Source organism: Margalitia sp. FSL K6-0131, assembly GCF_038008735.1.
GTDB classification, from domain to species: domain Bacteria; phylum Bacillota; class Bacilli; order Bacillales; family Bacillaceae_C; genus Margalitia; species Margalitia shackletonii.
In genome coordinates this window covers 4,900,076-5,015,418 of the sequence record NZ_JBBOZS010000001.1, presented here as the reverse complement: position 1 = coordinate 5,015,418, position 115,343 = coordinate 4,900,076, and the positions used below count along the sequence as shown (strand labels likewise).

Annotated in this window: 97 protein-coding genes, 3 pseudogenes and 1 riboswitch (2 of these 101 running past the window's edge); of the genes and pseudogenes, 79 read left to right on the top strand and 21 right to left on the bottom strand. The window is 36.7% G+C overall.

Translation table 11 applies throughout. The features are described from left to right. Positions 1 to 511, bottom strand: the 5' portion of a protein-coding gene (locus tag NSQ59_RS24545; RefSeq protein ID WP_055741894.1) for a ubiquinol oxidase subunit II. It extends 383 nt beyond the left edge of the window; only the first 511 of its 894 coding nucleotides appear in the window; the start codon lies at positions 509 to 511; the stop codon falls past the left edge of the window. A gap of 611 nt (positions 512 to 1,122) precedes the next feature. On the opposite strand from NSQ59_RS24545, the gene NSQ59_RS24540 reads away from it, so the two are divergent. The 3 genes from NSQ59_RS24540 to NSQ59_RS24530 all read left to right on the top strand — a co-directional run bounded on the left by NSQ59_RS24540 (position 1,123) and on the right by NSQ59_RS24530 (position 7,057). After that, on the top strand, positions 1,123 to 2,490 hold the full coding sequence (locus NSQ59_RS24540; protein ID WP_055741895.1) for a TrkH family potassium uptake protein: 1,368 nt from the start codon (positions 1,123 to 1,125) through the stop codon (positions 2,488 to 2,490). Between the two features lie 205 nt (positions 2,491 to 2,695). Beyond that, positions 2,696 to 4,030: a C1 family peptidase gene (locus NSQ59_RS24535; RefSeq protein WP_055741790.1), complete on the top strand. Its 1,335-nt coding sequence runs from the start codon at positions 2,696 to 2,698 to the stop codon at positions 4,028 to 4,030. Positions 4,031 to 4,426: 396 nt separating this feature from the next. Next, positions 4,427 to 7,057: a putative bifunctional diguanylate cyclase/phosphodiesterase gene (locus NSQ59_RS24530; protein ID WP_055741791.1), complete on the top strand. Its 2,631-nt coding sequence runs from the start codon at positions 4,427 to 4,429 to the stop codon at positions 7,055 to 7,057. A gap of 140 nt (positions 7,058 to 7,197) precedes the next feature. Here NSQ59_RS24530 and NSQ59_RS24525 read toward each other — a convergent pair whose 3' ends face one another. Beyond that, on the bottom strand, positions 7,198 to 8,421 hold the full coding sequence (locus NSQ59_RS24525) for a helix-turn-helix domain-containing protein (RefSeq protein ID WP_055741792.1): 1,224 nt from the start codon (positions 8,419 to 8,421) through the stop codon (positions 7,198 to 7,200). A 132-nt stretch (positions 8,422 to 8,553) separates the two neighbouring features. Here NSQ59_RS24525 and NSQ59_RS24520 point away from each other — a divergent pair, with 132 nt between their 5' ends. The 6 genes from NSQ59_RS24520 (at position 8,554) to NSQ59_RS24495 (ending at position 15,924) form a co-directional block, all read left to right on the top strand. Then, positions 8,554 to 9,861, top strand: coding sequence for an MFS transporter (locus NSQ59_RS24520; RefSeq protein WP_055741793.1), 1,308 nt, complete (start codon positions 8,554 to 8,556; stop codon positions 9,859 to 9,861). A 299-nt stretch (positions 9,862 to 10,160) separates the two neighbouring features. Then, on the top strand, positions 10,161 to 10,817 hold the full coding sequence (cdaS, locus tag NSQ59_RS24515; RefSeq protein ID WP_055741794.1) for a sporulation-specific diadenylate cyclase CdaS: 657 nt from the start codon (positions 10,161 to 10,163) through the stop codon (positions 10,815 to 10,817). Positions 10,818 to 11,007: 190 nt separating this feature from the next. Continuing rightward, entirely contained in the window at positions 11,008 to 12,270 is a 1,263-nt protein-coding gene (locus NSQ59_RS24510; RefSeq protein WP_055741795.1) for a glycoside hydrolase family 18 protein, read from the top strand. Between the two features lie 116 nt (positions 12,271 to 12,386). Beyond that, the gene (locus tag NSQ59_RS24505; RefSeq protein WP_055741796.1) at positions 12,387 to 13,283 is read left to right on the top strand and encodes an ROK family protein; all 897 of its coding nucleotides are present in this window, start codon (positions 12,387 to 12,389) and stop codon (positions 13,281 to 13,283) included. Positions 13,284 to 13,452: 169 nt separating this feature from the next. Continuing rightward, complete coding sequence (locus NSQ59_RS24500) at positions 13,453 to 14,430, top strand: proline dehydrogenase family protein (RefSeq protein WP_055741797.1); 978 nt, start codon at positions 13,453 to 13,455, stop codon at positions 14,428 to 14,430. Between the two features lie 381 nt (positions 14,431 to 14,811). Further along, positions 14,812 to 15,924 (top strand): HD-GYP domain-containing protein, encoded by a 1,113-nt coding sequence (locus NSQ59_RS24495; protein ID WP_055741798.1) that lies wholly within the window; start codon positions 14,812 to 14,814, stop codon positions 15,922 to 15,924. 158 nt (positions 15,925 to 16,082) lie between these two features. Here NSQ59_RS24495 and NSQ59_RS24490 read toward each other — a convergent pair whose 3' ends face one another. Further along, on the bottom strand, positions 16,083 to 16,304 hold the full coding sequence (locus NSQ59_RS24490) for a sugar transferase (RefSeq protein ID WP_055741799.1): 222 nt from the start codon (positions 16,302 to 16,304) through the stop codon (positions 16,083 to 16,085). A gap of 418 nt (positions 16,305 to 16,722) precedes the next feature. Here NSQ59_RS24490 and NSQ59_RS24485 point away from each other — a divergent pair, with 418 nt between their 5' ends. Next, positions 16,723 to 17,664, top strand: coding sequence for a polymorphic toxin type 44 domain-containing protein (locus NSQ59_RS24485; protein ID WP_055741800.1), 942 nt, complete (start codon positions 16,723 to 16,725; stop codon positions 17,662 to 17,664). On the opposite strand, the gene NSQ59_RS24480 is transcribed toward NSQ59_RS24485, so the two are convergent. Then, complete coding sequence (locus NSQ59_RS24480; RefSeq protein WP_340832967.1) at positions 17,661 to 18,050, bottom strand: SLAP domain-containing protein; 390 nt, start codon at positions 18,048 to 18,050, stop codon at positions 17,661 to 17,663. The two genes, NSQ59_RS24485 and NSQ59_RS24480, sit on opposite strands and share 4 nt — an antisense overlap. Positions 18,051 to 18,487: 437 nt before the next feature. Here NSQ59_RS24480 and NSQ59_RS24475 point away from each other — a divergent pair, with 437 nt between their 5' ends. The 5 genes from NSQ59_RS24475 (at position 18,488) to NSQ59_RS24455 (ending at position 24,989) form a co-directional block, all read left to right on the top strand. Further along, complete coding sequence (locus NSQ59_RS24475) at positions 18,488 to 19,858, top strand: RsmF rRNA methyltransferase first C-terminal domain-containing protein (RefSeq protein WP_340832966.1); 1,371 nt, start codon at positions 18,488 to 18,490, stop codon at positions 19,856 to 19,858. Positions 19,859 to 19,927: 69 nt separating this feature from the next. Next, the gene (locus tag NSQ59_RS24470; RefSeq protein WP_340832965.1) at positions 19,928 to 21,076 is read left to right on the top strand and encodes a glycerate kinase; all 1,149 of its coding nucleotides are present in this window, start codon (positions 19,928 to 19,930) and stop codon (positions 21,074 to 21,076) included. Positions 21,077 to 21,179: 103 nt separating this feature from the next. Continuing rightward, the gene (gene htpG / locus NSQ59_RS24465; RefSeq protein WP_340832964.1) at positions 21,180 to 23,057 is read left to right on the top strand and encodes a molecular chaperone HtpG; all 1,878 of its coding nucleotides are present in this window, start codon (positions 21,180 to 21,182) and stop codon (positions 23,055 to 23,057) included. Between the two features lie 176 nt (positions 23,058 to 23,233). Then, on the top strand, positions 23,234 to 23,842 hold the full coding sequence (locus tag NSQ59_RS24460) for a methyltransferase (RefSeq protein WP_055741806.1): 609 nt from the start codon (positions 23,234 to 23,236) through the stop codon (positions 23,840 to 23,842). Positions 23,843 to 23,897: 55 nt separating this feature from the next. Beyond that, a complete protein-coding gene (locus NSQ59_RS24455; protein ID WP_340832963.1) occupies positions 23,898 to 24,989 on the top strand; it encodes a threonine aldolase family protein in 1,092 nt (363 codons plus the stop codon). A 289-nt stretch (positions 24,990 to 25,278) separates the two neighbouring features. Here the strand turns inward: NSQ59_RS24455 and NSQ59_RS24450 are convergent, their stop codons facing one another. After that, positions 25,279 to 26,421: a GNAT family N-acetyltransferase gene (locus NSQ59_RS24450; protein WP_340833201.1), complete on the bottom strand. Its 1,143-nt coding sequence runs from the start codon at positions 26,419 to 26,421 to the stop codon at positions 25,279 to 25,281. 121 nt (positions 26,422 to 26,542) lie between these two features. Here NSQ59_RS24450 and NSQ59_RS24445 point away from each other — a divergent pair, with 121 nt between their 5' ends. The 5 genes from NSQ59_RS24445 (at position 26,543) to NSQ59_RS24425 (ending at position 31,942) form a co-directional block, all read left to right on the top strand. Next, on the top strand, positions 26,543 to 27,517 hold the full coding sequence (locus tag NSQ59_RS24445) for an ornithine cyclodeaminase family protein (protein WP_340832962.1): 975 nt from the start codon (positions 26,543 to 26,545) through the stop codon (positions 27,515 to 27,517). A gap of 15 nt (positions 27,518 to 27,532) precedes the next feature. Further along, positions 27,533 to 27,667: a hypothetical protein gene (locus tag NSQ59_RS24440; RefSeq protein WP_340832961.1), complete on the top strand. Its 135-nt coding sequence runs from the start codon at positions 27,533 to 27,535 to the stop codon at positions 27,665 to 27,667. 251 nt (positions 27,668 to 27,918) lie between these two features. Beyond that, on the top strand, positions 27,919 to 29,064 hold the full coding sequence (locus tag NSQ59_RS24435; protein WP_340832960.1) for an acyl-CoA dehydrogenase family protein: 1,146 nt from the start codon (positions 27,919 to 27,921) through the stop codon (positions 29,062 to 29,064). 69 nt (positions 29,065 to 29,133) lie between these two features. After that, positions 29,134 to 30,285: a thiolase family protein gene (locus tag NSQ59_RS24430; RefSeq protein WP_055741896.1), complete on the top strand. Its 1,152-nt coding sequence runs from the start codon at positions 29,134 to 29,136 to the stop codon at positions 30,283 to 30,285. Positions 30,286 to 30,994: 709 nt separating this feature from the next. Further along, entirely contained in the window at positions 30,995 to 31,942 is a 948-nt protein-coding gene (locus tag NSQ59_RS24425) for a N(4)-(beta-N-acetylglucosaminyl)-L-asparaginase (protein WP_340832959.1), read from the top strand. 281 nt (positions 31,943 to 32,223) lie between these two features. Here NSQ59_RS24425 and NSQ59_RS24420 read toward each other — a convergent pair whose 3' ends face one another. Then, positions 32,224 to 32,730, bottom strand: a complete 507-nt coding sequence (locus tag NSQ59_RS24420) for a MerR family transcriptional regulator (protein ID WP_340832958.1) — start codon at positions 32,728 to 32,730, stop codon at positions 32,224 to 32,226. A 349-nt stretch (positions 32,731 to 33,079) separates the two neighbouring features. Between NSQ59_RS24420 and NSQ59_RS24415 the strand changes: the two genes are divergently transcribed. The 3 genes from NSQ59_RS24415 (at position 33,080) to NSQ59_RS24405 (ending at position 36,211) form a co-directional block, all read left to right on the top strand. Continuing rightward, entirely contained in the window at positions 33,080 to 33,508 is a 429-nt protein-coding gene (locus NSQ59_RS24415; RefSeq protein WP_055741814.1) for a MarR family winged helix-turn-helix transcriptional regulator, read from the top strand. 418 nt (positions 33,509 to 33,926) lie between these two features. Continuing rightward, positions 33,927 to 35,543: an MFS transporter gene (locus NSQ59_RS24410; RefSeq protein ID WP_340832957.1), complete on the top strand. Its 1,617-nt coding sequence runs from the start codon at positions 33,927 to 33,929 to the stop codon at positions 35,541 to 35,543. A 38-nt stretch (positions 35,544 to 35,581) separates the two neighbouring features. Then, complete coding sequence (locus NSQ59_RS24405; RefSeq protein ID WP_055741816.1) at positions 35,582 to 36,211, top strand: HlyD family secretion protein; 630 nt, start codon at positions 35,582 to 35,584, stop codon at positions 36,209 to 36,211. A gap of 59 nt (positions 36,212 to 36,270) precedes the next feature. Here the strand turns inward: NSQ59_RS24405 and NSQ59_RS24400 are convergent, their stop codons facing one another. Together NSQ59_RS24400 and NSQ59_RS24395 are read right to left on the bottom strand one after the other, a co-directional pair. Continuing rightward, positions 36,271 to 36,393: a hypothetical protein gene (locus NSQ59_RS24400; protein ID WP_268888412.1), complete on the bottom strand. Its 123-nt coding sequence runs from the start codon at positions 36,391 to 36,393 to the stop codon at positions 36,271 to 36,273. Between the two features lie 109 nt (positions 36,394 to 36,502). Further along, positions 36,503 to 37,729, bottom strand: a complete 1,227-nt coding sequence (locus NSQ59_RS24395) for an O-antigen ligase family protein (RefSeq protein ID WP_055741817.1) — start codon at positions 37,727 to 37,729, stop codon at positions 36,503 to 36,505. Positions 37,730 to 38,080: 351 nt separating this feature from the next. Here NSQ59_RS24395 and NSQ59_RS24390 point away from each other — a divergent pair, with 351 nt between their 5' ends. Further along, positions 38,081 to 39,145 carry a C45 family autoproteolytic acyltransferase/hydolase gene (locus tag NSQ59_RS24390; protein ID WP_055741898.1) on the top strand — a complete coding sequence of 355 codons (1,065 nt, stop codon included), beginning with the start codon at positions 38,081 to 38,083 and terminating at the stop codon, positions 39,143 to 39,145. Between the two features lie 339 nt (positions 39,146 to 39,484). Next, positions 39,485 to 40,843 (top strand): Nramp family divalent metal transporter, encoded by a 1,359-nt coding sequence (locus NSQ59_RS24385; protein ID WP_055741818.1) that lies wholly within the window; start codon positions 39,485 to 39,487, stop codon positions 40,841 to 40,843. Between the two features lie 127 nt (positions 40,844 to 40,970). On the opposite strand, the gene NSQ59_RS24380 is transcribed toward NSQ59_RS24385, so the two are convergent. Continuing rightward, a complete protein-coding gene (locus NSQ59_RS24380) occupies positions 40,971 to 42,188 on the bottom strand; it encodes a Zn-dependent hydrolase (protein WP_126649057.1) in 1,218 nt (405 codons plus the stop codon). A 182-nt stretch (positions 42,189 to 42,370) separates the two neighbouring features. Here NSQ59_RS24380 and NSQ59_RS24375 point away from each other — a divergent pair, with 182 nt between their 5' ends. The 4 genes from NSQ59_RS24375 (at position 42,371) to NSQ59_RS24360 (ending at position 48,784) form a co-directional block, all read left to right on the top strand. Then, positions 42,371 to 43,111: an SDR family NAD(P)-dependent oxidoreductase gene (locus NSQ59_RS24375; RefSeq protein WP_055741820.1), complete on the top strand. Its 741-nt coding sequence runs from the start codon at positions 42,371 to 42,373 to the stop codon at positions 43,109 to 43,111. A 374-nt stretch (positions 43,112 to 43,485) separates the two neighbouring features. After that, entirely contained in the window at positions 43,486 to 45,402 is a 1,917-nt protein-coding gene (locus tag NSQ59_RS24370) for a PTS mannitol transporter subunit IICBA (protein ID WP_340832956.1), read from the top strand. 146 nt (positions 45,403 to 45,548) lie between these two features. Next, a complete protein-coding gene (locus NSQ59_RS24365) occupies positions 45,549 to 47,636 on the top strand; it encodes a BglG family transcription antiterminator (protein ID WP_340832955.1) in 2,088 nt (695 codons plus the stop codon). Between the two features lie 5 nt (positions 47,637 to 47,641). After that, a complete protein-coding gene (locus tag NSQ59_RS24360) occupies positions 47,642 to 48,784 on the top strand; it encodes a mannitol-1-phosphate 5-dehydrogenase (RefSeq protein WP_340832954.1) in 1,143 nt (380 codons plus the stop codon). 100 nt (positions 48,785 to 48,884) lie between these two features. On the opposite strand, the pseudogene NSQ59_RS24355 reads toward NSQ59_RS24360, so the two are convergent. Both NSQ59_RS24355 and NSQ59_RS24350 read right to left on the bottom strand, forming a co-directional pair. Further along, positions 48,885 to 49,392, bottom strand: a pseudogene (locus NSQ59_RS24355) (DUF2179 domain-containing protein). Between the two features lie 139 nt (positions 49,393 to 49,531). Further along, positions 49,532 to 50,443, bottom strand: coding sequence for a LysR family transcriptional regulator (locus tag NSQ59_RS24350; protein WP_055741824.1), 912 nt, complete (start codon positions 50,441 to 50,443; stop codon positions 49,532 to 49,534). A 168-nt stretch (positions 50,444 to 50,611) separates the two neighbouring features. Here NSQ59_RS24350 and NSQ59_RS24345 point away from each other — a divergent pair, with 168 nt between their 5' ends. The 12 genes from NSQ59_RS24345 to NSQ59_RS24290 all read left to right on the top strand — a co-directional run bounded on the left by NSQ59_RS24345 (position 50,612) and on the right by NSQ59_RS24290 (position 62,536). Continuing rightward, on the top strand, positions 50,612 to 51,859 hold the full coding sequence (locus NSQ59_RS24345; RefSeq protein ID WP_055741825.1) for a cation:dicarboxylate symporter family transporter: 1,248 nt from the start codon (positions 50,612 to 50,614) through the stop codon (positions 51,857 to 51,859). A gap of 240 nt (positions 51,860 to 52,099) precedes the next feature. Next, positions 52,100 to 53,332, top strand: coding sequence for a hypothetical protein (locus NSQ59_RS24340; protein ID WP_340832953.1), 1,233 nt, complete (start codon positions 52,100 to 52,102; stop codon positions 53,330 to 53,332). Between the two features lie 120 nt (positions 53,333 to 53,452). Further along, positions 53,453 to 53,698, top strand: coding sequence for a DUF2164 domain-containing protein (locus tag NSQ59_RS24335; protein WP_055741827.1), 246 nt, complete (start codon positions 53,453 to 53,455; stop codon positions 53,696 to 53,698). Positions 53,699 to 54,468: 770 nt separating this feature from the next. Continuing rightward, complete coding sequence (locus NSQ59_RS24330) at positions 54,469 to 54,888, top strand: GNAT family N-acetyltransferase (protein WP_055741829.1); 420 nt, start codon at positions 54,469 to 54,471, stop codon at positions 54,886 to 54,888. A 33-nt stretch (positions 54,889 to 54,921) separates the two neighbouring features. Then, a complete protein-coding gene (locus NSQ59_RS24325; protein WP_340832952.1) occupies positions 54,922 to 55,131 on the top strand; it encodes a hypothetical protein in 210 nt (69 codons plus the stop codon). After that, positions 55,132 to 55,491, top strand: coding sequence for a GNAT family N-acetyltransferase (locus NSQ59_RS24320; protein WP_340833200.1), 360 nt, complete (start codon positions 55,132 to 55,134; stop codon positions 55,489 to 55,491). Between the two features lie 308 nt (positions 55,492 to 55,799). Next, entirely contained in the window at positions 55,800 to 56,243 is a 444-nt protein-coding gene (locus tag NSQ59_RS24315) for a hypothetical protein (protein ID WP_340832951.1), read from the top strand. A gap of 80 nt (positions 56,244 to 56,323) precedes the next feature. Next, positions 56,324 to 57,157, top strand: coding sequence for an alpha/beta fold hydrolase (locus NSQ59_RS24310; RefSeq protein WP_340832950.1), 834 nt, complete (start codon positions 56,324 to 56,326; stop codon positions 57,155 to 57,157). A 757-nt stretch (positions 57,158 to 57,914) separates the two neighbouring features. Then, on the top strand, positions 57,915 to 58,217 hold the full coding sequence (locus NSQ59_RS24305) for a hypothetical protein (RefSeq protein ID WP_055741833.1): 303 nt from the start codon (positions 57,915 to 57,917) through the stop codon (positions 58,215 to 58,217). A gap of 76 nt (positions 58,218 to 58,293) precedes the next feature. Continuing rightward, positions 58,294 to 60,123 (top strand): glutamine--fructose-6-phosphate transaminase (isomerizing), encoded by a 1,830-nt coding sequence (gene glmS, locus NSQ59_RS24300; RefSeq protein ID WP_340832949.1) that lies wholly within the window; start codon positions 58,294 to 58,296, stop codon positions 60,121 to 60,123. Between the two features lie 566 nt (positions 60,124 to 60,689). Then, positions 60,690 to 60,863 carry a hypothetical protein gene (locus NSQ59_RS24295; protein ID WP_163258647.1) on the top strand — a complete coding sequence of 58 codons (174 nt, stop codon included), beginning with the start codon at positions 60,690 to 60,692 and terminating at the stop codon, positions 60,861 to 60,863. 623 nt (positions 60,864 to 61,486) lie between these two features. Continuing rightward, entirely contained in the window at positions 61,487 to 62,536 is a 1,050-nt protein-coding gene (locus NSQ59_RS24290; protein ID WP_340832948.1) for a 2,3-butanediol dehydrogenase, read from the top strand. Between the two features lie 903 nt (positions 62,537 to 63,439). Here the strand turns inward: NSQ59_RS24290 and pbp4b are convergent. After that, entirely contained in the window at positions 63,440 to 66,136 is a 2,697-nt protein-coding gene (gene pbp4b / locus NSQ59_RS24285) for a penicillin binding protein PBP4B (protein ID WP_340832947.1), read from the bottom strand. A gap of 586 nt (positions 66,137 to 66,722) precedes the next feature. Between pbp4b and NSQ59_RS24280 the strand changes: the two genes are divergently transcribed. Further along, on the top strand, positions 66,723 to 67,184 hold the full coding sequence (locus NSQ59_RS24280; protein WP_340832946.1) for a hypothetical protein: 462 nt from the start codon (positions 66,723 to 66,725) through the stop codon (positions 67,182 to 67,184). A 547-nt stretch (positions 67,185 to 67,731) separates the two neighbouring features. Further along, on the top strand, positions 67,732 to 68,199 hold the full coding sequence (locus NSQ59_RS24275) for a hypothetical protein (protein WP_340832945.1): 468 nt from the start codon (positions 67,732 to 67,734) through the stop codon (positions 68,197 to 68,199). Between the two features lie 108 nt (positions 68,200 to 68,307). Here the strand turns inward: NSQ59_RS24275 and NSQ59_RS24270 are convergent, their stop codons facing one another. After that, entirely contained in the window at positions 68,308 to 68,631 is a 324-nt protein-coding gene (locus tag NSQ59_RS24270) for a MazG nucleotide pyrophosphohydrolase domain-containing protein (RefSeq protein ID WP_055741838.1), read from the bottom strand. Positions 68,632 to 68,714: 83 nt separating this feature from the next. Here NSQ59_RS24270 and NSQ59_RS24265 point away from each other — a divergent pair. The 7 genes and pseudogenes from NSQ59_RS24265 to NSQ59_RS24235 all read left to right on the top strand — a co-directional run. Further along, positions 68,715 to 69,069 (top strand): annotated as a pseudogene (locus NSQ59_RS24265) (LOG family protein); the annotation flags it as partial. Between the two features lie 260 nt (positions 69,070 to 69,329). Further along, entirely contained in the window at positions 69,330 to 70,223 is an 894-nt protein-coding gene (locus NSQ59_RS24260) for a phosphotransferase (protein WP_340832944.1), read from the top strand. Between the two features lie 383 nt (positions 70,224 to 70,606). Further along, a complete protein-coding gene (locus NSQ59_RS24255) occupies positions 70,607 to 70,765 on the top strand; it encodes a hypothetical protein (RefSeq protein ID WP_161809300.1) in 159 nt (52 codons plus the stop codon). A 266-nt stretch (positions 70,766 to 71,031) separates the two neighbouring features. After that, complete coding sequence (locus tag NSQ59_RS24250; RefSeq protein ID WP_340832943.1) at positions 71,032 to 71,598, top strand: dihydrofolate reductase family protein; 567 nt, start codon at positions 71,032 to 71,034, stop codon at positions 71,596 to 71,598. Positions 71,599 to 71,970: 372 nt separating this feature from the next. Continuing rightward, complete coding sequence (locus tag NSQ59_RS24245) at positions 71,971 to 72,489, top strand: GNAT family N-acetyltransferase (RefSeq protein ID WP_055741841.1); 519 nt, start codon at positions 71,971 to 71,973, stop codon at positions 72,487 to 72,489. 333 nt (positions 72,490 to 72,822) lie between these two features. Continuing rightward, a complete protein-coding gene (locus NSQ59_RS24240; protein ID WP_340833199.1) occupies positions 72,823 to 73,107 on the top strand; it encodes a helix-hairpin-helix domain-containing protein in 285 nt (94 codons plus the stop codon). Between the two features lie 152 nt (positions 73,108 to 73,259). Next, positions 73,260 to 73,400 (top strand): hypothetical protein, encoded by a 141-nt coding sequence (locus NSQ59_RS24235; RefSeq protein WP_163258620.1) that lies wholly within the window; start codon positions 73,260 to 73,262, stop codon positions 73,398 to 73,400. A gap of 246 nt (positions 73,401 to 73,646) precedes the next feature. Here NSQ59_RS24235 and NSQ59_RS24230 read toward each other — a convergent pair whose 3' ends face one another. After that, positions 73,647 to 74,870: an MFS transporter gene (locus NSQ59_RS24230; RefSeq protein ID WP_340832942.1), complete on the bottom strand. Its 1,224-nt coding sequence runs from the start codon at positions 74,868 to 74,870 to the stop codon at positions 73,647 to 73,649. Positions 74,871 to 75,034: 164 nt separating this feature from the next. Between NSQ59_RS24230 and NSQ59_RS24225 the strand changes: the two genes are divergently transcribed. Beyond that, positions 75,035 to 75,931, top strand: coding sequence for a LysR family transcriptional regulator (locus tag NSQ59_RS24225; RefSeq protein ID WP_340833198.1), 897 nt, complete (start codon positions 75,035 to 75,037; stop codon positions 75,929 to 75,931). A gap of 203 nt (positions 75,932 to 76,134) precedes the next feature. Next, a riboswitch (purine riboswitch) is annotated at positions 76,135 to 76,234 on the top strand. Between the two features lie 79 nt (positions 76,235 to 76,313). After that, positions 76,314 to 77,486 (top strand): MFS transporter, encoded by a 1,173-nt coding sequence (locus tag NSQ59_RS24220; protein WP_340832941.1) that lies wholly within the window; start codon positions 76,314 to 76,316, stop codon positions 77,484 to 77,486. 36 nt (positions 77,487 to 77,522) lie between these two features. On the opposite strand, the gene NSQ59_RS24215 is transcribed toward NSQ59_RS24220, so the two are convergent. The 3 genes from NSQ59_RS24215 to NSQ59_RS24205 all read right to left on the bottom strand — a co-directional run bounded on the left by NSQ59_RS24215 (position 77,523) and on the right by NSQ59_RS24205 (position 82,187). Beyond that, on the bottom strand, positions 77,523 to 78,710 hold the full coding sequence (locus tag NSQ59_RS24215) for a styrene monooxygenase/indole monooxygenase family protein (protein WP_340832940.1): 1,188 nt from the start codon (positions 78,708 to 78,710) through the stop codon (positions 77,523 to 77,525). Positions 78,711 to 79,273: 563 nt separating this feature from the next. Continuing rightward, positions 79,274 to 80,841 (bottom strand): IS3 family transposase gene (locus tag NSQ59_RS24210; protein ID WP_445669222.1). Its coding sequence is split into 2 segments (ribosomal slippage): positions 79,274 to 80,358 and positions 80,358 to 80,841, totalling 1,569 coding nucleotides; the frame shifts between segments, so codons are not numbered across the junction. A 425-nt stretch (positions 80,842 to 81,266) separates the two neighbouring features. Continuing rightward, positions 81,267 to 82,187, bottom strand: a complete 921-nt coding sequence (locus tag NSQ59_RS24205; RefSeq protein ID WP_340832938.1) for a helix-turn-helix transcriptional regulator — start codon at positions 82,185 to 82,187, stop codon at positions 81,267 to 81,269. A gap of 82 nt (positions 82,188 to 82,269) precedes the next feature. Between NSQ59_RS24205 and NSQ59_RS24200 the strand changes: the two genes are divergently transcribed. From NSQ59_RS24200 to NSQ59_RS24165, 8 genes are all read left to right on the top strand, one after another. Beyond that, positions 82,270 to 82,749 (top strand): GyrI-like domain-containing protein, encoded by a 480-nt coding sequence (locus tag NSQ59_RS24200; RefSeq protein WP_340832937.1) that lies wholly within the window; start codon positions 82,270 to 82,272, stop codon positions 82,747 to 82,749. 297 nt (positions 82,750 to 83,046) lie between these two features. Then, positions 83,047 to 83,193: a hypothetical protein gene (locus NSQ59_RS24195; RefSeq protein WP_340832936.1), complete on the top strand. Its 147-nt coding sequence runs from the start codon at positions 83,047 to 83,049 to the stop codon at positions 83,191 to 83,193. Positions 83,194 to 83,251: 58 nt separating this feature from the next. Continuing rightward, on the top strand, positions 83,252 to 83,596 hold the full coding sequence (locus NSQ59_RS24190; protein WP_340832935.1) for a hypothetical protein: 345 nt from the start codon (positions 83,252 to 83,254) through the stop codon (positions 83,594 to 83,596). Further along, complete coding sequence (locus NSQ59_RS24185) at positions 83,554 to 83,742, top strand: hypothetical protein (protein WP_340832934.1); 189 nt, start codon at positions 83,554 to 83,556, stop codon at positions 83,740 to 83,742. The genes NSQ59_RS24190 and NSQ59_RS24185 overlap by 43 nt, the downstream gene beginning before the upstream one ends. 519 nt (positions 83,743 to 84,261) lie before the next feature. Next, positions 84,262 to 85,113, top strand: coding sequence for a C39 family peptidase (locus NSQ59_RS24180; RefSeq protein WP_340832933.1), 852 nt, complete (start codon positions 84,262 to 84,264; stop codon positions 85,111 to 85,113). A gap of 79 nt (positions 85,114 to 85,192) precedes the next feature. After that, positions 85,193 to 86,305 (top strand): hypothetical protein, encoded by a 1,113-nt coding sequence (locus NSQ59_RS24175; RefSeq protein WP_340832932.1) that lies wholly within the window; start codon positions 85,193 to 85,195, stop codon positions 86,303 to 86,305. 993 nt (positions 86,306 to 87,298) lie between these two features. Continuing rightward, positions 87,299 to 88,462, top strand: a complete 1,164-nt coding sequence (locus NSQ59_RS24170) for an MFS transporter (protein ID WP_340832931.1) — start codon at positions 87,299 to 87,301, stop codon at positions 88,460 to 88,462. A gap of 74 nt (positions 88,463 to 88,536) precedes the next feature. Continuing rightward, on the top strand, positions 88,537 to 89,379 hold the full coding sequence (locus tag NSQ59_RS24165) for a MerR family transcriptional regulator (RefSeq protein WP_055741846.1): 843 nt from the start codon (positions 88,537 to 88,539) through the stop codon (positions 89,377 to 89,379). Positions 89,380 to 89,591: 212 nt separating this feature from the next. Here the strand turns inward: NSQ59_RS24165 and NSQ59_RS24160 are convergent, their stop codons facing one another. Next, positions 89,592 to 90,827, bottom strand: coding sequence for a cysteine desulfurase (locus NSQ59_RS24160; RefSeq protein ID WP_340832930.1), 1,236 nt, complete (start codon positions 90,825 to 90,827; stop codon positions 89,592 to 89,594). A 124-nt stretch (positions 90,828 to 90,951) separates the two neighbouring features. On the opposite strand from NSQ59_RS24160, the gene NSQ59_RS24155 reads away from it, so the two are divergent. From NSQ59_RS24155 to NSQ59_RS24145, 3 genes and pseudogenes are all read left to right on the top strand, one after another. Further along, positions 90,952 to 91,767, top strand: a complete 816-nt coding sequence (locus tag NSQ59_RS24155) for a LysR family transcriptional regulator (RefSeq protein ID WP_340832929.1) — start codon at positions 90,952 to 90,954, stop codon at positions 91,765 to 91,767. Positions 91,768 to 92,052: 285 nt separating this feature from the next. Next, a pseudogene (locus NSQ59_RS24150) lies at positions 92,053 to 93,084 on the top strand (DUF3231 family protein). A gap of 58 nt (positions 93,085 to 93,142) precedes the next feature. Further along, positions 93,143 to 93,574 (top strand): hypothetical protein, encoded by a 432-nt coding sequence (locus NSQ59_RS24145; protein ID WP_055741902.1) that lies wholly within the window; start codon positions 93,143 to 93,145, stop codon positions 93,572 to 93,574. A 165-nt stretch (positions 93,575 to 93,739) separates the two neighbouring features. Here the strand turns inward: NSQ59_RS24145 and NSQ59_RS24140 are convergent, their stop codons facing one another. Next, on the bottom strand, positions 93,740 to 95,308 hold the full coding sequence (locus tag NSQ59_RS24140; protein WP_126650088.1) for an IS1182 family transposase: 1,569 nt from the start codon (positions 95,306 to 95,308) through the stop codon (positions 93,740 to 93,742). A 289-nt stretch (positions 95,309 to 95,597) separates the two neighbouring features. Between NSQ59_RS24140 and NSQ59_RS24135 the strand changes: the two genes are divergently transcribed. The 4 genes from NSQ59_RS24135 (at position 95,598) to NSQ59_RS24120 (ending at position 99,298) form a co-directional block, all read left to right on the top strand. Beyond that, positions 95,598 to 96,470: an AraC family transcriptional regulator gene (locus NSQ59_RS24135; RefSeq protein WP_340832928.1), complete on the top strand. Its 873-nt coding sequence runs from the start codon at positions 95,598 to 95,600 to the stop codon at positions 96,468 to 96,470. A 290-nt stretch (positions 96,471 to 96,760) separates the two neighbouring features. Then, positions 96,761 to 97,159: a hypothetical protein gene (locus NSQ59_RS24130; RefSeq protein WP_340832927.1), complete on the top strand. Its 399-nt coding sequence runs from the start codon at positions 96,761 to 96,763 to the stop codon at positions 97,157 to 97,159. 278 nt (positions 97,160 to 97,437) lie between these two features. Continuing rightward, positions 97,438 to 97,974: a GrpB family protein gene (locus tag NSQ59_RS24125; protein WP_340832926.1), complete on the top strand. Its 537-nt coding sequence runs from the start codon at positions 97,438 to 97,440 to the stop codon at positions 97,972 to 97,974. A 164-nt stretch (positions 97,975 to 98,138) separates the two neighbouring features. Then, a protein-coding gene (locus NSQ59_RS24120; protein ID WP_268888313.1) for an IS3 family transposase occupies positions 98,139 to 99,298 on the top strand; the annotation gives its coding sequence in 2 pieces (ribosomal slippage) (positions 98,139 to 98,400 and positions 98,400 to 99,298; 1,161 coding nt in all). A 341-nt stretch (positions 99,299 to 99,639) separates the two neighbouring features. Here the strand turns inward: NSQ59_RS24120 and NSQ59_RS24115 are convergent. Continuing rightward, positions 99,640 to 100,380: an arylamine N-acetyltransferase family protein gene (locus NSQ59_RS24115; RefSeq protein WP_340832925.1), complete on the bottom strand. Its 741-nt coding sequence runs from the start codon at positions 100,378 to 100,380 to the stop codon at positions 99,640 to 99,642. Positions 100,381 to 100,637: 257 nt separating this feature from the next. On the opposite strand from NSQ59_RS24115, the gene NSQ59_RS24110 reads away from it, so the two are divergent. Together NSQ59_RS24110 and NSQ59_RS24105 are read left to right on the top strand one after the other, a co-directional pair. Then, positions 100,638 to 101,138, top strand: a complete 501-nt coding sequence (locus NSQ59_RS24110; RefSeq protein ID WP_340832924.1) for a hypothetical protein — start codon at positions 100,638 to 100,640, stop codon at positions 101,136 to 101,138. A gap of 304 nt (positions 101,139 to 101,442) precedes the next feature. Then, complete coding sequence (locus tag NSQ59_RS24105) at positions 101,443 to 102,444, top strand: DUF3231 family protein (RefSeq protein WP_340832923.1); 1,002 nt, start codon at positions 101,443 to 101,445, stop codon at positions 102,442 to 102,444. 98 nt (positions 102,445 to 102,542) lie between these two features. Here NSQ59_RS24105 and NSQ59_RS24100 read toward each other — a convergent pair whose 3' ends face one another. After that, positions 102,543 to 103,430 carry a LysR family transcriptional regulator gene (locus NSQ59_RS24100; protein ID WP_055741856.1) on the bottom strand — a complete coding sequence of 296 codons (888 nt, stop codon included), beginning with the start codon at positions 103,428 to 103,430 and terminating at the stop codon, positions 102,543 to 102,545. Between the two features lie 170 nt (positions 103,431 to 103,600). Between NSQ59_RS24100 and NSQ59_RS24095 the strand changes: the two genes are divergently transcribed. The 10 genes from NSQ59_RS24095 to NSQ59_RS24050 all read left to right on the top strand — a co-directional run. Next, positions 103,601 to 104,341: an acetoacetate decarboxylase gene (locus NSQ59_RS24095; protein WP_055741857.1), complete on the top strand. Its 741-nt coding sequence runs from the start codon at positions 103,601 to 103,603 to the stop codon at positions 104,339 to 104,341. Between the two features lie 94 nt (positions 104,342 to 104,435). Further along, a complete protein-coding gene (locus tag NSQ59_RS24090; protein ID WP_340832922.1) occupies positions 104,436 to 105,473 on the top strand; it encodes a ketopantoate reductase family protein in 1,038 nt (345 codons plus the stop codon). Between the two features lie 116 nt (positions 105,474 to 105,589). Then, positions 105,590 to 106,261 carry an HAD family hydrolase gene (locus tag NSQ59_RS24085; protein WP_126649546.1) on the top strand — a complete coding sequence of 224 codons (672 nt, stop codon included), beginning with the start codon at positions 105,590 to 105,592 and terminating at the stop codon, positions 106,259 to 106,261. Positions 106,262 to 106,611: 350 nt separating this feature from the next. Next, complete coding sequence (locus tag NSQ59_RS24080; protein WP_340832921.1) at positions 106,612 to 108,807, top strand: sensor histidine kinase; 2,196 nt, start codon at positions 106,612 to 106,614, stop codon at positions 108,805 to 108,807. Then, positions 108,788 to 109,435 carry a response regulator transcription factor gene (locus NSQ59_RS24075; RefSeq protein ID WP_055741861.1) on the top strand — a complete coding sequence of 216 codons (648 nt, stop codon included), beginning with the start codon at positions 108,788 to 108,790 and terminating at the stop codon, positions 109,433 to 109,435. The genes NSQ59_RS24080 and NSQ59_RS24075 overlap by 20 nt, the downstream gene beginning before the upstream one ends. Positions 109,436 to 109,667: 232 nt before the next feature. Beyond that, on the top strand, positions 109,668 to 110,897 hold the full coding sequence (locus NSQ59_RS24070) for an MDR family MFS transporter (RefSeq protein ID WP_340832920.1): 1,230 nt from the start codon (positions 109,668 to 109,670) through the stop codon (positions 110,895 to 110,897). Positions 110,898 to 110,910: 13 nt separating this feature from the next. After that, the gene (locus NSQ59_RS24065) at positions 110,911 to 112,698 is read left to right on the top strand and encodes an ABC transporter ATP-binding protein (RefSeq protein WP_340832919.1); all 1,788 of its coding nucleotides are present in this window, start codon (positions 110,911 to 110,913) and stop codon (positions 112,696 to 112,698) included. Between the two features lie 404 nt (positions 112,699 to 113,102). Further along, the gene (locus tag NSQ59_RS24060; protein ID WP_340832918.1) at positions 113,103 to 114,038 is read left to right on the top strand and encodes a class I SAM-dependent methyltransferase; all 936 of its coding nucleotides are present in this window, start codon (positions 113,103 to 113,105) and stop codon (positions 114,036 to 114,038) included. A 318-nt stretch (positions 114,039 to 114,356) separates the two neighbouring features. After that, positions 114,357 to 115,223 carry an efflux RND transporter periplasmic adaptor subunit gene (locus NSQ59_RS24055; RefSeq protein WP_340832917.1) on the top strand — a complete coding sequence of 289 codons (867 nt, stop codon included), beginning with the start codon at positions 114,357 to 114,359 and terminating at the stop codon, positions 115,221 to 115,223. A 2-nt stretch (positions 115,224 to 115,225) separates the two neighbouring features. Then, on the top strand, positions 115,226 to 115,343 hold the 5' portion of the coding sequence (locus NSQ59_RS24050; protein WP_340832916.1) for an ABC transporter ATP-binding protein. Its footprint extends 572 nt past the window's final position; only the first 118 of its 690 coding nucleotides appear in the window; it begins with the start codon at positions 115,226 to 115,228; the stop codon falls past the right edge of the window.

Below are 115,343 nucleotides of genomic sequence, written 5' to 3'. Positions count from 1 at the left end.
GCATTGTATATTCTTGTCCACCTAGCTGTGGAACCCAGAATGAATTCATTGTTCCAGAAGAAGTTAGAACGAATTGAACTGGAACACCAGCTGGAATTTCTGCGTAATTCACAGTAGCAATTTTCTTGTCAGGATACGTAAACATCCATTTCCAATCTAAGGATGTTACTTGAATGACAATAGGCTTAACATCTTTCACAGGTGGTTTTGTTAAGTTCATTGTTGTTTTCGCTGTAAAGACACCAAGTATTGCAACGATAACAACAGGAATTCCCCACCAAATTACCTCCAACACCTTACTATCTGCCCATTCAGGCTGATATGGTGCTTTGTTATCCGGTGTATCACGGTATCGAATAGCAATATAAACGAAAATACCTATAACAGGAATAATGACAACTGCACACAAAATTACCGAAATGATAATTAAACGTAACTCTTCATGGCCAACAGGGCCTTCTGGATTTAGGACAATGTATTTGCTTCGATCACAGCCAGCCAAAAGGACCATGCCGAGAAGAGCTAAAAAGGAATATTTAGCATATTTGGTCCATTTTCTCAATGGTAATTCCCCTTTCGTTTGAGATTAGATTCTATTTATTAAAAAACAATACAACTATAGCAGATTAATTTTTAATTGAATATCTATATTAGTAGAATAAATGCAAGTGTCAGAGAAAGTTCAAACTTGGATGCAAATATTCCACTTACAAGTAAAAATATGCAATAACTATATATTTTTACCAGTTAAAAAAATATTCGATTCCGATTATTCTGTTTATATTATTAAAGGTGAATAGTAAGCGCTTTATCTTGTTTTATAAGGTTTTGTGAAGGTTTTGTTACAGAGTACATAATCTTGGAAATTTTTATGCTCAGTTATGAACATAAAATTAATGAAGGTTTTTAATCCTACTCAAGGGGTAGGATCATTCATCTATATATATTATATCGATATAGTAAATGTTGTATTGGAAATAATATAAACAACAGTTGTCTGTGAAAGATGTATAAAAAAGTAAAGCGTGTGCAATAAACTTGAAGATTTTCCAATATCCCTTCCAAATATAACTAAGATTCTTTATGATAAGAGAAATGGAAAAAATGGGGGATAAAGAATTCATGTTTGGTAAGATGCGTGTGTGGCTGGAAAGACGCTCACCGGTCCAAGTTATTGTAGGTTATTATTTACTGGCGGTAGTGGTATCCATTTTATTATTCAGTCTCCCAGCGGTGCATAAACCTGGGGTTCATATAAGTTTTATTGACACTGTTTTTACAGCGGTCAGCGTTGTTAGTGATACTGGATTGACGGTGTTTAACATTTCGGAGAACTATAGTTTATTTGGATATTTTGTCATTATGATTGTTTTACAATTTGGCGGCATTGGGATAATGGCGATGAGTACTTTCTTTTGGCTCCTTTTAGGGAGGAGAATTGGCTTACGTGAACGCCGTTTAATCATGGTAGACAATAATCAGTTTGCATTATCGGGTCTAGTACAGTTAGTGAAAGAAATACTAAAAATGGTTCTTTGGACAGAACTAATAGGGGCAGTTATTTTCGGATTTCATTTTTTGAAGTATTTCCCTACATGGAAGGAAGCATTTCTGCAAGGGTTATTTGCATCCGTAAGTGCTACCACTAATGCTGGTATGGATATAACCGGAGAGTCTCTTACTCCATTTGCCGGGGACTATTTTGTGCAAATCATAACGATCATCCTGATAATTTTTGGTGCAATAGGATTTCCTGTATTAATTGAAGTAAAGACGTATTTTTCAAGCAGAAAGAAAAAGCTGGAGCATCCATTTCGCTTTTCCTTATTTACAAAGATAACGACCTTTACTTATGGAATTCTATTTATTACTGGTACTATCTTGATTTTATTATTAGAATGGCAGCACTATTTTAAGAGTTTAACGTGGCATCAAAGTTTTTTCTATGCGCTTTTTCAAGCAGCAACAACGAGAAGTGCGGGACTTACGACCATGAATATTACCGAATTTTCCGTTCCAACTTTATTGATAATGAGTGTATTTATGTTTATTGGCGGATCACCTAATTCTGTAGGAGGGGGAATTCGCACAACAACCTTTGCATTAAATATGTTGTTTGTCTATCATTTTGCAAAGGGAAACCGTGAGATTAAAATCTTTAAACGGGAACTCCATCAAGATGATGTTATGAAGTCATTGGCAATAACCATATTAGCGATTATGATGTGTTGTATTTCCGTAGTAACAATAAGTATTTCTGATAAGCAGCAGGAGCTTATTTCTATATTATTTGAAGTTTGCTCTGCCTTTGGTACAGTGGGTCTGTCCATGGGAATCACTCCTGACCTGAGCATTCTTTCTAAATGTATTCTGATGATTCTTATGTTTGTTGGAAGGATAGGATTAACCTCATTCCTATATATAATAGGAGGAGACAATAATAAGAAAGCGAAATATCATTATCCGAAAGAGAGAGTCGTGACAGGATGATGGAGCACAAATGCGTTAGCCGATAGGCTCTGGAGCTAGACGTAGGCAATATTATTAAATGGATATCCAAAGGTATAAATTTTAAAATTCCTAAACAATACAATAGGACGGTTCTTCTATTTAAGAGGGATCGTCCTTTTTTACTCTTCTTATTTTGATAATTAAGAATATAATGAAAGGAAGATGCGCATAAGGGGGAAATCAAATGGCAAATGAAATTTCTGCAAAAATGGTAGAGAAGTTTTCGGAAAAGGTGAATGATTCACTGCCTGAAAGGATAGTGAAAAATGCCGTGATCAGAAACGGTATTGATGCAGTTGCTGAAAATAGTGATGCGGTTGTAGCTATGAATCATGTCTTCTCTGATGAGATCGAAACAGGAAAAGTATCTAATCAAAAACAAAGCGGAAGATGTTGGATGTTTGCGGCACTAAATACGTTTCATCACAAAATGAATCGTGAGTTTCAATTAAAAGATTTCGAGCTATCCCAAAATTACATTAACTTCTGGGATAAGTTTGAAAAGGCAAATTATTTTCTTGAAAGCGTGCTCGAAACGGCAAACGAACCTTTAGACGGCAGGCTAGTTTCTTGGATCTTGGCTACACCTCAACAGGATGGCGGACAATGGGATATGTTTGTTTCATTGGTTAAGAAGTATGGAGTAGTGCCAAAACAAGCAATGCCGGAAACTTTCCAAAGCAGCAGTTCTATGCGACTAAATGCTATTTTGAATACGAAATTGCGGGAAGATGCAGTAAAGCTTAGAGATTTGCACAGGAAAGGGGAAGCAGCCGCTGCCTTAAACCAGGCAAAGGAAGAAATGCTATCTGAAATCTATAAAATTCTAACTCTCTCATTAGGCGAGCCGCCAAAAACATTTAATTTTGAGTATAGGAATAAAGAAAAAGAGTTTCATAGAGACTTGAGTATTACTCCACATCAGTTCTATGAAAAATATATTGGACTTAATTTAGATGATTATGTGAGCATTATCAACGCACCGACTCAAGATAAACCATATGGAAAAACCTATACGGTTCAATTCCTTGGAAACGTTGTAGAAGGAAAGCAAATTAAATACCTTAATGTTGATATGGAAACGATGAAGGAACTTGCCATCAAGCAAATCCAAGATAATGAAAGTGTTTGGTTTGGGTGCGATGTAGGCAAGTCTTCCAATAAAGATCACGGTATTATGGATTTAGACCTTTATGATTATGAAACGACTTTAGGCATCCAATTTTCGATGACGAAAGCACAAAGACTAGATTATAAGGGTAGCGTCATGACGCATGCCATGGTTCTGACCGGTGTGAATCTTGTAGAAGGCAAACCAAACAGATGGAAAGTGGAAAACAGCTGGGGTGAAAAAGTTGGTAACAAAGGGTATTTTGTTATGAGTGACAAGTGGATGGATGAATATACCTATCAAATTGTCATAAACAAGAAGTACCTTTCCGATGAGTTGAAAAAGGCATGGGAACAGGATCCTATTCCTTTAAAACCTTGGGATCCAATGGGATCTCTTGCGAAATAGGTAAGAAGGAGGGGCGGTTCCTGCGCTTTAATTAGAAAGTGGGGGGCTGCTTTTCTTTTAATTTAATATTTTCCACTGCCTAATTCGCCATTTTTTTCTTAGTACAATGGGATAAAAGGTTGTAAATTTCAGTTACTTGCTTATTTTAATCAAACGTTTGATTAATAAGGGAACACGTAGAATACAGTCGAAATTTGTTTTTTAGTATAGAAAAAGCAAAGCACCAAACTAGTTCGCCAGCTAAGTGCCAAAATTCCTTGATGCACGGCATCAAAATCATGATTTATTCCATTATATTCAAGCGAAAATCCTTGTGATAAGATATTTAGTAGAACCTAATTTAAACGCATAATTACGATAAAACTACTTAATTCCTTTAAAGATTAGGAGATACATATGCGCGCTTTCAAACCATTTTTATCAAGATGGAAACGCGAACCATTTTTATTTCTTGTTTTCACAGGATTATTCCTTGTTTTTTCAAGTTATAAATTGACGTTTGCTTATGGAATTACTTTTTCCTTTTCAAGTATTTTTTTATTTTTGATATTTAGACTGATAGGGCTTCCTAGTGCGGTTTTTGCAGGAATTATAGGCCTTTTTTTCGTTCAACATAGTTTTTATGGTTTCGGTTACGGCTGTCTTTCCATAATAGAACTTTTATTTGTTGGTGCTTTTTTTTATAAAGGAAGAAGGGCAAAAATGTTCTATGTGGACGCTTTATTTTGGTTCACGTTTGGACTTATAGGAGTCCTATTTTTAAACTGGAAGCCTTTGACGGGGAACGCCCTGTATTTTAAAGTGTCAAAGGATATCATTAACGGCTGTTTTAATGTTCTAATGGCAGATATGCTGCTTGCATATGTTCCTTTTTATAAAATACTGAAAGTGAATAAAAACAATGTTTCTTTTCATCAATTTCTGTCCCATATAACGTTCATTTCGATTCTTTTCCCATTTTTCCTGAATATTGCAACAAACTCCACGAATGTCCATGATTATATTGTAAAGGATTCAGAGAGACAGGCAGCAAATAGTGTAAATCGGATGGAAAAGTCTGTTGTTTTATGGTATAAAGACGATTTGCATAAATTGTATGACCCTTCTCCAGCGAGCCGTTTAAATGAAACGATAAAGGAAAATAAAGAACAGGAATACGATATTATTATCACGGATTTTGATCATAAAGTGATTGCTACTAGTTTACACGGGATTAAAGTAGACCAAAAGTATGATTGGCAGCAGCAGTATGAATGGAAAAAGCTATCAAATAACTTTTATGAGGCATTACCAAAGGAACCGACAAAAGTAATGCCTATTATGAAATGGGGATTAGGAATCTATGTTTATTCGAAAAAAATAGATGCTTTATCCATGAACATGATGATTCAGTTTCCTATCTCTCGATATCAGGAAAAAATATATGAAAATTTTTTAGATCAGTTAAAGTATTCGATTCTGTTTGCGATTTTACTTGTAATTCTTGTCCAGGTTGTTAGCCGGATTTTTATCAATAATCTAAAGCAATTGACCATTGCAACAACTGGCTTGCCGCAGAAGCTTATTAATTTGGAGAAAGTAGTGTGGCCACAAAGCTATGTAGCTGAGCTTCGATTGCTTACGCAAAATTTGAAAATGATGGCTGAAAAGATTAAAGAATTGTTCCAGGAAAGCAATGATATGAATAGGAAGCTAACGGAACAAACGGAAAAATTAAAGGAATCAGAGGACCAATTGCATCATCTTGCATTTTTTGATGTCTTAACGGGATTACCTAATAGACTTCACTTTCAGGCCTTTGTGAAAAATTTAATTAAAAATCCTTCAACTAAAAGGGTGGCAATCATTTTTATCGATATCAATCAATTTAAGCAAATCAATGACACATTAGGGCATGATGCGGGAGATGCATTGCTTCAATTAATCGCTAAAAAACTGAGAGGATTGCAAAATGATCATAGGGAGGTTTTTCGCCTTAGCGGGGATGAATTTGTGATCGTACAAAATGTGGGGGGTGATGGATTGCAACATTCATTGGAGCAAATTCTTGATGCGTTTTCGTCTTCCTTCCCGGTTCAGGGACATATGTTTTATGTTACAGCTAGTATTGGGGTAAGTATATATCCTGAGGATGGAAAGGATTTAGATACACTTGTCAAATGTGCTGACATTGCCATGTATATTTCGAAGGAAAAAGGCGGCAATCGAGTCCAATTTTTTAATGAGTCAATGAGAAATAAATTTCATGAACATTTGCTGGTGGAAAATGCTTTACGAACGGCTGTAGATAAGGGAGGCTTCGAGCTTTATTATCAGCCGAAAACGAAGATGGACAAGGTAACAAGCATGGAAGCATTATTGCGCTGGAGGGATCCACAGCTTGGTTTTGTTTCACCGGCAACCTTTATTCCGATTGCAGAGGAAATTGGGCTGATTTTGCAAATAGATGAATGGTCCTTATTGCAGGCTTGCAGACAAAATAAAAAATGGCAGGATGAAGGTTTACTCCAGGTTCCTATATCCGTCAATATATCAGCAAAACATTTTCAACAGGATTCGTTAATCCCTTTAATTAAAAAGGCTTTAGATTTATCAGGTATGGAATCGAAGTATTTAAAATTAGAGATTACCGAAAGTGTATTTATTAAAGATCCGATGCAGGTAGCAGATGTTATTTATAAGTTGAAAAAATTAGGAGTTCATATCTCGATTGATGACTTTGGGACAGGCTATTCTTCTATGTATCAATTGCTGCAGCTGCCTTTCGACGAGATTAAGATTGACCGGCAGTTCATTACAGACATCCACCAAGACGAAAAGAAGGCTCTTTTGGTGAATTCTGTTCTTGATATTGCTCACGGATTACACCTTAATGTCGTAGCAGAAGGAGTGGAAAGTGTAATGGAAAGGGACTTATTGCTGCAAATGGGCTGCGACGAGATCCAAGGTTATTTATTTAGTCCTCCTGTGAATCAAGAAGAGATGAGGAAGTTTTTGGCGAAGACAGATGAGGAATTGGTTGTTTGAGCGCTTGATATTTGCAGGCAATTAGAATAGAAAGAAAATGAATGGAGGCCTATAACTCTTTGGTTATAGACCTCTATTTATTTTTGTCCGTGTCGGGTGTACAGTGTGACGAAATGTCTACGAGAGGTGCCTGACACCACTTACATTTTGTGTTTAATCATATCGTACGTTTCTTGACTGAAATCTTTATATGGTGTTTGCGGAAGCGGTGCAAAGTTCTCTACTGCTATATTGGCAAAGTGAAGAGCATTGCTTGTATGTCCCAGTTTCAAATGGCAAAGTGCTTTATATGAATCCATCACATAAAATAGTGATAAATCAAAGGGATGACAGGCGAAGGATGGGATTTCAACCTTCTCTAGACTAGAGATTGCTTCTTCAAAGAGACCAAGTCCATATAAAGCTTTTCCTTTTTCAAGGTGGAACCAATGTATAAAAATATTTGATGTATCCGGTTCGGAAAAAAACTCATCTATTTCTTTCAGTGCCTTAGAGTAATCCTTTTTGTCTTCATTAAGGGACATAACGTCAAAAAGCTTATAAAATAGGATAGATTGTATATCCTCTGCAAATTCCCCGTATTGCTTAATTTTTTGTAAATAATACGATTTTTTTTCTTCATTTTTAAACATCAGTGCATTGGCGGCAGCCAGTCTGTACAAATCATCGGTAAGGTAAAAGATCCGATTTTCCTTTGAAAAGTGAATGGCGTTTTCCATCACTTTTTCAGCTGATTGATTATCCCCCACGGCAAAATGCAAAATGGATTCATGATAATCAAGATTTACACGGGTTATTGGGTCTATATAGGCATGGTTTGCCTCTATATGTGATCGTTCTTCTAATAGTGAATTTAAAGCAAACGAATAGTCATGATCTGTGAATTTTACCATTGAACGGAAAATTCCAATCGATGCACGGTTGGAAGTAAGATTTATTTGGTCATATATGATTGCAGCGCGCTCCAAATAATCCTGCCAGTCGTTCTTTTTTTCGTAATAGAGGCAGCGGCTGTAAATGTCTAAAAGTCTGGCAGATTCATACCCTTGCATGAGCTTATCAATAATTGGTTCTATTAAAGTAATTACTTGTTCATATTTTATTGGGTTCTCTTTGAGGTTCGCATTAAATAGGTTTTCAGCCTTTTCAAGAATCTCCCTTAATTCCTGTGAACTGATTTCTTCTAAAAGATCCGCAACATCTACTTCGAGTTGTTTAGCAATGTAGGCTAAGCTTTCCATGGAAGGTTTGGCCTTATTATTTTCAATCAGGCTTAGCATTCCCTTAGTGAGTTCTTCTCCTGCAAGTGCTTCTAGGGTCATCTTCTTTTGTTTTCTTAATTTTCGTATTCGCTCTCCAAGCATGATAAATAGACACACTCCTAATCCCTGTGAATAGTTTAATTATATTAAACTTTTGCTTGAAAAGGAAATATCAGCGTGATATGATTTGTTTAATTAAATTAAACTTTTTTGAAAATGGGGATGGGGATTATTATGGATAGCGAATTAAAGTTAAAAAAGGCAACTTATCATCTTTGGACATTTACGATTAGCAAGCTCATTGGTTCTTTTGGATCACAAGTGTATTCCTTTGCTATTAGTTTTTACATTTTACAGTTAACAGGATCGGCAACTAATTTTGCCGCTAATCTCTTGTGCAGTATTCTTCCTCGTACACTGGCAGGTCCTTTTGCCGGATATGTAGCAGATAATTTTCCTAGAAAAACAATTGCCATCACATCACAGATTGCACAGACTTTAGCAATTGGCGGGCTCCTTACAACTAGTTTAACTTCGGGTCTTTCCCTTCCAGCTATTTATATAGCAACCTGTATATTGTCTCTAACATCCACATTTTCAGGAGTAAATTTTACCTCCTCTATTACTGGGCTGATTGACGAAGCAAGAATACAGAAAGCAATGTCATTAAATCAAATGTCCATTTCATTCGCAGCCATAGGGAGCCCAGTGGTAGGCGGTTTATTGTATGGTACTGTTTCGATTCCAGTATTTCTTATCCTATATATGACCGCATCTGTTATAGCAGTTATTCTTGAGTCAACGATGAATTTCAAGTTGTTTGCTAATCGAAAGACTAATGGGGAAGGTAAAACAAAGGAGCCAATATGGGATAGTATGAAAGCAGGAATTGCTTATTTAAAATTAAATCCTCTCATTACAACAATCATCTGGGTCGCATTATTAGTAAACTTTTTCTTTGGTGCACAACAAGTGGGGTATTCCTTTGTTCTAATAGATAAATTAAAAGTAGAATCTCAGCATTTTGGACTGACAGAAGGGGCGTTTGCAGTAGGAATGCTCGTGCTTTCTTTTTATTTATCTGTACGCAAGGAAGTGAAGTTTCCGCTTCTTTCATCAAAACGTGGCATTATTGCGTTAGGATTAATTATGAGTGGAATTGCTTTACCACTTTTTATTAAGATGACTTATGCTTCGATTATTGTCTTTTACATGATATTAATGTTTGGTTTCGGAGCATTGATAATTATTGTTAACACTCCTATTCAAGTAATGCTGCAAAAGCAAATTGATGATGATTATAAAGGGCGTGTGTTTTCTATCATCGAAACGATGGCTCAGGCCCTGTCACCATTGGCAATGGTTATATACGGCTTTTTATACGATTTCATCCCCGCCGGATGGATATTGATAATATCCGCTTCCGTCCTAATTGGGGTCGTTACAATTCTTATAAGACCATCCGTGGTTCGAAAAGCACATCCTGAATGGAGAGAGAAGGAGATTGTGAAGGGGAAAATTGTAACTGCCAAATCGGAATAGATTTATCTGTAAAAAGAGAGGTTGATAGTTCATTTATCTGTGAACAATCAACTTTTTTATTTCAGTGTCATTCGATATGTAAATTATGCCATTTTATTTTTAAGGTAGATGCAGATACTAAATAAAAAAATTTTTTATACTTGAGTATTTAGCTCTATAAAGGGAAGGGATTTCAATACACGAATTAACCAATACTAAGATTAAACAATGTGGTTTCTTGAAGTCGTAACAATAAATCTTAAATGTTCCCACTAGGAAGATTGCTGTGAAAACTTATATATAATGGGAGGGAAACGAACATGGATAATAAAAACTGTGATTTTTCCCCTATGAAACAACAGTTAATACAAGGGCTTCAAGATTTAATTGCCCACCTTCAGTCAAATTTATCCAAGCTCGGTGGAGAAGAATATTGCTTATTAAATTGTCTGGAAGATGCCAAAAATCAGTTAGCGGATATTGAAGCAATGGCAGCCTCCTTTTATTTAAATTGCTATTTATCGTCCTTCACGGATACATATGAAGATTTATCTACATCTATTCAGCATCTTTCGAAAAAAAGACATGGTGCATTGATTGTCGTTGAGAGAAGCCATTCATTAGATTCCGTTATTCAAAAAGGAACCCCAATGGAGGCAGTAGTAACTCCCAAATTATTAGAGGCAATCTTTTACCCTGGAAATCCTCTTCACGATGGGGCTGTTTTAATTCGAGGGAATGTTGTCGTTTCCGCTTCAAATGTCCTTCCTCTAACAAAAAGAAAAATTGGAAAGGAAAAAGTCGGAACACGACACCGGGCTGCACTTGGAGTGACTGAGCTAAGTGATGCATTGGCACTTGTTGTGTCGGAAGAAACGGGCAAAATTTCTTTTGCGTTGGAAGGGAATTTGTATCCGATTAATATGTCTGATCCTGCTTCTTTTGAAACCCAGCCAAAGACAGTCGATACTTTATAAGAATTTTTTCACTTTAATTCAAATGATGGGGGGAATTTTACCTTCCTAAAATTTTTAAACTACTACTTGATAAATAATGTTCTCCATTGATTACAGTTTTTACATGAAAATAAATTTATTAGGGATGTCCCTCCTCTGTATTCCCGTATATATATAGTGGTGCTTATTTAGTAAACGGGAGGGGAGTGTAATGTTTATTCATATAGTTCGACAAGGAGACACTTTATTTAAATTAAGCAGAATGTACCAAATCCCAGTTGAAAGGTTAAGATTGGCAAATGGTTTTGGGGATTCTAATCTTGTTGTTGGGCAAGCGGTACTTGTTCCTAAATATACTTATATAGTACAGCCGGGAGACTCTTTTTTCGAAATTGCCAAAAAGGCGATGGTAACGGAAGAACAATTAAGACATGCAAATCCTTCTATACAGCCTGCTGCAATACAACCTGGAATGGAGATTAAAATACCAAATATATCGAATTACCTTGCCGGTACGTTGCAATATTATCAAGTTCGGAGTCCGGAACAGGATGCAGAATTAATTAGTCAATTTGCCCCTTATTCGTCGTCAATCGCTATTTTTGAGTATCACTTCGCCAGAAACGGAGATATCGTAAATACGCTTAATGATGCGGTAGCTGTCCGCACTACTTGGCAGCATCGCGTTACTCCATTAATAACGATAACCAATCTTACCTCTCAAGGTTTTAGCTCTGATCTTGCAAGTGCTGTTTTGAATAATCCTACGGCACGAACCAAACTAGTCAACAATATTGCTTATTTAACAAAAAGACACGGCTATGGTGGAGTAAATATCGATTTTGAACTTGTTAAAGCGGCGGATAGAGATCTTTTTACGGGATTTTTACGGGAACTGAAGGACCGCTTGAGACAAGATAGACTGGCTGTAACAGTTGCGGTCCCTGCAAAGACAAGTGAAGATATTTCTTGGTTAAGGGGATATGATTACGGAGGAATCGGTGCAGTAGTAGATTATATGTTTATTATGGCTTATGACTGGCATCATTCCGGAAGTGAGCCTGGTCCTGTTGCACCAATAACTGAAGTTAGAAAATCCATTGAATTTGCTATAAAAACAGTTCCAAGCAGGAAAATTATTCTTGGCGTTCCGTTGTATGGATATGATTGGATTATCCCTTATAGCCCCGGAAGAATAGCACCAGGTGTATCCAATCAAAATGCAATTGAAACGGCCATGCGATATCAATCACCTATACAATACTCTGAAGAATACCAATCTCCATATTATAGATATAGGGATCAAAATGGATTGACACATGAAGTCTGGTTTGAAGACGTAAGGAGTATGAGCGCAAAAATGCAACTGGTCCGAAACTATGGTCTCCAAGCCATAGGTGCATGGCAATTATCACTTGGATTTACTCCTGGTGTATGGTTGTTGAGGAAATTTTTTACTATTCGGAAGTTGTAATAAATATTATAAGAATTTTCTATCAGCAACTCTTTTGTAAATGATAATGTAAGGTAAATCCAATATAATAGTAATTAAGAATTCTTAAATATTTGATATTAATAGGGAGATAGAAAATGGCACTATTGGCAGTTGATATTGGAGGAACTTCTGTAAAACATGGGATATGGAATGATGAGAAATTAGGTAATAAAGGTTCTTTTAGAACCCCAGCGACTTGGGATGAAATGAAAACAGAATTTATGGTATTAAAGAATAGCTTGGGAGAAGGGACAAAAATTAGCGGTGTGGCGATCAGTTCCCCTGGAGCGGTGAACCAAAATAAAGGGGTTGTCGAGGGATCAAGTGCTGTACCTTATTTACACCACTTTCCAATATTTGCAGAGCTCACTGAATTATTTCAATGTCCCGTCTCTATTGAAAATGACGCAAACTGTGCAGCGCTGGCGGAAATTTGGAAAGGGGAGGCAAAAGGACTCAAAAATGTGTTGTTTGTGGTTGTAGGCACAGGCATTGGCGGAGCAGTTATTATAGACGGGAAAGTGTGGCACGGGAAGCATCTTTTTGGAGGAGAATTCGGATACATGCTTCTAAAGGATAATGCAATCTTCAGTGAATTAGGAACTGCTGTGAATATGGCTAAACGGGTAGCGAAACGCAAAAATATTTCGGAAAATGAGTTAAGCGGGGAAGAAGTATTTGAAATGGCCAAGAATGGTGATTTGATTGCCGAGGAAGAAGTGGAAACATTCTATCATTATTTAGCTCAGGGAATCTATAATCTTCAATATAGTTTCGACCCTGAAAAAATCATTATTGGCGGCGGTATTTCAAGCAAGGAGGATTTAATACCCGAGTTAAATAAGAGATTGGATAGAATCATAAAACAAGTGGAGATTGCTCCTTTTATTCCTGAAATCGCCATTTGCAAATACAAAAACGATGCAAATCTAATCGGCGCTGTTTATAACTGGTACCAAAATTGGTGTCAGGCACCAATCAAGGACAAATGAATGAGTTTGTACATGTGGAGTGGACAGTTTTTAATGGAACTGTCTTTCTTTTAATTTGAAGAATTGCTCCTTTTGACAAAGTTCAACAATTTTCGAAGATTGATAGCGTATTCAAAAAGTTGTGCTATAATGAAAGTAAAAATAAATACACAGCTAAGGAGTAATTGCGATGTTGAAAGATCTTTTTATGGGCCTATCCAAGAACCAATTTCTTAATACAGCAGCCAAAAAATATGGCTTAAAATTAGGGGCTCAAAATGTTGTAGCTGGAACAAATATAGCGGAAACAATTCAAAGTATAAAAGAACTAAACTCCCACGGCATTGCTTGTACAGTCGATAACTTAGGAGAGTTTGTATATAAAGAAGAAGAGGCTACCGAGGCAAAAGAACAAATTCTTGAAGTCATCGAAGCGATTCATGAAAATGGAGTAGACGCACATATTTCTTTAAAGCCAACACAATTAGGGTTGGATATCGACTATACTTTTTGTTTAGATAATTTAAGAGAAATTGTGGACCGTGCCAGCCGTTATGATATCCATGTGAATATCGATATGGAAGACTATGGCCATTTACAGCCGTCTTTTGATATTTTAGATGATTTATCTCGTGAATATGATAATGTAGGCACCGTAATTCAGGCTTACTTCTATAATGCACAAGAAAATCTTGAAAAATATAAAAACTATCGTTTGCGTATTGTTAAAGGCGCTTATAAAGAGCCAAAAGAATATGCTTTCCAAGAGAAAAAAGAAATCGATTCTAATTTTATTAAATTAATAGAATGGCATCTATTAAACGGAAAATTTACTTCTATTGCAACACATGATCACCATGTCATTAATCATGTCAAAAAGTTTGTAAAAGCACATAATATTCCGAATAATAAATTCGAATTCCAAATGCTTTATGGCTTTAGAAGAGACATGCAATTGGAACTTGCAAAAGAAGGCTATAATTTCTGTACGTATGTGCCATTTGGAAAAGACTGGTACGGCTATTTCATGAGAAGACTTGCGGAAAGACCGCAAAACCTAAATCTTGTAGTGAAACAGGTATTTAACAAAAAGACAAATACGATGATTGGATTAGCTGCAGGAGCATTTGTATTGGGAAGAATGTCTAAGAAAAAGAAAGGCAAGTAAATTTTTAGAAAAATTCTGAAATGAATCTTTGATTTTTTCCATTCAAACAACATTAACTGGCATTTTCTTCATTGGATGAGAAAATGCCAGTTTCTTTTTTAGATACAGATAAGCTCCTTTCATATGTGTAAAAAATCCAATAGCAATAGAGATTCCCTTACCCATGTCTATATATATGATATTAATAAAAAATTCGACAATATTAGCAAAAATCGACAAATTAGGATAGAGATTTTTTATTTAATATCTTAAAATTTATTTAATAAGGAAATAGTCGGAGTGTAAGGCTTTTGTCATAAAAGTGCCTTCACATAAATAAGCGTAGTACATTTTATTAAATGGATATAGAGAGACTAGGGAAGATTGGGGAGATAGAAGGTCGTGCGTTTACTGCCGTTAGATAGATGTCAGCCAGGTGTTATATTAGGTAAATCTATATACCATGGTAATGGAAAAGTCTTATTAACGAAAGGAACAAAACTAACTAATAGTTTAATTGCTAGTTTAAAGAGATTTCACATTTATACTATTTACATAGAAGATGAACAATCCGAGGGAATAGAGATTGTGGAATCATTACCGGAACCAGTACTTATGGAAGCGATGGAAGTCATAACACATGGAATAACTAATATTGTCGAGTTAAATACCAACCATTCAAACTTTCATGGAATGATGAAATCAGGAAGAGTAATAAGAAGTTTTCAAAAAATTTTTAGAGACATCTTAGTATCTTTAAAAGATAATCCAACAGCTTTGAATTTATTGGCAACAACAAAAATACATGATAATCATGTTTACACTCATAGTTTAAATGTAGCCATCTATGCTTGTCAGCTGGCTATTGAGAATGGCTTGCCTCTTAAAAGTATTGAGGATATCGGATTAGGAGCCATGTTGCATGACATAGGAAAAATGTATATATCGCCAGAGATTTTAAATAAACCAGGAAAGCTCACACAGGATGAATTCCATCAAATGAAATCACATTGCCAAATTGGATTTGATATACTTCGGAAGGTGCATGAAATTCCTTTAACGGTAGCCCATTGTGCTTTTCAGCATCATGAAAGAATTGATGGAACTGGATATCCCAGAGGCCTGCAGGGAGAAGAAATCCATAAATATGCTAAGATATTGAGTGTTGCGGATGTTTTTGATGCAGTGACCAGCCATCGCGTGTATCGTCCTGCGTTGTTGCCACATAAAGGTCTAGAGCTTCTTTATGCTGGTGTTGATACGCAATTTGACCGTAAACAGGTAGAATTATTTAAAAAATGTATTGCAATCTATCCACAGGGTATGACGGTTAAATTAAATGATGGAAAAACTGGGATAGTATCAAACTATAACTTTCATTCAGCTGGGCGACCTCAAATAAGGATAATTAAAGATGAAGAAGGACAGGAGATCAAACCATATGAAATTGATCTGGCAGCAGCAGATTATCTTACTGTAGAGATTATTGATGCAGACCCATTATTGTATTATTAACATGAAGATACTTATTTAATGGAATGATGATTTTAATTACATCCATTCACCTGTGGATAAAGCATAATGAGATAAAAGAACAGCTTATTATATCCTTTCCTCATGCTTTATCCGTACTACCTCATCATGTAAAAAAAGGATTGGAAGCTGATTGACCATTAATAGGCTCCACTAGAACGGACTAACAGCAAAAAGGTTTTGAGCATAATTTTAATATCTTGAATGATGGACTGATTATGAATATAGGCTAAATCCAGTTCAACCATTTTGTGAAAACTAAGATTACTTCTGCCGCTTACCTGTGATAATCCAGTACAACCTGGGCGTACAAGTAAACGCTGCATCTCATATTGATTATATTTTTCAACCTCTGACGGCAACGGGGGCCATGACCTTTTTGCTAATAAAAAGCCCCTTTCTTTTTCATACGGACCATTTAACCCTCTTTCGGTTTGTTTCCTTTACCTCATATTAAGAAACGTTAAATTTGGGCAGCTCAAGAAGAGAAACGTTCCTAAAATACCATTTTGTAAAGTAACCATTTATAAATATGATTTTTCTCTTTATGTTTATGGAGTTGGCACTTAACTGAAACTGCATTTATACCTATTTTCGCAAAATGGGCAAGACATTAAACACACCCAGCTGTCTTTACTTGTTAGTGCGAATAGACGTGGCAATAGTGTTGAAATTGGAGAAATGGATACTGCAAATAGTAGTTTTTCCTTTTAATGATGGCTACCCCGCGAAGCACGGATGCATACACTATATTGATGAAAGGGCAGAGGAGTGTGGGAAATGAAATGGAATCGCCTTGTTTTTTTCTTTCGTTACTACCCAACAAAGAATTACAGAAACTATATTGGGATGATTATTGGAATAGCTGGAGCAATAATTGGACTATCTATTTGGCTAGATTCTTTTCTCTCACATGACGGAGGTAATTCCGGGAAATGGGAGTATTACGCAAAAATTGAATATTCTATGTTTTTATTTTTGCCTTGTTCTATCGCACTTATTGCAGCCATTTTTCAAAAGAACTATTTAATGTGGCTCGCTTTCTTATTATGCATACCTATATTTGTAACCTCCCCAAGGGTATTAACTATTATGTACCTTGTTTATATACCAGCAGTATGTTTTTTTCTTTCTGCTCTTTTAATGCACAAAACCTCCTTAAGCAAAAAGGATAAAGAGGAGTTAGAACAAATTATTAATGATGAAGTAAAGATGATTGAAAGAGAAGTAAATAGACGATGGAGTGGCATAACTTTAGCGGAAGATCCCATTTTAAATCAGGCTCAAAAAGAATTAACCACTTTCATGATTGCGAGAACCTATCAGCTGAACATTCGGTTCGCGAAAGATATAAAAAGAAATTATGAGAAATATGTGAAGTCAAGGGGAGATGCCTTTGCTAATACGTATCGACTTGGCGTGTTTTACTATATTACTAGGTCATACGGAATATGGGATTTAAAGCGATTCATTGGAGATAAGACAATCTATACTTTCCAAGGGAAGGAAAAAAATGGAGAATATATCGGTAACCACCATTTTGGTTATATGGGGGCAGCAGCAGGTTTTAGCTGCAAAGTGTTAAGAATTTCCGCCGGGATGTATCAAGTATATTCAGGAGCCTTCCATTGGAAATACCTGTTTTCTTATTTTGACAACCCCGAGGATTCGGAGGCGATTGCTGACGGCTGTTCCGATTATAATAATGGATACAGATTTTAACTATTTATCTCGGCAAATGTTATTTTTCCGTTTCTTAATAAGGGTTGGCTGTAAAAGCTATCTGTTGGAAAAATAAAGGTCCATGGCATACTGGTTGATGGTTCAATCATCAGTGCTGGGAGAGTAAAGGAATGTTCAGCAACGATATTCTCGTCCTCCCAGTACTGAAGCTTTTCGTTGTGAAAAGAAATCTTTTGTTCGCTGAAATTTTGTACAAGCACCGTTATGAGCAATTCTCCTTTGTGATTCATTGCTTCCCATAAGGGCGTGAATTCGATGTCTTTATTCTGGGAAGAGCTTGTTTCAAGAAAAACCTGTTGGATACGTTCCCGATCATTTTCTGATATCGTTTTGTCCCATGCTGATTCGAATTGGAGTTTTTGCATTGGTATGACCTCCTTTTTAAGTTGTATTTTATCATAAGATTGGGATTTCGCATTGTTTTGGGTAGGGGGTTTAGCATTTTTGCTCAAAAGTTCATCGATTTCCCCTCAAGGTTCAGCACTTTCTACGAAAAGTTCCGTATTTTCACGTCGAAGTTCCGCGGTCTGACAGAAGTTCGGTAATTTCCCTGTAAAGTTAAGCAATCTCAACAAAAAGTTCCGCGTTTTCAACACGAAGTTCAGCACCTCCAACAAAAAGTTCAGCACTTCCACCAGAATTTCAAAAATCCCCAAAAAGCACAGTATCTTTCCCATACATTTCAGCGCTGCCCTATTTTTTTTTCGGCACCCAACACTGATTTCCTTCCGAACTTCGCATTTCCCCAAATAGTTATTGTAATATAAGGAGAGAAGATTTCCTTTTTTGAGGTGAATAAACAATGGAGTTACCAAAAGAATTTCTTTCTAAAATGAAAGACTTATTAAAAGATGAATATGATGATTTTTTACGAAGCTATGAGGAACCGAAAATTCAAGGCTTGCGAGTGAACACGTTAAAGGTGTCGATAGAAGAGTTTTTGAACATAAATCCATTTCAATTAGAGAGGATTCCGTGGGTAAATGGGGGCTTTTTTTATCAAGAGGAGGATCGCCCCGGAAAGCATCCATATCATGAGGTAGGTTTGTATTATATACAGGAGCCGAGTGCGATGGCTGCCTCCGAAATGGTAGATCCGCAACCAGGAGAGAAAGTACTGGATTTATGTGCGGCACCCGGAGGTAAATCCACCCATATGGCAGCCAAAATGAAACAGCAGGGGCTTTTGCTGACAAATGAACTGTATCCGGCCCGGGCAAAAATTCTCTCGCAAAATGTGGAAAGAATGGGAATCAAAAATGCTGTTGTTACCAATGAGGCTCCATCGAAATTAGCGGAACGATTTCCGAACTTTTTTGATCGGATCTTGGTTGATGCACCATGCTCAGGAGAAGGGATGTTTCGTAAAGACCCTGGAGCAAGGGAAGAATGGAGCTTAGAGAATGTAGCAGCATGTGCGGAGCGTCAGTCGGAAATTCTCCGGTACGCAGCAATGATGCTTCGTCCAGGAGGGAGGCTCGTTTATTCAACCTGCACCTTTTCTCCGGAAGAAAATGAAGGGGTTATTAGCCAATTTTTAAATCAAGATTCCCGATTTGAAATAGAAGAAATCCATGTGTACGAAGGCTTTGATCATGGAAGGGAAGAATGGGTTTCAAATGGAGCAGAAAATATTGAGAAGACCATTCGAATTTGGCCGCAGCAAGTGCGTGGCGAGGGTCACTACATCGCCGTTCTGCGAAAAGCGGAGAGCGAAGAACCAACTAAATGGAAATATGAGGACGGCTTAAAAGATCAAAAACAGCTCAAGGATTTTTTCCAATTTGCGAAGGAAACTCTGACATACACACCAAAAGGAGAATTTATTATCTTTGGTGATCAGTTATACTTACTGCCGGACGAAATGCTATCTTTGAAAAATTTAAAGGTAATTCGTCCGGGATGGCATTTAGGCACGATCAAGAAAAATCGCTTCGAACCATCCCATGCGTTAGCTCTCTCCTTAAAAGGGGATGAAGTGAAAAACAAATGGAATTTGGATAAAAATTCTCCCGAGATTCTCGCTTATTTAAAAGGGGAATCGATAAAAGCAGAAGGTCCAAAAGGATGGTATTTGGTAGAAGTAGACGGCTATTCAATAGGATGGGGAAAGCTTGCAGACGGAGTATTGAAAAATCACTTTCCAAAAGGATTAAGGTGGATGGGGGTATAGTGATAATCCCCAAATACGACTGTAACGATAGTTTTATAATGAAGATAGAAGCCAAAAGGGGTATCGATCGTGAAGGTATTAATAGCAATAGATTCGTTTAAAGGCAGTATTTCCTCCATTGAAGGCGGGAAAGCGATTGCGGAAGGGATTTTACCAGTGTTTCCGGATGCGGATATTGTCACAATTCCACTTGCGGATGGAGGCGAAGGAACCGTAGATGCACTAATCCATGCAACAAACGGAATCTTTATCGATTTGCCTGTAACCGGACCGCTAAATGAAAAAATACAATCTAGATACGGTATTATGGGCGATGGAAAAACTGCAGTGATTGAAGTTGCTGCGGCATGCGGTTTGACTCTTGTTCCTTTGGCAAAAAGAAACCCGCTATTGACCACTTCCTATGGAGTCGGGGAGCTCATTTTGGATGCCATTCATAAGGGGTGTCGCCAATTTATTATCGGCCTTGGCGGCAGTGCTACAAATGATGCAGGTATTGGAATGCTTCAAGCGTTAGGATTTCATTTTCTAAACAATCGAAATCAATCAGTAGGAAGTAATGGACAATCATTAAAAGCTATTGAAAAAATTAAGATGGATGATGTTCACCCGGATCTGAAAAATTGCGAATTTTATATTGCCTGTGATGTGAATAATCCTTTATATGGGCCTAACGGTGCCGCATATATTTTTGGCCCTCAAAAAGGTGCTGATCAGAAGATAGTTCAGGAACTCGACGAAGGTCTTCGGCATTTTAGTAAGGTGCTTAAGAAACAATTAGATGTGGATGTTCATCATTTTCCAGGAGCTGGAGCAGCTGGCGGACTTGGAGGGGCATTTGTTGGATTTTTAGATGGTAAGCTTCAATCAGGAACCCGGCTCATTCTGGATGTGCTTCAGGTAGAGAAATATTTGAAAGCAGCAGACTTTGTCATTACTGGTGAAGGTAGATTAGATAGTCAAACGGCTATGGGGAAGGCTCCGTCTGGAATTGCCCAATTAGCAGACAAGTATCATGTTCCAGTTATTGCATTGGCTGGAGGTGTCACTGCTGATTCCTCTGCTTTAAACGATCTCGGTATAACATCGTATTTTTCGATTATGAATGAGCCGATGGCACTCGAACAAGCCATGAATACAAACAAGACTTATGAAAATTTAAAATGTATCTCTAATCAATTATTTCGATTGATCAAAACAGTTCGTTTAGACAGTTGACGGAAGCAATTTTTTTATGATAATAAATAAATGATTAGCACTCGTAAAGTGAGAGTGCTAAAATGATGAATAGAAACTATTTATATGGAAGGGAGATATCATAATGGCAAAGAAAGAGTTCAAAGCTGAATCGAAAAGACTGCTTGAAATGATGATTAACTCTATCTATTCTCAGAAGGAGATTTTTTTACGAGAGTTAATTTCCAATTCTAGTGATGCGATTGATAAAATCTACTACAAAACGTTAACCGATGATACGTTAACCTTTAATAAAGATGATTATTATATAAAAATTGAAGCGGATAAGGATAACCGCTTATTGAAGATTTCCGATACTGGAATCGGGATGACGAAGGAAGAACTTGAGAACCATCTTGGGACAATTGCAAAAAGCGGTTCCCTTGCGTTTAAAAATGAAAATGAATTAAAGGACGGACATGATATCATTGGTCAGTTCGGTGTTGGTTTCTATTCCGCCTTCATGGTTGCGGACGTTGTGACGGTTATCAGCAAGGCATTAGGCAGTGAGGAAGCATACAAGTGGGAATCTACCGGTGCTGATGGTTACAGTATCGAGCCATGCGAAAAAGACTCTGTAGGTACAGAGATAATTTTAAAAATCAAAGAAAACACTGAAGATGAATCTTATGATGAATATTTAGAAGAGTACCGTTTAAAATCGATTATTAAAAAGTATTCTGATTTCATCCGCTACCCAATTAAAATGGAGGTCACAGGAAGAAGACCAAAAGAGGGAAGCGAAAACGAGTTTGAGGATTACAAAGAGGAACAAGTCATTAATAGTATGGTTCCGATTTGGAGAAAAAATAAAAGTGAGTTAACAGACGAAGATTATGAGAATTTTTATCAAGAAAAGCGTTACGGCTTTGATAAACCGCTAAAACATATCCATATCAGTGTGGATGGTACGGTGAGATATAATGCGATTCTTTACATTCCGGAGAATATTCCATTTGATTACTATTCAAAAGAATTTGAAAAGGGACTAGAGCTTTATTCCAGCGGCGTTTTAATCATGGAAAAATGCGCTGATTTGCTTCCTGACTATTTCAGCTTTGTTAAAGGGATGGTCGATTCTGAAGACTTATCGCTGAACATCTCAAGGGAAATTCTGCAACAGGATAAACAATTGAAGTTTATTGCCAAAAACATTAAGAGCAAAATTAAACGTGAATTAGAAGGCATGCTTAAAAATGATCGTGAGAAATATGAAAAGTTCTATGACTCCTTTGGCAGACAGTTAAAGTTCGGTGTATACAGTGACTTTGGACAAGATAAAGATGTGCTCCAGGATTTATTGATGTTCTATTCATCGAAGGAAAAGAAATTAGTGACATTGGACGAATATGTATCCAGAATGCCGGAAGAGCAAAAATATATTTACTATGCCACTGGTAAAACTAATGAACGGATTGAGAAACTGCCACAAACAGAACTTGTAGCAGATAAAGGATATGAAATTCTGTATTTCACGGATGATATTGATGAGTTCGCCATTAAAATGCTGATGAACTACAAAGAGAAGGAATTTAAATCCGTATCAAGCGGTGATCTTGGAATTGAGGAAGATAACAAAGAAACTACAGAGTCCGAACAAAAGGAAAACAAAGATCTGTTTGACTTCATGAAAGAGGTCCTAGCAGATAAGGTGAAGGATGTAAAAGTTTCTAAGCGTTTAAGAACGCATCCGGTATGTCTAACAGCTGAAGGCGACTTATCTATTGAAATGGAAAAAGTTCTTAATGCAATGCCGAACAACCAAAATATTAAGGCGGAAAAAGTATTGGAAATTAACGTAAATCACGAAGTATTCCAATCTTTGAAAAATGCATTTGAAAACGATAAGGATAAGCTAAAATTATATACGAACTTACTATACAACCAAGCACTGTTAATTGAAGGCTTACCAATTGGTGACCCGGTTGAATTTACGAATGATATTTGTAAAGTGATGGTATGATAATTGTAAGACACTCGATTTTTCGAGTGTCTTTTTATCTAAGCTATAACAGTGAATATTGCGATTTCAGGCATTGTTGTATACATATGATGTGGTTTTATTCGGAACTGTAAGCATTAGGCGGCATGTACATCCATAATATTATTTTATAAAGGGATTAACTAAAGGAGCTTCCAATGAACGAAAAGTATTTTGATGCACTATTAAATATTAAAACAAGAGAAGAACAAAAAGGCTTTCTGAAGTCTATACATTATCATCGCTATGAGCCGACACCTTATCATGCACTAGAGACTCTATTTGACGAATATGAGCTAACAAGCAAGGATAGGATAGTTGATTTTGGCTGTGGAAAAGGGAGACTAAACTTTTACATACATCACTTCTTCCATGCAACGGCGGTAGGGATAGAAATGAATGAACAATTTTTCCGGGATGCAATGGCAAATCGGGAAAATTATTTGAAAAAGAATCATCATGGGGCAGATAAGATTTATTTTCATTGCTGTATAGCGGAGGATTATGAGATAGATCCGAAAGATAATCGTTTTTACTTTTTTAACCCATTCTCCGTGCAAATATTTATGAAAGTAGTTAACCATATCCTGCAATCTGTTGAAAAAGTGAAGCGGGATGTTGAATTGATTTTATATTATCCAGCAAATGAATATATGTATTTTTTAGAAAATCAAACTGCTTTTGTGTTGAAGCAGGAGGTTCCATTACGTGATTTAATAGAACATAATCCTAATGAGAGGTTTTTAATCTATCGATTAGACTGGTGACATGGAATGCTTTATTATCTATATATAGATAATATTTTGAATAGGAGTCTAAGTGATGAGCAAACAAAATCCTTTATTGGAAGCTTTTAAACAAACAAACTATCAGGTTGCAGGCAATGGAAAAAGAAATGTGCAAGTTTTGAAAGATGCGTTTGCTGAAGTAGATGGTGAATTTGAAAGTGATATGTATGGAAAAGGGAAAGTAATAGAAGAATTTCAAACGAAAATTGCAGAATTTTTAGGAAAAGAAACGGCAGTGTTTTTTCCAAGCGGTACAATGGCACAGCAAATTGCTTTAAGAATTTGGTGTGATGAAAAGGGATTGAAAAAGGTGGCGTATCACCCGCTTTGCCATTTGGAAATACATGAGGAGGACGGTCTAAAAGAATTACATCATATTGAACCTGTTTTGCTTGCGGATAAAAATAGAGTAATAGAGTTGAAAGATGTAGTAGATTTAGATCAGGAGATTGCTTGTTTATTGCTTGAGCTGCCGCAACGGGAAATTGGCGGGGTATTACCGGATTATGATACGCTCGTGTCGATTTCTTCCTATTGCCGTGAAAAAGGGATTAAGCTCCATTTGGATGGCGCTCGACTTTTTGAAATTCTTCCCTATTATCAAAAGACTGCTGCAGAGGTTTGTGCGCTTTTTGATAGTGTATATGTTTCCTTTTATAAAGGGATTGGTGGAATCGCTGGAGCTATTTTGGCCGGTGACGAAGATTTTATCGAGAAATCAAAGGTTTGGAAACGTCGCCACGGCGGGGATCTCATAAGTTTATATCCTTATATTGTAAGTTCGGATTATTATTTTGATCGGAGGATTCCGAAAATGGAGCAATATTATGAGGAGGCAAAGGAGCTTGCTGCGTTTTATAATCAGTGTGATTCCGTTCAGACGAAGCCATTAGTGCCGGTTTCGAATATGTTCCACGTTCATTTTGATGTTGCTAAAGGAGCTCTTGAGCCTATTTTAATAGAGATATATAAGGAAACCGGTATCGGTCTAACAGGCTATTTGCAAGAGACTGATGAAAATTCCTGTAGTTATGAGGTAAGTATCGGGGATCAGTATGAAAAGGTTCCGAAAGAAAAATTAGCGAAAGTGTTTGAATTGTTAAGAGAAAAAGTGAGTAAGAAGTAATCGTTTAAAAGGAACCCCTCTCTAATTAGAATAGGGGTTCCTTTTATTTACGATGGATAAGTACCAAAAAAGACTGTAGGAAGAAGGAAGCGGTCACCAAAAAGAAGAATAGGTGCCCAAAAATCCATTCAATGGAGTGAACTGGTAATTAAAGGGGCTGATTTGCCCCACGTAAACTACTGTCCAAGCAATTGTTTCCCTATAATGATCTAGATTACTACTGCTTTAATAGTGTTTAATAAAGAATCTCTCTCCTTCCTATCTGCTCTCATTTTCTATCAAAAAATCTCTAAAACCCATCAAACAAGCTTGGTTCTTTCTGAAGCAATATACTTTGCAGAGCTTCCATCTCGCTTTTACTTCCTTTGATTGCTCCTGCATCGGATAATTGCTGTGCGGTTTTAAACCCAAGCAGCAGTGCGGTAAAATGATTAATGGTAAAGGAAAGCCCTGTGTTTTGTCTTAATTCTGGTGAAAAGGATAGCCCCATGTCTTTGTTCAATGTATATGTTCCTGTGTTCCAAGGAGCATGTTCATCCACGATTTGAAAGGTAACAGAGCTTTGATCCGACCATTGGAAAGGGTAAATTTTACAAAATTCTTTTACATCCACGATTCTAGCCATCCCAAATGTTTTTCGTTCCGTTTTTATATCAGGGTTAAAAAGGGTAAAAGGGAGCGGATCAGACACATACGTATACATTTCTACTTTGTTTACCATCGAGTCGTGCTGGCAAATGAAGTTCCATAGTCCGATTCGAGCTTCATGATTTAACGGTACAAACTCTCTGATTTCCATTTCTTTCTTTGAAATGTCATAAAGCATATAACCTAGCGGGGTATGATGTTGATCATAATAAATGGCAACTTGCGATTTTTGAATGACATTTTCCTTCCACCAAATACGGTCCCTCGTCATCATTCCAATAAATTTATCAGCAAATTGAGGATAAATAGTTTTTAAATCTTCTATGTTGGAGTCCCTTGAAAATCTTTTAATATATCCGTTTTGTTGCGGCTGTCGGATAAGATCTGCTTTTGTCAAAGATAGAGTAAGGAACTCGGAGAAAACCTCCCAGCCAAATTTACGGTAAAAAGGGATGGAAAAGGGATGTAGAAAGGAGACGGTTTGCCCGTTTCTCCTCATTTCAGATAAGGAGTGTATTAGCAGCTCTCGGACATAACCTTTCCGGCGGTACTCCGGGTAGGTTGCCACACTTGAAATTCCTCCCATTTTAACTTGTTGTTGTTCCAGCCAAATATGAAAAGGGCGGATATGAAGCTTTGCCGCTAACTGGTCCCCATCGAAAATGCCATATAAATCCTGGTCTTCATATGATTTTATTTTCTTTTCTAATTCTCGCTCTGAATAGTCATATTGAAAGGCGTAGGAAGATAAACGTAAGGCATCCTTGTATTGTTTTTTGTGGATTTTAGTGATTTTCAGAAGAATCGCCCCCCATAGTGATGTATAATTTGCATTATATAGAAAATTTCATTAATAAAAAAGAGGCTTTTTACATTTTCATCTTTTCACTGACAGGGGTGACGTAATGCTTGTTATAAATCAAAAACAAGTAGAAGATATTTTAACAATGAAAGCATGCATTCAGGTGATGGAGGATGTATTAAAGGAATTGGCCGCTGGAGAGGCGGTTCAACACCTAAGGTCGGTAGTGCCGATAGAAAAGGATAATTTAATGGGTCTTATGCCAGGATATTTGCGGAAAGAGGAAGTAATTGGTGCTAAGGTAATTACGATTTATCCTGAGAATCATCAACACGGCCAACCATCACACCAAGGGGTTGTTCTACTCAATGATGCGAAGGATGGGAGTTTAAAGGCTGTCATGGATGGAACGAAAATTACAGCAATCCGTACTGCGGCTGTTAGCGCTGTTGCAACAAAAGCATTATCGAAAAAGGATGCTGAGGTTCTTAGTTTATTAGGATCAGGGGAACAGGCGAGAACTCATTTAGAGGCAATTTTATTAGCTCGACCTATTAAACAGGTGAACATATGGAGCAGAAACATGGAAAAAGCAAAAGAATGGAAGGCAGAGATGGAGCAAAAATATCCGGTCTCTATCCATGTTTTTGAAACGGTTGAAGGTGCTGTTCGAGAGGCAGATATTATCTGTACTTTGACTGCATCCACGGAACCAATTTTATGTGGGGAATGGGTAATGGAAGGAACCCATATAAACGCAGTTGGCGCTTGCAAAGCAGCAGATAGGGAACTAGATTCGGAACTTGTGAGAAAGTCTTTATTTTATGTAGATAGAGTGGAATCAGCTTTGAATGAGTCAGGAGATTACCTTTTTCCTCTAAAAGAAGGGGTGATTGATTCCAATCATATTGTAGGGGAACTTGGGGAGGTATTGACCAAAAAAGTACATGGACGGCAATCAGATTCAGAGATTACTATTTTTGAATCCCTTGGATTGGCGATAGAGGATCTAGCTGCTGCAAATTTTATCTATCATGAAGGAGTCAAATCAAAGAAAGGGACAATCATTTCAATGTGAAAGGAGGAGTAACATATGAGAAATTATTTAAATCAAACCGTTTTCCATTATTATTGTGCAGGTGTATATGAAGGCAAGATTCAGTTTAAAGAAAATCAAATTATGCATAGTAAGGTAGACATGCGTAGAAGAACACAAATGCAGGAATAATAATACAGGCGGAAATCCATATGAAGATTCAGAGCAATTGGTTGTCACACAAAGAGTTTTTCATGATTCAAAATATCCTAGTCATGTGAAGCTGCCAGTTTTATACGGAAAAATATGTGAAAAAGGCTGATTGGAGCTTATCTAAGTTTTCCGCTTAGCAAAACGGCATGTTTATTGCATATATATGAAATAAACGATTTCAAGATGGACCTCGGACAAAGTGAAAAATAGGAGATTAGGAGAGATTCATAATGGCTCATCCTTATTTAACGGAAGATCATGATATTTTTCGAAAATCATTGAGGAAATTTTTAGAGAAAGAGGCCTATCCATTTTACGAAAAATGGGAAGAGGATCGAATGATTCCGCGTTCCTTTTGGAAAAAGATGGGGGAGCAGGGGTATCTTTGCCCCGATATCGATGAGGAGTATGGGGGCAGTGGAGTAGATTGGGGCTTTTCAGTCGTGATAAATGAGGAACTGGAACGGGTTGGCTCCAGTTTGATTGGCATTGGGCTCCATAATGACATTGTGGTTCCTTATATTAACTCATACGGAACAGAGGAACAGAAGCAAAAATGGTTGCCGAAATGTGCATCTGGTGAACTCATTACGGCGATTGCGATGACCGAGCCTGGTACTGGTTCTGATCTTTCCAATATTCAAACAACCGCAAAGCTGGAAGGTGATTACTATTTATTAAATGGGCAAAAGACATTTATTACAAATGGAATTGCGGCGGATTTAGTAGTGGTAGCTTGTAAAACTGACCTTCATGCAGTACCTAGGCATAAGGGAATCAGCCTTTTAGTTGTGGAGCGCGATACCCCTGGTTTTTCGCGCGGGAGAAAGCTTCATAAGGTAGGGCTGCATGCTCAGGATACAGCAGAGTTGATTTTTGAGGATTGCAAGGTTCCTAAAGGAAATTTACTTGGTGTGGAAGGAAAGGGTTTTCGCTATTTAATGGAAAAACTTCAGCAGGAACGACTGATTGTTGCGATTGCAGCTCAAATTGCATCGGAAGAGATGCTGCGTATCACCATGGATTATGTGAAGAGTAGGGATGTGTTTGGAAAACCGGTTAGCTCTTTTCAAAATACACAGTTTAAAATGGTGGAAATGGCGACAGATATTGAAATGGGGCGTACCTTTTTGGACCAACTGATAGCTGATCACCTGCAAGGAGAAAATATTGTAACGAAGGTTTCAATGGCAAAATGGAAGCTAACCGACACAGCTAGAAGAATTGCGACAGAATGTATGCAATTACATGGCGGTTACGGCTATATGGAAGAATACGAGATTGCCAGACGTTATCGTGATATACCAGTAGCAAGTATTTATGCAGGGACCAATGAAATCATGAAAACGATTATTGCGAAGAACTTGGGGCTTTAAATGGATGAAAACTTGTATAAGGCTTTTTATAGGGTAATGCCTATTATAAATGGAGAAGGGAAGAAAAAGATGCGGGATGTTGTTATTGTAGAGGCAGTGCGTACAGCAGTCGGAAAAAGAAATGGATTTTTAAAGGATTATCGCCCGGATGATTTAGCAGGCGAGGTTTTAAAAGAGCTTGTGAATCGAGCTGGGTTGGATCCAAGCCTGGTTGAAGACGTGATCTTAGGATGTGTATCCCAAATTGGGGAACAAACTGGAGATATCGCCAGAGTGGCAGCACTTATCGCCGGGTATCCAATGGAGGTGCCTGGGGTGACCATTGATCGGCAATGCGGTTCAAGCCAACAGGCTGTTCACTTTGCCGCGCAAGCAATTCTATCAGGGGACATGGATATAGTTGTTGCAGGCGGAGTGGAAAATATGTCTCGCATTCCAATTGGCTCTAGCTATCAGGGAGCCCCATTTAGCGCAAGATTGAAAGAGAAATATGAAATCATCCATCAGGGTTTATCTGCGGAACGAATTGCAGAAAAATATGGCTTTACTAGGGAAGAATTAGATCAATTTTCATTTGAAAGTCATCAGAAAGCATTGTACGCACAGGAGAATGGATATTTTACAAAAGAAATTATGCCGCTTGAAGTAACATTAGAGGACGGCACTAAGGAGATATTTAAGGAAGACTCGGGTCCGCGAAAAGCAACCAACCTGGAAGCGTTAGGGAACTTAAAGCCAGCTTTTATAGAAAATGGTGTTATTCATGCCGGAAACTCCAGCCAAATTAGTGATGGTGCTGCCGTCTTATTATTGATGTCCCGGGAAAAAGCGGAACAATTAGGCTATAAACCGAAGTTTCGTATTCACACCCGGGTAGTAGTTGGTTCTGATCCTACTTTGATGTTGACAGGTCCTATTGCTGCAACGGAAAAAGCGTTGAAGAAGGCTGGTCTAAATATCGACGACATAGATATTTTTGAAGTAAATGAAGCTTTTGCACCTATTCCGCTTGCATGGTTAAAAGAGACAGGCGCAGATCCAAGGAAATTAAATCCAAATGGCGGGGCAATCGCATTAGGACATCCATTAGGAGGAAGCGGCGCGCGTCTCATGGTCACGATGCTTCACGAACTGGAACGGACTGGTGGCAGATATGGATTGCAAACCATGTGCGAAGGCCATGGAATGGCGAATGCGACAATTATTGAGAGAATCGGTTGATGAAATTAAAGGAAAAAAGTGACGGTCATCATTGGATTGGTGGCCTTTTTTTAATGTTTTGCTGATTGGAAAACGGTAATGAATAGGTAGAGCGTGAGAAAAATGGTATCTATAGAAGGAAGATAGTACCCGGAAATATGGAGGTGCAGCGGAAATGGGAACAAAAGGGCTGGTATTGTTCCTAAAATTAAGAGGATGCAAGGAAAATGGGAACAATAGTGATAGTATTGTTCCCGAAATTAAGAGAAGGCAAGGAAAATGGGAACAATCGTGATAGTATTGTTCCCGAAAACAAGAGAAGGCAAGGAAAACGGGAACAATCGTGATAGTATTGTTCCCGAAATTAAGAGAAGGCAAGGAAAACGGGAACAATAGTAATAGAATCGTTCCCGAAATTAAGAGGATACAAGAGAAATGGGAACAATTATGACAGTATTGTTCCCGAAAACAAGAGAAGGCAAGGAAAACGGGAACAATAGTAATAGAATCGTTCCCGAAATTAAGAGGATACAAGAGAAATGGGAACAATTATGACAGTATTGTTCCCGAAAACAAGAGAAGGCAAGGAAAATGGGAACAATCGTGATAAAATGGTCGCTTATCAAATGAACAATTTTCCTATAACCATCCATTGTCGATATAGGATATACTCATTTTATAACTAGTGTCTAAGAATACATAAAAGCCACATAACTGGGGAGGAATTTTGATGGGACAAGCAGGAGTGAAGTGGGGAATGATTGCAACATGGGCCATGGCCTACGATGGTGTTAAAAAATCTTCCGGGGAATTGAAAAATAATATAAGTGCTGCAGATGCTTTGGAAATGGCCATTAAGGAAGTAGAAAATCATCCATTCTATAAATCAGTTGGATACGGCGGTCTTCCAAATGAACAAGGAATCGTAGAATTGGATGCAGCCTTCATGGATGGGGATAATTTTAATATTGGTGCGGTTGCCGGGATGCAGGACGTAAAAAATCCAATCTCTGTAGCTCGTAAATTAAGTGAACAACAATTCAATCGTTTTCTGGTTGGAGATGGGGCAACTGCCTATGCACAAAAAAATGGCTTTGAACGAGTAAATATGCTGACGGAATCCGCAAAATCAATTTGGGAAAAGCGGATAGAAGAGATGATAAAAAGCGAATTAAGTCCATATGATGGGCATGACACAGTAGGGGTTGTTTGTTTAGATGCCAAAACCTCGATGGCAGCTGGGACCTCTACTTCAGGGTTATTTATGAAAATGCAAGGTCGTGTTGGAGATTCCCCTTTATCCGGTTCGGGATTTTACGTGGATAGTGAAATTGGCGGAGCCACTGCTACTGGTTTGGGAGAAGACCTGATGAAAGGCTGCCTTAGCTACGAAATTGTCCGACTGATGGGAGAGGGACTTACACCACAACAAGCAGCAGATAAAGCAGTGTACGAATTTCACGATAAATTAACGAAACGAAAAGGAAAAGCTGGCGCCATGTCACTGATTTGTATGAATACGAAGGGGGAATGGGGAGTTGCGACAAATGTGGAGTTTCCGTTTGTTGTTGCTACAGAAACAGAAGAGCCGAAAATTTATGTAGCGAGAAAAGGCGATGGTCATTCGACGATAATTGAGGAAGCTTCGCAGGAATGGCTCGATAATCACGAGGAATGAAAATAATTACCAGAAGCAGATGTTAAACCTTGGAAAAGGATAGAACACCTGCTTTTTATTTTACTTAATAGTTTCACACATCATTTTTATAAAAAAACACCGATATTCTATATTATTAATGATTTAGTTTTTGTTGATTGGCAAGTGAACAGGATCCACTTTTGCTGCGACTTCAAAATGTAAGGAGTTTTGATGAAGCTTATACGTGACAATCCATTATACAGCCATCCTATCAACTACTTTTAAGTAGGATTCTTAGAAGCAGGTTTTACAAAGCTATATTAGAAATTAAATAACGTTGAAAATAAATTTCTTTTTTTGTTTATTTTATAGGAGTTGGCATTGTTGTTAGAGATGTCCTTCGATTCATTTTCAGCTAGTTTTTTCTCTAAGAGCTCAACGTGGGTGTTGAGGCGATTGATTTCATTTTCCAAATCCTCAATCTCTTTTCTGTGGGTTAATAATTGGTAAGAAACAACCTTGTCGGCCTTCTCATTCAGTTTTTTTTCCAGATCATTCATTCTTTGAACGAGTATATCGGCAGTAGATTCCTTTAAAAGAATTGCTGTTTTTCCTTTTCGGACTTTATTTCGGGAGATAGTGACATCTTGCAGAAATGTTCCGTTTTGAATTTGCTTTTTAACCTGTTTCAAAACAGAAATATCTTCATCTTGAATATCATAATGTCCGAGTTCATTTCTGTTCATATCAAGGTCTAATTCTTTAATCCAGCGTTTTAATGTACTTTGTGAAATACCTAGTAGCTTTGCTGCAGTTGCCGTATTCAAGTGATTTCCCCCTTTTCATTCGGCTGATTGATATCGCAGGAACGTGAATTTTCCTGCTATTATCCAATTTCGATTACTATTAGCCATTTCTTTATAAGAGTTATTCTCCTTAAAAATTCAGATTCCTTTCCATGTGACAAAACAAGTATCTCTTCGGCAAAGAAAGTGTTCTTCCTACTAAATTCTTATGAAAATGTCGAACAGTGAAGGGGTGGAAAACAACCTTCCAGATGCAGTATCAGGCACCGCTAGTGGACTGTTGTCTTTATGTGGTGCCGGACACCTTTTGTGTTATACTACAAGAAAAGGTTTTGGTTGTATGTTTTTTTGTATTAGGGGTGAGTCAGGTTTGAAAGAGGATGTTCTTCAGTTGATCGAGTATGAAATTGCGCTTCTTGTCAGGCTAACAACAGCGCATAGTCCAAAGCTAGGGAGTTTGGACCGGTCCGAGTATTTATTGTTAAGTGAGCTAGAGAAAAAGAGCCCGTTAGCAATCAATGCGCTTGCAGATAAATTATTGCTGAATCTTTCTACTGCAAGTAGACAGGTTGCAGCTTTGGAATCTAAAAAATATATTAGACGATTTCCTGATTCACAAAATGGAAGAATCAGCCTTGTTGAATTGACGGATGAAGGGAAAGAAATTCTTCATAAGGTTCAGCAAGCGCGATACGCTGCCTATAAAGAAATGCTACATGATTGGTCCGAAGATCAGTTGAAACAATTGGAAGGGAACCTTTCTCGCTTAAATCAGGATTTTAAATCATGGCGTAAATAAAATGCTGTCTCCATTACGATGGACAGTATTTTTTTATTAATCCTTGTTATCCAAGGAAGATGTACGAATGAGTGAGGAATTACCTCAATCCACAATATTATTTAGTAATTTTTTGGGGGAATGCTCGGAAAAGGTACTATTGATTCACGCGTACGACCATATGGGAACTACAGGAAGTGATAAATAAAAGATTGCAATTTTAGTTTTTAAAGTTGTATAATACATATTGCATAATACAAGTTATTGTACGTGTTGTGAATTTCCTTTAGTGGAAATTCTTTTTATTTGATTTTACAAAATATGCAGGACACTTTTCATCCTGCATTCTTTCCATAAGGCTACGTTGTAGACAAGGATTGATATATCTTCTAAACAACAAAGTCTTTCATCATTTATTTTCATGAAAGGAGGAAATGGAATGGAGCAAGAAAATACACCAAACTCAAAGGGAATTATGAAAATTCCTAGCTTTTTAATCATTTCTTTTTTGACCATTTTCGCCATTGGGCCGCAATATTTTGCAAATTTGTCCTACACAATGAACCAAGAAATTGTTCAAAATGGCCTCAGTCTTGGGTCGCAACAATTACTTATTCCGTCAACACTTTCAAATATCGCCTTTGCACTTGGGGTTCCTCTCGGTCCCGTGATTACTAGAGCTCTTGGGGTAAGGAAAAATTACTTAACCTTTATATTACTGTTTCTATGTGGTTCGCTTATTAATCTTTTTGCACCTAATTTAGTGATCCTTGTGATAGGCCGAATCATTCAGAGTGTCAGTGCAGGAATTCTGTTTTTAACGATGCTGCCTGTCAGCTTAAAATCATTTCCTAATAATATCCGAAATACGTATTTATTCTTTATTATAACTGGATTATTCGGTGCTACAGCTGCAGGAGCATTTTTCGGTTCACTTTCATTAGATGTGGATGCATGGCGCTGGTTGTTTTTGTTAAATGTTATATCAGCATTGTTGTGCTTAATCATCGGATTTTTTGCATTGCCAAAAATAGTGGAAGAGCATGAGCATCCCCCAATTGATAAAACGGGTTTATTTTTATTGATTTTGCTTATGTTAGTACTTTCCATTCCACTTTGCAACTTAATGAATAAAGGTTTTACCTCTTATTATGTTTGGCCTTTTTTGGTTATTGCAATGATATTATTAGTTTTATTTATATTAGTGGACGTAAAAGCAGAAACCCCAATAGTACCTTTTAGAACGTTGAAGGCAGCCAAACCAATTTCGGGAACTGTAATGGCGGTAGCATCACATATTTTACTTGTGTTAGCTCTTGCTGGGATTAACGGATTTTTACGGCATAATAAAGATCTTCCAATTCATTATTTATTAATTTTCTATTGCTGTTTTTTTGTAGGAATCGTGTTTACAGCTATTTTTAAAACACTATTCTATGGTGCGTTAGGTGCTGGAAAATTAGGGATCATCGGCTCTCTAGCCGTTATGTTTGTCAGCTGGAAATGGAGAACGATGACGCCTGCTGTTTCCTTGCCAGTGCTATACGTTGAAATCGCGCTTCTGGGAGCAGGTGTTAGTATGGTACTCGTTAGTGGTGCATTAGGGACAGCCTTTGCAGGAAACTTACATTTTGCATCAATGCGTTCAGGTACTCTGCATACAATCCGGAACTTTACAGGGGCAGTGGTTACGCCAATTGTTGCCTGGTTTATTTCAACGCAAAATCATATTCAATATGAAAATATTAGAGGGCATTTAGGAGAATTTGACTCCGAAACGAATGCGGAACTTGTCAATTTGACTCGTCGATTCGTAAGTATGGGACTGCCTGTTAAGGATGCCCAAAGTATGACTTCATATGAATTAATAGCAAACACGAAAAAATCAGCCATTTTGATGGCATATCATAATCTTTTTACAATCATGTTTGGGGTCGGTGTAATTATGCTCGCCGCATCGATTGTTAAAATGGCGACAGGTAAAGGAATTGGGCTTGTAAAAAAAGAGAAGAAGGTTAAAAGGTCAGATAAAAAAATTACAGAACCAACTGCCTAAATGTTAAAAATAAATTTGACTTTGAGAGGAGAAAAGTTATGGCTCGTCGATTAATTTTGGCCAATATTATAGGAGTTATCGTAGTATTTCTGTTAGTAGCAGCAGGTGCTTATTTCTACTATGAACATGAGCATTATTTAAAAACAAATGATGCTGTCGTTTCTGCTGATATGATGCCAGTGGTAGCATCGAAATCCGGTGTCTTAACAGACTGGAGTGTATCAAATGGAGAAGATATTTCTAACAAGGAAAATGTAGGGAATATTTTTGATGGTAAAAATTCCGTTCCAGTTGATGCCAGAATGGATGGCAAAATTATTAAAAATGAAGCTAGAAAAAATCAATTAGTTCAAGCAGGACAGGTTCTTGCTCAAGAAGCAGATATGGACCATCTATACATTATTGCGAATATCAAGGAAACAGACTTAAAAGACATTGAAGAAGGCGATAGTGTGGATGTTTCGGTAGATGGCGACTCAGGAGTTGTATTTAAAGGCAATGTGGATGAAATTGGATATGCAACAAACTCTGTATTTTCTGTACTACCATCCGATTCAACCGGTAATTATACAAAAGTAACTCAAAAGGTCCCTGTGAAAATCTCTATCGATCAACCATCATCAAAAGTGCTGCCTGGTATGAACGCAGAAGTAAAAATTAAAAAATAGTTATCGGGTGTCAGGCACCCTCCGTGGACAGCGTCCATGAGTGGTGCCTGACACCTTATTTATTTTTTGTGATCTTTTTTTGTGATCTCGCTGCGGATATTTATGTCCTTTGAGAATTCGGTATTTTGTTTATTGTTGGGATACTTGTTTTTGCGTTCACGGTTATCATTTTTGTTTGTCATGTATGGCCCCCCTTTCCTTGTTTCTATATTTTGTGTAGAAAGGTAGGTTTTATAATGGAAGATTTTTATGTGTAAAAAAAGCACCAGGCATAAGAGAGAAGCCTGGTGCTTATTTATTTTGAAGTAAAGCAGTTTGTCTGTTTTTAAATGACTGATTAGCTCGCAACGTGTACTGCTGCCACTTGCTTACTATAATAATGGCTGGTAAAGCAATCTGTGGCGAGGATAATGGAAAATCTAAAATCCCGGTTAAGCCAAGAATCGGCAACGAGAATAGGAACCAGTCAAAAATACTTTTGCTGTGATTATATTTCAGCATTTTTAGAAATTGAAACATAAAGATAATGGTTATTCCAACAAATACAACCCCTGCAAGTATCCCGAAATCTGTAAAAAAGGCTAAGAAGATATTATGGGCATGTGCTGCCTGGTGTCCGGTTAGATTGAAATATTCGGTCGGAAATCCAAGTGGTGTCAAACCAAAACTAGGATATTCTTTAATTAAATTAATACTGTTTTTCCATATAAAGAGACGAGTTTCAAAATTTTTGAATATGTCATAACTTCTTGGAATAAAGCGGTAAAGCCAAAAACCGTTCGCTATTAGAATGCTCGCGGTAAATAGCGACCATTTCCAACTCAATCTTAATAAAAATATCCCGAATAAAATTAGCATTACTCCGAACCCTGAACGTGATCCTGTCTCAATAATACCAGCAACAAGAAACACCAAGAAGGTACAATAAAGAACGATTCGCTTATAAACCTTCATCTTTATAGCTTTTAAAAGCTCGGCCAGTAAAAACCCCATTGCAAACACTAATAAAAAGGCTGAGTAATTAGGGTTATAGGCTGATCCATATAAACGTTTATGACTTAAAAAGCCTAATAATTCACTCCCAGTTAAATATCCGAACAGTTTATTGGTCCAGCCTGTTCGAAATAGCATCAAACAAAAGGTACCAAACAAGTACTGGTAAATGCCGCCAAATATAATCACCCAGCTAAAGTGTCTCATCTGAGTCACTTTATTCAGATTCATACTAAACAAATATACTCCATAAAAACCTATTATGCTTAGAGAAACGGAGAGATAGCTCCATTGCTGCTGCTGGATTGCTGCCCCAATCGTGGATAAAAATAGAATAGAAAATAGTATGGTAATAATATCCAAGGGAATTTCTCTCGTTCCTTTTATCACCCGAAACATTTCCATTGCCCCAAGGGTAAGCATATACAAGATCCCAATCGGTGGAAGTACAATTAATAAAGCTAAAGCGGCCGCTAGTGGCTGTTCTCGAAAGTAATGGAATACTAAGTTCCTGATATTCTTCATAAAACTCCCCTTTCGTTAATAAAAGCACTAATTAGAGCAGTTTTATCAATCTATATAAATAACTGTTTAACGACGTACTATCGGCATTATTTTCTTCTTAAGTGGTTAAGAAAAAAGGGTTTTTTACCATGTATAAAATTAAGATGGCAATTTTCTTTACCCTTTTCTTTAACTTAGTTACTTTATAACGTTTTACTTAATTTCTGCTTAAGGAATTATTAAAAATAGATGAGAAAAGGAATCGGAATACTCAAAACAAATAGAAGACGGATATCCACGTCTATTTCCTTTTTTTCTCATATAAAATCCTTTATTCTTAAAGGAGATGTTCGTATGAGAGAGGGATACAACTTGAAGCAAATATATAGTGAAATAATTCAATTTCGTGGCTCGCATTATGATTTCGGCTTTTTGCAAGGAGAAAAACTAAGGGATTCTATTACGGTTAAAAATCGCGAGAATCAATGGAAGGTGCGAAAGCCTAGATTTACGATTGAAGTAGAGGAAGTCAAACAAGCGATTACTAGATTTGCACCGGGAGTATGGGAGGAATTGCTTGGATTGCAAGCGGCCTTACAATGGCCAATGGAGCGCGTTCTGATGGAATTTGGGGGATACCGGTTAGATTATGTCCGTTCAGGATGTTCCATTTTAACGGGGGATTACTATTTAATTCGCAATTATGACTATCATCCGAAAACGTATGAAGGGAGATATGTCTTTTTCAAACCGACGGATCAAGGATACGCCAGTGTGGGACCAAGCCAGCGTGTGACTGGAAGAATGGATGGCATGAACGAAAAAGGATTAGCTCTTGGCTATAACTTTATGCATCGCAAGAATCCGGGAGATGGCTTTATTTGTTGTATGATAGGGAGAATAATATTAGAAGCTTGTGCTAATGTTGACGACGCGGTCGCAATGTTAAAAGAAATACCGCATCGCCATTCCTTCAGTTATATTGTCTATGATGTCAGTGGAGAGACATATATAGTGGAAACCTCCCCGCGAAGGGTGGAAGTTCGCAGGTCAAATGCATGTACGAACCATTTTGAAATCATGACACAAGAGAATCGTAATCATTTGGTCGATTCTAAGCGAAGATTAGAAATTATGGTGAAAAACCGAGAAAATCTTGTGGATGCACAAGATGCATTTCGATTATTAAATGACGCTGACAAAGGAATCTTTTCAAAGTTATATGGCAGCTGGGCGGGAACCATTCATACATCTGCCTATTTGCCAAGGGAAATGAAGGCTTGGATTGCCTTGGGCGGTAATCAAGAGCCAATACAATTTGATTTTGCCCGATGGCTAAACGGAGAAAATTTGGGGTTAGATAAAATAAAAGGTGAAATAGATACGGACATACCATTTGTCCATATGGATGAAGGAGCTGATTGGTTTCGAAGGTGAGTTAGTGTACACATATAAGAACAAATAAGCAGTTTGTCTATTTGGAGTGCCAGCATCAAATATTATTCACCAATCTACCCAGTAGAAAATATGTTAGAAAAAACTGTTAATCTTTTATTAGGAGGGGAAAACATTGCTTGATCCCTTTCTAGTATAGGATTATTTTGGATAGTAAGTTGTCTTAATAACAAAAAGTTGCACAAAGGAAAAATTTATTTACAAGGCAAATAAATAGTGATATGATTTTGATATACAAATGATCGAAATAAATTTTTTTAGACTAATTTTTGCGCGAGGGAAAATTATTTTTCCTCGTCCAAATAAGGAGGAGGAGCTACGGTGGGCATTCAACTTGAACGAACAAATGAAGAACGTGGATGGTTAAAAAGAAGTTCTAGTGTAAGTCTGGAAGAAGTAAACAATTCGGTGAAAATACCTAAAAAGGCAGGTACTTGGCGGAAATTTCTTGCCTTCGTTGGACCGGGATCATTGGTGGCTGTTGGATATGTTGACCCGGGCAACTGGGCAACCTCCATTGCTGGCGGTGCACGTTTCGGCTATACGTTGTTATCTGTCATATTAATATCCAATTTAATGGCTATATTACTTCAAGCTTTATCAGCGAAACTCGGGGTTGTAACAGGAAGAGACTTGGCACAAGCGACTCGGGATGCAACAGGGAAAAAGACAGCGTTCTGTCTCTGGATATTATCTGAGCTTGCCATTATCGCAACGGATTTGGCAGAGGTCATCGGTTCGGCTATAGCCTTAAATTTATTATTTGGTATTCCTTTGTTAATCGGTATTTTAATTACTACTCTGGATGTAGTGCTCTTATTGCTGTTACAGCAGAAAGGATTCCGAATTATTGAGTCCATTGTGATTGTATTGATGACAACAATTTTTGCTGTTTTTGCATATGAAGTGATTATTTCCAAACCAGAAGTGTCCTCTTTATTAAGTGGCTATATACCAAAGCCGGAGATTGTAACGAATCCGCAAATGCTATTTATTTCACTAGGTATTTTAGGGGCGACTGTTATGCCTCATAATCTTTATTTACACTCTTCCATCGTCCAAACAAGGCAGTATAAACGTAATAGAGAGGGAAAGAGGGAGGCTCTTAAATTTTCATTATGGGATTCAGCTCTTTCGTTAACTGTAGCATTTTTGATTAACTCCGCTATCTTAATTCTTGGAGCAGCAGCATTCCATGGAAGTGGTGTAGATGTTTCGGAAATTGAAGCGGCTTATGAGATGCTGAGCCCGACTTTAGGTGTAGGGATTGCAAGTACCTTATTTGCTGTTGCACTGCTTGCATCCGGACAAAATTCAACCATTACTGGCACTCTGTCTGGACAAATCGTAATGGAAGGGTTTATGAATTTAAGAATCAGACCATGGCTGCGCCGCCTCATTACTAGATTATTAGCTGTTATACCGGCCTTTATTGTCACTTGGATAGCTGGCTCAAGAGGAACTGGGGAACTTCTTTTATGGAGTCAAGTGATTCTAAGCTTACAGCTCCCATTTGCGGTTGTACCATTGGTAGTGTTTACGAGTGACAAAAAGAAAATGGGTGAGTTTGCAAATAAAATGTGGGTAAAAGTTCTAGCTTGGCTATGCACAGCCGTCATTATTGTCTTGAATGTATTCTTGGTAGGTTATATCATCGTTACGGGTCATGATTTGGGATAACAAACAAAAGTGGCATGCACAATCTATTAAACTAGCTGTGCATGCCATTTTTCCATCCCGCATGTCACGTATCTACCGGTGATGTACAGTTAAGCACTGGTTGGGCTAGACATCAAGTGAAATGGAACTATCTCTGGTCTAACTTGGAAAGTGTAAGCAACATTGTTTCGGCACCGATTTTTACATCTTCCTTTGAGGTGAACTCCTTAGGATTGTGACTAATGCCGTCTTGGGAACGAACAAAAATCATTCCTATTGGAAAGCTGTCTTTAAATTGCATTCCATCATGACCAGCGCCACTTGGCAGAGAAATAACAGGAAAGCCAAGTTCAGCGATACTCTCTTGAATAGTTTCTTGAATGGTACTAGAACATAATACAGGAGCAATTTTTTGAAGTTCCACAATAGACATATGTATTCCGCGTTCTTCCACAACCTTTGATGCGTAGTCCCTGATTTCCTTTTCTAACTGGTCAAGTATTTCTTCGTTAATATCCCGAATGTCAATCGTGAATTCCACGCTTCCCGGAATGACATTAACACCACCTGGAGTAAGGGATAACGTCCCAACTGTTGCTACTGCATGTTCATATTTCTTAGCCAATTTCTCCGTTTCTGAAATAATCAAACTGGCAGCAACCAAAGGGTCCTTCCGTTGGTTCATTGGTGTTGCTCCAGCATGCTCTGCTTCACCTTTTAAAGAAAACTTCAGCCATAGTGGCCCAGCAATACCCGTTACAACTCCAACAGGAACATTCTCCTTCTCTAAAACTTTCCCTTGTTCGATATGTAATTCTAAGTAAAGCTTTATATTATCCATTTTAGCCTCTTGAATTTTGTTCGGATCATATCCATGCATCACCATGGCATCGTGTACAGATATGCCATTTGCATCTTTCCATTGTAAATGATCCGCTTTCAGATTACCTGCTACGGCTAGGCTTCCAATCATACCAAATCCAAATCTGGAACCTTCTTCATCTTTAAAAGCAATCACCTTTACCGGATGGTTTAATTTAATATTTTGTTCTTGAAGGGACTGTAACACCTCAATAGCTGTTAATACTCCAAGACTTCCATCAAATTTACCACCATTTGGTACTGTATCAATATGTGATCCCAATAGGATAGTGGGGAGATTATCTGCCCCAGGTAAAGTTCCTATTAAATTTCCGATAGAATCATAGGTAACTTGCAGTCCAGCTTCTTGCATGTAGTGTTTGACTTTTTCATACGCCTCTTTTTCAATGTCTGTATAAGCAAAACGGGTAACACCATTATCGGAAGTTTGCCCGATGAGTGAAAGTTCTTGAATTCTTGTCCAAAGACGATCGGAATTTACCATTAATCTTTTCTCCCCTGCATTATTATACATTTATTATACATAATTATTAGTTTTATGAAACTCTAGGTTATTAATAACGAGTTAGGTTTTTTATGTAAAAAAAGATAGAAAAATTTAATTACTGGAAGTTTTAAAGGTAAAATAGGTATAGCAAATTATTTTAGAAAAGGGGAAGAATTTCCATGAACTTTTCGGGTAAAGTCGTAGTAGTTACAGGTGCAGGAAATGGGATTGGAAAGACGGTCGCCATTGAATATGCGAAGAAAGGTGCAAAAGTGGTAGTTGCGGAGGTAGAACGAGAAGCTGGACAGCGAACGTCTGATCAAATCAATCAAGATGGTGGCAATGCTATTTTTATCAAAACAGATGTAAGAAATCCTGAGGAAATTGAAGATTTATTTTCTGCTGCAGCCAGGGAATGTGGAAGCGTTGATATTGTCATTAATAATGCTGGTGTGTCCAGATGGAAGGACCCACTAGAGTTAACAGTGGAGGAGTGGGATGACATTATTAATACAAATCTTCGCAGTGTCTTCTTATGTACGCGTGAGGCAGCAAAATATATGAAAAACGGCGGTGCGGTCGTGAATATCGCGTCGACACGTGCTTTAATGTCTGAGCCTAATTCAGAAGGCTATGCAGCGACAAAAGGTGGTATTGTCGCACTAACACATGCTATGGCTGTTTCATTAGGTGAAAAAGGAATTCGTGTGAATGCAATCAGTCCGGGTTGGATAGAAACGAATAACTATGCGCAATTAAGCGCCGTTGATCATGCCCAGCACCCTGCAAAACGAGTTGGAAAACCATTAGATATTGCAAAAGGCTGCTTTTATTTAACAGATCCGGAAAATGACTTTGTCACTGGCCAAAATATTGTCATTGATGGTGGAATGACCATTAAGATGATTTATGAAGAATAAATTAAAAAAGTGAATGATCAAAAAATCTAGAGGATTGCATCTCTAGATTTTTTTTATAGAGATTAATAGTGAAATCAAAATTAATCGCAGACACTCTAATAATTTTTTAATCTTATTGGAAGTAAAAGTTGTCAAATTGGTGTGTCTATTGTGAGTGGACCAATTGGCGGATTGTCCGTTTGTGGTGAAATTTAAAGTGCGAATTTCACTCGGTGCCCGACACCATATAGTGATTGTGAATGATTGCGCATTTTTTGAGAAACAATAGTTTTGTCAAAGTTTGTGCGACAAAGTTAGGTTTCCTTTTTGTTGAAGGTGGTGTTTTAGTGTCATAACATTATTAATGTACTATCTTAATGAAAGGAAGAGAGCGAATGGCTCAATCAAATATAAAAGTAGCGGTTCAAAAGTTTGGTAACTTTTTGAGCTCTATGGTTATGCCTAATATTTCTGCTTTCATTGCTTGGGGTCTGATTACAGCATTCTTTATTCCTACTGGTTTCACTCCAAATGAAAGCCTTGCCAAAATGGTTAGTCCGATACTTACCTATCTGCTGCCACTACTAATTGGTTATATAGGCGGTAAGCTCGTTCATGATCAACGTGGTGCCGTTGTCGGTGCAATTGCCACAATGGGGGTTATTGTAGGGGAACCGACAGTTCCAATGTTCCTTGGTGCAATGATCATGGGACCACTTGGCGGTTATGTAATCAAGAAATTCGATCAATTAATCGAAGGAAAAATTAAAGCCGGTTTTGAAATGCTTGTTAACAACTTCTCCGGTGGTATTTTAGGTGGGGCTTTAGCTATCCTCGCATTCTGGGCGATCGGTCCTGCGGTAAAGGTGTTAACAGGATGGCTGGTTAATGGTGTAGATTGGCTTGTAGCAACAAATCTTTTACCTTTAACAAGTATCATAATCGAACCTGCCAAAATCTTGTTCTTAAACAACGCTATTAATCATGGTGTATTATCACCAATTGGTATTGAACAAGCGAAAACTGCAGGTAAATCTGTTCTATTCTTACTTGAAGCAAATCCTGGACCAGGTATTGGTCTATTGTTAGCATATTGTATATTTGGAAAAGGAACAGCCAAAAGATCTGCACCAGGTGCTGCCCTTATTCAATTCTTTGGGGGTATTCATGAAATTTACTTCCCATATGTACTAATGCGTCCGATGTTATTCATCGCTGTTATCCTTGGTGGTATGAGTGGGGTATTAACATTAGTTCTTTTAGGCGGCGGTTTATTAGCTCCAGCATCACCAGGAAGTATTATTGCTGTTCTAGCAGTTACTCCACATAGTGCAGGCGCTTATATTGCTAACATTGCAGGGGTTCTTGTAGCGGCTATTGTATCCTTTGTTGTTTCAGCCTTTATTCTAAAAACAGGTAAACAAAAGGATGAAGATATTGAAGAAGCAGCAAGAAAAATGCAAGAAATGAAAGGCAAAAAAAGCTCTGTTGCAGGTGTATTTGCGGAAAACAACGGAAAAATGCCTGAGCACGTAAGCAAGATTGTATTTGCCTGTGATGCAGGAATGGGATCCAGTGCAATGGGAGCATCCCTTCTTCGTAAAAAGGTAAAAGAAGCGGGATTAAATATAAATGTAACGAATACAGCTATTAGCAACTTGCCTTCTGATGCACAAATTGTTGTGACGCAGGAAGAATTAACGCCTAGAGCGAAAAATAAACTTCCAAACGCTTATCATGTATCGGTAGATAATTTCTTATCAAGTCCGGAATATGATAAATTAATTGATCAGCTAAAAAATGGCGATACTAACGAATTAAACGAGGTTGTAGAGGACGCAGAAGCAAATGCTCCGAGTCCTGAAGATACGCCTGATAGCAATGACGGATTGTTATTAGAAAAAAATATCTTCCTAAATCAACAATTCGCAAATAAGGAAGAAGCAATTCGCTTTGCAGGTAGAGCATTAGTGGAATCTGGATACGTGAAGGAAAGCTATATTGAAGCAATGATTGCTCGCGATGCGATGACTTCTACGTATATGGGAAATGATGTAGCCATTCCACATGGTACAGAAGAAGCGAAAAAAGATGTACTTCAATCAGGATTCACCGTATTGCAAGTACCAAATGGCGTTGATTTTGATGGCAATAAAGTACGTTTGATTTTCGGTATTGCGGGAAAGGATGGCACACATCTAGAAATCCTATCTGGAATCGCAGTTACTTGTTCCGATATGGAAAATATCGAGAAAATGGTTGCCGCCAAATCAGCAAAAGAAATCATGGATATTATCAACGACAAAAAATAATGACCTTACAGCATAGAAAAGCGCAGGTACCCTGTCGCTTTTCTATTCATTTGGGTGTCAGGCACCATTCATGGACAAATTGCGAAACTGTCCGCTTGGAGTGGACATCTAGTTAAAAAATAGATTTCCTGAAATGAGGGTGTGGAATGTTTATTACCTCAAGGGAAAAAGCAATCATCGAATTGATTATCAAAACATCCGGGAAACACACCGCTTTTTCTATTGCGACATTTTTAAATGTAAGTGTGCGAACGATTCAACGTGATTTAAAAACAATCGAAAAAATATTAGAATATTTCCACCTTCAATTAGTGAGAAATTCAAATGAAGGTTTGGTTATTGAAGGGAAAAATCAACAAATTTTTCGTTTAGTTCAGCATCTTACCGGCAGTCATCCTGTGGACCAAACACCTCAGGAAAGGAAACTGTTGTTGCTTTTAACATTGTTGAAAGATGTGGAATCCTTTAAAATTCAAGCTTTAGCAACAGAATTAGGAGTCAGTGTTACAACTTTGACTATCTATCTCGATGAATTAACGGAGTGGCTGAAAAATTTTAATCTTGAACTCACCCGAAAACGTGGTGTTGGGGTTGAATTTCATGGAACAGAAGAAAATAAGCGCAAAGCACTAGCAAGTTACTTTTTGCTTTATTTTAATGAAGATATGATTGAAAGCTTATTTTTATTAGAAAAAGGAAAGAGCACACAGGAGAAAATTTTATATTATCTTGATCCAATGTATTTATTGGAAATAGACAGGATTGTAAATGATACGTTAATTAACCGTCACTCGCGGCTGGCTGACAGTGATTATATCGGACTAATTATCCAAATATGCATTACGGTGCAAAGGATAAAAGACGGTTTTCTAATGCAAAGTGAGAGCAGTTTTTTCAATGAACATTCAGAGGAATACATCCTGATGGAGAAAATTTGCCAGACGGTGGAAGAATCTCTGTCCCTTCAGTTTACATATGCTGACATACGCTTTTTAGCATCTATTTTAAAAGGGTCCAAGCTACAGGAAGTAGAAACTGTTCCGTATGACAGTGTAGTGTTGGGGCAAATGATTAAAAATATGATCCAATATGTATCTACCCAACTTCATGTTGATTTAACAAGGGATTTTTCCCTGTTTCAGGGACTCGTTTCCCATCTGGAGCCGTCGCTTTTTCGAATTAAGCAGAATATGGGGCTATTCAACCCATTAACCGAAGAGATAAAACGAAAATACCCGGTTCTGTTTCTTGCCGTAAAAAATAGTGTTGTAAAAGAATTTAAAGATATTGAGGATTTTCCTGAGGATGAAATTGCTTTTATTGTACTTCATTTTGGATCTGCTCTGGTACTGCGGGAAGAAGAAATGAAGATTAAAGCAGTAGTGGTTTGTCCAACTGGTATTGGTACCTCGAAAATGCTTGCGAGCCGAATAAAGAAAGAGATACTGGAAATTGATTCGGTTGAAATTAAATCGATAAAGGAAATTCAAAGCCAGGAGAGCTTACAATCATTTGATGTCGTTATTTCCACCGTCCGGCTTCCATTTATTCGTACGGAATATATCTTGGTGAATCCTCTCTTAAGTGATGAAGATATATCTGCAATCAGAAGCTTTTTGCAAAAAAATATCGGGAACTTAACCAAAAATAAAAAATACACGGGTAAAACGGGTCCACTAGTATCAAGAAAAGCAAATCCAACACTATCGGACTTATTGCAAGAATTAAAGGATATTGAATCAAGTATCGAATCGATTATCCAGCATTTTCGTATCTATCGTAACCTCAGACAGGATGGATACAAAGATACGATGAGAGAAATGCTAAGAATTGCAGAAATGGAAAATCTCATTGGTAATGTTGAAAATGTAATGGAAACATTGCTAGATAGAGAAGAAAAAGGCGGTCTCGGAATCCCTGATACTGGAATGGGACTTTTCCATTGTCGGAGTAAACATGTGCATCAGCTCCTGTTTCAGATTTCCCATTTAGATAAGCCTTTTATGGTAAAAGGAATGGATGGGAATGAGATGCCCATGAAAAATCTTTTGCTAATGCTGGCTCCCGAGAATTTAAGCACGAGGGAACAAGAAATCATCAGTTTGCTTAGTACAAGTTTAATCGAATCAAAAGAATCTATCATGATTTTTTCATCAGGAAATGAAGATGCTGTTCGCGAAAAGCTGGAATCTATCTTTTTAGAGTATCTTCAAACAAATTGGATAAAGGAATGATTGAAATGAAACAAGTAGTACATTTTGGTGCTGGGAACATAGGAAGAGGATTTATTGGTGCTCTTTTTTCACAATCTGGTTATCATGTAACTTTTGTAGATATTGCCGATCAAGTTATTGATCAGTTGAATGAAAAAGGGCAATATCAGGTAAAATTAGCGACTGACGCGCAGGAATCCATGACCATTACAAATGTTTCTGGTTTAAATAATATGAAGCAAGAAAACGAAGTAGTCGAAGCTATTAAAAATGCAACCTTTTTAACTACCGCAATTGGTCCAACCATTCTGCCGAGAATTGCTCCTTTAATTGCAAAAGGTTTAGCAGAAAGAGTAAAATCAATGGATGAAAAATTGTATGTAATTGCCTGTGAAAATCAAATTTCAGCAACGGACTTGTTGAAGGGTTATATATTAGAAAGCCTTGATGAAGACACAAAAGCGACATTAGAAGGAAAAGTGTACTTTTTCAATTCTGCAGTAGACCGTATTGTACCGATTCAAAACAACAATGGTTCATTGGATGTATTGGTAGAACCATATTATGAATGGGTAGTGGAAACAACAGAAGATATTCCTCCTGTTGAGGGAATGAAAATTGTCGCGGATCTTGCTCCGTTTATTGAACGGAAACTATTTACAGTTAATACTGGTCATGCTGTCATTGCGTATCTTGGATACTTAGGCAATAAAGCCACTATTGATCAAACACTTGCAGATGAAGAAATAGAAAGACAAGTAAAAGCGACACTAGGCGAAACAGGTGCTTATTTGATTAAGCAATACGACTTAAGTTCAGAAGAACATCAACAATATATTGATAAAATTATTCATCGCTTTAAAAATGCTTACTTAAATGATGCAGTAACAAGGGTGGGCCGCTCGCCAATCCGCAAGCTTGGACCAAACGACCGCCTTGTCCGCCCGGCAACGGAAGCTCAGAAAGCAGGGCTTTCCTACACAAATCTTGCCAGAGCAATTGCCTCTGCATTGCTCTTTGATTTTAAGGAAGATGAAGAAGCTGTAAAATTACAACAAATGATTAGCGAATATGGTGTTCAGCACGCATTGAAAGAAGTAAGCGGGCTTGCTGAAAATAATGAGATTACGAAAGAAGTTTTACGTCATTACGAACAGTTGAAAAAGTAATATTTTTGTCAGGACACATGGGGATTCATTTCTTCATGTGTTTTTGTATTCTATGAACCTGGGAGGTGTGGGAATTTCTGATTTCCATTCCCCGATAAAACTATTTAATCCTATCCAACAAATATCCACCTTTAAATTTCCTTGGTTCATAAGAAATAATAAAAGCTCTCGGTTCAAAATGTTCAATCGTAGCGAATAATTCGTTTTCTCTATTTCTTTTAGTTAAGATTTCTAATCTATACCTTTCACTGTCTCGTCCTTCACCGGAATAAACCGTAACACCGAATCCATTTCGACGTAATGTATCTATGAGATCGTTGTTTTTCGATTGTGTATTTACAGTAACATTAATAAATCCTATTGCCAGTTTCTGTTCAATTTTCGTTCCAAGTATAATTCCGATGCCAAAACCAACGGAATAGACAACCATGGCAAGGAGGTTTTTATCCCCGCCAAAAACCAAGGAAAGCCCGAATACATATATCAACATTTCTACAATCCCAAGTATGGACGCCAATATGGTGACATTTTTCACAAGAAAAATGGTTCGCAGTGTGTAGATAGGGACATATCAGTTGCAACAGTAATATTAAGAAGATATTTAACAATGATTTACACCTCTGTTTTAATGGGTCTCCTATTGTTCTTTTCCTTTCTCAGCTCTTTTATTCCTCTACCCATTAAAACAAGTATAAAAACGTATCGGAAAAAAGTAGGACCTCACCTAGGAGGTCATCTTTATAAGTCTTAATCAAACTCTTGCTGTCTTGAAAGTATCGAGTAGTACCGTATCACAAAATCATAAAATAATTTTTCCGAAGGCGATAAGTCACGGTTTTTTGGGCTAATGATTCCGACGGTTCTCCGAATTTCAGGCTGTGTAACTCGTTTCACTAATGTATCATTAGGGATATTATCCAAAAGAGTGATTTCTGGTAATAATGTAACTGCCATCCCCGATGAAACTAAGCCTTTAATGGCATCTAAATCTTCTCCTTCATAAGGTATTTTCGGCCGAAAACCTGATTGGAGGCATGCATCCTCTGCAATTTTACGAAGAATATATCCTTTTGGAAAGAAGACAAATGATTCATTTTCTAACTGGCGTAGGACGATGCTTTCTGCGGCTGCCAAAGGATGCTCTTTGGGTAATAGAGCGACAAAATACTCCATAAATAAAATGTCAGTATGGATATCAGGATCATGGGTTGGGACAGGACCGATAAAGGCAAGGTCAATTTCTCTTCTTTTAATTCCCTCTATTAAATAATCATACGAACCCTGTCTTAAATGAAAACGGACATCTTGATGCTCTTTTTTAAAAGCGTTAATAATCTGCGGTAGTGTATTACTAGCTAAACTTGAGGGGAAACCGATTCTGATGGAGCCTCGTTCTGGATCCAAATATTCATTAATTAATTGTTTAGCATCACCAAGAGCATTAATCGCAATGGAAGCTTTTTCTGCGAACATTCTTCCAATATAGGTTAATTTGATATTTCTCCCTTCCCTTTCAAAAAGCTGAACTCCTAGCTCCTCTTCTAAATTGGAAATTTGCCTGCTTACTGCGGATTGTGCAATGTGTAAGTTATCTGCTGCAAGAGACATATGCTCTTTTCTGGCAACCTCTAAAAAGTATAGCAATTGTCTTAATTCCATAAGTTTCCCTTCTATCTCGATTTGATATAAATTATATGTTAATTATATATTGTTAATATGATTAATTAAATATATTATAGTAATATAGAAATAAAAGCCCTTTCATTATGAAAAGACCAGTATTTTATCCCTCTCTACGTGAAAACTAGTGTAAAGGAGAATCACAGCATGAAAAAACTCAGCTTAGGTTGGCAAATTCTAATTGGACTTGCTCTTGGTATTGTAATTGGGGCAATTTTTTTTGAGAATCCAACTTTACCAAAGATATTAAAGCCAGTTGGCGATATATTTCTTCGATTAATTAAAATGATTGTGGTACCGATCGTTGTATCAAGTTTGATCATTGGGGTATCCGGTGTCGGAGATATGAAGTCTCTTGGGAAAATCGGGGGAAAAACCATTCTCTATTTTGAAATAATTACAACAATTGCGATAGTTGTAGGTTTACTTGCTGCAAACATCTTTCATCCAGGTACAGGAGTAGATAGAACTCATTTAGCAAAAACAGATATTTCTAGTTATGTAAGCACAACAGAATCGACCAAGAGTCATTCTTTCATAGATACTATTGTTAATATTGTACCTGCAAACCCAATTCAGGCTCTAGCAAATGGCGATATGTTAGCAATCATCTTTTTCTCTGTTCTTTTTGGATTAGGAGTTGCTGCTATTGGGGAAAGAGGAAAACCTGTCATAGACTTCTTTAAAGGTGTGGCAGATTCGATGTTCTACGTAACGAACCAGGTAATGAAAGTAGCGCCAATCGGTGTATTTGCCTTAATTGGTGTTACAGTATCGACATTCGGGCTATCATCCTTATTCCCGCTTGTTAAATTAGTTGCCGTTGTGTACGGTTCTATGATCTTTTTCATTATAGTCGTATTGGGAATCGTAGCCAGAATTGCAAAAGTCAACATCTTTAAGTTTTTACGATATTTAAAAGATGAGTTAATCTTGGGCTACTCCACATCAAGTTCTGAAACAGTACTTCCAAGAATTATGGAGAAAATGGAGAAGCTTGGATGTCCAAAAGCCATTACATCGTTTGTAATCCCGGCTGGGTATTCATTTAACCTAGATGGATCCACGCTTTATCAATCCATTGCTGCTCTATTTATCGCCCAAATTTATGGAATTCATATGAGTATTGGACACCAAATCACACTGGTACTGGTCTTGATGATTACTTCTAAAGGAATTGCGGGCGTTCCAGGAGTTTCATTCGTCGTACTGCTTGCAACATTAGGAAGTGTTGGTCTCCCTGTTGAAGGCCTCGCATTAATTGCAGGAATTGACCGAATTCTGGACATGGCTCGTACAGCAGTTAATATAGTAGGGAACTCCCTTGCAGCGATTGTCATCTCAAAATGGGAAGGGCATAAAGTTTTAGATAAAGTGGAAAGTCAGGTGGAATAAAGCAACTGGTCTTTCGTACCCAATAAAAAGCATTTGGTGGGATGAAGGATAGGTTCCTCATCCCGGTATAAAAAGTTGAAACGCTTGGAGTAGTGCATTATTCCAAGCGTTTTATAATGGAATAAAGGACTTGAAATAGTTCTGAAAACGAATTGGATATTAAATGGGAATACTTCTTCGTTTGATTAGGGATAATATTACTTGATAACGGTTTAAAATTTATCCCGCGAGGTAGAAATGTTGAAAAAGTCCTTCCCAAATCAATTGCGCCGCCCAAAGGCTTATCTTTCTCCATTCTTAGTAAATTATATTGTAGAACGTAATCCTTGGAATATTGTTTGGTGGTCTGCCGCCTTTCCAGGTGCTGGTCATATGCTTCTGTGCAAATATTTTTCTGGGATATTGCTGATGTTTTGGGAGATTGTTATTAACGTCAAGGCCCATATCAATGAGGCTATATACTATTCTATGATTGGAAAGTTCGAGCTTGCTAAAATGACGATTGATACCAGGTGGTTTCTTCTATATTCGGCTGTTTTTGTCTTTGCTATGTGGGATTGTTACAGTATCACAATTGATTTAAATAAATATGCTCGATTAGCTAATCGTTCCGAATCGAGAATTAGGCCATTTAAAATTAGTGCAATAGAAGTAAATTTCCTTGATTATCGAAATCCATGGAATGGGGCTTTTTGGTCCTTTTTTAGTCCAGGATTAGGTTCCATTTATAGCAATAGGCTTCCAACAGGTTTTTTTATTCTCATTTGTTTTATTTTTACGGCGTATAAATCGAATGTATTACCTGCTATTCAATTGACGTTTTTAGGAAAGAAAGAACTGGCAGGTTCTATCATTGATATTCAATGGTTTTTAAATTTGCCATCCATTTTACTTTTTAGTATAAGCAGTTCTTATGAAGATATATTCATTACCAATAAATTATTCAAACTAGAACAATCCAGATTTTTAAAGGAGAATTATCAGCCGGAACATTTTAAAATGCCCCAAAAGACTAAAAAGAGGGATTTTATGCATATCATTTTAACCTTTCGACATAATGCCTTATTAGAACTTGCATTGAGTGATTTGGAACTACGGGGAATACCAAGGGAAAATATTTTCGTTGCTTCTTTAGAAAAATTCTCCCCGAAATTTCATAAGGTTCGAAAAAATCATAAGGAAGGTGCCAGTAAATACGAATTGTCGTTTTTCTTGGGAGCTATTTTTATGCTTCTTGGTGGTATATATGGCTTTATATGGACTTGGGGCCCTATTCTATGGTCACTGATTGGATTGATATTCGGAGCCCTTTTAGGTGTTATTATTTCCCTTATTATTTATCGAAGCAAATGGTTTCAAAAGGAGATGCCTACAGAGGTTGTTCTGATCATAGAATGTGAAACTAATCAATCAGAGCTTGTTGAAGGAATCTTATGGGACCACAACGCACTTGGTGTAACGAAAACATCGTGACTCGGCATACTGCCGGGTTTTTCTTCTATATGTACATATTACTTTGAAAAAATAAAGGCTTTATTTGTTAGGTAAACGATAGTATAGTACAACTAATAAATTTTGAAGGAGTGTATTATTTTGTTTCTCAAACTGACCAAAGAACAAAGGCAAATGATGATAGCAGATATTCAAGACTTTTTTTTACAAGAAAGAGATGAAGAAATAACAGAGTTTGCAGCTGAATCTGTATTAAACTTCTTTAAAGAGTCACTTGCACCGCATTTTTATAATGCAGCTATTCAAGACGCTAAACATGTAGTTGAGCAACAGTTTTTATCGCTGGAAGAGGAAATCGTAACACTCGAGCGACCGGTAAGGAAATAGCAAGGTATTCGTTTGAATGACCAGATTAGGAAGTATTTGCTTGAAGATGTCTTTCATAAGCGGGATGAAGGACAGTGCGGCGGAAAAGCTGAGTCAAGATGACCTTCATGAGTAGGATGAAGGACAGTGCGGCGGAAAAGCTGAGTCAAGATGACCTTCATGAGTAGGATGAAGGACAGTGCGGCGGAAAAGCTGAGTCAAGATGACCTTCATAAGTAGGATGAAGGACAGTGCGACGGAAAAACTAAGTCAAGATGACCTTCATGAGTAGGATGAAGGACAGTGCGGCGGAAAAGCTGAGTCAAAATGACCTTCATAAGCAGGATGAAGGACGGAGTGGCGGAAAAACTGAGTCAAAATGACCTTCATGAGTAGGATGAAAGACAGTGAGGCGGAAAAACTTGGTCGAGATGACCTTCATAAGCGAGATGAAGGACAATGAGGCGAAAAAATTATGTCGAGCATTAGAGGGAGTCAAAAGGCCAAGTCATGAGGAAAAAAGAAGCAGGATGTCCTTTAGAGGAAATAAAAAGGACAAACCACGTGTAAAAAAGAAACAGGATGTCCTTTACAGGGAATCTCAAGGAAAATTCACAAGGAAAAAAGAAGGGTATCCATAATAAACTAAACAACAAGACGTAGAAAAAAATACCTCTAACTGTCCGTAACAAAAAGAGGAAAGACGAGAAATGTGATTCCTACATGCATTTCAAATGAAAATAAGCAAAAGGAAAATTGACAAGATTATTAAAGTTAAGGTGTGGAGAAATATGGGGTATATTTTAAAAAACGGTGAAACGATTAGCTTCCGGCCATATGAAGAAGAAGATTTTCCATATATCCATCAATTAAACATGCAAGAGCAATGGAATAATCTTGTTGAAAAAAAGGAAGATACAATGCAGGCTTGGAGTAAATCAAATGTGAAGTTTGTTGCCTGTATTAATAACCAAATCATAGGTTATATTAGGGGAATCACGGATGAACACATCACTTTATATGTTTGTGAACTATTGATAACCAAGAAATACCAGGGGTTTGGAATAGGTACCAGCTTATTGAGATATGTTCATCAACATTATCCAAAAACTCGTATTGATCTGCTGGCTTCGAAAACTTCAGTTACATACTATGAAAATATCAAGTTTAGAAGCTTTTTTGGTTTCAGAAAAACTTTCAGAGAGTGGTAAGCTGCAGAATTTCGTATATTAGGTGGGATACTATTGAAAAAAATAAAGTTAGTTCCACATAAAGTAGAGTACGCGGAACAAATGTCTCAATTGTCTTCAGCGTCTCAAGTGAAAGAAGCTCTCGGATTAAGTGATAAACAGACATCACTTGTAGGAACTATTGATTTTATACGATTCATACAAGTTGAAGAAAAGAGCGGCAAGCAATATTCCAGAGTAATTATGAATGAAGATGAGAAGTAAATTGGGGTTATCACCCTAAAGGAACTAGATTCCGAGAAGAAAACAAGCCATATTGGAACTTGGATTGGCAGCCCGTATTGGGGACAAGGTTATAATCAATTGGTAAAAGCCGAGATGCTTTATATTGCATTTCATCATTTAGGCCTTGAATATGTTTTTGCAGAAGCCAGAAAAGTAAATATTCGCTCCCAAAAAGCACAAATAAAGCTACCGTATATGAGTATTGGTGTAGAGAAAGAGTTTCCGAAAGAACATAGAAAATTAGAGAACCAAGAAGGGGTACCGTGTGTATTAAATGTTGTAAGGAAAAATCATTTTATAGATTGGTATGAAAATTATTACTCAAGCTTTTTTTATTGAAATAAACTCCCCCATCTCTATTGATTTCAAGGAGATGGGGGAATTTTATTCGAAAGCCACTCTAATATTCAACTCCATTCTTACCCGCAGTACTTCACCCCCATTTCCATAAAAAATAATAGCAGCAGAATTTCTAAAAATAATTGTAGATGTTTTTAGCGTATTTAAACTATTTATAGTGTGAAATGGATAATTATGTTAAAGTAAAGATGAGTTCTGAATCGATTATTTTGGAAAATTAGAAGGTACTCAACATTAAGTGAGCTTTCATTTAGGTTTTTTTAAAACGGAAAGGGGAAAAGGGAAGAATGCGAGAAACCAGTAATCTTAAACTAAATGTTTATTTACTGCTTGCAATCATACCGTTGTCCGCACTGGGATATTATTTTGCTGTTCAAAAAGAAGAGCTTTTTTTCTTGTATGAATGGTTGCTTGCTGCGTTGGTTATTGTTTCAGTACTATTATCCATTAAAAATATTGTATCCATCAAAAATGAAAAAAAGTGGATTGCTGTTTCTATATTAGCTTTTTTACTCCAATTTTCCGTACTTGGATTATTTTTAGAACCGCTAACACATTATTGGGTGATTTATCTGTACTATGTTGTTGCAGTCCTTTCCGTTGCTATTTTTATCATAACGATGGGGAAAAGCAAAAGACTTAAGATGGTTCCGATCGTTTTTACAATATTAACAGCTCTTTTTACATTCTATATGCTGTTTTTAAATGCAATGTGGGGAAATGGATTTTGAGTTTTAACTGACATACGTTCAATAGGCGCATTTTCCTGTCTCTTGCAGCAATATGGAGAATGAAAGGAGTTTTTTTTCTCATGTGGATTCAACGATATATTGAAACGGACAGAGGAATATTTGAGATTTTTGTAAAAGGTGAGGGTGAACCGATGGCCGTCACCCATCTTTATAGTGCTTTTAATGAGCGGGGGAACACATTTGCAAATCCTTTTACAAAACTATATAAAGTTTACCTAATTAATCTTAAGGGAGCAGGTAACTCCGTAAAAGCAAATAATAATCATGAATACAGTATGGAAGAATCCATTCGAGATTTAGAGGCTATTCGTGACGCGATTGGGCTGGATCAATGGGCATTCGCAGGCCATTCTGCAGGAGGAATGCTTGCATTAAAATATGCTATTATTTGTCCTCAATCTTTAACAAAAATTATTGCTGGCGGAGCAGCGTCCAGCTATGAATACGGTGCAGACCCGGATTCCATTTACTGTTCTAAAAATCCAAATTTCAATCACATAGTAGAAATTATGGACCAATTAAATGATCCAGCAACACCGATTGAAATGCGAAGAAAACTTAGTTATGAATGGGCTTTAATGTCATTTTACTCAGAGGAAAAGCTAAAGGACGCGTTGAAAAAGCCAAACAGCGGAAAAACTGTTGGAGAACGGTTAAATTATTTTAGAAAAGTAGAGTATCCCACATTTGATATAAGAGAAGAGTTGAAACATGTAACTGTACCCAGCTATATCTATTCGGGAAAATATGACTCTCAATGTCCAATGAAATACGGTATCGAAATAGCAGAGTTAATGCCAAATGCGTCTTTTACTATTTTTGAAGAAAGTAATCATAACCCCTTTTCGGAGGAAGAAGAGAAATTTCAGGAATTTGTAAAGAGTACTTGTTAAGAGTGTATAGATGAAGGGAATTTTCTTGCTTTTTCAATAGACATATGAAAGAAATGTAAAAGCTATTCCAATCCATTTACATGGAAGGAATTATATAAATTGTTTCTATTAGATGTAATAATTTCGGTGCAGTTCATATTGTAAATATCTCTTCAAGATTAATACTCGGATGGAACACACTTATCCCTCTAATCATCTTTATTATTAAATTTGTATGGAATGTTACCACAAAAGGCCTAATCTATCTTTTGTACGATTCTTGATTTTATCCTTTTACGCTAAATAAAAATTCCACTTTGATCGATAATAAAGAAAAACTGAATAAATGGGATGATGTCCCTGAATAGCTGATGCGGTCTTTCCTAAATAGAAGATCGTTTTTTTTGTATGAAAAAGCAGATTGCTAACATAAGAATGTAAAAATATTGAAACCATTCTTATTCAATATCGTAAAAAAGGGGAGTGTGTAATGAAGACCCCTTTGTCGTTTGGAAAGGTTATGTTTACGAAATTAGTGATGAATTGTAAAAGAAGCGGATGAAGAAATAGTCAAGGTAACAAAGTATTCTGATCAGGAAGGAACATACAACGGAAATTTCTCCAATAAATATAAAAAGGGAACGAAGTATTATTCGATTAAAGGGATAGGTACGGATGAAGCTATTGCCATTCAAGACAGGATGGCTGGTTTCGAAAAGCCATCAGAGATGGAAAATATGGTGAGAAATAATGGATAAAAAATTTGGGGAGTGTTGAAATGTTGGAAGACACTGCAAGAGAATTGAGAAATATTAGAATCACGCTTGTGATTTTGACAATTATTCTTTTGTTTTCGGGTGGAGAACGTACAGTACATGTTGATAATTTAAATGGCTCTGAGCAAATATTTCCTCATTTTTCCTATAGTAATATGGTAGATTTAGGAGATGGAAACTTTGGGGTATTAACTGGTGATGCTACCTCTAGTGGGAGTGAAATGGTGAAAGTCTATTATTATGACAAAAAGGAAAATAAAATTATTTTCAAAACAGAGGCGTCATTGGATGAGTTGCAGCAATAATTTATTTATTGCCATCAGGTTCGGGGAATATGTTATCCTATATAATAAATTTACCATCTGAATTTGAGGTGAGACAATGAGTGGAATCGTTGGTTACATAGGGAAATCTTCAGCAGAGTCCATTCTTTTAGACTGTTTGACTCATTTAGATTATCGGGGCTACGATTCTGCAGGTATAGCCATTTCTAATCAGGAAAAAATTGAGATCAGAAAAGAGATTGGCAGAATTGAAGATTTAAAAACATTGCTGGAAATGGAGCCTATTACAGGAGGCAATATTGGAATTGGTCATACAAGATGGGCTTCACATGGATCGCCAACCATCTCCAATGCCCATCCTTTAAGTGATGATCAATCTCAGTTTTTTGTAGTGCATAATGGAATCATTGAAAATTATCGGCAATTGAAAAATGAGTTAATCACAAAGGGTCATGTATTTTGTACAGATACGGATACAGAAGTAATCCCGCATCTGCTTGTACAACATGATACCGGGAATTTTGAAGAAACAGTCCGAAAAGTATTACCTTTGTTAAAGGGCTCCTTTGCACTTGCGATAATGTCTAAACATCAACCTGATACAATTATTGGGATATCCCAGGAAAATCCATTAATCATCGGATTTGGACAGAACGAAGCATTTTTATCCTCCGATATTTCGGCGCTGCTTTCCTATGCGAAAGAAATATATCCTATCAAAAATGGAGAAATAGCCATTTTAAAAGCAAATGAAATCAAAGTGCAAACCATTGAGGGAGAAAGCATAAAACCTGAAAAAAGAATCATCGAATGGACGGAAGATGATTTTAGCCTCCAAGGGTATGAGCATTATATGCTGAAGGAAATTATGGAACAGCCCAAGGCGATAAAAAATACGTTGGAGGGGCGGCTGACGGAAAACGGAGTGAATATTCCGGAACTGGAGCCTTTTTTAAAGGAAAGTTTTGAGTATCGAAAAATTGATATCGTAGCGAATGGAACTTCTTATCATTCAGGCATGATTGGAAAAAAAGTGATGGAAACGTTGCTGGACATTCCTGTTGAAGTTTCTATTTCATCTGAATTTCGCTATGAGCATGGACCCCTCAGTGAAAAAAATTTGGTTATCGTCATCAGTCAGTCCGGTGAAACAGCTGATACATTGTCTGCTTTAAGAGAAGCAAAACAATATGGCTGCAAGACGATAGCAATAACAAATAAAAGGCGAGGCAATATCGCTCGCAAAGCGGACTATACGATATGTACGAATGCCGGACCAGAACTAGCCGTTCCAGCCACAAAAGCATATACAACGCAGATAACCGCTTTATACCTTTTAGCCATTGCCTTAACGGAGAAAACAAAAGGTCATGGGCTAGACAGAATCCCGGAAATGTTGAAAGAATTGCACCAGCTACCGGAAGAAGTGGAAAAAACGCTTATCATGACACAGGATGCTATAGACCAATTTGCACAGGTGACAGAGGATCAAGACCGTCTATTTTTAATTGGACGCGGACTTGATTATGTTCTCGCATTAGAAGGGGCGCTTAAGCTTCAAGAAGTCGCCTATTTACATGCAGATGCCTATGCAGCGGGAGAGATGAAACACGGAACGATGGCCTTGATTACTCCGGGTGTTCCTGTGATTGCACTTTCCACCCAAAAGCATCTACGTGATAAAACCATCAGCAACATAAAGGAAATCAAAGCCCGTGATGCCTTTGTAGTTGGCGTCACAACTATTGGGGATGATGATGTCAGTGAAATCGTCGACGAAGTGATGTATATACCTGAGGTTCATCCGTTCTTGATGCCAATCATTGCTGCCATACCTCTTCAATTATTGGCATATTATGCAGGAACTGTTCGTGGATATAACGTGGATAGACCAAGGAATTTGGCTAAAAGTTTGACAGTGGAGTGAGTGTTCATTCCGCTGTTTTTTTATTGTATTTTAATAAAAAGATTGGTCATTTAAAACAAAGTTCGATTTTTAAAATAAATATTGATTAGTATTAATAAAGTTTGATTAAAATTTTTCCTTTGACGAATGGGACCTCATTAATTTATTACCGCACGCACCAGAAGACAAATATGATTCGGAAATTAGTGACAAGGTTTATACCGATTGTTATATCTGTTGAATAACTAGCACAAGGAATACATAGGGTATTTGTAAATGGTTTGGAGCAGAATATTCGGATGAAATTTGTAATCCTGTTGCTCCAAAAATTGGGACTTTATTATTAAACTAAAAGGGCCTTTTAATTGAAGAAAAGTTTACGATTCCACAGCTATTATTAATGGTATAATTCCGTATATAAAAAAAGGCTGTATTCGCCGTTATTGTTGTTTATTTAATAGTAGTCTTTTTTTAGATTCACTCAACATGTTCGAATTCACACAAATAGTACAGAGCGCAACAAAGTTTACGCAGATATCCGAAAAACACAACCAAAAATCATTTTAATTTACCATCAGAGGTTATCAATGAAGTTATATACACTTAAAAAGCAATTCAATGGATATAAAAAAGGAACACAATTTTACTTGATTGCCGAATCAGAATTTATAGGAGTAAAAGAGTTTGTATTGAGAACGAAAGATTTAAAGAAAAGTATATCGGTCAACGAAAGTGAACTTCTTAAGTATTTTTACGAATAAATGCGAAGTAAATAGGAGGAATATCTAAGGAGTGAAAAATTGTAAAAGAAAAGGTAATATACATAGTACGAACATTTTTGCCATAAGTAACTAGATTTTTTTCAACCATAAGAAACGATTTAATGGATTAGAAAGTAGAATTGGGTCTCCATTTAGAGCCAAGTTAAGATTAAAAGACCGACAAACGCATACTAAGGGGTTCTTTTCTGGGGGACAAAGAACTAAAATAACATATGAAATCACAATAAATGTGCAAAGAAAAAAATGCATTTTTTATGAAAATCGCAGTTTTTTTACGTTATTGTGGATTTAAAATAAAGTCGCGATGTTTGTAAAAAAGATGCGATGTTTAAAACAAAGTCACGATGTTTATAAAAATGTTGCGAAGCTTCGCCCCTTTTGGCTAACCCTTTATCTAAATAAAGGGGTGTTTTTATCGTGAAAAGATTATTCCGTTAAAGGGCCATTTAATTGAAAGTGAAAGATCTATTAGAATGTAAATCCGAGTTAAATAAATAGCTCTTTGAGATTTGGTGTTAGAAAGTTTGAAAGATTTATTAATATTATATTATAATATTATTGTAAAAGGCTGCGTAGCCACATAGACATAGGAGATGAACAAGATGAAAGCATTAAGATGGCATAATGTTAAAGATTTAAGACTAGATAATATCGAAGAGCCTATTGTGAAAAAAGGAGAAGTAAAAATAAAAGTAGAGTGGTGTGGAATTTGTGGAAGTGATTTACATGAGTATACAGCAGGGCCAATTTTTATTCCATCAGAAACACCACACCCATTAACTGGGGATAAAGCTCCTATTGTTATGGGACATGAATTTTCTGGACAAGTTGTTGAAGTAGGCGAAGATGTAAAAAAAGTACAAGTTGGGGATCGTGTTACGGTTGAACCAATCTATTCTTGTGGCGAATGTGATGCTTGTAAACAAGGAAAATATAATCTTTGTGAGACAATGGGATTCTATGGTCTTGCAGGAGGCGGCGGTGGATTTTCTGAGTTCGCTTCGATTCCTGAACATATGATCCATAAACTTCCGGAAAATGTATCTTACGAACAAGGAGCACTTGTTGAACCGTCTGCTGTTGCCCTTCATGCTGTTAAACAAAGTAAAGTAAAAGTTGGAGATAAAGTAGCTGTATTTGGTACTGGTCCAATTGGTTTGTTAGTTATTGAAGCCCTAAAAGCTGCTGGTGCATCAGAAATTTATGCGGTTGAATTATCTGAGCAACGTAGGGAAAAGGCTGTTGAGCTAGGAGCTATTGGAGTTGATCCCAATAATGTTGATGCTGTAGAACAAATTCAAACACTTACAAATGGTGGAGTAGATGTTGCTTATGAAGTTACAGGGGTACCCCCAGTCTTAACTCAAGCTATCAACTCTACAAAGTTTAATGGAGAAACAATGATTGTTAGTATTTTTGAAAAAGAGGCTCCAATCCACCCACAAAATATCGCTTTGAGAGAGCGTACAGTATCAGGTATTATCGGCTACCGCGATGTATTTCCAGCTGTCATTAGGTTAATGGCACAAGGATACTTCCCTGCAGATAAACTAGTAACGAAACGTATCACTCTTGATGAAGTAATCGACGAAGGTTTCGAAGGTCTACTAAAGGAAAAGAATCACATAAAAATCTTAGTAAAAGCTGAATAATTTATTTGACCGGGATTCTCTAATACAAGGATTCTGGTAATCCGCAATTATAAGAGATTAAGATGTTTATTCCATTAAAGGGCGCGTTTGTGGAACAACATAGGTAGAAAATGATCAATCTTTTTTATAAAAACCAATCTTAAATCTGCTGAAAACTCATCCATTTTGATCAATCTTTTTTTCAAAATGGATGAGTTTTATTTATAGTAAAATGCTGGTTTGTGGGGTATATTTTATCAAAGTTAATTTCATAGCAACAGTTATTTATCAACTGTTTACCGTGTGATTATTAAACACCAACTACTCGGAAAAGCTGAATAGTTCAACCCTAAAATAGGTTGAATATCTGGTAGGCTCTTTTATAACTAAAATGTTGATTTTACCGTGTTTGAAAAATAAACGGATAAATTCCATTTAAATTTGGAAATACTCCTATTTCCTTAAAAATAAGGGAGGTTTTCCGTTTATCTTATCGAAATCCTTAGATTTTGTCCCATTTAGGGCAGTTAATCGGAATATTTCCGCTTATATCTACTTCTTAAGCCTCCCTTATATACAATAGTCGGAAAATCTCCGCCTATCAATTCTCATACCTTAACGAAAATCAACAATGAAAAATAATAGAGACTCTGATATAAAAAATGAACATAAAATCAGTAATCAAAATCGTAGAAAAATAGCATTGTACAACAGTTAATGTACAAGGTTAATTCAATGCTAAATCGGGTACGATTTTAATAATAAATTGCTTAGCATTAACAAAAACACCTACTCAAACAATACGAGTAAGTGTACGATTTACTTATTTTGTCCCCTTCAAGAGAGCCCGTTAAACGCATACAGTGTATCTACTAACGAAAAAAATAAACCGCTGCGGACTACCGAGCGGTTAATTATTACCTATTAATCCATCAATGCATCTATCAAAATATCAATCTCATTGCTCAATGCCCGCTTTGCCTCGGCCGTAATCTGATCAGCTAATCCTTGATTCTCAAGATGTTTCAAGAAATCCTTCGCACTCTTGATGGCCTGCGCACGGTGCCCTTTCCTGTATTGATCTTGTGACTGCTTCAAACTGTTGGTCAGCTGGACTTCTAATGAGCCATTCAAATCCCCTGTAGACGAATATTTTTCAATCAATTGGCCAATTGCATCGTAAACTTCCGGAACTGATACAGTCGTTGCCTCAGCAGGAGTGGAAGGTGCCGATTCACCGACACTATTGATGGATGTAACTTTATAAAAATATTTAGTTCCAGGTTGCAGGCCTGTGTCACTGAAAGAATTTGCCGTAACCGGAGAAACATTTATTTTCTCATAGGAGCCATCCGTTGAAGTGGAACGGTAGACATTGTAGCTGTCCGCCCCATTAACGCTATTCCAATTCAAGTCGATTGTCCTTGTGCCGGTTCCTTTTGCTGACACCGAAGCTGGGGCATCAGGGCTGTATTGCAGTTTTTCATCATTTAAAGCATTGTAAACAAGTCCGGAAATCGGTGCTAAATCGGCGAACGGATAATTCGAACCGGCAAAACCGTTCGGCGGGCTGACAACCGGTGAGTGCCTTAAATTGGTCAGGATGGTGATCGTCATATGATAAACCGGATCAATAACCGTCAACGTTCCGGTCCAGCCTTGGTGGCCATACGTACTGCGGCTCGGCCCCCAGTTAAAATAATAGTAGGCCGAGGAGCTCTTTGAATGAACACGCCATCCCAAGCCAATCGTGGACGAATCGACTTTTTTCGGATCGGGATCATATGGAGTTGTAAATTCGTCAGCCACTTCTTTCGTGAAAAATTGTGTTCCATTATAAATTCCGCCGTTAAGCATCAGCTGCGTCAATACGCCCATGTCGCCAACTGTGGAGAAGAGCCCGGCATGACCGGATACCCCGCCCATCGAATAAAAAGCCTTCTCATCGTGGACTTCCCCCTGCAGTGTATATTTGCGGATATTCACTGGAGTACCGTCCTCCATTTGTCCGAAGCTGATATTGCCATCCCTCGTGTTGCCGTTTAATTCTGTTGCGGCAATCTGCGATTTGGCAAAGCCTTTTTGGAGCGGATTGAAAACAGTGTGAGTTAAACCGAGTTTTTTGTAAATATTTTTTTCAACATACTGATCCAATGGCATTCCAGTAATCTGCTCAACCAACAAGCCTAGAATCATAAAGTCGACATCGCTGTAAGCAAAAGTGGTCCGCGGTGTGTACATCAGCGGGGTTTTGCAAATGATGTCAATGATTCCGGCACGGTTCGTCGGGTCATTGTTTTGATACCAAAGGGCTCCGGCAGAAGTTTTATTCGGGTATTCCGGGTCGGGAATCAATCCGCCGTAGTGGTGCAGAATATCCCGGATGGTGACCGTTTCTTTTCCAGTGCGCGGCGTTTTGTTGAGTCCGCCGGGTCCGCCAAGTGTCCACTTTCCGGTATAGACCGTGTAGCTGTCGCGATAATTTTCCCAACCTGGGAATGAACAAAGCGGCTGATCCAAATCAAGCTTGCCTTCAGAGACTAATTGCTGAATCGCATAGTTGGTTGCATACATTTTCGTATTCGAAGCTAAATCGTATAATGAGTTGACCGTTGCCGGTTCCCATTCCGATCGCGGCAGCAGCTGCGCCGGTTGATATTGCCCGTCTACAAGCGGTGTATCGTACTTTTTCAAATAACCATATGCCGATTCTTTGACAATTTTTCCGTCCTTCACGACGATGACGGCTGCAGATGGAAAGCCATCCTGAACCTGCTTGTTAATATAGTCATCAATTTTCGCCAGCTTTTCCGAGGAAAAACCAACTTCTTCCGGAGTTTTGGCATAGGATAATTGGTCATAGGCAACGTCTTGCTGCTTCATCAAAAACACCTGCCCATCCTTCGCGAGTGAGCCTACCTGAAACAATCTTTCAATGTAGCCAACTGACAAATAGTAGTTGCCGTTTTGCTTGAACCCGTCGACATCGTTAAAAACTAGTGCCGTGTATTCGTTCAGCATATTGCTTGTCACATTGGAGCCGATTCGGTTAGTATTCACGTTGATTTCAAAATAATCGCGGTCATGGTAAATCGTTAAAATGTCGGCGGTTCCAACTGCTGCCCCATCAAATTTATACGTATTCTTTCCGTATTTATACGTCAGATTTAAAAGATCTTTTAAATCCTCTACGGCTGCATAGGCCTTATTGTCTTTCTTCAGAATGATGGAGGGATCAATCAGCTGCGGTTCATTGTATACACGAGGGTCGCCGTCAAGTAACCAGATTTCGGCTGTGCCGTTCTTCAGTCTTACATACCGTTTATCTTTCGGAAATTTGCTGTCTTCTTTTGCCACAAGGCCTATGTAAGCATTGTCACGGGTGTCGGGGAAAGTAAAGGTCATTTTGAGTCCATAGTCATCCGTTGTTTTTTCGGAAACGGTTCCTGTAGCAGTGGACTCTAAAGGAAATGCTTCCAAATTTCCTTTATAAATGCCGGTCTTGTTGTGGTAGTGAACAATCAGTCGCGTGCTGGTCTTGGCAAAACTTGTGGCCGCGTGGAGCATGGACAACAACAAAACAATAATGGTGAGCAGTGAAAAATAGCCTTTCCTTTTCAACTAGCATTCCTCCTCTGAAAATATTTAAAGAATATGGTTTAATTTTACGAAACATAATTTTAAAAATAAAGAAAAAATTCCGAAATTAAATTTCAAATGCTTATAAAATATTGATATATAAAGGTTTTTTCAGTTGAGAATATTTTTGAAGGAGGTTAACGGAAAAATAGCGGATTTGTCATGTTAAAATAAGGAATAATCAAGACACGTAACTATAAGCTGGAAAAATTTCTGTTTGTCACAGTAGCCTTCAACAAAGAAAAATTAAAAAAGAAACTGCAAGGGAAGACGATTCTGATTATGGGTGCGACATGAAGGAAAAGTTGTTAGCCGTGAAAGCCGAATTCGAAAGGCTGAGGACCACATTGAGCATCTTTCGAGCGGACCATAGAAACCGGGAGGATCTCGAGGCATTATTGCGCTTTATCCATCAAACTTCCCAATCATTGTTCACATATTTAAATCTGTTGTTTAGTTTAAAGGGGCAGCATTCCTGAATAATCCCTGGGTTGATTTTTGTTCAGAAATTGGGCTAATTAATGGGGGAATCCTTACCTAGATTAAAATAAAGGAGGAGAATAATCTGTTGACTTTTTTGTTGTTTATTTTGGTTGTGCCAATCTTTGTCTTATTACATGAACTAGGTCATGGAATTGGTGCCGTATCTACTTCAAAAGCTGACATACATATTTATTTAGGTCAGTTTAGTGAGGATAATAAAGAAAACTTCAAAATTGGAAGGCTTCATTTTCATATTCAATGGTCATTCATAGGTTATGCTTATTGGGGAGAAAGTTTAGATAAACGACAGAGAGTAATTGCACTTGCTGGTGGACCCTTAATGTCGTTGTTTCTAGGACTTTTATTTGAACTATTGACATCGTTAGATTTACAAAACGGAATACGTCAGTTGTTTGGTTGGTCGGCTACTTATAATTTAATTCAGTTTATTATAACAATAATTCCTATAAGATATCCTCGTTGGATGGCGGCATATAACGGTATGCCCTCAGATGGCTTGCAGCTAGTACAATTGTTAAGAAGGTAACACCCAACGTTCTAAGAAATTGAACAAATAATACAAAAATAGCTAATAGATGTTCAATTCTTGTTGAGCTCTCGGGCAAGCGTTTAAGATCCAGCTGCAAATTTGGTGGCTTTTTCTTATTCGACTCCCTTAGATATTTTTGTTTGAAGGAGTGTTTTTATAATTAAAAGAAAAAGTACATCTGAATAAAAGGTGGATTAAAGAACTGTTGAGTAACATAAAGTTGAAGATACAATTAGGGGAAGACTACCATTCTAATTGCAAAGCTGTGATAGAAGTATTTAGAACTAAATATTGATTAAATCAATTTCACTCTAAGTATTGAGGGATATTTTTTTAATCAATCTTTATTCCAAAGCCACGCACAGAGATAAATGGGCGGGAAAAGAGCCAGATTTTATTGCTGACAACCTATTTATTAGAAGCTGTTGAATGGATTATAAATAAGAGTAAAGAATAATTTTTTTGAACTAATGGGGGCTTCCTATAAGGATTTTAAATTCAATTGGTAATTAACAAATAAAAAGAAATGTTAAGGTGAAAATTAATGGCATTAATTCATGATTTTTATTTAGTACCGAAAGACGTAATGCTGAACAAGGATATAGTAAGTTACATGGATTCTATAAAAGAGTCCGCAGTAGGGAATGTCAAAATACATGATGACCTTATTCTGTATATGAATGATACGCTAAAATGGGTACCATCAAAATGCACGCCCTTTACAAAACGATTTAATGAAATGGGTCTAGATTATTACGCTATGACAATTCTTGATGAAGACTCTGCAACTACTTTAAAAGACGTACTTCTTGGATGGAGAATGATATTTGCAAGTGCTCCAAAAGAAATAACTTTGACAGGAATGTATATTTTAAGTGATGATCAAGAAGATGGAGAGTATGAGAAAATTATTTTTGATAAAGATGAAGTTCTTGAACAATTAGATGCTTTAATCGCTTTTATTATTGAAGTCGAAAAACATGGTCATAAAATTTATCATTTAGGGATTTAGATATTAAAAAAATAACTTATCTCTTCTTCAACTGACGAGCTAAAGGGGCAGTTTAGCACAAGAAAAAAGTAAAATTCTAAAATGCTAAAGAAAAGCCCCTTTAAAACCTTACTTTGAAGTTGTATAACGTTTGACTAATTTGTCACGATGCGACTGAAAGATGTCTTCAAGAGCAATATCATATTTGTTAGCAATCACAATAAGGTTTCCTAAAACATCCCCAAGTTCCTCTACTAATTCTTGTTTTTGTTGTGCTAATGTTCCATTATTTTCATCTGGTCTATCTCTACCAATTTCAAGAGCTCTAATTGCTCTAGCGACTTCTCCTGTTTCCTCGGCTAAAAAACCAATTCGAATAAAAATGTCTAATTCGGACCATCCTCTTTTTTCATAATATGACCTTACCCATTCTTGAAACTCATTAACATTCAATGATATTTACCTCCCTCGACTATAGCCCTTTTAGCTTATCAGGAAAACCTCTGTAATGAAAATGATAGATTTTAAAAGAGTGAGAAATTCATCACCAACATTTAATAGAACTAATATATCGTAGATACAATGGATGAAAGAAAAGCCAAAATGGCAGATTTAGCAGATGGATTTATTGCATTACCAGGAGGTTCGGGAACATTGGAAGAGTTTTTTGAAATCTTTACATGGTCTCAAATTGGTTTGCACTAAAAGCCATGTGGGCTTCTTAACATTAATGAATATTATAAACCTCTTGTTTAATTGCTTGACCATATGGTTGAGCACCAATTTTTGCAGGAAAAATATCGTTCCATGGCAATATTAGATTCAAACCCTAAAGCGTTAATTGATAAATTTTTTACATATGAGCGACCTACTGTAAAGACTTACCTTTAATAAAGAGGATAAATTTAGTGGTTTCAGGAAAAACGCTATATTTTAGTTATTCCATAAAAAGGTGCTTTTCTTTAGTAACAAGGCGTCTTTTTTTTATGCCCCTACACATTAAGGGATTAGATTTTACAAAGGTAAAAAGGATTATGAAGAACTTGAACAAAAGGGTACATTAGCTGAACAAGGAATTTTACACACACTTAAAGAATACACCAATAGGAAAAGGCTGGTCGGTTACTTGTACAGTATTAAGAAGGGGATGAATGGAATTGTTTGATTTAAGCAGAGTTTCCAATTACTATCCAATTAGTCCGGTTATTGAGGTTAAGGAAATAAGTAAAGGAAATACCTCCAATGCTAAATTGGTAGTCACAGTAGATGGAAAATATATTTTGAGAAAGCTAAAAGATAGCACACAAGCAATCACTGAATTTTTAATATCAAAAGCACTATTAAAACAGAACATTTCTCCGAAAATCTTGTTAAGTAATAAAAAACAACCTTATATTAAAAATAATGAAGATGTATATAATCTACAGATCTATGTTGAAAACGATAAGGATAAAAGCAAAGAAATCAATTTTTATAATTTAGGCCAAACAATATCTCTTTTTCATTCTAATACAAAGAGTATTACAGGTATTTACGAGCAAAATGACCGTTTTTCGTTGGATAAGATGTGGATGGATCTCTTTCAAATGAAGGAATTCAATAAATTAGAATATAAAAGTCAATTAGTAACCTTGATAGAGAAATGTATAGATTACAATTTTAAAAACAACTGCTATATACATGGAGACTTAGGTGTTTGGAATCTTTTATTTAATCATAGCCAAATTTATATTATTGACTTTGGCGAAGTAAGAAAAGGGAATAACCATTTTGACATGAGTGCAGTTATTTCATCAACTATTGACTGGAATAAAGATGAAAATGAGTTAATTACATCTTTAACCGATTTTAGGAACGGATATATATCAAATTTTGACACATTTAATTGGAAAATTCTTAAAGAAAACTTTACCTTATGGTTTACAAGAGGGATTATTGCTTTATTTATTAACCAGGGGATTAATGACCTAACAAGTAGCTATGTAAAGTTAACTATGAAAAGAAAAGATAAACTGGAAAGAATAATAAACACTAATTTTCTTTAAGATTGTCTCTAAAATAAAACTTTGTGAAATTATGTACTTAAAGGGTGCAAGAGTTAAAAATCCAGCTGCCAATTTGGTGGCTTTTTCTTATTCGACAAACGGGGCAGATTAGTTGAACAAAGATTATCGAACACTGAAACTTTTTGAAAAATATTCCGTACAAATAAATGGGATCCATTTTTGGTAAATATTATTTATATAGTTGATACATTTAATTACTTTATTACCATAGATAATTTATGTGTCTTCATATACTAAAAAGCAATTTGATAGAAACAGGAGATAGCAATAAAAAAGATAGGAATTAGTTCAAATCGTTTGCTTAATCTGCATTAAACAAACGAAATTTAATGTTCTGGCAAAAATTGATCATGGAGGGGCATATGAAAAAAATATATAGGGTATTTTTCTCTGGGCTAATAGCAGCTATACTAACAACCATTTTAAATCTTTTAACAGATGATAAAACCATTATTTTTATTGGTAATTTCATCATTGTATTTTTATCTGTTATGTTTTTTGCTCAACCAAAAAGGCCTTGAAAATTATTTACTCTATAAGTTTGTGAATTGCTGTACTTAAAGTAACGGGTACGTTAATCCAAGAAGGGTTAATGCCTATTTTTGTTGGAATTTTTATTGAACAAAAGGGGCAGAATTACGCAACATTGTTTTCTTCGAAAAATTCAGACTTCAACTTGAGCCTTACATAACGTAATGATTTATAATGAACGTAACAGCAGGATGAAACGCAGCCAACGGCCAAATAAATCGAACAAAATAAATTCGAAATCGGAGGAGAAACGGACATGAGAAAACTCGTATTGTTCATGCATGTATCGCTGGACGGGTATGCGTCGGACTTGAACGGAGGACTCGATTGGATTCCGTACAACGAGGAATTGGAGAAATACGCCGAGGAGGTCGTAGCCGATGTCGGAGCTCCCGTTTACGGACGGACGACGTATCGCATGATGGAGAGCTACTGGCCAACTCAGCTGGACAATCCGAATGCGTCAAGGCACGATATGGAGCATGCCAAATGGCTGCAGGATGTTAAGAAGATCGTCATTTCCGGCACAATGGACAAGGTGGAATGGAACAATACGATGCTGATCAAGGACAATATCGCAGAGGAAATCAAGGTACTCAAAGAGCAGCCCGGCAAAAATCTCGTTATCTTCGGCAGCCCGGGAGCGGCGAAGACGCTTCTTAAGCTCGGCCTGATCGACGAATTCCTGCTTACAATTTGTCCAGTCGTCCTAGGCGGCGGAAAATCGGTATTCGACGGCAGCGAGAAAATCAGGCTCAAGCTACTGTCCAGTCGAACACTCAAGTCGGGCATTATCGCGGCCCGCTATGAGTTGGAGAAATAGCCGTACAAGGTGTTCCGCTAATGGAGAACGATAGCTTAATAAAAAGCCCTTAATGGGTAGGTTATAGTTTTGGCTGAAAATCAACATTGAGAATTAACAAAGCCTTGTAATAAAATAATAAGTTTTGCAACTAACGGAGGCATTCCTTTTATAAGGAATGTTCTTTTCTTATTGAAGAAAAGGGGAAGGATAGTGACAAAGAAAAGAAGGAGCTTGTAGTAAAAAAGATGAATATATTTTAGAATAATTAGATTGAGAGGAATTTTGAGGTACTCTTTAATTGGCTTTATCGTGATATTAATTTTTCTTATCTTATTACAAGTGCAACTCAACAAAGGTACCAACAATACTATTTGAAATGAGGGGACAGATTTGATAATTAGACAAATGGAACCCCAAGAGTTACCGATTGTCGCAAAAATCTATGTAGATAGTATGAAGGCAACCCATCAGGGGATTGTGTCAGAAAAGTTTATGGAGTCAATATCGAACGAAAGTACAGTTGAAAGATTCAAGGGGATTTTGGAAAATAGCAATCTTCAATCATTTTGTTATGTAGCTGTAAGACAAGATGAAATTATAGGATTTTCAATGGGCTCCATACCTGATCATGCACCTCAAGGGTATCATGGTGAGTTAAACACGCTTTATATTTCACCTCATTATCAACGTACTGGTATGGGAAAAAAGTTGTTAAATGCCGTTACTAATCACTTTAAACAGAATGGAATAAGGTCGATGTTTTTAGGAGTCTTTAAGGGCAACTCTTCCGCAAGAAAGTTTTATGAGTCTGTTGGGGGTATCAAAATTGGTGAATTCCTTGATGAGCGTCTTAGTAAAATTAACGGACATGATCTAGTCATAGCCTTCTATGGATGGAGGCGTATATAATTTTATGACTATTCCATATTTAGAATGTATAGCGTCCATCCATCTTCTCAATAGATTTCAGGAGAGATGAAGTTAAAAGTTTTCTGAGGATGCTGGATTAGTAGAGGGTGTTTTAGAAGCTCGAAAAACGTGTTGGAAAGGTGAAGCCTATGCCGAATTCTTCTCCCAAACTTCCTTTAACCGAGGAAGAAAGAGCCAAATTAAGAACTTGTAAAATTAAATTAAACGATATTTCGCATATTAGTACATTGGAACTTTCTCAATGCTTGGGAATATCCAGTGATAGATCCAAATATCTGCGGGCTTTAGCTATATTTCAAACGGTTCCCCTCGATTGGCCCAAAAGTTGCCCAACGTATAGTAGATTTAGGTTACTATTCGCTTGAAGAAATAAAGAACATGGATGGTTCTGATCTCATTAATTGTTGGGAAGAGAAGTGTGGATACTGGGAAGATCCCTGTTTAGAAGATGCTTTTCGTTGCGTGGTCCATCATGCCAATAATCCAGAAAGTAATAAATGTTGGTTTGATTTTACAGAAGCACGAAAAGAATATCGCCATCAATTCGGATACCCTGATACAAGACCTAAACTTGCCTGGCATGAAGTTAAGAACTAAGTTGCTTATTTCATAAACTTGTGCTCATGTTTAAGATCCAGCTGCCAATTTGGTGGCTTTTTTATTCGATTAAAGGGTCAGGTTACTGGAAGAAGGATATTGAAAAACAATATTGAATATTTATGGAAATTACCCTATTTGGAGGAAACACAGTGATAACCAATGCTGAAATAATAGACCAGCCTTTTTCGGGACAGTACAAGGAGAGAATATACGACGTTACGAGTCCATGGAATTCTCAAGATTGGACTTGGGTAAAATTTGAAGACGAGGTTCAACAATCGCCCATTTAACGGAATAATAAATAAGATAATGCTTGCGGAAACTGTTGTCTGTTTGCAAGCCATTTTTATTGTCACATATTTTTTGAAAACCGGTTTTATGAAAAATGCCATCCTTCAATTGGTTTTAAGCCAGGAAAATCCGCGTCTTCCATCATATAGAAGACGCAACATTAAAACCTTGTTTATTCATAACCGGCCCATTTATTTAGGATGAGGATACAACATACCCTATTAGTGGATTTAATATACGTATTTTCACTCCTTTTGAAGTCGTGTGCGAACAAAAAGTGATGCAGAAACGGCTACCACAGACAGGATTACTGCGAAGGCAGTTGCGCCGATTGTCAGACCCATGACATCGATAAGGTAGCCCGTGCAAACGGGTAAGATAGCGGCTGGGATATAGCCGCCAATGTTGAGTACTGCGTTCGCTTCTGCCCTGCGATGTTCTGGGACATGAAGGCTAATTAGCGTCAGACCCCCGAGTTGTCCGAGGCCTTGACCAGCACCGGCTAGAACGGCGGAGATCACAATCAGCGAGGCAACAGAGGCATTGATGGCCACCGCAACACTGATCATAGACAGGATAATGGCAGAAGCACCGGTCAGGAAAATTGTTCGGACGTGTAGTTTCTTGACCGCGAACTGTACGCCTGTTGCCGTCAGGAACATGATACAGGCCGTGCCTCCCGCGATAAGAGGGCTGGTGACGTGTAGAAGCTTTGCCAGAAGCGAGGGACCAAGCGATAATACGAAGGATGTAGCTGTAATGCCAGGTGCGAAAATGGCGATTCCGAATGCTAGGTCCAGTTGATTTACTTTGGGTACACTTGGCAAGTGCAGACGCCAGTTGTTCTGTTGACGGGAGTGAATACGTCTCTTTGGTAGTGTTCCTGCAACGACAAAAGCAGTCGCCAATACAGCAAGTTCGACTGCAAAGATTGGAACCACCGGTTGTGACAGTGCCACAGCCAAGACCCCCGCTAGCAGCGGTCCGAGACCCGCGCCCAGTACCATGGCTACAGATGCAGCAAGCGAAGCCAACTGTCTCCGATTGGGAACTCCGACATCCACGACCGACGCCATGCCCGCTGAGACGATTACGCCGACAGCAATGCCTGATAGAAAACGGGCAGTGAGAAGAACTGTCACGGAGGACGCAGTAGCGAACAATAGGCAAGCAAGAACGGCTGCAGTCAGACCTGGGAACAGTACTGTTTTACGTCCGAACCGGTCAGAGAGCTGGCCGGCGAAAAGAAGCGTCAGGAGAAGTCCCACGATATAAGCCGCAAAGACCAGAGTAAGCGTCCCGTTAGAAAAGCCTATATTTCGCTGCCAGTAAACATAGAGCGGGGTAGCAGAATTCGAAAGAATGAAGACTGCCGTTACCATCCAGGCGGTTGCCCATATCCTCCAGGAACGAGGTGATCGGACTGTAGACGACTTTGAAAGGGCGGTTTCTTTAGCGTGGATACTCATAAAACATTTCCTCCTTCATAGTTAAAAGTGTCCATCCTTGGAATCAAGAATGAGTTATTGCTGATGAATTTTCTTCTGAGGCATTGACTGATGGTTGATATTATATGGTATATTTTTGTATAACTGAAATACATTTTTTGAATAGGGGAGATAACTTATTGGTTATGGGTATAAACGTAAACAATCTCAGAATATTTATGGAAGTGGCAGAGAAAATGAATATTACAGAAGCTTCCAAAGCATTGTTTATTTCGCAGCCGGCAGTTAGCAAGGCGGTTAAAAATCTAGAAACATCGTTGAATATCAAATTGTTTATTCGGGATAAACACAATGGATTACTGCTCACCGATGTGGGGAAAGAAATTCTGGTACTTGCCAGGCAGATGAAGGTGATCGAAAACAAAATATACCAAATTGCTAGCCGGGAGAATAAATTTCTAAGTGGTAAGTTAAAAGTGGGGTCATTTCCTGCAGCATCAACGAATCTACTGCCGGAAACAATCGCCTTATTCAGGTCAAAATATCCGCTCGTTAGTATAGAACTATTCGAAGGAACCTCAAATCAAATCAAAGAATGGGTAAAGGATCGAACGGTTGATATGGGGATCGTTACGTCCCCCTTTGATAACTATGAATATAAAATTTTAATCCATGATTACATGGTCGCAATCATTTCAGAACATCATCCATCAATGAATAAAAAGAAAATTGATTTTGAGGAATATCAGAATGAAATTATATTTTGTAAAGGAGGACATGAGACTGTTATATCTACCATACTTCAAGAACACAATATTGCGTTTAAAGAGAACTTGACCGTCCAAACTGCCGATACGTTAATAAATATGGTTAAAAAGAACTTGGGCATAGGCATTATTTCGAATTTTACACTATCTTCTGTTTCTCACAATCTCACCATAAAAGATATTCATCCAAAGATAAACCGAGTTATTGGTATCATTACACACTCCTTTGATGAAGTCACACCTGCAACAAAAGAATTCATTCAAGTCATGAGTCAATTGAGCAAAGACAATGAAGGGCTCACCGGTAAACGTTAATTTACAAGGCTAAGAGGATAATTCATGTTTGTTCCACTCTATTGGGCGGCATAGTGGTGCATAAAAGAATAAAATTAAAATCTAGTATCCACCTTTACTAGTGGATGGGGAAGATAGCCCAATTTGTCACTTTTGTTATTCCATTGAAAAATTTGAACTTGAAAAATATATTATAACGTAGTAGAATTTTCTATTAGATTCTTAAACTACATAAACAATAACGATGTATAACCTCGAGAATATGGCTTGAGGGTTTCTACCAGGAACCGAAAAATCCTGACTACAAAAATGCAATAACATTTTGTAGTTGGGATTTTATTTTTTTTTGGGAAAAAATAAGTTTATATCGTTATAAAATAGGAGAGGAGACAATGTTTTTAATATGAATTTTAGAATTTTTATTTTAGCATTATCAACGGTTGCAGTTGGACTGGTGGAATTAATTGTGGGCGGTATATTACCCGCCATCGCAGATGATTTTCATATTTCACTAAGTACTGCTGGGCAGTTAATAACAGTGTTTGCACTCATATATGCGATTGCCGGACCTGTTTTACTTGTATTAACCAGCAAAATTGAACGTAAGAAATTATATCTTATTTCCTTATTTGTATTTTTAATAGGTAACGTCATTACGTATATCAGCCCAAACTTCACTTTTATGATGATTTCTAGAGTGTTGACAGCAATGAGTACAGCGTTAATTGTCGTTCTTTCATTGACCATTGCAGCAAAAATTGTCAAACCATCCCATCGGGCAAAGGCGTTGGGGCTTATTTATATGGGGATTAGTTCCTCTCTTGTTTTAGGAGTTCCTTTGGGCATTTTAATTTCCAATACATTTGGATGGAGAGTTATATTCCTATGTATAGCCATATTGTCGATTGGATCGATAATACTCATTTCCATGTTTTTAGAACAGATACCTGGTGAAAAAACTATTCCACTCTCCGTACAAATTAAAGCAATTGGCAGTGCAAAAATAGGCAGTGCGCATCTTGCTACTATGTTTATGCTAGCAGGACACTATACACTGTATGCTTATTTTACACCGTTTTTGGAAACAAATCTCCATCTTAACTCTTTTTGGATTAGTGTATGTTATTTTATATTTGGTGTAGCAGCAGTAAGTGGGGGAGCTTTTGGAGGAACACTTTCCGATAAGATTGGTGCTAATAAGAGTATTATCATTGTGATTAGCTCATTTGCCGTAGTACTGTTTTTGCTTCCTTTCACAACATTTTCACTTGTGATATTTATACCAATGATGATGATTTGGGCTGCATTGAGCTGGAGTCTTGCACCACCGCAACAAAGTTACTTGATTCAAGCAGATCCAATTACATCTGATATCCAACAAAGCTTCAATAATTCCGCATTACAAATCGGCATATCACTCGGCTCTGCTATTGGTGGTATTGCTTTAAAACAAACTAGTAATGTGTCCCACATGGCTTGGGTTGGTGGCACTATTGTCATCATCTCCCTACTTTGTGCAATATTTTCTTTGACTAGACCAAATATTGTCAGAAAAACGGAAATAGAGAATGCATAATACAAAGGTAGTGGCATATCCCACTACCTTTAATGATTAATTTATATTATTTAGAAAAAATGCTTCATATGCTTTAGTAGGATTTGCAAACCACTCCGCAATTTCATCCGCCTTTGCTTGGTCTTGTGCAACCTGAAGCAATAGTTGAACAACATGATTCGGTAATGGCTTTGTCATGGCATTTGTCCATCCCGTTACTTCTGTTACATATTGTTTTGTTCTATTCCAGTAATACTCCCCTGCTTCTATGTCCCACTTAGAATCTTTGTATTTCATAAGGGTTTCATACAATTGTTCTGCACAATATGAAGAGAGATTACAACCTTGACCTGTAATGGGATCGTTCAGAAAAACACTATCTCCGCAGCCAACAACAAGCTTATTTTTTACCAAGGAATACGGCTTTCGAATAACTGGTGTAATAGCAGTTTGAAGAAAGGCATTATCATCGGTTAAAGCAAAATTTTCTTCATCTATTCTAGTGTGAATATCCGGGAAGAACTGTTGAACTGTATTTCTCATTTTAAGTGTAAAATCTTCTGCATACTTTATCCCTTTAAATACATCTAAATCACTTTTTGGTACTACCATAACGAACAGAATTGTAACAGGACCTTGTTCTGTTAGAGCGGGGATCTCAAACATTTCACCTAGTTCTGGAAGAACCGTTACACTTACTCCTAAGGGATTATTTGCTTTTATACCTTCGAAATAACCTACGATACATTTTCGCTGAGGAGTTTGAAAAGGAGTTAGACTTTCCTCGGTAGGGAAAGGAAAAAGAGGTCCATTTTTCCCTGTACAATCAATAATTAAATCATACTTTTCTAGTAATATGTCCAAATCTTCTTTATCTACTTTTTCAAACCGGAAGGAAACGCCATTTTCTATAAGATCATTAATAGAATACGAATAATATAAACGTTGATCAACTGATAATGCTGGCTCTTGCAGCATTCCTACAAATAGTTTTTCATTTCCAATTGTAATATGGATACTTTCAATAAGAGGTTGATCTTCCCAATTTGGCATTTTAAATCGCTTTTCACGTTTCCTTGTTGGTCCAAAATGAACCTGTGTAGACATGATGCGACCTTTTTTAAACTGATCTGGTGATTTGCGTTCCATGACAGTGATATCAAAGTCGTCCTTTAGAGCATAGGCTAGATGTAGTCCAGCTTCGCCACTACCAATAATGCAGATTCTCCTTTTCAACAATTCCACTTCCTAATAAGTGATATTTTTAAATATTTACCCTAATTGTAATTATCATTTATTTTATTGAAGGGTAAATATCATGTAAATAGTCCTTTAGTGGCAAGATTCATATTATCACCATAGATTATAGTCCTCGTTCCTATTTTATATAGATCAAAGTGCTTCTAAATATTCCGTATTTAGGTTCAAAAATACAACTAAAAAACTCGTAAAAAACAACACACGGAATTTAAAAAGGAATTTCAAAATAAATAAAATACACAGTATAAGGCGAGATAGAATAGGTTTCTATATAATTCTTATAAGAAATTTCGATATCTTTTTTATAGAAGTAACAAAGAAAATCCCATAAGAATAAGCATTATCTAAAATCTAATCAAACGTTTGATTAGGATTAAGAAAAGCGGTGTTTGTCAATATAGTTGTCGTATTTAATTACTTTAGTATTTTAATAGAATGTTATCAATCTCCGAGTTCAGTCAAGGCTACCGCGCTGCGCTTGCTGGCCTGGTGATTTGAATCGAAAGGAAAAGCATTTTCGATTCAAATCACCAGGAAAATGGGGAATATTATGATTTCCTCAATACCTCTGTTTGCCCCTCATCCCTCATTGGATTGAGCGCTACTTGTTCATTCGGTGCCCAATTTCTTGTGCCTCTTGACCACCGTTCTGGATGTCTAGCCTTCGCTTCTTTGTATACATTTTTCCGCTTTTCCAATATGGCTACGTGTTCCCCTGTATGACACTGTACAGGCGTCACAAAATTTAGTCCACTATGCAGGTGAATCTCGTTGTACCAATAGACAAATTGCTGTGCCCATTTTCGTGCTTCTTCGAGTGACGCAAAGCCTTTGTGTGGGAAATCTGGTCGATATTTTAGTGTCCGAAACATCGCTTCTGAGTAAGGATTATCATTACTCACACGCGGTCTTGAAAAGGAACTTTGAATACCTAATTTTTCTAGTAAACTTAGGAATGTCTCAGCTTTCATCGGGCTACCATTATCTGAATGCAATACAAGTGGTGTCCCCTGTATTTTTTCATTGATAACTGCTTTTTTCACAAGCGTTTCAGCGTGTTTTGCCTCTTCTGTTTCCCAAACTTCCCAGCCTACTACTTTTCTACTAAATAAATCGAGAATTAAATAGAGTCGATAATACAAACCTTTCACAGGTCCGCCGAGCCACGTAATATCCCATGTCCACACCTGGTTTGGCGATGTTGCTAGATGACTCTCAGGAATTCTTCTCCCTGGCCTTTGACTACGACCACGATGATGTTGCATTTTTTCTTCACGTAACACACGATAAAATGTGGATTCTGACGCAATATAAGTTCCTTCGTCCGCAAGCTTCGGTACAATTTGTGTCGGCGGTAAATCGACGTATTCCTCTTGTTTGACAACCGTTAGTATTTCTTCTTTTTCTTTCTCAGACAACTTATTTTTCGGTACAGGTCTTTTCGTAAGTGGGCGCTGATCAACCTTCACATTACCCTCTGCCACCCAACGTTCATAGGTCCGAACGCTGAGATGAAGTTCCTCACAAGCCTTCGCTAATCGCGCACCATTTTGATTGGCTTCTTGGATAAGTTCGACTGCTAATGCGCGATTTGACGGGCTAATCATTCTTCCTCGTCGTCCCCCCAAATCGCTTGGGCCTTTTTTCGCAAAAGTAATAAAGCTGCAGCTTCGGCTAGTGCCTTTTCTTTCTTTTGTAGCTCCTTTTCTAATTGCTTTGCACGCTTCTGTTCTTCCTTCAATGCACCATTCAGCTGTTTTGCTTGATCGAACACCTGACCATTTGCCTGAAGACATACACTTTTCCATGCTTCAATCTGTTCACGGTAAAGCCCCTTTTTACGACAATACTCGGCAAGCTCCGATTCGTTCATCGCAAACGTCTCCATCACGATTAAAAACTTGTCTTGGCTACTCCATTTGTCGCTTGTTTGTCCATTGCCGGGCGTAGCCACACCAGCCGCGCGAGCTTCTTTACGCCACTTGTATAACGTAACATCTGAGATGCCTTCTTCTTTCGAAATCTTCGTCACGGATTCATTATTTGGGGGCATCATGCGTTTGGTAATCGCCTCTTTTTGTTCTTGCGAATATCGTAGTCCATTTTTTCCTGTCATATTGATCAACCTCCGTGTTATTTACTTAACTATAACACTAAAGTATCATACGACATCTATCCTAACAGAGGGGGAAAGGAGAAATTGGTCGAAAAAGAAGATCCATTTTAATAATAGAAGCTTCTTAGTTATACCGTTAAAGGGCGCGTTTGTTGAACAACATAGGTAGAAAATGATCTTACTTTTTTTATAAATACTCAACTTAAATCTGCTGAAGAAGAATCCATTTTGATCAATTTCAAAAAGGATTCTTCTTTTTTATTGTGAAATAAGGGTTTGCGAGGTTTTTTTGCTCACATATTTTTTCAAAGCTGCATTTTGGGGTTTAAAAGACGTGAATTTAAATGCTCGCCTCCGCAATGGTGCGATTCTTACTAATACCAGCTTATAGGTAGTCTTCTGATTAGAGGATTACCTTTTTGGCTTTAAAGATTAGGTTCATAGATGTTGAAGACTTTTGTCAAATATTTACGAAAATCCTGTTCAAAAAGACCACCGTCAATAATTTCGGCATTCGCTCCTAACTGTAAAATAAAACGATATGCATTCTCAACATTCGGAAGTTGCAGATCTACATAGTAGGTTGTTTCATTACACGGTATAATCACCGAAGTGCCAAATCGTTCGATAATGATATCGCGAACCCGCATATTCGCTTTCAAACGAACCGGGTAAAACTGGGGAAGCTTTTCTTTTGGTATTATGTCTTTTACGATATAATCGCGTGCATTAAATGTTTCGTTTGTAAATTTCAAATTCGACATGCGAGCCAAGCGAAAAGTGCGAAAATCTTCTCGCTCATAGCTATATCCTTGTAAGTACCAGCGTTCGCCTTTATACATCAAGTGATATGGTTCAATTTTTCGAGAAGAGTGTGTGCCATTGGCATCGTAATAGTCAAATTTGACAATTAAATGTAAACGGATTGCCTCTTGTAAAGACTCAGCTACGGCCTTTAATTCTTCTGTTCCTTGCCAACCGGTAAAATTCAAAGAAAAATCCATCTCAGCGTTCCGTTGTTCTGTTTGCATTGCACGGATTTTTGTCATAGTTGATATGATTTCCGGACTTTGAATCAGCTGCTCCACACCATGTAAGGCAGTTAAAATATTTTGCAAATCCTTAGAGGTTAACAGCTTTTTATCAACTTTATAGGTAGGCATTAGTCCAATTCCGCCATCTCGTCCCTGAACGGTATATATGGGGATATTTGCCATGCTTAGTGTTTCGACATCGCGATAAATCGTCCGTGTAGTTACCTTAAAAATTTTTGCTAGTTCTGTTGCCGAGACTAATTCTCGCTGCAATAAAATCATAATCATACTAATTAATCGTTCGATTTTCATAAGTTTCTCCAAATATATGACAGACAGCTGTCAGGGTTTGTTGGTTATAGTATAGTTACAAAATATGAAAAGGGGAAATAAAATGACTGAATTAACAATGAAACACATGGATGAATTAACATTGACTGGCTATAGCACCTCCGTTCCAATGCCAACAATGGAGAATGTGGATGAGGTATCGAAACAAAAATCAGCGCACTTCGGGACACTCGCACAAAGTGGCAAATTTGGCGCACTAATGGCTGGTAGCAGAGACAAAATTGGTTATGCAGTCGGGACAACTGGCAGTAAGAGCTTATCCTATTTCATAGGAGCAAATACAGCAACCGTTGCTGAAGATGCGGAGCAATTAGTCTTGCCAGCTAATGATTATGTCGTACTTACCGCTGAAGGAGCACCAAGTCGAAAATTATTCGACCTATTAATTCGCGAATTTTTCGGAAAAATTTTACCAATCCATCCTGAACTTGAGTATAAAAATACCTATGTCATTGAAGCGTTATTGAACGGAAACCCAATGGACTCGGTTGTTGAATTAGCGGTTCCGGTAAAAGTGAAATAGCGTAGGTAAACGACACGTAAGACTAATAGGGATGATGTGAGTTGATGTTTTCCTGGACAACGCTTTGAATAAGCCCTCCATGGGAACTGGGTTGCCTACTGGAAAATATATTTAGGCGGACCCGTTCCCAACACCCAAATCAAGGATACCAACATGGATTTCATTAGACAGATTCGAAAGGCACGATTGTGGCTCACAGAAATCGAATCGAAACTGCAAGAATATCTGATTAACCAGTGCAACTACTTTGGGGTATGAATGATAGCGCCGGTTTTCCACTTACAAGGGGATAGAAAAATGGCAGAGATACCTCCAAATGATGAAACAGAATTCTTAGGCGATGCCTCTCATTTCGTGCAAGAGGGTCGACCAGATCGAGTTGCCGTTTCCATTCGAAGAGTTCTTGAAAGACATCTTGAAATAAAGGGTGGTGAGGCTGAATAAACACGTTTTCTGTAAGATAACTTTGTGAATTGTATAATCATATACGAGGAGGATTAATATGAAAACAATACTTTGGGCAGCAATGACCGCTAATGGTAACTATGCACAGCATACACCCAAAAAGGAAGCACTAGACGATTTTTTTACCCAATCCAAAGCTGTGGGTAACTTCATATCTGGACGTCGAAGCTTCAAGAGAGTGCAGAACCCGACACAAGTTTTTGGCGATATTGACATAGTCGTTCTCTCTAAGAGTGTCAAAGAAATCCCTGGAGTAAAGGTTGGCGAGTCCCCACAAGAAGCCTTAAACTACTTACAAGAAAAAGGACTAAAACAGCCCTTCTTTCGGGCGGTGCTGAATTGCACAATACTTTTTTGGGCCAAGGACTTGTTGACGAGATAATATTCAATGTTGCACCTGTGTTGGAGTGTAAGGGGCTCAACCTTTTGCTTGACATTGCCAACTGCCAATACAAAGATGTCCAGTTGTTAGATTTCAAGTCTCTTGGCAGTGATGTCGTTCAGTTGCACTACGCAGTAGATAAATAATATAGCCTTTCATTAATAATACTGATCCACAGATCACATATCGCGATGCCTCGCCTACGTGCTTGCCCTCTTATTGACGGGTAACTTAAAAAGGATAGCCCAAAATAAAAACTAATTACCTTCATCAAGTCATAGGTGAAATAGAAAATGGGAGAAAAAAGAAGAAAACAAGAGATTGAGATTCTTATTATTTCACCGATTTTTGGACTATTCCCAAAACGAAAACCCCCGAATTTGACCGAATTCAGGGGTTTTGTGTTTAAGTTACTTTCTGGATTGAATGTTATGTTAACTAAAATATAAAATTTCTTTTATTTGGATCTCTTTATTTTTTTAACTGTTCTACATCTTTTGTAGAAGCATCTTTCAATAGTATTGTACATATTTTGACATACGTTATTTTTCTTCCTAATAAACCTTATCGGGAGGATATGAGTTATTCTACTCTTTATTATATTTACAATCTTCAAATTATATGGTATTATTATCCTCTAATACAAAAAAAGGGGGAATATGTTAATGAGGGGAATAAAAGGGAATTTGCTGGTGAAGAAGTTTTTGGGAGTGACTGCCGCAGCAACTTTACTAGCTACAAGTTTAGTTATACCTAGCTCCGTATTTGCAGATGAAAGTACTAACACAGATACTAGTGGAGTCGCACTGGAAGACAAACAATATATACAGAACGAAGAGTATTATAAATCACTTGAAAAACAAAGAGATGCCGAAATAGCGAAAGAGGAGGCAACATTCCAAAAACAGAGAAGTCTAATAAAGGCAGCATCTGCTAATGAATATTACACGATCGATGTATACAGAAATGTTCAGGAGTATTTTAACTTTTGTGGCCCTGCTAATGCTAGACAAGCATTAAGTTTTCATAAATATAAGAGTGGAAGTTCTTATACACTTCCTAGCCAAACAAAACTAGGAGAAGCTATGGGAACTTTTCCAGATAAAGGAGGAACGGTTTCAACTTATTTAGCAGATGCTATTAATGGGTATAGAGATATATATAATTTTAGTAAGACACCATATATTGTCGGAAATATAGCACAATTCTCCACCCCAGCAGTAACTTTAGAAAATCGTGTAAAAGCTACATTGCGTGACCAATCTACTGCACCTATTTTACTAGTGAGAACAGATTATCTTCCATATTACAATGGCGAAAAATGGAGACATTATGAAACAGTAAGTGGTTATGATAAAGATGCAGATCAATTCCGTTTGGTTGACACTAATCATCATGGAAGTTATTCTGCTATTCGTTGGGTAAAACTAGGTACAACAAATTCTGCTAAAAGTGTTGCAAGGGCAGTGTATGAAGCTAATTTAGAGTCGCCTAATAATCCTGTTATGATCTGGTAAAATAAAAAAGGTCGTGTTTAAATCACGACCTTTTTTATTATCATTATTAAATTATTAAACAAAGGATGGTCATTCAATTATGAAAAAGAAATATTTGGTACTATCACTTAGTATATTAACAGCAGTGATCATTAGTTATTTTTTATTTGATGTCTTTGAAACGAAAAATAAAAATACTTCATCACAGGCAACGAATCTATCTAAAGGTTCCAAAAGTTCAACAATAATTGATAAAAATAATAACATCAAAATTAAAATTCCTTCTTCTGAAATTTTTTCTTACAACATTTACAAAGATATTATTTATATGAGTATAGATGAAAATAGTAAATCTAAATTAGGAAATAAAATCATTCAATATAATATAAAGACAAAAAGAAAATCCAACCTATTTACTACTAAATTTGAGAGCTCATCAGTACAAGGAATTAAAGCAAATAATAATTGGGTAACATGGGTAGATGCGGACGACTATGGAGAGCAAAAGAATATTTATGCCATGAATACAAATACTAGGAAAATAACGGCAATAACTAACGAACATGATACAACCATAGATAATGGTTTTCCGGCGCTAAGGGACCATTATTTATCATGGATTTATTATGATAAAAACAAAAATAAATCCTATGTAATGCTTAGGGATCTTAACAAAAAAACAAATAAAAATATATTTATACTAGAAACATTTGGACCAGAAAACTCTCGGGTTTCCTTCGTAAATAATAAAATTTTATTTACGGATCAAAAAAAAGGAGTCAGTTATTGTTATATATATAATATTTCAAATCAAACTTTGCAAACGTTTAAAGTTCCATATGAAAATATTGGAATGGCTACAATATTGAATGATCACCAATTTCTTTATCTAAGATTTTATTCAGATAGATATTTTGATAATAAAGTTGTTCTTTACGATATTCGTAGAAAAAAAGAAAAGGAATTTTCAAAACAATACATGAATGTAAGTAAGTTAGTAGTGGATTCTCAAAATCATGTGTTAATAGGTACTGGAGATAAGATTGATTTTGATAAATATGAAGTTGCTGATAATACTATTAATAAAATAGGAAAGATTAATGAAAATAATATTTTTGATTTACAAATAGAAAATGGAGTTTATATGATAGAAAAAAGACCAAGAAATAGCAATATAGGTACAGAGTTAATCATTTCGAAAAATCTACCATGAAGTTACTAAAAGGGGTAGTACCAGCAAAGGGAAGTAAGAAGGCAGATTGCAGCTACGTAGGAAGAAAAAAAGCCATGGTGGAAAAAGATATTTAGAAATTAAATAAGTAGTTTAGAATCTAGTTTACTACATATAGTAGTTTAGTTTACAAACTAGTTTACTATATGTAGTGGTTAGGAAATAGAGGTACACTAAATATTAAAATTTTGAATTGCCGTATACTGTAAATATGAGGTATTTCTTTCAAAGCTATAGTTATTCAAGAAAAGAGCGCTTTAATAAGAGAAATGATTAAACATTTATATGAAAACTAATTCAATTGAATTATATTAAGGGCTTATTTTGATTAATCTTTTTCAAAACTAGCCTTTTTCTTTTGTTCGTTTTATGAAGGTTATTGGCACTAATTGATCAAACTTTGTTTTAAATTCTTATTATTTTTCTTTCCTCAAACTGAAGGTTTTCTAAGCTTATTCAGTTGGACTGTTACCCTTTTTGTACGAAAAAAGTGGGGGAAGGATACAAATTGATCATGAATCGGTCATATTAGAGTCTAAGGATATGCTATTTCAGTTAATATAAGCCCAACTATGTTCCACTTAAAAAACTCCATAAATTTTGCATAAATCTTCTAATATTTATCCTTCCATTTTATAAGTCTGACCACAGACCCACAAATTGTGCATTTACGAGATGTCCTTTTCAATAAAGAAACGTATTTTCTCATTACAATTTACTATTTACATTCGATTGTGACAAAATAGCGGAGAAAAGAGAAAAAACTTGACTCTCCCCTTAGGGTAGGATTTAAATTATGCCTTGTAAGGTTTTAAATAGTCCTGGGATACAATACTAAGTATAGAAATAATGTTGCACGGTAAGACAGCGATAAAGGAGTTTTCAAAATGGTACTAAAATCATATTTATTTTTATAAAATCCAAACCTGGAGAATGTTTTAAACAAGATATTTTAAGTTCAAGGAGTATAAATATATGCAAAATAAAAACATGATGTTAGTTATATTATTAATCAATATATTCATTGTCTTTTTAGGAATAGGCCTTGTTATTCCGGTCACTCCTACTATCATGGATGAATTACATATATCCGGATCTGTTGTCGGGTATATGGTGGCGTTTTTCGCGCTTACACAGTTAATTTTGTCGCCGATTTCCGGCCGTTGGGTCGACAGATTTGGACGGAAAAGAATGATTATTATTGGTCTAATCATTTTTGGATTGTCGGAGTTTTTATTCGGAATTGGACAAACGGTTGTGGTGCTTTTTATTTCGCGTATGCTTGGCGGTGTTAGTGCAGCGTTTATTATGCCGGCTGTTACAGCATTTATTGCTGATATTACAACGGTTAAGAGACGTCCAAAAGCAATGGGATATATGTCGGCAGCCATTTCAACAGGTTTTATTGTTGGACCAGGATTTGGCGGTTTTTTAGGAGAAATTAATTCTCGCTTGCCATTCTTCTTTGCAGCAGTTATTGCATTAATTACTGCTATAATATCGATTACTATCCTTCATGAACCGGAACGAAATCTTGAAAAGGAAGAAATTATAGGGGAAAAAACAGGATGGAAACGTATTTTTGTACCGATGTATTTTATATCCTTTATGATTATTTTTATTTTTTCATTCGGTTTAGCAGCCTTTGAATCGTTATTTTCCTTATTTGCAGACCATAAATTCGGCTTTTTGCCGAAGGATATTGCGATTGCAATAACAGCTGGTGGAGTATTTGGGGCGATTTTTCAAGTAGGTTTATTTGATCGCTTAACGAATTGGCTGGGAGAAATTCGTTTAATTCGTTATTGTTTGATTTTCTCAGCAATACTTGTATTTTTAGTAACAATTGTAAATACTTATTTTACCATTTTACTGGTTACGGCAATCGTATTTGTTGGATTTGACTTGATACGACCGGCGGTTACAACGTATTTATCAAAAATTGCCGGCGATGAACAAGGATTTGTTGGTGGTATGAACTCTATGTTCACTAGTATTGGTAATGTCATTGGACCAATTATTGGCGGGATGTTATTTGATATCAATTTAAATTATCCCTTTTACTTTTCAGCCGTCTTATTAGTAGTCGGAATTGCGATTTCGTTTGCTTGGAAAGCTAAGGCATATCGTACAACTTAAAGATTTCAAAGCGTATTCCTAGTTGCCGCTGAGAATACGCTTTTTTACAATATAGAGGTAAGGAAGTGATTGAAATGGTAGAAAAGCTTTATACCATCGGAGAAGTCTCTAAACTGGTTAATCTTTCGATAAAAGCGCTGCGTTATTACGATAGAATTAATTTATTTAAACCAGCGTATATTGACCCGGATACGAACTATCGCTATTATAAGGACTCACAAATTCACCGTCTGGATTTAATTAAATCACTAAAATATATTGGTACCCCATTAGAAGAAATAAAAAAGGTACAGGAGCTGCAGGCAAATGATTTTTTGACTTTTTTAACAGAACAAGAAGAGATAATAAGACAAAAAATCGATTCATTATTAGAAATTGAACAAATCATTGCGAATGTCAAAAAGGGGATGCAAAAGCAAAACAAATACCCTGCACTTGGTGAAGTCTATCTTTCCAATGAAGAGGAAATACAGATTATCCAAATAAAGGCTGAAGGAATCGATCCAGAAAATATTTTAAATGCTTCTTACAGTAAGCTGAAGAAATTTGCTGTAACGACGGAAGGATTTAGAAACAATGGTTATGGTACGATAATTCCGTATAAGCCATATAGAAATATCGATGAAGTTACTTATCAATATTTATTTACTCCTGTTCTAACAAAGAAACAGATTTCATCATTAACGAACGATATGGAAGTCGTCACCATTTCACAAGGTAAATACGTTTGTATTACATTTGAATCTTCATCTTTAGAAGATTACTTTTTGAACTTACAAAAACTAATTCAGTATACAAAAGATCATCAATTAACGGTTATTAGTGATATATATGAATTTTTAACATATATTCATTATTCCCCAAATTTACAAGCAGAATATTTGATTGAAATGAGAATTCGAGTGGAAGATTTCTAAACGACGCTTGAGATGAAGGATATTATGTTGAACCTATCGATAGGAAATGAAACTTTAATAGTTGCCTAACGTATTTCATAAGAGGTGACTTTTATGATTGAATTACTTATGCTTTTTATTTTGAAAAAAGGGAAATAATGAAAATGACCGCAATTTTGCGGTCATTGAATATGTGTAAAAATTTACAGGATAATAAATCGTTAAGCTGTAAGTTATATTGCAAATGCATCCTCAAAGTATACTTTCGCTTTTTTAATTCCATTGATAAGGAACTCAATGTCTTCTTCTGTATTGTAGAGATAAAAACTGGCACGTGCAGTTGCCGATACATTTAACCACTTCATTAATGGTTGACAGCAATGGTGTCCAGCCCTAATAGCTATTCCTTCCTGATCTAAATAGGTTGCCAAATCATGTGGATGAACATTATCAATATTAAATGTAATTACTCCACCTCTTTGTTCAGGGTTTTTTGGTCCATAAATGGAAATCCCTTTAATGGCAGATAGCTGTTCCAATGCAAAGTTAGCCAGTTTTTTCTCATGAAGGCGAATGGTTTCCAGTCCAATTTGCTCCAAAAAATCGATGGCAGTGCCAAGCCCTATTGCACCTGCAACGATCGGTGTACCACCTTCAAACTTCCACGGAAGCTCTTTCCATGTTGAATCATATAAACCAACAAAATCAATCATTTCTCCGCCATATTCAATAGGAGGCATATGTTCTAATATTTGTTTTTTACCATATAAAACTCCGATTCCGGTTGGCCCCATCATTTTGTGACCGGAAAACGCCAGAAAATCACAGGCAAGGTCCTGAACATCTACTTTAAAGTGGGAAACACTTTGAGCGGCATCTACACAAACTACTGCTCCTTGTTTATGTGCCAACTTTACAATTTCATTTATAGGATTAATAGTTCCCAATACATTAGAAACATGAGTGATGGAAATAAATTTCGTATTGGCGGTCATCGATTCCTTCACATTATCCAAATCAATTGTTCCGTTTGGCGATAAAGGAATGTACTTTAAAATCGCGCCAATTTTTTTTGCAGCCTGCTGCCAAGGTATAAGATTACTATGGTGTTCCATCTGGGTAATCAAAATTTCATCACCCTCTTTGAGAAATTTCCCTACATAACTTTGAGCAACTAAATTTAAGGATGAGGTAGTTCCTCGTGTGAAAATAATTTCTGCTGTTTCCTTTGCGTTAATAAAAGTTTTTACTTTCTCTCTTGCAGCTTCGTAGGCATCTGTTGCTTTTACTCCCAGAGTATGTACCCCTCTGTGGGGATTTGCATTGTAGGTTTGATAATAAGCTTCTAACGTATCTATTACAACTTTCGGCTTTTGTGAGGTCGCGGCGTTATCTAAATAAACGAGAGGGTGCCCATTAACAGATTGAGTCAAAATTGGGAAATGAGTTTTTATTTCATTTAAGTTCATCCTTTTTTTACCCCTTTCACTCTAAAAGTATATCCATAACTTTATTTTGACGGTGAAGAGGGTATAATACAAATATAATTATCTTTATAATATTATAACTAAAAAGTTATGGGTGTGGTTTTGGATGAATACGAATCATTTATCTGTATTCAAGAAAGTCATGGAAACAAGTAATATTAGTCAGGTTGCAAAGCAAATCCATGTCAGTCAACCAGCTATCTCGATGATGCTAAAAAGATTGGAGCAGGATGTAGGAGTTTCCTTATATACAGTAGTGGGGAGAAATATAACGGCAACAGATGCTGGTTTGACTTTAATGGAATATGCAGAATCCATTCTATCTCTAGAAGAGCAAGTATATCGGGCAATGGAAGAGTTTCAGCAAGGCAGTCGGGGAAGAATTATCGTGGGCACTTCTCCAGTATTAGGTACCTATTTATTACCAAGGATTATACTAACCTTTAATCAGAAGCATCCCAATGTCACGGTCGATTTAGAAATAGGGGCAGATCAGGAGATTGAAAATTTAGTTCGATCTGGAAGTGTAGATATAGGTATAACATTAACACCTCCAGAGGATCATTTTTCTTTAAGAATAAGGAAAATCTCCAATGACTATTTAACAGGGATTCAGCCTCCGTTTCCAATCGACTCAACGACGGTATGGGTTCCTTCTGACATTCCTTTATCCATAAATGGGCAAACAAAGGGACAAGTCAAAAGCATTTTTTCAACTGAGGCGGTAAAGCAATATGTAATAGAAGGAATAGGGTATGGTGTAGTATTAAAATCTGCTGTTGAGTTAGAAGTATCTTGCGGGAAATTAAAGTATTGGAATGGATATGAATCTAGCCCTATTGCAATAAATATTATAACACGCCCGGCGGAACGTCTTTCTAATAGTGTTTGGTATTTTTTAAATCATTTAACTGATAAGTAAAAAGTAAAAAATTGTGTAAACGATGTATTAATTAAGCGCTTTAAATAATTTTTATGTTGATTCATCGTCTCTTTTAATTGACACCCTTATCCCCCTCCTTATAAGTTAGACAAAGCTGTCTATTATCCGTTTCATTTAAAAAGTGATTTTTCTGATTTAATCGGCGGGATTTCTGTTTCCTTATTTATCCTGAAATAAAAAGCTTCCCATAAGGAATAATTTTAGTCGAATATTTCATTCTAAAAATATGAAGGCTAATGCGCTTATTTAAGGGGGATCCTCGAAATGATTGATGATGGAAAAGTAATGACTGAACATAATATTCGTTTAACCGCTTCCGAAATGGGTTTTCTTTGGACACAATACGAAAATGATACTTTAACAAGATGCGTTTTGAAATACTTTAAGAACAAATGTGAGGATAAGGAGATATTACCAATTATTGAATACTCTTTAGATGTAACTGAAAAGAACATTCAGGAACTTACGGGTATTTTCACTAATGAAAAAATTCCTATACCTGTTGGATTTACTGATGAAGATGTAAATATTAATGCACCAAAATTATTTACCGATATATTCAAACTATATTTTTTACAAAATTTAGCGATTATTGCAATGGCAGGTGCAGGAGTAGCAATAGGTGTTTCTTCAAGAGAAGATGTAAGTAAATTCTTTCAAAAGACACTAGAAGAAGCAAAAACTTTACACGATATGTGTAGGAAAGTTAATTTGTCAAAGGGAACATATATTAGGCCACCTTACATTTCTAACCCTGATAAGGTTCATTTCGTATCAAAGCAAAGGTTTTTATTTGACTTTTTCGGTAAAGGAAAACGTCCGTTAACCGCAATTGAAATTACACATTTATTTATCAATATTCAAACAAATTCAATGGGAGAAGCCATGATGATGGCTTTTGCGCAAGTCTGTAAAGGTGAAGATGTAAAGGAATTCTTTATAGAGGGAAAAGGAATTGCTAATAAACATCTAAAAAAATTTAGTTCTTTCCTTGCGGATGGAGATTTACCTGCCCCTATGTCTTGGGATTAACATGTTTTAGATAGTACGGTTGCACCATTTTCCGATAAATTAATGATGTTTCTAACTACTGCTATGATAGCAACCGGAATTGGAAATTATGGAACAGCAGCGGGTACTTGTGAGAGAATGGATTTAAGTGCTACCTATACAAGGCTTTCAGCGGAAATTACCTTATATGCGGAAGACGGTGCAAATATTATGATTAGACACGCTTGGTTAGAGGAACCGCCACAAGCAGATGACCGTCAAGAGCTTATCAAACAACCAAAGTAAATTTTAATTTAATATGGTAAAGGATTAGAACAATGTGACAAACAAAAAAGAAGCATTAATGTGGAGTATTGCACTCCCTGGATTTGGACAGTATTTAAACGGGAAATTTTTCAAAGGAACTGTTCTGTTAATATTAGAATTTGTCGTTAATCTTCAAGCGAATTTTAATGAAATCATTATTTTAAGTTTTCATGGTAATATCGAAAATGCAATTATACAAGCAAATTATCAATGGTTAATGTTTTATCCATGTTTGTATTTCTATTCAATGTGGGATGCTTGGAAAGACGCAGGGGGAGGAAAAGAAAAGTATGATTTTCTTCCGTTTTTATTTTCTGCCTATTTTGTAACGGTTGGTTGTATTTATTCTTCAAAATTAAGGATATTTGGAATATTATTTGGACCAGTATGGCTTCCAATACTGTGTGTTATACCGGGAGTAGCTGTTGGTTTAATAATTAGGAAAATAATTAAATATACAGATCATTAAATAAACCGAAAGCTTGGGGTAATTTGAAGAAGAGAATGGAGCACGAATAAAATCTGATATTCTTTAAGAGGCTGGGACATAACTAGCTTCAAATAGTGAGAAAGGTGAATTTGAGGGAACTCAAATTCACCTTTCTCTATTTTTGCGTTTAAATTTTCTATTACCTTAGTTGTTGGTAGTGAATTTTCTTAAATTCACTGCCATTAACGCGAGGCCCATTTCGTTTTCTACCTTCGATTTTCCTCGTACAGAAAATCGAGTGAAACGCAAATTAGCCTTCAAGAATCCAAAAACTGGTTCCACATCGATTTTGCGTTTTCGATAGATGGCACTCGTTTTCTCTTCTGAAAGCTTCGCTCTTACATATTCTTTTTGCTGTTCCCATTTTTCATTCACCATTAGTTTTCGATTGTTGCCTTCTTTTGCTTTGGTACAGGATGAACGGAATGGGCATCCCGAACAGTCTTCGCACTCGTAGATTTTGAACTTCCGTTGGAAACCTGTACGGTCATTACGGACTGAATAATATTGATATTCAAGACGTTTCTGATTAGGGCATGTATAGGTATCTGTTTCTTGATCATACTTCCAGTTGTCGGGATTAAAAGTGTTTTGTTTGTACTTTTTCTTTTGTTCCTTCAAATACATATTATACGTAATAAGTGCTTCTCGTTTTCTGTTTAAAAGGATATCATTAAAGTTTTGTTCACTACCGTAACCTGCATCTGCGACAATGTGCTTCGGTAACTCGAAATAATGCTGCTCGATCTCATCTAAAAATGGAATTAACGTACGCGTATCTGTTGGGTTTGAAAATAAACTATAGGCAAGCGCGTATTGGCCCTCCGTTGCGATTTGTACATTGTAACCAGCTTTCAATTGGCCGTTTTGCATATAATCATCTTTCATTCGCATAAATGTCGCATCTGGATCTGTTTTAGAATAGCTATTACGCGTGCCAAAGATTTCAAAGTCTTGTTGGTATTTCTGTTTTCGCAGGACAAAATCAATCAACTGTTTTCGCACTTGTTTTGGGTATTTGCGTTCATTTCTTAAAGCTTTTCGTTCTGGAACGTCTGATGATGCTTCTATTTGTTTATCATACTCAGTTACCACATCGTCCACTTTTTGAACCAATTGAGAGAGTTCTTCCAATGACAACTGTTCATCGCTTTCACGTTCTATTTCAGGTATAATTTCGTTTTCAAGTAGTTCATTGTATAGCTGGTTTGACTTTTCAATTAAACTTTGATGATATTTCTCCATCGATTTCTTCCAGACAAACGTAAATTTATTCGCATTCGCTTCAATCTTTGTACCATCGATAAAAACCGCTTCTTGATCGATAAGTTTTTCTTCGATCAATTGGCAACGAAATTGGACGAAACATTGGCGAATTAAATCTTTCACTTCCGATTGAACACGGAATCGGTTGATGGTGCGGTAGCTTGGTTCATATCCTTGAGCTAACCACATCATACGGATACTATCTTTTAATAGGGCTTCTATTTTGCGTCCTGAAAAGATAGATTGCGTATAGGCACATAAGATAATTTTAAGCATCATGCGTGGATGGTAGGCAGGGCAACCATTATTTCGCAGAAATGGTTCGAACGCTTCAAGAGGGATACTTTCAACTAAATGATGGATATGGAAGGCAATATCATTTTTTTGTAATTTTACTTCTAAATCTAAAGGCAAAACTAATTGATTCATGGTATAATTTTTAAACATAAGGATCCTTCTTTCTGTATAATTTTGTTGTGGTGACTTAATTTTATCAGAAGTGGTCCTTATTTTTATTCAAAAAATAATCAAAGCCGGTGAAATTTTACTTATCGTGAAATTTCACCGGCTTTTTCATCTCAGAGGCGGGTTTTGTCCCAGCCTCTTTTTATTGAAGACAAAGGTAAAGAAACTTTACTATGAAAATACAACTTATAGTAACCCTACATTATTGTGCATGAATTGTCGGAAGGATACATTTTGTTTTTGTTAATCTTTTGATTAGGGAGGTCATAAAATGGATTTGCTTAAGAACATGAATGATGCATTGCAATATATTGAAGAAAACCTTACGAATGATATCGATTTTAAAGTGGTGGCACGATTAGCGTTTTGTTCCGAATATCATTTTAAAAGAATGTTTTCTTTTCTTGCAGGTATTCCGCTGTCAGAATATATCCGCAGAAGACGCCTTACTCTTGCAGCATTTGATTTAAATAATAGCAACTTAAGGATTATTGATATTGCTATTAAATACGGATATAGCTCACCAGATTCTTTTGCCAGAGCATTTCAGACTTTGCATGGGGTGACTCCTACAGAGGCTAGAAATTATGGTCAGGCATTAAAGGCATATCCACGAATGACTTTCCAACTATCCATTAAAGGAGGAAATGGAATGAATTACCGAATAGAAGAAAAAGAGGCATTTCACATAGCTGGTATCATGAAAAGGGTGCCAATTGTTTTCCATGGTGAAAATCCAGAAATCACTGCTATGTGGAAATCATTGAATACAGAGAAGATAAATAAACTCTATGAACTATCTAATGTGGAACCAAAAGGGATTATTCAAGCATCCACTAATTTTTCGGAAGGTCGTATGGAGGAAAAAGGAGTTCTTGATCATTATATTGGTGTAGCAACCACTCATGAGTATTCTGAAGATTTTTCTGTACTAAAAGTTCCAGCATTTACTTGGGCTGTATTCGAGTCAGATGGACCTTTTCCGAATACACTGCAGGAAACATGGGGACGTATATATTCTGAATGGTTTCCATCCTCAAGCTATCAACAAACAGAAGGACCAGAAATTTTGTCTATCAAAAGCAAAGATATTACATCGCCAACTGTGAAATGTGAAATTTGGATTCCGGTTTTGAAAATGTAAATAGAGCATTGGATACAGGCGCTGAGATTTTTTCAGCGCTCTTTTATATATATGTGTATGTGTTTGTGTACGTATTCTCTGAACATGGGCTGATTTTTTTTATTAAGTAAAGTAGTTTTATTTAAAAGGATATTAGTTAGTATTTGTAGAATTTTAAATATTCCACCTAGATATTGGGTAGGGGGGAGAGCAGGTTACAATGGTGGATTTATTAAGTAAAATAGGTGTTTTGAATTAGGTGGAATTTTTAAATATATGTAGAACTCATTTTAGAGAAGTGGTGTTTATAAATGGAGAGCAAAATGGAGTTATTTGAACAACAATCAAAGCTATTTAATCCATTACTGCATTTTAAGTCACGCATGGAAGAAATGAAAAGTATATCTGTCTTGGGAGCCAGTATAGCAAAGAAGTGGCTTAAAATGGTTGAAGAATATTTTATGCACGAAACATATCCCGTAAATCATCCTATTGGGCAAGAAGCTTTTTCGTTATATGTAGAGTACCCTTTAGGAATCTTTGAGTATACTCTAGACATAGATGGAGCCACTTCACTTATTAAAAGTAAAAATATGAATCCAGTATACTTTACACCCTCAGACTGTATCTCATCGGTGGATCAAGGTAACATTAACGAAGATCCAAAACTTATAAAATACAATCACAAAAATCCTATCATGGTAGTTTAGAGCTCCTACCTAACAAATAATAAACCATTTTGTATAAATGGGAACCACCGGATAACCGAAGCATTTAAAAGTGGAGACAAACAAATAGAGGTATATGTATTCAATGATTTAGAATTTGTTCCCTTTTTCTATGATAATCTTAGTAAAGCCATGTATTTCTTTGAATTGGACTACGCCGCTGTAGTAAAGAATAAAGTTAATTTAATTCATCGGAAAAAGACAGTTGTTAATGAATTTTAACAAAAATATTTAAAAGTAGAGTTGAGAGGAGCTCCAAAATGAACTTAGGATTAAACGGGGATGAAGTGAAGGTTGTACCATATACAGAAGAATGGAGCGATGAATTTCTGAAAGTAAAGAAAGAGATACATGAAAATACTAATATTAGTAAGAATCGTATTGAACATATTGGAAGTACAGCAATTAAGAATATGATGGCTAAACCTATATTGGATATATTAGTCGCTGTTGATGATATATTAAACGTAGATAATTCAGTAATAAAAGGTCTTAAAACTATTGGTTTCCTGCGTTTGAAAGTAGAAAGACCCAATGAAATCGTTTTTGCAAAATTTACGGATAACACTTACCGTGTAAAAACACATTTCATTCACCTTGTAGAATATCAGAAAGAGTTATGGAAAAACTTTATTTTTTTCAGAGATTATTTAAATGATAATGAACATGCGCGGAACGAATACTTAGACATAAAATTGGATTATTTTAAAAAACAAACCAGCGGAATTAATGCATATACCAAATATAAAGAGGCATTCGTTAAAAATATTTTTAGCAAAAGGATTAGTAATAAATAACCAATTTTAACTATACATGAAACGACAGTGAATTTTTAGTTCAAATAGATCGATGCTTACTATTCGAAAACCTTAAGGTCAGGTATCCATACTAATGATGCTAGACTAAAAAGTGGACACAGATTGTTATAATAAATATATCAATTATAATGAGGTGTGTCCGTATGGCAAAAGGTAATGGTAAACGATACGAAGAGTCTTTTAAAATTGAAACTGTAAAGTATATTAGCGAAAACCATAAATCTGTAGCTCAAGTGGCGAGAGAAGTTGGTGTAAACGAAAATACATTACATGGTTGGATGAAAAAGTATGGTCAACAACCGGAAATCAAGGCTGTACAATCTTTCTCCTCGGAAGGTGCTGCTTTAAAAGCTCTTCAGAAAGAAATGCGCGATTTAAAGGAGGAAAATGAAATCTTAAAAAAGGCGATGCACTACTTCGCGAAAAGCCCTCGGTAAAATATGAATTTATTCATAAGAATCGCTCCCAATTCCGAGTGGAGAAGATGTGCAAAGTCCTGGGAGTATCCAAGAGTGGTTACTTCAAATGGTTAAACCGACCAAAAAGTAACCGGCAGAAAAAGCACGAGAAATTAGCACAAAAAATTCTGAAGACCCATTTAGAATTTAAACAACGTTACGGCAGCGTGAAAATTACTAAAACCCTTAATAAACGTGGCATGAAGGTAAGTGAGCGTACGGTTTCCCGTATTATGACGAAGAACCAATGGAAGTCTTGTACAGTCAAGAAATACAAGGCTACGACCAATTCAAAACATAAACATCCAGTAAGTGAAAACGTCCTAGATCGACAGTTTAAAGCAAGCAAACCAAACCAATTTTGGGTAACGGATATCACTTATATACCGACCAATGAGGGCTGGTTGTATTTGGCGACCGTAATGGACTTATATTCTCGTAAAATAGTAGGTTGGGCTATGGGCAAAACTATGACAAAGGAATTGGTTATCTCTGCATTAAAAATGGCTTACAAGCGTCAAAAGCCGGGAAAAGGCGTCATTCATCACTCAGACAGAGGTGTTCAATATGCTTCCTCTGAGTATCAGAAACTATTAAAAAAGTATCATATGATTGGTAGTATGAGCCGTAAAGGAAACTGTTATGACAATGCTTGCATTGAATCGTTTCACGGTATTCTTAAACGTGAGTTAGTTTATCAAACCAAGTATAGAACAAGAGAAGAAGCGAAGAAATCATTATTTGAATACATCGAGTTCTTCTACAATTCTAAGCGGATTCATTCAACATTGGGCTACTGTACACCAAATGAATTTGAGCGAATGTATAGTAATTCTGCAGCTTGATTTTACCTTCATCAAAAAGTTTAAATCGCACTTTATTTAAACTTTTTGATGAAGGCCACCAAGCGAAAGCGCGGTAGAAAAATCTGTGTCTATTTTCTTGACGTAGTATCATAACCTTATTTTTAAAACTTAAAAAGTAAAGTGAATATCTGCCCACATAAGAACCAGACACTTTGGACACAATAGCACCAGTTAAAAAAGAAAAAACCTTAGATACATTTTCTAAGGGAATCCTAACTTTCCTATCCAAAAAAATATTTACCTTGTTTTTAAAATAGAACATGTAAGTTCCATCACATAGATACATTTTGTAGACGAGGGAATAAATACTATTTAACCGATTAAATGTTTTTAATGTGAAAATATTTATTCAAGATGTAAGGTATTTCTTCAATAACGACATCCATCTTTTGTTTTTCCTGTAAACGCGTGACGATGAATGAATTTCCTGAAAGTGTATATCTTCCATACTCGGCTGCCAGAGATACGATTTGCTTTTGTGTGAAATGAGATTTCGGTGAAGTCTGATTAAAATAGCAGGCATCCTTAAACTCATTCAGCTCCCGGGGGCTTATGTCGAGACGATATAACGTATCCCAATCCTGATTGTTTTTTCTTTGTAAATCGTAAAAAGTGTCTTCTACCTTTACAACTCGATATATTCCACTAACATCCTCTTTTGTTTCTCCAGTCAATGGCATCGGTCCTCTTACGGAATCGCCAAACCCTACATCTACCAGATACGGTTGATCTATTTCGACAATGAGACAAGCATGGCTTCCTTTCAAAGCCCAGGATCCGTCGGGGCGATTGATTGTGCCTGAAATAAGGTAACTGTTAAAACCAAGGCTTTGTAACAGCCAGTTGAATAATCCGTTTAATTCATAACAAAAACCGCCGCGATTGTTTAAAACAATTTTATTATAAAAAGCTTCCACGTTTAATGTTATTGGAATGCGATGGATTACGTCGAGATTTTCGAAAGGGACATGAAGCATATGTTGAAGTTGATTTAGTGTCTCCAGACTTATTTCTTTTACATCTTCGACACGAAACCGTTGTAAATATTGATTAATATCCATCAAAAATTCCTCCTTTTAACGAATATATACGGGATACTATCAGGTTTTGCGTGCAAAACCGTCTAGTAGACGATAGCATAAAGTAGCCACCGATAAGAAGTTACATATTTATTTTAACAAATGCGGAATAATTATTCTTTGATAAAATACGAAAACAGCCTTTTATTTATTATGAAATGTTTCATTATTAAAAGTAGGAGAACAGTATAAAATAAGAAGGAAAAAAGTTTCTTCGTTTAAAAGGGGGTTCAGGCAGGATGTTTTTATTCATTGCGATTATTATCATCATTTTGTTGATCCATTTTTTTATCATTCGTCCATTGATGCTGCGTAACCGGCCGCAAGTTTACGAACCGAGAAGAACGATATATAATGAGCGTCCGGATTATTATGGGCCGACTAATTCCTGGAACACAGGAGGCATAGGGATGGGACGGTTCGGCACTTTTGCAGGTGGGTTGGCAGCTGGCGCATTACTGACCTATTTATTGGAACAGGGCAGAATTGGATTTGATCAGTACCAATCATTGCAGAATCTCGAGGATCATGAACTATTGCGGGAATTAGAAGACCAAAATATCTTACAGCAGGATGAAATCAATCAACTGAGGGAGGGAATGGATCGGGAGCCACAGGATGATTGGAATCAGGATAATGGGGACCGTAATTTTGACAGTGTTGATTACAATCCCAATGACCAACAAGATAACAATGATTTTGGCGGATGGGATGACAATTCAGATGATAACTGGGTGTAGATATATAAAGGTAAAAGAGCTGAAGATCAACGAAATCGACAGCTCTTATTTATTTGTTTGACTAAACTGGAAACTAAGCTTTTTTACTTAAGTAATCAGTTATTTGGTTAATGTGATGGTGATCGTGTTGGGGGAATTCATTGATGATGTATAGAAAATACATCTCAGCTTCTTACTTCATAAAGCTAGTAATAGAGGCTTTTTCATGAACACATATAAGAAATAAAGTCGGGAAAAATACCTTTTAATACAGTGGAAAATGTTGAGGATGATTTTTTAGTATCAATTTTGGAGGTATGTAAAATTGGGCGAGGATACCATTCGATTGACATCAACGGAAATTACAAATTTGTTTATCCAATATATTCAGGAAACAATGTCCATTTGTATTTGTAAGCATGTTTTATTAACGGTGAAGGATCCTGAAATACACGCCTTGTTTGAATTTACTTTAAGCTTGTCAGAAAAACACAAGGAAAGAATAAAAGAATTTTTTGCATTAGAAAAATTCCCTTTGCCAAATGGACTTACGGATAAAGATGTAAATCTGGAGGCTCCACCCCTATTTTCGGATGTTTTTTGGTTACATTACTTACATACGATGACGAATCATGGTTTGACTGGATATAGTCTTTGCTTTGGAACTTCTTCAAGGAGAGACATTCGAGATTATTATTTTCAATATAATATGGATGCTATGGAAGTATATAACCAATCCGTGGATATTCTTTTATCTAAAGGGTTATATGAACATCCTCCTAATTTCTCTACCCCGCAAAAAGTTGAATATATTACAAACATAGGTTACGCATTAGATGTAATTGGAAAGAAAAGGCCATTGAATTCAGCAGAAGCTGGGAATATTTTTTTTAATTTGACAAAGACTCGTTTAGCAAAGGGGATATGTCTCGGATTCAGCCAAGTTGCAAAAAACAAGGAAGTTCGTAAACATCTTGAGAAAGGTTTAATCACGATTAATAAAAACTATGGAACTTTTTCTACACTGTTAAGAGAAGAGAATCTTCATATTCCGAGTCTTTTGGACACTCATATTACAAATTCAAAGGTTGCACCATTTTCAGATAAATTAATCATGATTAATGCAGGATTTCTTTTAGGAGCTTCCACGTCGTATTACGGAACAGCTTTAGTTTCAAGCTTGCGAATGGATGTAGTTGGGTATTGTGAGGAAGCCATTTTAGGAGTATTCAAGCTTTTGCCTAATTACGGGAAAATTGTTATTAAAAATGGCTGGTTTGAAAAACTACCTGTAGCGGATGATCGTAGAGAACTGCCTACTGATTGAAAAGAAAATATTTAAATGGAAAATAAACGATAAAGTTTAACAAATACATATTATAAATCGTACTAGTTTGAAGAAACAGGAATCTTTTGCAAATTCTTTCATTCAACTTTGAACTTTTCATCGTTCTCTTTAAAGTAAGAAATAATGAAATCACGGAAGTTTCTTACCGTAGAGGATAATATTTTATCATTCGACCAGGAAAGCCCGACAGTAAAGGCAGAATCCATATCGGCAATTTTTATATAATGTAAATTAAACTTTTTGCAGACTGAAATCGGAAGAAGTGCTACACCTTGATCGAGTTTGATTATTTCTAACAAAAGATCCCCGTCTACTTCAAAAATATTGTTTGGTGTGAAACCAGCTTTTTGACATAACTCCGTTGTAAAACTGATGTACTCTTTGTGATTGGCCAAAGAAATAAAAGATTCATTAGCAACTTCGCTTAACAAAATCTCCGACTTAGCTGCAAGCTTGTGATTTAAAGGTAAGACAAGCACGATATCTTCGTCAACAAGCACACAACTTGCTATCGCTTCGTCCGTTATGGGAGGACATGCTATCCCTAAATCAATGTCTCCTTTTTTCAAGCTTGTCAGTATCTCACTTTTTACTCCTATCCCCTGTTGTATTTTCGTATTAGGATACCGGGTAATATATTCACTAATTAATCCTTTTAGGAATCTTGGGTTGGAAATCGATATTTTAATGGTACTGGAATTGTCCTGATCCTGAGATTGAATTTCCATTTTTGCATTTTCAATTTCGGTAAAAATCTTGTTCACATGTTTCAAAAGAATTTTTCCTGTCGAACTCAACCGGATATTTCTCCCTTTCCTGTCAAATAAGGTTGTACCTAATTCATCTTCGAGTCTTTTTATCGTTAGACTTAATGAAGGCTGTGCGATATTCAGTTGTTTTGCTGCCTTAGAAATATGCTCTGTATAGGCTACTGTCTGAAAGTATTTTAATTGAAGCAACTCCATTTATTAGTGCACCTCATTTATTTTAATAAATATATTTATATTTTATTATGTATTAGATTAAATGTAAATTCAGGTTTAAGATGATATTAGAGGTAGTTGGTAAAAGAGGAAATGCTAATTACCATAATGTAAATTACTGTACCAAAGTAAAAAAGGAAGGTGTCATTCGGATGAAAAAGGAAGATGTGGTTAAGCAGTTTACGACTCCATTAGATGCAGGCGCGTATCCTTTGGGGCCGTATCGTTTTTATAATCGCGAATACCTGAACATTTTATATAGAACCGACCTTGAAAGCTTGAGAAAGGTCGTTCCAGAACCATTAGAGGTTAAAGATCCTCTTGTAAGATTTGAAATTATGAAAATGCCGGATGTAACAGGGCTAGGATCTTATACAGAATGCGGACAAGTAATACCTGTCAGCTTTGAAGGAGAGGAAGGTGATTATCTCCATGCAATGTATGTAGATAGTTTTCCTGCCATCGCTTCAGGCCGGGAAATTGCGGCTTATCCTAAGAAACTTGGCAAGCCAAGTTTGTATGTGGATTCTGATACCTTAGTGGGAATCTTGGATTATGGTACTTTACGAGTAGCAACAGCTACCATGGGCTATAAGCATTTCCCGCTGGATCATTCGGAGGCATTAAAAGAGATTGTTAAACCAAATTATATGTTGAAAAAAATGCCTGGTTATGACGGGTATCCAAGAATTTGTGAATTAGTACGAAGTCAAATTACCGATATCAAAATACTCGGTGCTTGGTCCGGTCCAGCAAGACTGGAACTGTTTGCACACGCTCTTGCGCCGATGGCTGATTTACCAGTTCTTGAAGTCGTTTCGGCTTCGCACATCTTAACGGAGCTGTCTTTAGCATCTCCAACAGTTATATATGATTATTTAGCTGAAAAGTAAAGGTTTTAATGAAATTTGAAATAAACCGACGGAATTCAGGGTAGAAAAAGTGTATATTAAAACATCGTGGAACCGTCATCTAGGAGGAATTCATATGAGAATTGCAATATATGGTGCAGGTTCATTAGGAACCATCGTAGGTGCTTATCTTTCTAAAGGCAATCAAAATGTTGAACTGATTGATGTAAATCAAGAACATATCCATACTTTAAATAGTTCGGGTGCGACTATTGTTGGTACAGTTAATGAAAATGTACCTGTTAAAGCCATCACTCCGGAAGAAATGAGCGACCGTTACGATCTTGTCCTTCTATTAACCAAACAAATTTTTAATAAGCAAGTTTTAGAGAATATTAAACCGTACCTAAGTAAAAATGGTGTATTACTTTCACTTCAAAACGGTGTTCCGGAAGAAGCTGTTTCTGCAATTATTGGCAAAGATAAAGTGATCGGGGGTTCTGTGGAATTCGGTGCGACATGGGTTAAACCTGGTGTTTCTGAATTAACTTCCGCCGAATCTGCCTTTAAGGCTAATGCTTTTCAAATTGGCGAGTTGGATGGAACGATTACGGAACGAGTTCAAAAGATTAAAGAAGTATTAGACCTTGTAGGTGGGACGAAAATATCTACCAACCTTGTAGGAACAAAATGGTCTAAACTCATGATAAATATTGCAATGAGTGGTACTTCAGCTGTTTTCGGATGCACATATGGAGATGTTTTAAACAATGAAACGGCATTAGAAACCGCTATTCGATTAGCGGATGAAACCATTAAAGTAGGGCATTCCATTGGTGTCAAGTTTGTAAAAATGGGCGGTCTTGAAATTGAAAAGTTCAATCTGAATAAAGATCGAAGCAACTTAAATGAAGCCGCTGAATACGCTAAGGTTGCCTTTCAACCGCAAGCTTTACTAAAGGCAAGCATGCTCCAAGATCTTGAAAAAGGGAAAAAGTGTGAAATTGATTATATAAATGGTGTTGTATCTTCGAAGGGGAAAGAAGTAGGAATTTCAACCCCATTCAACGATTTACTAGTGGAACTTGTTCATAAAGCTGAACAAGAAAAATCAGTCCCAGATTTTGATACAAATATTGTTTACTTTAATGAGCTAATCGACAAAGGTATATAATTAGAAAGAACCGTCCAAAAAGGGCGGTTTTTATTTTGTATCGCTAAGAAGGAAATCCCATTAATGAAACCGAATAGGAGAAGGAGCATAAAATAATAGGGAGAGTCGAAATAAAATTGGTCAAAGCAGCTATATTTGATTTAGATGGAACTTTGTTAAACAGGGATGAATCGGTAAAAATGTTCATCCATTCACAATATAATAAGTTTAAGAAAATATTAGGTCATATTCCGAAAGAGATATACATTACTAGATTTTTGGAATTAGATAATCATGGATATGTGTGGAAAGATAAGGTATATCAACAACTAGTAGATGAATATAAGATTACAGAGATATCATGGGAAGAACTACTTTATGATTACATTTGTACTTTTAAACATCATTGTGTATCATTTCCTAATCTCATCAGTATGTTAGAAGATTTAAAGAGGATGGATCTTAAATTTGGCATGATCACAAACGGAAAAGGGCAATTTCAGTTAGGGAATATTAAGGCGCTTGGTATTGAGAAGTATTTTGACACCATTTTAATATCAGAGTGGGAGGGAATAAAGAAACCCGATCCGCAAATATTTAAAAAAGCCCTAGCACAACTGAATGTTTCACCTAAGGAAAGCATATTTGTGGGGGATCATCCTGAAAATGATGTGAAAGCTTCGCGAAATGTCGGAATGATTGGAATTTGGAAGAAGAATTGCAGCGAGGGTAATATAGAAGCGGATTTCACCATTCATGATTTAGGTGAGCTGCCAGTGATCATTAAAGCTTTAAATGCAGAACGTTAAGTTATTAAAACTTGATGGAGTACCTACAACTCCTATGATATTTTCATGTAAAAAAACATGAAGCAAAAATGTATAAGGAATATTATAAAGAAGTCCAAGGCAAACAGTATAAGCAAATGGATATTCATAACTAAATTAATAGAACCGGGCAATGTTTTTCCCGGTTTTTCTTATTGTTTTATTCTTTGAAAGAAAATTTCCAATCCATAAAAACATAAAAAGGATTTAAAACATAGAAAAGTCTTGCGGACATTCGCCATATTTTTGCGTGATGAAAGCTTGCTGCCTTCTATATAATAGTCACAAAAGTATCGATTTAAAAGACAAATAAGAAAGGAGTTGTACTGAAAATGGAGGATGCGCAAAAGGAGTATGAGATTTACAAAATAGTGGCAGAAAACACATTAGATATCATTGTTCTGGTTGATAATGATGCAATTGTACGATATGTATCTCCTTCTATCCACTTAACTTTAGGTTATACGGTTGAACAGTACGAAGGGATGGATGCATTTACTATTATTCATCCTCAAGACCAGGAACGTGTTCGATTATCTCATCAACAAGTTATCCAATCAAAAACATCAGTGGAACTAGATTACCGTATATTCCATTCACAGGGCTCCCTCCTCTATGTAGAGACACGGGTAAAACCGGTTTTAGACGAATTCGGTGATGTTAAATACGTCGTTGCTGCAGTTCGAGATATTACAAAGCGGAAAAAGACAGAGCAGTTGCTGGAAAATATCCTTGAAGGTGTAAACGCAGCTGTTATGTCGGGCGATAAGGACTTTCATCAATACTCCTTTTGTTCGGAAAGCATTGAGAAAATAACGGGGATCCCGAGGCGTGAAATAATCAATAACCCGATACGGATACATGATCATATTCATCCTGATGATAATGAAATGCTAATGGGGGAAACAAAGAATACCCTGGATATGGGAATACCAGTGAATAAAATCATTCGGTTTATCCACGTTGATAACGAAATAAAATGGGTGAGGATGATTATCCATCCGTTCTTGGACAGCAATGGTGCAATTGAAAGGTTAGATGGAATTTTGCTGGACATTACCGAAAAGAAACGCTCAGAGCTGGCAATTGAGGAAAGTGAACAAAAATACAAATCATTATTTGAAAACAATTTGGACGGTGTTTTTTCCATCGATTTAAAAGGTAATTTTGTAAATGCTAATCATTCATTTGAAAAAATTACTGGTCTCGAAAAAGATAAGCTATCTGACCGTTGTTTTATAGGATTAATTTTTGATGAAGATCATATTCCTGTTTATGAAATGCTGTCTGAGGTGATGAAAAAGAGAGAACCAAGAGATGTTGAATGTCGTATCACTGGAAATGGTAGTGGTTTGCGGATTGTCAATATAACCTTTGTGCCAATTTTTCTTTTTGGGGAACTTAATGGGGTCCATGGGATTGTAAAGGATATTACCGAGCGTAAAAAGGGAGAGCAAGAGTTAATCTATAGTCAAAAGAGATATAAGTTTCTTCAGCGAAGCATTAACCGTTTTTCTAATGACTTGGCTAATGTTATGAAGGTAACAGAATTAGAAAATCGGTTAGTGGAAGAAGTCAAAAATGTTTTACCAGTGAAAAATGTGTCAATAGAAGAAGTGCTGAGATGTGAGAATCCTACATTTAGAAGTATTAACGAAATATGGTTAAAAATAGGCGAGAAGGAACAGCAGGTCTATTTAAGAATAGAATTAAACCAAACCCTGCTTAAGATGGAGAAGGAATGGCTTGAAACAGCCATTCACTATGTCACTATACTTTATGATAACCTGCAGTTAATTGAGGATTTAATGAATCGTGTAGAAGAAATGGTAACGAATGACGAGACACCAAAATGGATGTTACGGCTTTTATTTAGACTTTCTGAAAAGGAAAGAGCATCTCTATCAAGTGATTTACATGATTCTGTTTTGCAGGACTTGATTATTTGGTATCGGAAGCTCGAATCTTTACGTTCATCCGCGCTTTTCAGTGAGGAGGTTAAGGGTGAACTATTTCAAATTGAAGAAGGGTTGCTCGATGCCATTCATCAAATTCGTATCACCTGCAATGAACTAAGACCACCATTTCTTCTGAAAATGGGGTTGGTAGAATCCTTAAAAAGTCTGTTTTCTTACACCAGAATGTTCTCCAATTATGAGATTGAGTTTTTAACTAGTGAGAAAGAAATAGTGCTAAATGAAGACCAGATTCTAGGACTCTACCGAATTGTTCAGGAGCTATTGAATAACGCATCTAAGCACTCAAAGGCTTCAAAGGTAACAATGAAACTTGGCTATTATAAGGATAAGATTCATTTTTGTTATAGAGATAATGGAATAGGGGCAGATATATCGCTTGTGGAAGGGTCATTTAACCATATGGGGTTAGCAGGTATTGAAAACCGGATTTTAAGCTTAGAGGGTGATATGTATATGAATTCGGCCCCACAAAAGGGCTTTCATGTAGATGTTTATATTCCTGCCACTATACAGCAAAAAGGGGATTACAATGGAAATATTACTAGTTGATGATCATCGATCGGTTGTTGAAGGGACTAAAATGTTAATAGAATCTGAGTCAGATATGAATGTGACGATAGAAACAGATGTATATTGTGTTTCTGATTTAGTCCGCCTCCATCATTTTGATGTTATTTTGTTTGATCTCTACATGCCTAATATTAATGGTGCAGATTTGGCGAAGCAAGTCCTCGGGCTTGTTCCAGATGCCATCATTCTTATATATTCCGGATTTGATATAGCGCCTCACTTTAATTTACTAATGGAATCCGGTGTCTCTGGCTTTATTTCCAAAACGTCAACTAGAGATCAATTGATTCAAGCTATACGAAGTGCGGCTAGAAAAGAGGCTATTATCCCGATGCAGTTATTGAAGCAGTTAAGACGTCAAGAAATAGTGGTGCAGAGTGATAAAAGTAATGAATCGGCAATAATCAGCAACAAAGAAGAAAATCTTCTTAGAGAATTGGCAAAAGGACATAGCAATAAAGAGATCTCCAAAACATTAATAATTAGCCAACGCTCGCTGGAATATAGTTTAACTGAGCTTTTTCAAAAGCTTGGTGTTAATTCAAGGGTAGAGGCAATTAAAAAAGCAAAAAGTTTAGGAATACTGCCAGCGGAAGACTTATATTAGGGAAAAAAGAAGTTAAATAGTAAAAAAAGAGTTTGAAACTTCATTTCAAGCTCTTTTTTTATGCCTTTATATAGGAAATCAACTGTTCTTTAGGGTGTTTTACTTGTGAAAGTCCATGCGGGCATACGACAAAATCATGCGGAGCTACTCAAAAAGTATGCGGGTGAAGTGACTTAAAGTCACCGTACAATGAGACATAGAAAAACAAGTCAACTTTAGCAGGGTGAGGAAGATGAATCGAATCTTAACTAACTTAATGGGATATCATCCAATTGTTCCTCTATTAATAGTAGGTACAGTATTCAGCAGTTTAACGACCTCCATTAGTTTAGTGTTTTTGCCAATATATTTAATGAATTCAGCACACTTAGAACCGGTTACGATTGGGATGATTGTCGGAGCAGGTGCTTTAACGGCGACCATTGGCGGGTTTCTGGGAGGTACTCTTTCCGATTTTTTAGGCAGAAATCGATTGATGTTATTCTCATTACTCATTTTAGGAGCTGTATTTAGTGGATTTCTTTTAACGAGTAACTCGATGCTTCTTTGTTTATTAAATATTCTTCGCGGTCTTTTCTCTTCATTTTTCGTAACAATCTCGAAGGCATTAATTGCAGATTTGACTAAGAAGGAAAAGAGGACCAGGGTGTTTTCCTACCGATATATAGCGGGGAATATTGGTTATGCAGTCGGTCCGATTATTGGAACCTACTTTGGGATTGCGGGGAACAAAACGGCATTTCTTTTTACTTCACTGATTTATGCTGGATATTTTTTAATAATGGGATTTTTACTTCAATATAAGAATGCAACTAGTATGACGGAAGCCGAAGTGGTCGAAAAGGTAACGATATCACAGTCATGGAAGGTGTTTTTACGGGATAAGGTATTACTTCTTTTTATATGCGGAAGTATTTTACTCACAGCTGTTCACGGTGAAATGTCTGTCACCCTTTCCCAATATTTAAACAAAACCAATCCTCATCATGGCTTAAAGCTATTTGGTTATTTAATGAGCATCAATGGGATAACCGTGATTGCGACACAAGTGTTCATAACAAGATGGTCTGAGAGATTTAGACTTTTCAGCAGGATTGTTCTTGGAAGTTTATTATTTTCGATTGGAGAAATTGGCTTTGCTTTTTCACAAGAATCATGCGGTTTCATTTTGTCTATGGTCCTTTTCACCTTGGGGGAGATTCTGATCATTCCATCTGAATATGCCCAGCTTGATGAAATCACACCAAGGGGGATGCGTGGTATGTATTACGGAGCCCAGGGATTTAGTGATTTCGGGAATTTTATTGGGCCATGGCTTGGTGGAATAGTATTGGTTTCTTATGGCGGAAGGACGATGTTTTTAACATTTGCTTTGGTTTCTTTATGCAGCATCGGTTTCTATGCGTGGGGGCGGAAGCTATATTCTAGGCAATCACAACAGGTAACACAATTCAAATTATAAGGGGGTACTCAAATTGAATGATTTTAAACAATTTTTACCTTATGTGAGAAGAGTGAGCAAATTGTATATGATCGGATTTATGGGGAGTTTATTTCGTTTCTTAATTCCGCTGTTTGTTCCTCTGATTTTAAAATATATTTTTGATAGCTTGCTTCAAAATGAAGCATTGTCCAGCGTGGATAAGTTAGAAAAATTAGGTTTCATTGCTACCTCTATGCTTGCGGTTTTCTTATTTGTTCGTACACCAATGGAATATGTAAGACAGTTTTGCATTCATAAAGCGAATAACAATATTATTAAGAATCTTCGTAAGGACGCTTTTAAAAAAGTTCATGCGCTCGATGCTAAGTATTTTGCGGATAATAAAAGCGGGGAAATTGGCACACGTTTTTTTGATGATATTGAAAAGGTAAGAGGTTATTTAACGGCAGTTTTTGGGAACATTTGGATTGAAATGATCGTCCTGTTGTTTGTTGTGGTCGTGATGTTTACGATGAATATAAAGTTAGCATTGCTTTCAGTAGGACTTGTAAGTTTTCAGTTTATTCTCGCTCATATTCTATCTAAACGCTTTAAAATATCAACGCGAAATATGATGAAGTACCGATCTGTTATGAGTGGTTTTATTTTCGAAAAAATTCAAGGGGCGTTTGTGTCGAAGCTATTTGCTTCTGAGAAACGCGACAAGGAAGAATTGGATCAGCATTTAACACATTTTGATCGACTGACAGATAAGCATGCTAAGATAAATGCATTAATGCTTGCATTCGTTAACGTATTAAGTGATATGACTCCTTTTATAGTAGCGATTATTGCTAGCTTATTTGTTTTGAATGGAGATTTAACGGCCGGGAGTTTAATCGCATTTTTTGCATATGTGGATAAAATGAGGAGCCCAGTTGCGGCTTTGGTTAATGCTTATCCTGCTATCACCGAGGGAAAAGTTGCTTTACAACGGATTTTCGACTTTTTCAATACACCTTCCACGATTAAAGAAAAAGCAAATCCGCTTGAATTAAACAAATTCAATGATTCTATAAAACTCAAGAATGTCTCTTTTGCCTACAATGGTAAGGAAAAAGTGATTAGGAATGTGTCGTTAACAATGGAAAAGGGAAAAACGTATGCATTCGTCGGGGAAAGCGGTGGAGGAAAGAGCACAATCTTACAGCTTTTGTTAAGAATGTATGATGTAACAAATGGGGAAGTATTAATTGATGGGAAAAATATCAAAGATTATTCTCTTTCAAGTATCCGAGAACATATGGGGATTGTAACACAGGAAAATTTCTTATACAGCACGTCCATTAGGGACAATATTAAGCTCGCAAAACTTGATGCCAGTGAAGAAGAAATGATTGCTGCAGCAAAGAAGGCTTTTGCTCATGATTTTATCACTGCTTTGCCAAATGGATACGATACAGAAGTAGGAGAAAGAGGTATCAAGCTTTCAGGCGGTCAGAAGCAGCGTATTGCCTTAGCTCGTGTATTTTTAAAAAATCCGTCACTTATTATTTTAGATGAAGCTACTAGTGCACTGGATAATGAAAGTGAAAAACTAGTGCAAGAATCCATTAATCGTTTTGATAATAATAAGACGGTTATTATGATTGCACATAGACTTTCAACCATTGTCAATGCTGACACTATTTTTGTGATGAAGAATGGAGAAATTATAGAAAGCGGCAGCCACCAAAGCCTTCTAAAGAGACAAGGCTATTATAAGGAGCTTTACTCGAAGCAAAATACTTCTAAGAGTGATGAATTAAAGCTTGTTTCAGGAATGCAAAAGAGTTATTAACTCTTTGTCAGTGATGTATTGCTTAAGAATTAGCAAATAATATCAGCTTTTTTAAAAAACATACTTCACTAGTACAGAATTATACCGGTAATCCGCAAAGATTCTGTGTGTTTTTTACAACAAAAAATATACGAAGGTCCCACTTTTTATATGGAGTTAATATTACTTATCATTTATTTTGCATTAGTGGGTTATGCAGTAAAAAATTTGTCAGCATCTATAAGCGACAGAACCAACAATAATGCTTCTGCGAATGCAAGGATAGAATGAGAATTAAATAAACGATAGGGATTGGTATGTCTTTTCAGTAGGTTGGAAAAGATGATGAGAAATCAAGTTTCCACATTCAGTGACATTGCAAAAAATATGTCTGATAGAAATGTTCTTAGAGGGGAAGAAGAATAATGTTCACTTTAGATGACTTTAAAAAGACGGTCGAACAACAGTTGATTCATAATCATGATAAGAGTCTATTTTATGAATTGGCAAATGGGAAAATGGTCATAAATCCTTCTAGGGAAACTATTCAACTAATTGTCCAAAAAGCGCAGGAGATTTCAAAATTTATTGAAGATACAAAAGTGGTGGGGACTTATCAACAATTACTACAGTTTATTGCCGATCAATCCATGAATTTATTTGTTGAAGTTAATCAATACTTAGATTTTAATAGTGAGAATTATGATAGACTCCAAAATATCTATAAGGATTTATTTGAATCCATTTGTGTGCTTGCGGATCAAAAAGAAATAACTCAGATAGAACTTGATCATTTGTTCTCTAATCACTATAAAAAACTACAGGCATTTTTATTAGAATCAAATGGTGCCGAAATATTAAAAAAGTACAAAGAATCACCAGTGTTGTTCAAGGTAGAGTGTGCCGAATATACTCCTGAGTTTCAATTGAAATTATTAAAAATCAATCTTGATACCATTAAACAACCTGTTTTAGATATTGGGTGCGGTCCACAAGCTCATTTAGTTCATTTCTTAAGAAAGAATGGAATCCAAGCTTTTGGGATGGATAGAAATGTAAACCCATGTGATCATTTATTAAAAATGAATTGGCTTGAGTGTGCCTTTAAATCCAACAATTGGGGAACGGTTATATCCCATATGGCTTTTTCGAATCATTTTACTCATCATCATTTAAAGGTGGATGGTAATTTCGAAAGTTATGCACATAAGTATATGGAAATATTACATTCATTAAAGCTTGGAGGAAGCTTTATTTATGCACCTGGTCTTCCTTTTATCGAAGAATTGCTAATAGAATCAAACAAATCATTTGCCGTTGATGCAAATGATTATTCAACTAATGTAATACGACTTTCATAAGAAAGATCGTTATTGTTATCTTTATCGGAATATTATTTATTAATTCAGGAAGAAAACAGTTGATGAAGCCTAAAGCACAAATTCAAAATGTATAAAGATTATTATTTCTTTTTAAGAAGATAACATCGATCTATTCTATAAAATCATGCGGAGATCCCACAAATTCTTGCGGGATTACTCAAAATGTGTGCGGTTTTTAAGAAATTGAAAAATCATACAATGAAACCATCTAGTAATTATCTGACATGTAGAAAGTTTTCAGCTTCTAAAAGATTGATAGAAAAAGATGAGGTTACATCAAACAATGGAGGGAAGAAAATGAATACAAAGCAAAAGAAGAAAAGTAAAAAGAAGATAGTGATCTGGAGCCTTGTAGGGATTATCATCGTTACCATAGTTTCAGTGGTGTTGTTTCCACCTAAAGGTTCTGGCGATTTTGAAGAGGAAAAAGCACAAACTGGCAACATAACTACGTACTACAGCTTTTCAGGTGCAGTAGAAGCAAAAAACAGGAAGACTATTATTAGTGAAGCTCCAATGCAGATAAAAGAAATGAAAGTGAGGCCTGGAGATAAAGTCAAGAGCGGCGAAGTTGTGATGGTGACGAACCAGGGGGAGAAAATTAAGGCTCCATTCAAAGGGGAAATCTCCAAAATCTATGTAGAAGAAAACGCAGAAATCATGTCAGGAGCACAGCTTGTCGATATAGTAGATTATTCTGCCTTACAAACAAATGTAAAGGTTGACGAGTACGACCTGAAATATTTAAAAGTTGGCGAAAAGGTGAAGGTAACGATTAATGCGCTTGAAAAGGAAATACAAGGAACGGTTTCAGCCATATCTAAGGAAGCAACAAATGAAAACGGTGTATCTTATTTTACTGCAACGGTTGACCTTAATAAAGATCAAGCGATGAGAGTTGGTATGAGTACGGAGGCAAAAATATTGAAGCAAAACGCTAATGGTGTAACTACCCTTTCGATGAAAGCAATCAAATTTGATAGTCAAAATAAACCGTATGTTTTAATTCCCTCAGAAAAAGGAATGACAACCAAAAAATATATTCAGACGGGTATCAACGATGGGACCATAGTGGAGATAAAAAGCGGAGTGGAGGCTGGTGATGTGGTGATGATCTCCAGTAAAGATAATTCTCCTTCAATGATGATGCATGGAGGTAACTAATAATGAGAGAACAAATTCTCAATATGAATCAAATCAAGAAAACTTACCATATGGGCGATGAGGAACAAGTGGTTTTAAATAATATCAATATTACAGTAAATAGAGGAGATTTTGTTGCTA

Bases quoted from the DNA above. Each gene is read 5' to 3' on its own strand.
- NSQ59_RS24070 (WP_340832920.1), top strand. From the start codon at position 109,668: ATGAATCGAATCTTAACTAACTTAATGGGATATCATCCAATTGTTCCT.
- NSQ59_RS24060 (WP_340832918.1), top strand. From the start codon at position 113,103: ATGTTCACTTTAGATGACTTTAAAAAGACGGTCGAACAACAGTTGATT.
- NSQ59_RS24505 (WP_055741796.1), top strand. From the start codon at position 12,387: ATGGCACTATTGGCAGTTGATATTGGAGGAACTTCTGTAAAACATGGG.
- NSQ59_RS24205 (WP_340832938.1), bottom strand. From the start codon at position 82,187: ATGAAAATCGAACGATTAATTAGTATGATTATGATTTTATTGCAGCGA.
- NSQ59_RS24125 (WP_340832926.1), top strand. From the start codon at position 97,438: ATGAACTTAGGATTAAACGGGGATGAAGTGAAGGTTGTACCATATACA.
- NSQ59_RS24315 (WP_340832951.1), top strand. From the start codon at position 55,800: ATGCGAGAAACCAGTAATCTTAAACTAAATGTTTATTTACTGCTTGCA.
- NSQ59_RS24435 (WP_340832960.1), top strand. From the start codon at position 27,919: ATGGCTCATCCTTATTTAACGGAAGATCATGATATTTTTCGAAAATCA.
- NSQ59_RS24100 (WP_055741856.1), bottom strand. From the start codon at position 103,430: ATGGAGTTGCTTCAATTAAAATACTTTCAGACAGTAGCCTATACAGAG.
- NSQ59_RS24410 (WP_340832957.1), top strand. From the start codon at position 33,927: ATGGAGCAAGAAAATACACCAAACTCAAAGGGAATTATGAAAATTCCT.
- NSQ59_RS24095 (WP_055741857.1), top strand. From the start codon at position 103,601: ATGAAAAAGGAAGATGTGGTTAAGCAGTTTACGACTCCATTAGATGCA.
- NSQ59_RS24510 (WP_055741795.1), top strand. From the start codon at position 11,008: ATGTTTATTCATATAGTTCGACAAGGAGACACTTTATTTAAATTAAGC.
- NSQ59_RS24195 (WP_340832936.1), top strand. From the start codon at position 83,047: ATGGCAGAGATACCTCCAAATGATGAAACAGAATTCTTAGGCGATGCC.
- NSQ59_RS24305 (WP_055741833.1), top strand. From the start codon at position 57,915: ATGTTGGAAGACACTGCAAGAGAATTGAGAAATATTAGAATCACGCTT.
- NSQ59_RS24255 (WP_161809300.1), top strand. From the start codon at position 70,607: ATGAAAAAAATATATAGGGTATTTTTCTCTGGGCTAATAGCAGCTATA.
- glmS (WP_340832949.1), top strand. From the start codon at position 58,294: ATGAGTGGAATCGTTGGTTACATAGGGAAATCTTCAGCAGAGTCCATT.
- NSQ59_RS24290 (WP_340832948.1), top strand. From the start codon at position 61,487: ATGAAAGCATTAAGATGGCATAATGTTAAAGATTTAAGACTAGATAAT.
- NSQ59_RS24140 (WP_126650088.1), bottom strand. From the start codon at position 95,308: ATGTTTAAAAATTATACCATGAATCAATTAGTTTTGCCTTTAGATTTA.
- NSQ59_RS24475 (WP_340832966.1), top strand. From the start codon at position 18,488: ATGGAGTTACCAAAAGAATTTCTTTCTAAAATGAAAGACTTATTAAAA.
- NSQ59_RS24400 (WP_268888412.1), bottom strand. From the start codon at position 36,393: ATGACAAACAAAAATGATAACCGTGAACGCAAAAACAAGTATCCCAAC.
- NSQ59_RS24440 (WP_340832961.1), top strand. From the start codon at position 27,533: ATGAGAAATTATTTAAATCAAACCGTTTTCCATTATTATTGTGCAGGT.
- NSQ59_RS24330 (WP_055741829.1), top strand. From the start codon at position 54,469: ATGGGGTATATTTTAAAAAACGGTGAAACGATTAGCTTCCGGCCATAT.
- NSQ59_RS24115 (WP_340832925.1), bottom strand. From the start codon at position 100,380: ATGGATATTAATCAATATTTACAACGGTTTCGTGTCGAAGATGTAAAA.
- NSQ59_RS24180 (WP_340832933.1), top strand. From the start codon at position 84,262: ATGAGGGGAATAAAAGGGAATTTGCTGGTGAAGAAGTTTTTGGGAGTG.
- NSQ59_RS24520 (WP_055741793.1), top strand. From the start codon at position 8,554: ATGGATAGCGAATTAAAGTTAAAAAAGGCAACTTATCATCTTTGGACA.
- NSQ59_RS24135 (WP_340832928.1), top strand. From the start codon at position 95,598: ATGGATTTGCTTAAGAACATGAATGATGCATTGCAATATATTGAAGAA.
- NSQ59_RS24455 (WP_340832963.1), top strand. From the start codon at position 23,898: ATGAGCAAACAAAATCCTTTATTGGAAGCTTTTAAACAAACAAACTAT.
- cdaS (WP_055741794.1), top strand. From the start codon at position 10,161: ATGGATAATAAAAACTGTGATTTTTCCCCTATGAAACAACAGTTAATA.
- NSQ59_RS24345 (WP_055741825.1), top strand. From the start codon at position 50,612: ATGAAAAAACTCAGCTTAGGTTGGCAAATTCTAATTGGACTTGCTCTT.
- NSQ59_RS24260 (WP_340832944.1), top strand. From the start codon at position 69,330: ATGGAATTGTTTGATTTAAGCAGAGTTTCCAATTACTATCCAATTAGT.
- NSQ59_RS24480 (WP_340832967.1), bottom strand. From the start codon at position 18,050: ATGCAAAAACTCCAATTCGAATCAGCATGGGACAAAACGATATCAGAA.
- NSQ59_RS24430 (WP_055741896.1), top strand. From the start codon at position 29,134: ATGCGGGATGTTGTTATTGTAGAGGCAGTGCGTACAGCAGTCGGAAAA.
- NSQ59_RS24110 (WP_340832924.1), top strand. From the start codon at position 100,638: ATGTTTTTATTCATTGCGATTATTATCATCATTTTGTTGATCCATTTT.
- NSQ59_RS24230 (WP_340832942.1), bottom strand. From the start codon at position 74,870: ATGAGTATCCACGCTAAAGAAACCGCCCTTTCAAAGTCGTCTACAGTC.
- NSQ59_RS24370 (WP_340832956.1), top strand. From the start codon at position 43,486: ATGGCTCAATCAAATATAAAAGTAGCGGTTCAAAAGTTTGGTAACTTT.
- NSQ59_RS24540 (WP_055741895.1), top strand. From the start codon at position 1,123: ATGTTTGGTAAGATGCGTGTGTGGCTGGAAAGACGCTCACCGGTCCAA.
- NSQ59_RS24350 (WP_055741824.1), bottom strand. From the start codon at position 50,443: ATGGAATTAAGACAATTGCTATACTTTTTAGAGGTTGCCAGAAAAGAG.
- NSQ59_RS24165 (WP_055741846.1), top strand. From the start codon at position 88,537: ATGGTAGAAAAGCTTTATACCATCGGAGAAGTCTCTAAACTGGTTAAT.
- NSQ59_RS24485 (WP_055741800.1), top strand. From the start codon at position 16,723: ATGAAATGGAATCGCCTTGTTTTTTTCTTTCGTTACTACCCAACAAAG.
- NSQ59_RS24405 (WP_055741816.1), top strand. From the start codon at position 35,582: ATGGCTCGTCGATTAATTTTGGCCAATATTATAGGAGTTATCGTAGTA.
- NSQ59_RS24460 (WP_055741806.1), top strand. From the start codon at position 23,234: ATGAACGAAAAGTATTTTGATGCACTATTAAATATTAAAACAAGAGAA.
- NSQ59_RS24250 (WP_340832943.1), top strand. From the start codon at position 71,032: ATGAGAAAACTCGTATTGTTCATGCATGTATCGCTGGACGGGTATGCG.
- NSQ59_RS24175 (WP_340832932.1), top strand. From the start codon at position 85,193: ATGAAAAAGAAATATTTGGTACTATCACTTAGTATATTAACAGCAGTG.
- NSQ59_RS24365 (WP_340832955.1), top strand. From the start codon at position 45,549: ATGTTTATTACCTCAAGGGAAAAAGCAATCATCGAATTGATTATCAAA.
- NSQ59_RS24225 (WP_340833198.1), top strand. From the start codon at position 75,035: ATGGGTATAAACGTAAACAATCTCAGAATATTTATGGAAGTGGCAGAG.
- NSQ59_RS24190 (WP_340832935.1), top strand. From the start codon at position 83,252: ATGAAAACAATACTTTGGGCAGCAATGACCGCTAATGGTAACTATGCA.
- NSQ59_RS24375 (WP_055741820.1), top strand. From the start codon at position 42,371: ATGAACTTTTCGGGTAAAGTCGTAGTAGTTACAGGTGCAGGAAATGGG.
- NSQ59_RS24425 (WP_340832959.1), top strand. From the start codon at position 30,995: ATGGGACAAGCAGGAGTGAAGTGGGGAATGATTGCAACATGGGCCATG.
- NSQ59_RS24500 (WP_055741797.1), top strand. From the start codon at position 13,453: ATGTTGAAAGATCTTTTTATGGGCCTATCCAAGAACCAATTTCTTAAT.
- NSQ59_RS24445 (WP_340832962.1), top strand. From the start codon at position 26,543: ATGCTTGTTATAAATCAAAAACAAGTAGAAGATATTTTAACAATGAAA.
- NSQ59_RS24395 (WP_055741817.1), bottom strand. From the start codon at position 37,729: ATGAAGAATATCAGGAACTTAGTATTCCATTACTTTCGAGAACAGCCA.
- NSQ59_RS24360 (WP_340832954.1), top strand. From the start codon at position 47,642: ATGAAACAAGTAGTACATTTTGGTGCTGGGAACATAGGAAGAGGATTT.
- NSQ59_RS24310 (WP_340832950.1), top strand. From the start codon at position 56,324: ATGTGGATTCAACGATATATTGAAACGGACAGAGGAATATTTGAGATT.
- NSQ59_RS24275 (WP_340832945.1), top strand. From the start codon at position 67,732: ATGGCATTAATTCATGATTTTTATTTAGTACCGAAAGACGTAATGCTG.
- NSQ59_RS24075 (WP_055741861.1), top strand. From the start codon at position 108,788: ATGGAAATATTACTAGTTGATGATCATCGATCGGTTGTTGAAGGGACT.
- NSQ59_RS24200 (WP_340832937.1), top strand. From the start codon at position 82,270: ATGACTGAATTAACAATGAAACACATGGATGAATTAACATTGACTGGC.
- htpG (WP_340832964.1), top strand. From the start codon at position 21,180: ATGGCAAAGAAAGAGTTCAAAGCTGAATCGAAAAGACTGCTTGAAATG.
- NSQ59_RS24130 (WP_340832927.1), top strand. From the start codon at position 96,761: ATGGAGAGCAAAATGGAGTTATTTGAACAACAATCAAAGCTATTTAAT.
- NSQ59_RS24080 (WP_340832921.1), top strand. From the start codon at position 106,612: ATGGAGGATGCGCAAAAGGAGTATGAGATTTACAAAATAGTGGCAGAA.
- NSQ59_RS24380 (WP_126649057.1), bottom strand. From the start codon at position 42,188: ATGGTAAATTCCGATCGTCTTTGGACAAGAATTCAAGAACTTTCACTC.
- NSQ59_RS24530 (WP_055741791.1), top strand. From the start codon at position 4,427: ATGCGCGCTTTCAAACCATTTTTATCAAGATGGAAACGCGAACCATTT.
- NSQ59_RS24295 (WP_163258647.1), top strand. From the start codon at position 60,690: ATGAAGTTATATACACTTAAAAAGCAATTCAATGGATATAAAAAAGGA.
- NSQ59_RS24155 (WP_340832929.1), top strand. From the start codon at position 90,952: ATGAATACGAATCATTTATCTGTATTCAAGAAAGTCATGGAAACAAGT.
- NSQ59_RS24525 (WP_055741792.1), bottom strand. From the start codon at position 8,421: ATGCTTGGAGAGCGAATACGAAAATTAAGAAAACAAAAGAAGATGACC.
- NSQ59_RS24160 (WP_340832930.1), bottom strand. From the start codon at position 90,827: ATGAACTTAAATGAAATAAAAACTCATTTCCCAATTTTGACTCAATCT.
- NSQ59_RS24145 (WP_055741902.1), top strand. From the start codon at position 93,143: ATGTGGAGTATTGCACTCCCTGGATTTGGACAGTATTTAAACGGGAAA.
- NSQ59_RS24535 (WP_055741790.1), top strand. From the start codon at position 2,696: ATGGCAAATGAAATTTCTGCAAAAATGGTAGAGAAGTTTTCGGAAAAG.
- NSQ59_RS24220 (WP_340832941.1), top strand. From the start codon at position 76,314: ATGAATTTTAGAATTTTTATTTTAGCATTATCAACGGTTGCAGTTGGA.
- NSQ59_RS24170 (WP_340832931.1), top strand. From the start codon at position 87,299: ATGCAAAATAAAAACATGATGTTAGTTATATTATTAATCAATATATTC.
- NSQ59_RS24055 (WP_340832917.1), top strand. From the start codon at position 114,357: ATGAATACAAAGCAAAAGAAGAAAAGTAAAAAGAAGATAGTGATCTGG.
- NSQ59_RS24090 (WP_340832922.1), top strand. From the start codon at position 104,436: ATGAGAATTGCAATATATGGTGCAGGTTCATTAGGAACCATCGTAGGT.